Raw genomic sequence first — 115,343 nt, 5'->3', positions numbered from 1 at the left:
TTACTCGAAGGTAAAAAAAATATAGCAAAACTTTATATCACAGCAAGTGGTGGAGCTTTTTATAGGTATAAAATCAAAGATTTAAATCAAGTCAGTGTCAAAGATGCTTTAAAACATCCTAATTGGAACATGGGAGCAAAGATCACTATAGATAGTGCGACTATGGCAAATAAGCTTTTTGAGATTATAGAGGCTTATCATTTATATGATTTTAAAGAAATTGATGCTTTAATAGAACCAAGATCTTTAGTGCATGCAATGTGTGAATTTAAAAATGGAGCTAGTACGGCGTATTTTTCAAAAGCAGATATGAAACTAGCTATTTCAGATGCTATATTTGAAAAACAAGATACGCCTATTTTAGAGGCTGTTGATTTTAGCAAAATGCCTGCTTTAAAATTTCATCCAATCAGCACAAAAAAATATCCTATTTTTAAGCTTAAAAATACATTTTTAAAAGAGCCAAATTTAGGTGTTATCATCAATGCTGCTAATGAAGTTGGTGTTTATAATTTTTTAGAAAATAAAAGTGGATTTTTAGACATTGCTAAATGCATTTTTAAAGCCCTTGATCATTTTGGAGTACCTAAAATTTCAAGCATAGAAGAAGTTTTTGAGTATGATTTTAAAACAAGAGAGTATTTAAGGAGTTAAAATGAAATTTTTTTTAACAATTTTATTTTTTATAACAAGCATTTTTGCTTTAGAGCTAGACTTTAGCGTAGGAGAAAATGGAAAAAGTCTAGATGATAATAATACAGTTTTAATTTTTGGTGGAATTCAAGGCGATGAGCCTGGTGGATTTCATGCGGCAAGTTTGCTTTTGAGTGATTATAATATCACTAAGGGTAAGATTATAGTGGCTCCAAATTTAGCTTTTGATAGCATTATCAAGCGTTCTCGTGGGAATAATGGGGATTTAAACCGTAAATTTGCAAGCATTAGCCCAAAAGATCCTGATTATAAAACCGTTCAACGCATTAAAGAGCTTATTTTACTTCCTGAAGTTAGTATGGTGATCAATCTTCACGATGGTTGGGGTTTTTATAAACCCACTTATATCGATGCGATGCAAAATCCTAAGCGTTGGGGAAATTCAAGCGTGATTGATACAAGCGAAATCAATGCAAGCAAATACCCTGATCTTGAAAATATCGCCACTCAAACCGTAAATAGTGTCAATTCTTCGCTTGCTGATCCAAAGCATGCTTATCATCTTAAAAACACCAAAACCCAAGAGCTTGGCGATACGGAAATGCTTAAAGCTTTAACTTATTTTGTGATTTCAAATCACAAAGCCGCTTTTGCAAATGAAGCAAGTAAAAATCTGCCCGTAAATTTAAGAGCTTATTATCATCTTTTGGCAATTGAAAATTATTTAAAAACTGCAGGAATTGAATTTAGCAGAGATTTCGAACTCACTCCACAAGGGGTTGATAAAGCCATAAATAAAGAGCTTGAAGTGAAGCTTTTTAATGATAGAATTTTACTTTCTTTAAAAAATCCAAGAAAGGTTATCAACTATGTGCCTTTTCCGGCAAATAAAGAGTTAAATTATAACACAAGCAATGAACTTACCGCTGTTATCGCAGAAGGAAATTCTTTTTATATCCAGTATGGCAATCGTTTTCAAACAAGATTATATCCTGAGTATTTAGAATTTAGCGATGCTTTTAATGAAGTAACTTTTCAAGTTGATGGCAATGAAACCACCGTTCCTTTTGGAACCAAGGTGAAAGTAAAAGAGAATTTTCTTATTCCAAAGATAGCTAATGTGCGCGTAAATATCATAGGCTTTGATCACTCAAAAGATGAAAGTGGTATTTTAGTTCATAAAAAAAATATGCAAACACAATATTCTTTAGATATGGCAGGTAAAATTTATAGAGTGGAATTTTATGAGTTAAGAGGGGCGAATTTGCAACAACTTTTAGAAGCAAATACCAATAGCAAGTTGATCAAAAATGCTAAAAATTTGGATTTAAACACTCTTAAAATGGCAAGATCAAAAGATAAATTCTTAGGTTCTATTTTAGTGGAATTTGAATGAAAAATCTTATCCTAGCTATAGAAAGTTCTTGTGATGATAGTTCTATAGCTATCATTGATAAAAACACCTTAGAATGTAAATTTCATAAAAAAATTTCCCAAGAATTAGATCATAGTATCTATGGGGGAGTGGTACCTGAACTTGCTGCAAGACTTCATAGCGAGGCTTTACCAAAGATACTTAAGCAATGTAAAGAGTATTTTAAAAATCTTTGTGCCATAGCTGTGACAAATGAACCTGGACTTAGTGTTTCTTTGCTCAGTGGAATTTCTATGGCAAAAACCTTAGCAAGTGCGCTAAATTTACCCTTAATCCCTATAAATCATCTTAAAGGTCATATTTATAGTCTTTTTTTGGAAGAAAAAATTTCTTTAGATATGGGAATTTTGCTTGTTAGTGGTGGGCATACCATGGTGCTTTATCTTAAAGATGATGCAAGCTTAGAGCTTTTAGCAAGTACAAATGATGATAGCTTTGGAGAAAGTTTTGATAAAGTGGCTAAAATGATGAATTTAGGTTATCCTGGTGGGGTCATCATAGAAAATTTAGCAAAAAACGCCAAACTTAAAAATATCTCTTTTAATATACCTTTAAAGCATTCTAAAGAACTCGCTTATAGTTTTTCAGGGCTTAAAAATGCAGTGCGTTTGGAAATTTTAAAGCATGAAAATTTAAATGAAGACACAAAAGCAGAAATAGCTTATGCCTTTGAAAATACAGCTTGTGATCATATCATGAATAAATTAGAAAAAATTTTTAATCTTTATAAATTTAAAAATTTTGGCGTTGTAGGTGGAGCTAGTGCAAATCTTAACTTGCGTTCGCGTTTGCAAAATTTATGTCAAAAATATAATGCAAATTTAAAACTAGCTCCTTTAAAATTCTGCTCTGATAATGCTTTGATGATAGCAAGAGCTGCGGTTGATGCTTATGAAAAAAAGGAATTTGTAAGTGTAGAAGAAGATATTTTAAGCCCTAAAAATAAAAATTTTTCAAGGATATAGATGAAAAAAGCTTTTACCATATTAGAACTTGTTTTTGTGATTGTTATTTTGGGAATTTTAGCCGCTATTGCTTTACCAAAAATGAGTTCAAGCAAGCATGAAGCCGAGGTTAGTAAGTCTTTAAACAACCTTAAAACTTTGATCAACGATATAAGCATTTATACTTTGAAAAATGATCATTTAAGCTCTATAAAAACGATGAGTAATGTAAGCGGAGTTGAAAATGTTGATCTTAGTAATTTTAACGGTATAAAAGAAGTAAATTTTCGCGTAAGCGATGATAAAGAATGCTTAAAACTTGTTTTTATAAATAAGGCTGATTTTATACTCATGGGAATTTCAAGCAATGAAGCAAGTAAAAATGCCATCATCAACGCAGCCAATCAAAGCCATGAAGATTTAGAAAATATAGACTTTACAAGCTCTTCTAGTAACAAAGCTTGCGTGATCTTAAGTAAGAATGAAAATTTTAAAAACCTAGCGAGTAAAATTTATCTTTTATAGGGGGAATGTAATGATAGTGAGTAAAACTTATGAGATCGACTCTTGTGATGATGTAGAACTGGGTGTAAAAAGAGAATCAAAGCTTGAATTTAAGCTTTGTTTTGATGATGAAAAAGAAATAAAAGCTTTAGTGTTTATCATCCCTGGGCTTGGTGGAGATGCGGATGAAAATTACCGTGAACACTTAGCTGAATTTGTAGCAGGCGAATTTAATGTGGCTGTAGCAAGTGTGAACTATCATTGTATAGGTAATCGTCCTCAAACAGGCTCTACTTTTTATTTGGATGATATAGACAAGCTTATTTTAAAAGTAAGTTGTGAAGCTGCGGATATCAAGCTTCCTTATGATGTTGATAAAATTCAAGACTATAAACAAATGAGTGAAATTTTTCATTTTATAAATAATCAAATAACCAAAGGTAAGCAAAAAGGTGATTTTGCACCAAATTATTTTTTAAATTTGCATGTGAGTTTGCAACCTACAAAAAATGAGTATCAAAATTTTGGAATCATGCAAGCTCAAGATCTTTTAAATGTTGCACTTTATCTTAAAAAATATGCTCTTTTTGATACTATGGGGGGGGGTATACCAGTTATCATGATAGGTAGTTCTCATGGAGGGTATTTAGCGCATTTAGCCGCTAAAATTGCTCCTTGGCTTGTAGATGGAGTGATAGATAATTCAAGTTATGCTAAATTTCTTTGGAAGCTTGTTGGGTTTGGTAAAGAAGTTGATTTTATGAAATATTCAGAGTTTGGTACTTTTGATTTTTTTCAAAATATTAGAGTTTGTTGTTCTAGCAAAACTTTTTGGACAAGTAATTCAAGCTCAAATAATTTTTTTTCAGTGTCAAGAAGAATGATAAGATATATCTTAGAACCAATACATCTTGAAATTCAAGCTAATTACGCAAAACCATGTTATATTAGTTATCACTCTTTTTATGATAAAGAAATAGCTCCACCTGATGAAAAAATAGAACTTTATAAGCTTTTAAAACAGCTTGATTTTAATGCAGAACTTTATATGATAAAAAATCCAGATCAAATTGATGGTAAATTTATCAAAAATTTAGAACATGGTATGGGAATGTCTATAAAAACTTTGATTTCTAAAGAACTTTCTTTAATGCTAAAAAAAATAAAACGAAATCCAAAAAAAGATTGTAAAGAAAAATGCATTTCTTATCCTTGCGAGGATTTGTTGTATCAATTTAGCCAGAAGGATAATAAAATATCATTAAAAATAGATAAAATTTAAGGAAAGCTAATGACCATACTAGAAAAAAACATACAAGCTTTATTAAGTGGGGTAAATGAACCCTTAGGAAATAAACTTTTAAATTTCATACAAAATAAAATTTGCTCTCGTTTTAATATAGATGAAAATTTAAATATCTATGATAAAACTCATAATGTTTTCATGTATGAAAACTTAGAAGAAGAAATAAATTTTTTCTATCAAAGTATTTTAGAAAAAACTCCTAGATATCCTTTTGTATGTATTTATGGTATAGGCAATGCTTTACTGATTAAAAATTTAGCTAAACACTATAAACATCTTTTTGTATTTGAAAGTGAAATAGAACTTTTTATTCTAGCTTTAAGTACGATAGATTTGAGTGAAGAGCTTTGTAGTGGAAAAATTTATCTGGTGGATATTCAAGAGAAAAAAATAAATTTACAACTTAGAATACTTTTTGACCAAAATGATGTATTTTTATGGTTAAATCTTTATGAAATGTTTATTAATAATAATTTTTATAAAAAATATTATTATGAGGAAATTTTGAATGCAGATAAAATTATACATGAAAATATTAATCTTGTAATAAGAAATTTAGATCCTGACTCCAAAATTTCTTTGTCTTGTTATGAAAATTTTTACAAAAATATACCCTTAATGTTGAAAAATATACCTTTTAAAAGAATTATTGATGAAAGAAAAGGGCTTTTTGAAAGCTGTATAGTTGTATGTGCCGGTCCTAGCCTTCAAAAGCAAATTCCATTGTTAAAAAAATATCAAGAAAATTTTGTGATTTTTTGTGTTGATGGAGCTTATCCTTTGCTTGTAAAACACGATATAACTCCTGATTATGTGTTAAATCTTGATTTTGAAGAATATCCGCTTGAATTTTTCAAAGAAGTTAATCCAGAAAATAAAACCTTATTTATATTAGCGGCAAGTACTCACCCTAGCGTGGTTGATTATCTTTATAAAAAACAAATTCCTTTATCTGTAACATTAAGCGATAATCTTCCTTATCAAAATCTTCATATTAATGATTTTGGTTATCTTGAATTTGGAACCCATGTTGGGCATGCTTGTTATACTTTGGCGATTGCTTTAAAATTTAAAAATATAATTCTTATTGGCCAAGATTTATCTTTTGATAAACAAGGAAATTCTCATTTTGATAGTTTTGATTTGGGGAGTGATATAGATACGACCTTAAATATTCCTACATTAAAAACAGTTGCTTATGGAGGCTTAGGAGAAGTTTTAACACATTTAGCTTGGGATGATTATAGAAAAAAATTAGAGGATTTGTTTGCAAGAAATTCCCAAGTGAATTTTTTAAATGCTACAGAAGGTGGTGCTAGGATAGAATTTTCGAAAGAAATTAATTTTGAATTATGTTGTAAGAAATTTAAGAATTTAAATAGTAAATTAAATAAGTCTCTTCCAAAAACTTTAACAGCTAATCGTAGTATTAAAATTTTTAATAAAATTTTAGAAACTTTCAAAGAAGAAAAACAAAATGCCTTATTTTGTTTAGAAGATGCTATGAGATTAAATGATGCATTGAAAATGATTTTAACTAGTGATAGAAAATTACCTTTAGATTTTTTAAAAAATACATATGAAAGTGTTAGCAATTTTGAATCTTTTTTAGAAATAAATTCTTCATTAAATGATGGGGTTTTAAAAGGGGTGATTTTTCATAAAGGTAAATTATTGAGTGAAGTTGTTATTAGTAAAATTGAAGATGAAAAAGAATATTTATTGATGTATTTAAAATCTTATAAGCAATGGCTTGAAATTTTTATTTTTAGATTGCAATTAAAATATGATATTTATAATTTTTTAGTTTAAAGTATAAATTTTTTAAAAAAAGTAACGATATAGGGTATAACAAGTTCATGGATGAGCTTGAATTTATTTAAAAGGATTTAAAATGGGATTTCGTATTAACACAAATGTCGCAGCATTAAATGCAAAAGCAAATTCAGATCTAAACGCTAAGAGCTTAGACAGTTCATTAGCAAGACTTAGCTCTGGTCTTAGGATTAACTCTGCAGCAGATGATGCTTCAGGGATGGCTATAGCAGATTCTTTGCGTTCTCAAGCAAATACTCTAGGTCAAGCTATATCAAATGGTAATGATGCTTTGGGTATCTTGCAAACTGCAGATAAGGCTATGGATGAGCAACTTAAGATCTTAGACACTATTAAAACTAAAGCAACTCAAGCAGCTCAAGATGGTCAAAGTCTAAAAACAAGAACCATGCTTCAAGCAGATATAAATAAACTCATGGAAGAACTTGATAATATCGCAAATACTACTTCATTTAATGGTAAACAACTTTTAAGTGGTGGTTTTACCAATCAAGAATTTCAAATCGGTTCAAGCTCAAATCAAACTGTTAAAGCAAGCATAGGACCAACTCAGTCTTCAAAAATCGGTGTTACAAGATTTGAAACAGGTTCACAAAGCTTTACTTCAGGTGTAGTAGGACTTACTATCAAAAACTATAATGGTATAGAAGATTTTAAATTTGATAGTGTTGTGATTTCAACTTCTGTTGGAACAGGTCTTGGAGCTTTAGCTGAAGAGATTAATAAAAATGCTGATAAAACAGGAGTTAGAGCAACTTATGATGTAAAAACTACAGGAGCTTATGCGATAAAAGCAGGAACTACTTCTCAAGACTTTGCTATCAATGGGGTTATAATTGGTAAGGTTGACTATAAAGATGGAGATAATAACGGTTCTTTAATTTCAGCTATCAATGCGGTTAAAGATACCACAGGAGTTCAAGCTTCTAAAGATGAAAATGGTAAGCTTGTTCTTACTTCAGCTGATGGTAGGGGCATTAAAATCACTGGAGATATAGGAGTTGGTTCTGGAATCTTATCTACTCAAAAAGAAAATTATGGAAGATTATCTTTAGTTAAAAATGATGGTAGGGATATTAATGTAAGTGGAACTGGACTTAGTGCTATAGGTATGGGTGCTGCAGATATGATTTCTCAAGCTTCAGTATCTTTAAGAGAGTCAAAAGGTCAAATTTCAGCAGCTAATGCTGATGCTATGGGATTTAATTCTTATAATGGTGGTGGAGCTAAGCAGATTCTTCAAGCCTCTAGTATTGAAGCGTTTATGAGTTCAGCAGGTTCAGGTTTCTCAGCAGGTTCAGGTTTCTCAGTAGGCAGTGGAAAAGGTTATTCTACAATTTTAAGTGGATCGGTTCAAATTGTCTCTAGTACTGCCTCTATGAGTAGTACTTATGTAATTTCAGCAGGTTCAGGTTTCTCAGCAGGTTCGGGAAATTCTCAATTCGCAGCTTTAAAAACAAGTACTGTGAGTGCTCATGAAGCTACCGCAGGTGTAACTACTCTTAAAGGTGCTATGGCGGTAATGGATATAGCTGAAACTGCTATAACTAATCTTGATCAAATCAGAGCAGACATTGGTTCTATACAAAATCAAGTTACATCAACTATAAACAACATTACCGTAACCCAGGTTAATGTTAAATCAGCTGAATCTCAAATCAGAGATGTAGACTTTGCAAGTGAGAGTGCAAACTACTCTAAAGCCAACATCTTGGCTCAAAGTGGCTCATATGCTATGGCTCAGGCAAATTCTAGCCAACAAAATGTTTTAAGACTGCTTCAATAACTACATATTTTAAAGTACTGCGATATATACAAATCCAAGCCTAGTTTAAACGCTAGGCTTTTTTATTTTGGGTATTTTTTAAACTTGGAACACTTCTTGCTTTAATCTTTTCGATGCAATATTTTGAAAGGATTTAAAATGGGTTTTAGGATAAACACTAACATCGGTGCATTAAATGCACATGCAAATTCAGTTGTTAATGCTAACGAGCTCGATAAGTCTTTAAGTAGGCTTAGTTCTGGTCTTAGGATTAACTCCGCAGCAGATGATGCTTCAGGGATGGCGATAGCAGATTCTTTGCGTTCACAAGCAGCCACTTTAGGTCAAGCTATCAACAATGGTAATGATGCTATAGGTATTTTACAAACTGCTGATAAGGCTATGGATGAGCAACTTAAAATCTTAGACACTATTAAAACTAAAGCAACTCAAGCAGCTCAAGATGGTCAAAGTCTAAAAACAAGAACCATGCTTCAAGCAGATATAAACCGTTTAATGGAAGAGCTTGATAATATCGCTAATACTACAGCTTTTAATGGTAAACAACTTTTAAGTGGAAATTTTACCAATCAAGAATTTCAAATCGGTTCAAGCTCAAATCAAACTATAAAAGCAAGCATAGGACCAACTCAGTCTTCAAAAATCGGTGTTACAAGATTTGAAACAGGTTCACAAAGCTTTACTTCAGGTGTAGTAGGACTTACTATCAAAAACTATAATGGTATAGAAGATTTTAAATTTGATAGTGTTGTGATTTCAACTTCTGTTGGAACAGGTCTTGGAGCTTTAGCTGAAGAGATTAATAAAAATGCTGATAAAACAGGAGTTAGAGCAACTTATGATGTAAAAACTACAGGAGCTTATGCGATAAAAGCAGGAACTACTTCTCAAGACTTTGCTATCAATGGGGTTACAATCGGTCAGATTAATTATAAAGATGGAGATAATAATGGTCAGTTGATTTCGGCTATAAATTCTGTTAAAGATACCACAGGAGTTCAAGCTTCTAAAGATGAAAATGGTAAGCTTGTTCTTACTTCAGCTGATGGTAGGGGCATTAAAATCACTGGAGATATAGGAGTTGGTTCTGGAATCTTATCTACTCAAAAAGAAAATTATGGAAGATTATCTTTAGTTAAAAATGATGGTAGGGATATTAATGTAAGTGGAACTGGACTTAGTGCTATAGGTATGGGTGCTGCAGATATGATTTCTCAAGCTTCAGTATCTTTAAGAGAGTCAAAAGGTCAAATTTCAGCAGCTAATGCTGATGCTATGGGATTTAATTCTTATAATGGTGGTGGAGCTAAGCAGATTCTTCAAGCCTCTAGTATTGAAGCGTTTATGAGTTCAGCAGGTTCAGGTTTCTCAGCAGGTTCAGGTTTCTCAGTAGGCAGTGGAAAAGGTTATTCTACAATTTTAAGTGGATCGGTTCAAATTGTCTCTAGTACTGCCTCTATGAGTAGTACTTATGTAATTTCAGCAGGTTCAGGTTTCTCAGCAGGTTCGGGAAATTCTCAATTCGCAGCTTTAAAAACAAGTACTGTGAGTGCTCATGAAGCTACCGCAGGTGTAACTACTCTTAAAGGTGCTATGGCGGTAATGGATATAGCTGAAACTGCTATAACTAATCTTGATCAAATCAGAGCAGACATTGGTTCGGTGCAAAATCAACTCCAAGTTACTATAAACAACATTACCGTAACTCAAGTCAATGTTAAAGCAGCAGAATCAACCATAAGAGATGTAGACTTTGCAAGTGAGAGTGCGAATTTTTCAAAGTATAACATACTTGCACAGTCAGGATCATATGCTATGAGTCAGGCAAATGCTGTACAACAAAATGTTTTAAAACTTTTACAATAATCTTTCTAAAGAGCAAAAATTTGCTCTTTAGATCAAATTTCTTTTTTCTAATTCATCTTGCAAAGGAATGATAGCTTTTTTTAAGATGGTATTTTGAGTGTTGGTAAGATCATAAATACTTTCGATTAAAGATTCATGAGCGTAAAGCCAAGCAAAAAGTTTATTTTGTTTTTCGCTTTCATTTTGAATACTTTGCACATACAAAGGTGATAAAATACCTTCTTCATGATGAAGTGTTGGACCTAGAATTTCAAACAAAAAATTATAGCGATTAGAATCTAAACGAGTTTTAAATTTATCTAGATTTTGATTGATTTGATCTAGAGTAAGTTTAGATTTTTCTCTTTTTAAAGAGGCTAATTGGTTTTTGATTTTTTTACATTCTTTTAAAAAAGTATTAGCTAAAAGAATTTGTTTTTTGATTTTTGTATAGGCTTTTAGCATCAAGGTGTTTCTTTGAATTTTAGAAAGTTTAGGAATTTTAACAAAAGGTTTTTTAAGATCTTCTTTAAGCAAAGTTTCACACATTTCTTTAAATGGTTTTTCTATAGCTCCTTCTATCCTAGCTCCACCTTCAGTACAATTATAAGTTTTTATTTTGTCTTTATTTGATGCTATAAAGCTTTCAAAAATTTCTCTAAATATAGTCCAAACTTCAGAGCTTTGAACTGTTCCTTTCCCCCCATAAGCTACAGTCGTATATTTGTTAAAATCTCTTTGATGGTGTCCATCATGGAGTTTTTCGTGGATAAAGCCTTTTGAATGAGAGCTTCCATCTTTTGCGTAAGCTAGATCTTGTCCTATTAAAATAATGTTTTTGTAGTTTAGATTGATAGCTAGTTCATAGTTCATATGGGCTACACTTAACCCACCGCCTATGTATCCAAATTCTTTAAGATCTATTGATCTAGCAAAAGGTAAGAATCTTGTTGCCAAGATATAAGATCTTTTGTTTTTTTCAAGATAAGAAATTGTATTTTTGTGTACTAAAGAAGTTACAATAAAAGTGATTCCTTGATCAAAATCTTTAAAATCATTATTAAAACATTCTGCTGTGATGTCATCTCTTTCCATCATACAAACATAATCAGGCTTTATGTTATGTTTTGCTAGTATGGCATAAGCACTATCAGCGCAAAAAATAGTTGCTTTATTTGTATATTGTTTAAGTAAGGGAAGTTGTTTTTCAAGACTAGGTCCTGTAGAAACTATAATGGCTACATTTTCATTTTTGGAATTTCTTCTTTTTTTAAGCAAGGTTTGATAGCTTGGATGAGAGATCATTTTTGGGATATTTCTTACAAATTGTTCGATCCCTTGCATAGCATCTTTAGGATCATTGCCTTTTTTTAAACTAATGTTTTTAATAGCCTTTAAATTTAAAGTATTAATTTTTAAAGTATCGTCTTTGTAGTTTTTATAAAAATCAGAATGTAAATGTAAATTATAAGTTTTAAAAAAGCGATCAATAGGACTTAAAGAAAAAATAATATCTGCTTTTGCATAAGTCATTTCTGGAGTATGGATTAAAATAAATCTACCTTTTCTTATATCTTCGCTGAAGTCTAATAAATTTAAAACTATAAAAATAATTTCAATTTCTTTTTCAAATATAACTATTCTTTTATGATTTTCATTTTGAAATAAAGCTTTATATAAAATTCCATTTCCAAGACCGTAAAAAAATAAAGCCGGATATCTTTCATAATCTTTAAAAAATTCAATTTTTTCTTCTAACTCTTTTAAAGGATTTTTATAAAGTGTTTTTAAATTTCTTTTTTGAATGATATTAATATCTAAATTATCTTTTCCAAAAGTATAAGAAAATTCTCTAAGTTCTTTTATTTTGACTAATTTTTCTTTAAGTTCATTGTATTCCTTGCCATTCATGGCTTTTAAATTTTTGTTAAAAATTGTATTTTGCATTTATTTTCCTTTTGTATTTTTCTAAATTTCTTTGAGTTAATTCATTTTCTAAAGGAGTGATATTTTTTATCAAAGCTTTTTCTTGTGCTTTTATGTGAGTATAAATCATTTTAAAAAATTCTATATGTTCTTTAACCCACAGTAAAGATTTATTATAAGAATCTTCTGAAGTTTTTGGGTTTAAAACATAAATTCTTGCTAAATTAAGTTCAAATTGAGTTAGAATTGGATTTAAAATTTCATATAAGTCTAGCATTTTTTCATCTTCAAGTTTGAATTTTGTTTTGTCTATTTCTTGGATAAGATAGTTTAATATTTCTTTACCTTCATCTAAATTTGAAATTAAATTTAGATTTGAAAAACTTTCTTGTATGTGATTATAAGATTTTAAAAGTTCTTTTTTAAAAGTTTTGCAGTGATTTATACTTTTTATAATCTTGTAATAACATTTTAATAAAAGTTCATTTTGCTTATGACTGCTCAATGGAACTATTTTAGGAAAATTTTTATTTAAATTGTTTTTAAGTAAAGTTTCACACATTTCTTTAAAGGGTTTTTCTATGGTTCCTTCTATCCTAGCACCCCCTTCGGTGCAATTATAAGTATTACAAAACCCAGATTGGTTGGTTATATAAATTCTTTTTTCTAAAAAAAATCTAAATAAACTCCAATAAAAAGAGCTTTCCACAAAACCTACTCCCCCATAAGCTATGGTTCTAAAATGTCCAAAGTCTCTTTCATAATGACCTTCATGTTTGTTAAGATTTCTATAATCTTTTGTATGAGAAAATCCATCATCAGAATAAGCTAAATCTTGTCCTATGAAAATAATATTTTTGTGTCTTAAAAATACAGCTAGTCCATAAGCTACATTTGCTACACTATGTCCTTCAGATAGTTCTCCAAAATTTTTAATTTTTAAGTATTTTATAAATTCAGAACCCCTATAAGCTAACATAAAATTTCTATTATTTTTTTCTAAATTTTTTATAGTTTGAGGATGGGTTAAATGAGTTGTGATAAATAAAATATCTTTATCAAAATCACCAAAATTGTTATTGAAAAATTCTGAGGTTAATAAAATTCTTTCTAAAGATACAACATAATCAGGTTTGATATCATGCTTTGCTAAAATAGGATATGAAGAATCTGCTGATATGATTGTTGCTTTATTTGCGTATTTTTTCAAAATAGGAAGTTGTTTGGTAAGAGAAGGTCCTGTTGAAACGATAATAGCAGTATCACTAAGATTTTCTCTTTTTTTGAGCAAATCTTGATAAGCAGTATGAGTGATCATTTTAGGAAGATTGTAGATAAGTTGTTCTATGCCTTGTAAAACATCTTTAGAATCATTGCCACTTGACAATATAGCATTTTTAAATTTATCTATAAGATTATTATTTAAATTTAATATTTCTTCTTTATCTTTTTCATAATAATCGCTACTAAGTTCTAGAAAATAAGTTCTTGAAAAACCAAAAAAGGGATTACTTGAACATAAGTCATAATAATCTTGAAATTCTAAGGAGTTAACATCAAGTATTATAAGTTTATTTTCTTTTAATTCTTGTGAAAAATCCATAAGATGAAGCATGATTTTGATAATTTCTAATTCTTTTTCAAAAACAACTATATGCTGGTGATTTTTATTTTGAAGTAAGGCTTTAAATAAAATCCCATTTCCAAAACCATAAAAATACAATACAGGATAAAGTAGATATTTGTCATTATAAATATTAAGCATGGAGTTTAATTCATCTATAGCATTTTCATAAAGAAAGGTATTATCACTTGTATTTTTTAAATTTATATCAAGATTATCTTTACCTAAAATAAGTTTAAATTTACTTGATTTAATTTGCTTTAAGTTTTCCTTTAAAACAGTATTGTTTAAAGCATTGATATTTCTATTAAAAAGTTTAATTTGATTTTGATTAAATTTCATAATTTTTCCTTTTATTTATGAAATATCGTCATTTTCGTATTTTTTTAAAGCTTCTTTTATGATTTGGTTTTGAGTATTTAAATACTCAAAACTTTGCAACCACCATGTTTTTTGACCGGTTAAAAAGTCTTTAATTTTTTTATTTTGTTCTAAATCATTTAAAACTTCGTAATGCATAATTTCGCATTCGTTATGATAATATATGGCTTGAGTGAGCTCATTGAAAAGTTTTAATTTTTTAAACTCCTTAAAAAAAAATAGAAGATTTTGCTTAATTTTTATTAGAGTTTGTAAATTAAGTTGAGATTTGCTAAGTTCAAAGTCAAGTTTTTTTAGTTCATTTTGACATTTTTTTATAAATTTTTCACTTTGTTTGACATTTTTAATTAGCAGTTTTTGAGTTTGTAAAAATTTATTTTTTGTCTCTTTATTTTCTAAAATTTTAGACCTGTCAAAAGGTTTTTTAAGATCTTCTTTAAGCAAAGCTTCACATGTTTCTTTAAAGGGTTTTTCTATAGTTCCTTCTATCCTAGCACCCCCTTCGGTACAATTATAGGTGTTGATTTTTAATTTTTCTTTCGCCCAGAAAATATCTTTTTCAAAGGCTTGTCGGAACAAGTTCCAAGTGAGTTGAGTTCTTACTTGTTTTTCTCCTCCATAAGCAAGCGTATAAACTTCACCGCGTATTTTCTCTCCTTTATTTCCATAGATATGCTCTCTTGGATGAGAGCTTCCATCTTCTGCGTAGGCTAAGTCTTGTCCTATGAAAATGATATTTTCATGCCTTAGACTTGCAGCTAGTTCATAAGCCATATTAGCAACACTTGCTCCAACTCCAATATAACCAAATTCTTTAAGATTTAATGACACGGCAAAGTGTAAAGGACGATGTACTAGCATATATTCTCTATTATTTCTTTCAAGAAATTCAATAACTTCTTTATGAACTACTGAAGCTAGGATAAACAAAATTCCTTTATCAAATTCTTTAAAATCATTATCAAAACACTTAGAAACTATATCATCTCTTTCTAACATGCAAACATAATCAGGTTTTATATCATGCTTTGCTAAAATAGGATAAGCACTATCAGCGCAAAATATAGCGGCTTTATTTGCATACTTTTTTAGTAAAGGCAATTGTTTGGTTAAGCTAGGTCCTGTTGAAACAATAATGGCGTTTTTAACTTTTTGTTTTCTTTCTTTTAAAAAATTTTGAAAAATTCCATGGTTTAAAAGTTTGGGAAGATTATTAAGCATGTGTTTGATACCAATGATAGAATCATAAGGATCATTTCCTTTAGCTAAAACGATAAAGCGAATATTTTCAATAAGTTTTTTGTTAAGTTCTTGTATTTGATGAGTATAGAATTTAAGATAAAAATCACTATGTATAAAAAGATTAAAAATTTTCACACTTTTTTGTATGTATTCATACATAAAAAGTGTTGTAAGTTGTGCAGTGGTAATGCTTAAAGTATGAAAGAGTATTAATTTTTCATCTTTTAACTCTTTAGTGAAATCAAAAAGATGTAAAGCTAGGGTTAAAATTTCTAGCTCATCTTCAAAAACGATGATGTGTTTATGGTTTTTATTTTCACACAAGGCTTTGTAAAACATACCATTTCCAAAACCATAGAAAAATAATACAGGATATTTTTTATACTTATTTTGAAAAAGAGTTAAATTTTCTAAAAGCTCTTGATTAGGATTTTTATAAAGCGTAATATCATCTTTTATAAAATTGATTCCATTTTCATTTTGTAGTATTTTAAAATCGTTTTTTTTTAAAGCACGTAATTTATACGCTAAAATTTGATCAACTTCAAATAAAGCTTGAGTATTTTTTAAAAAAAGATCTTTATTCATCTAAAATCACTTTCTTTTAAAGCATCGCCAAATTTTATATCTTTAGTAGCTTTTTTTCCTAAAAGTTCTTGATAAAATTTAGGATGTAGTCCAAAAGAAGGACGTACGGATTTTACATTTTCTTCGCTGAAAATTTCACCTTTTTTGATATCCTTACTTGCATATAAGCTTCTTGCAAAAACACGATTTTTAAGAGCTTTTTCATCTAAGTCTAACTTATCATCGCCTAAAGCACTTTCAGCTTGTCTTACTGCATCTACCATAGCTTTAAATTCATCAAAATCAAGACTAAATTTACTGTCTTCACTTTCTATGCTTTTATCTAACATAAAATGCTTTTCTATCACTCTAGCTCCAAGTGCTACTGCCATAACGGGCGCTAAAAAACCAAAGCTATGATCACTTAGTCCCACTTCAACATTAAATTTTTCTTTTAAACTTACTATACCTTTTAAATTCATATCTTCTATGGCAGTAGGATAAGTTGAAGTACATTTTAAAAAGACTAAATCAGGATTTTTTTCTTCTTTAAAAATTTCACAGATTTTAAAAAGTTCTTCTTCTGTAGCAATGCCCGTTGAAACGATAGTAGGTTTTTTTTCTTTGGCGATTAAACGCACGAAATTTTCATCATTGGCTTCAAAAGAAGCGATTTTATAGGCTATAGGATCAAAGCGTTTAAGAAATTCTACATCTTCTTTAGCAAAGGGACTTGAAAAACAAAGTATGCCTTCATTTTGTGCGGTTTCAAAGATTTGAGAATGCCATTCATAAGGGGTTTTTGCACTTTCATAAAGCTCATAAAGTTTTCTTTTGTCCCAAAGTCCTCCTTTGATGATAAAATCTTCTTTATCGCTATTTAGTGTGAGGCTATCTGGAGTGTAAGTTTGGATTTTTATCGCATCAGCACCTGCTTTTTTGGCTGCTTTTATGCTTTTAAGTGCCATTTCAAGACTTCCTGCGTGATTTGCACTAAGTTCTGCTATGATAAAAACCTTTTTATCGGTGTTAAAATTTCCTATTTGCATACTTTTCTTTCTTTGGTAAATTTCCTGACTAAAATGATATATAATTATATTATATATTTCTTCAATTTATATATTTATATTATATAAATATTACAACTTTGTTATGATTTTGCTTGGTTTCATTCAAAAAATGCCATATGGATTTAAATTATAGAATTCATTCATTTTTTAATTTTTATATAATATAAATATATAAAATCATAAAATAAAATTTAATTATAACGATATATATTTAAGACTAATTAAAGGAAATTTATGAAATTTTGTAAAAAATGTGTGATGCCAGATACTAAGCCTGATTTACATTTTGATGAAGAAGGTGTTTGTGATGCTTGTCGTTCTCAAGAAGCTAAAAATCAAAATATTAATTGGCAAGAAAGAGAAAAAGAATTTTTTGAGCTTATAAAAAAATACAAAAAACATCCTGTTTATGATTGTGTTATCGGAGTAAGTGGCGGAAAAGATTCTACTTTTCAAGTGGTTAAAATGCTTGAACTTGGACTTAATCCTTTGTGTGTGTGTTTTGAGCCTAGCGTACCTACGAAAATAGGGCGCAAAAATTTAGACAATTTAAATCATCTTGGCGTGGATTTGATCCATATCAAGCGTGATCCAAAAGTTTATCAAAAACTTGCCCGTGAAGCTTTTATAAGAACAGGGGATAATGAGTGGCAAAACCATTTGGGAATTTTTACTTCTGTTCCACGCATAGCGGTAAATTTTGGAGTGCCTTTGATCATCTGGGGAGAAAGTCCGCAGATAGAGTATGGCGGTCCTGCGAGTAGTAAAAATAAAAATATTTTAGGCAGAGAGTGGCTTGAAGAATTTGGCGGGCTTTTAGGAAATCGTGCTTCTGATATGCTTGGGGTGAATGGCATCACTGAAAAAGATTTGTTTTTATATACTTATCCAAGTGATGAAGAACTTCAAAGAGTAGGGGTTACGGGACTATTTTTAGGGTATTATTTTAAATGGGACTATAAAAAAATTCTTGAAATTTCTAAAAAATATGGTTTTTTAACTCTAGATCATCCCGTTGAGACTACTTATGAAAATTTTGAAAATTTAGATTGTTATTCTAATCATGTGCATGATTATTTAAAATACTGCAAATATGGCTTTGGTAGAGCAACAGATAATGCTTGTTTGGATATTCGTTTAGGCTATATCAGCCGTGAAGAAGGGGTGCGTTTGGTGCAAAAATACGATGGCAAGCCCCCTAAAAAGGCTATTAAAAAATACCTTGAATTCAGTGGTTTTAGTGAAGAAGAATTTCAAAAAATCGTAGATTCTTTTACCAATAAAAAAATTTTTAAACGTGATGAAAATGGTAAATTTATAAGAGATTATGATGGTTCTTTGGTAAGAAAAGACGAGTGTGTTTTAAAATGATAGCGCTCATTGATTACAAGGCGGGAAATTTAAACTCTGTTGCTAAGGCTTTTGAAAAAATAGGAGCTATAAATTTCATAGCTAAAAATCCAAAAGATTTGCAAAAAGCAGATAAATTGCTTTTACCTGGAGTGGGATCTTTTAAAGAAGCGATGAAAAATTTAAAAGAACTTGGTTTTATAGAAGCTTTAAAAGAGCAAGTTTTAGTACAAAAAAAACCTATTTTAGGCATTTGTTTAGGAATGCAGCTTTTTTTAGAAAGGGGCTATGAAGGTGGAGTTTGCGAAGGACTTGGTTTTATAGAAGGTGAAGTAGTCAAATTTGAAGAGGATTTAAATTTAAAAATCCCACATATGGGTTGGAATGAGCTTGAAATTTTAAAACAAGTTCCTTTGTATCAAGGCATAGATAATAAGAGTGATTTTTATTTTGTGCATTCTTTTTATGTGAAATGCAAAGATGAATTTGTAAGCGCTAAAGCACAATACGGACATAAATTTGTCGCATCTTTACAAAAAGATCGTATCTTTGCGACGCAATTTCACCCTGAAAAAAGTCAAAATTTAGGCTTAAAACTTTTAGAAAATTTTGCAAGGCTTTAAATGTTAAAAACTAGAATTATCCCTTGTGTTTTGTTAAAAAACGGACAACTTGTTAAAAGTATAGAATTTAAAGATTTTCGCACTATAGGGCATTTAACTTCAACAATGAGAATTTATAATGCACGCAATGTTGATGAGCTTATTATCTTAGATATAGATGCTTCAAAAAGTGGAGAAATAGATTTTGAAAGTATAGAAGATCTTGCTAAAGAATGTTTTATGCCTTTAACTATAGGTGGCGGGATAAAAACCCTTGAAGATATACAAAAGATTTTAAATTTAGGTGCGGATAAAATTTCTATCAATTCTAAGGCCTTAGAAGATATGGATTTTATAAGTAAAGCGGCTAATCGTTTTGGTTCTCAATGTATAGTTTGTTCTATAGATGTTAAAAGAAAAGGAGGGCAATTTTGTGTTTATGACAGGGGAAATTTACTTGAAAAAAGTCCTTTAGAACTTGCTTTAGAATATGAAAAAAAAGGAGCTGGAGAGCTTCTTTTAACTTCTGTGGATTTTGAAGGAAGGGCAAAGGGTTATGATTTAGAACTTTTAAAGATCTTTCAAAATAAACTTAAAATTCCTCTTATTATCAATGGAGGACTTAGCAATCCAAGTGATGGAGTTGAGGCTTTAAATTTAGGTGCTGATGCTTTAGCGGGTGCTTATATTTTTCATTTTTCTAAGTATACCCCTAAAGATGTAAAAGAAGAATTAGCTAGGCAAGGCTTTGCAGTCAGATTGCTTTAGGCAAATATGGTAAAAATCTTTATCTTCATCATAAATAGTAAAATGATTTTGTTGATATAATTTTAAAGCTTTGCGATTGTCTTTGAAAACATAAGCTTTAAGAGTATTTACTTTTAAGTTTTCAAAAGCGTATTTTATAATTTCATTCATTAAAATTTGTCCTACGCCTTTTAAATTAGGTTTTGCGTAAAGCCCAAATTCGCAAGATTTAGTTGTGATATTGACAAAATCAATTACGCCGATAATCTGTTCATCTTGAAAAACTAAAAAATATTTTTTGCTAGAATCTTGATGTAATTTTTTTAAAAATCTTAAATGTTCTTCAAAATCAATATATTTTGTTTTCATAAATTGATTGATATCGGGGTGATTGCGCCATTTAAAAATCAGCTCTATTTCTTGAGAATTAAGTTTTGTGAAATTTTTAAGTTTTATCAATACTTATACTCCACTTCATACCCTTTTTTAGCAAGCCAAGTTGCTGTAGATTCTTGATTTTTAACATAACAAATAGCTTTGAAATTTGCCTTTAAAAGCAAGGCTTCATTGACTAAAGAACTTGCACTAATGATGAGTTTATTGCTTTCATTCATCAATTTTGCAATATTTTCATGATCGATAAATAATCTAATATTGTTATGTAATTTTGCAAATTTTTGCAATTTTTTAAGATTAGGATTAGAAGAGCTGGTTGCAATGCTGATGATTTTTGTTTTAGGTAATTCGCTAGCAATTTGTAAAGAAAGGTTTTTTATATCAGTTCCACCCATGCAAATGAAAAAATCATATTTTTTTTCTCTATTTTCTTTGGCCTCTTGATAAAATTCTTCCCTGATTAAAGCATAAGAAAAACCACATCTTACTTCGCATTTAAAAGGCACTAAACCTTCATAATCACTTGCTTTTGCATAGGCATTGACATTGAGTAAAATATCACAATGATGAGGCTTTATTTCATCATCAAAGCTTAGAATTTTCACCCCTGTTTCAAGCTTGATCAGTTTTTCATCATCTACGCTGATGCCATAGTGATCAATGATAAGAAGTTCAAATTTTTCTTCTTTGATGAGATTGATAAGCTCGTAGATACTTTCGCTACTAAGCTCATAAACAGGATAAGGAATTTCATCGATCAAGGAGCCTTCTAAAGGCAAGCAAGCAAAACTTACATCGCTATATTGTTTAGCTAAGACTAGATCGCGTTTAATGTGTCCAAAGCCTATTTGACTGGAGCTATCGCTTCTAAAAAGCACTTTCATGATTTACCTTATAAAGTATTTTTGCAAATTCCAAATCTTGTATGGTGTCTATATCGCAAACTAAATTTCTTGGCAATACAAACACGCTAGAATGAGGTTTAAATATAAAATCTTCCTCAAGCCAAGCTTTGCTTGTACCAAAATAAAAAGCTCCTGCATCATGATAAGCTTTTGTTAGATCTTGTGAACGACTTTTATAATGTTTTTCATCAAACATATAAACTTGATTGTTTTCATTTAGATAAAATGCCCTTTGTATAGGATACTCAAACTCAGTAGCAGCAAATAAAAACTTGCTTTGATTTTGTATAAATTTTTCATAGGCTTGTTTTAAAATGTCTTTATTTAACAAAGGAGCAGTAGCATAAAGGCAGCAGACATGATCATAAATTTGATTTTGGCTTTGTAAAATTTCTATGGCATTTTGCACTACAGCAGTGCTTGAAGCATAATCATCGCTTAAATTTTTATCACGCACAAAAGGAGCTTTTGCACCGTATTTTAAGGCTACTTCTATGATTTCTTCATCATCGCTTGAAAGCACCACTTCATCAAAAATACCTGAATTTAAAGCATTTTCTATGCTATAAGAGATTAAAGGTTTACCTAGAAAATCAATGATATTTTTTCTAGGAATTCTTTTTGATCCACCACGAGCAGGGATTATGCAAAGATTTTTCATAGTTAAGCCTTGTTTTTGTGTTTTATTTTACTAAAATTTAAGTATAATTGTCTTTAAAATACAATAAAAGGCTTAAAATTGCTTATAAACCAAACCTTTGAAATTGATTCTTGTGATGATGTAGAACTAGGTATTAAAAGAACCAGTAAGCTTGAATATCGCATAAGTTATGATGATGAAAAAGATATCAAAGCCATAGTTTTTATAGTGGGTGGTTTTGGAGCTAATGCAAATATTTCTTTTTTAGATTTTGATAGGGAATATATTGCTAAAAATTTTGATGTTGTAGTGGTACATGTTTTTTATCATTGTTTTTGTGCAAGACAAAGTATTGATCAAAAGTATAATCCAAAGCTTATTCCCAATCAAGATGATTTAGAGCGTGTAAATGGCATTTTAAAAAATATTAATTTAGGACATTTATCGGTTAATAAAGATAATTTTGAACAAATTATTCCTCTTATAGAGCAAAAAGTTAATAAAATGAAACAAGCAGGTTTGGTTGATGAAAGCCAAAAAATAGAACTTTCTTGTGATTTTATCCCACCCAATGGAGATTATCAAAACTATGGCATTATGGCAGCTATTGATCATATCAATGCTTTAAAAGATTTAGTTAAACGCTTTCCAAAATTTGCAGATTTACCAAAAATTTATGGGGGGGGGTCTTATGGAGGATACCTATCTTTACTCATAGCAAAAATAGCTCCTTGGTATGTGGATGGTGTGATTGATAATTCAGGTGTTTGCTTGCCATTTTTGGCGTGCATTTTAGGAAGAGAAATGAATCAAGGGGAATTTTATTTCGAAGGAAGTGGTTATAGACTTTATTGTTTTGTATATAAATACTGGAATAGAAATATGAATTCTTCTTATTATTTTGGTGATGAAAATTATTTAATCAGAGCAGTTTTAAATTCAAACCATCTTCAAATTCAATCAAATTTAAATAAAAATACCATTTTTGTAAGCTATCATAGTATACAAGATATGGGTGCGCCAGTGCAAAATAAAATAGAACTTTATAAGTGTTATCAGGAATTAGGATATGATGCAACTTTACATTTAATAAAGGATGAAAATGATATAGATGGTAGATTTGTAAAAAGTTTAGAGCATGGACTTAGAATGACTGATAAGGCTTTATTTAGAAAAGAACTTCCTTTAATGCTTGAAAAATTGCAAAAAAGAAAATCTTTTATGCAAGAAAATTCTATCTCTTATCCTTGTGGGAATAAAGTATTTGTGTTTAAGGATTTAGAAGATAAATTTGAGTTAGAGATGATAAATTAAAATAAAGATAAAGGATATAAAATGACAGCATATTTACATATAGGAACTACCAATACAGGAAATCAAGAAAAACAAGGTTTTTTGATGCAAAACGAAGAAAGGCTTTTAAAAAAAGGCTATATTTATCCAAAAAGCCTTAGAGTGGCAAATAGGCATTGGGCTTTGGTAGATATGGTTTTAGAACTAGTTCAAAAAGAAGATATTTTGCAAAAAGAGAGTATTTTAAGCTGTATTAAAAACGAAAGACTTCTTAGAGCTATAGAAAATTTTAAAAGCGAAAGTGCTTTACATAAAGATAAAAAATTTATTTTTTCAGCTGAGGGTATAGTTTGGGATTTTTCTACCAAAAAACATGTAGAAATTTTAGAAAAGATTATGAGAGAGTTAGGTTTTACTCAAATTTATATTATTGTGTATTTTAGAGATACTTTGGGTTATTTAAACTCACATTGTTCTCAAGATCATAAAAACAATATGGGGTATTATTCTGCTGATTTTGCTCCGCAAGATCATCCTAGAAAATATATTTTTGACTATGAATGGATTTGCAAAACTCATGCTGAGGTATTTGGAGAAGAAAATTTGATAGTAAGACTTCTAAGGGAGGATTATGTAGGAGGGACTTTACTTAAGGATTTTGTTTATCATTTAGGACTTGAATGGGATGAGAGTTTTGTTTTAAAACAAACCAAAAATGAAAGTTTTAATCTTTTAGGAATGGAGCTTATGTCAAGATTAAATCAAAAAGATTTAAAGCAGGATAATCTTAATTCTTTGCTTTTTATGACAAGAAGAAAATTTGAAGGCAGCAAAGAAAAAAGATTAAAATTTGCAGTGCAAAAAGATATTGCTAAAGCTTATGTGGATTATTTTGCTTCTTCACTTGAATGGGTAAAAAACAAATATTTCCCGCATAAAAATTCTCTTTTTGCTCCTGTAAATTGGGAAGAATACGAACAAAACTATACTTTAACCCATATGCTAAGTAAAGATTGGGATGATGTGGCGGATTTTATAGCACAAATTATTGTTTCTAAAAATGAAATCATCAGTTCTTTAAAAGAACAGCTTGAACTTGCAAGGAAAGATTAGTCTTTCATTGCAGTTTCAAGCATTTTTTTGATATTTTCAAAGCTTTCAAAATTTTCAGGTGTGATAAATTCTGCTTTTAAGGGTTTTTTATAAAATTTTTCTATTTCGGCAACCAAAGCCATGATATCGATACTATCGATAAAATCTTCACTTACTAGATTTTCCATACTCTCATTGATATCTGTTCTTTCTATATTGATAAAAAATTGTTTGATTTCTTGCATTTTTTCTCCTTTAGTTTTTTGAAATTATAAAATATTTATTTAAACAAGTTCTTTTAAAACCTTTCTATCAATTTTACCATTTTGATTAAGCTTAAATTTGTCGAGTTTAATAAAATTTTTTGGGATCATATAAGAAGGTAATTTATCTTTCAAAAAATCTTTAAAATTAATTTCTTCTTCACTTTCATAAAAACAAATAATATCTTCTTTAAAAATACAAGCACTGTTTTTAATATTCACATGAGAATTTATCACGCTTTCTATTTCTCCAAGTTCTATTCTATGTCCCATATATTTTATCTGATTATCTGCTCTTCCGTAGCATAAAAGCTCTCCAAATTCATTATAAGAAACGATATCTCCTGTTTTATAGAGTAAATCTAAATAATTATCATGTAAAGGATTTTGAATAAAAGCTTGTTTGGTTTTTTCTTTGTCATTATAATACCCTAAAGACAAAGAAGTTCCACGCACGAAAAGCTCCCCTTTAACACCTATTTGTTTAGGACTTATGAAATTCATATTTTCATCAAAAACTAAAAGTTCTGTGTTTTTGCACGCTTTTCCTATCGGTAAAAGTTCTTCATCTTTAAAAGTGCGATTGATGATATAAAAAGAACATACATCAGTGATTTCTGTTGGGCCATAAAGGTTGGCAAATAAGGCATTGGGTAAGTGTTTACGCCAAATATTGAGCTGTTTATTGGGCATGATTTCACCACAAAAAAGTATCTTTTTTAAGGCGTTTAAACTAAAATTATTCAAAGCTTCAGTATTTGCAAAATAAATCAGCACCGAAGGTACCCAAAATATAGTGCTTACTTTTTCTTTTTCAAGGCATTCTAAAATTTTATTTGGAAAGGCAAAAAGATGATTAGGTAAAAGGTGTAAAGTCGCTCCTGATTTTACACTTGAAAAAATATCTAAAATGCTATTGTCAAAATAAAATGGCGCTTGATTGGCTAAAATTTCATTCTCATCAAATTTAAAAGTCTCACACACCCAAAAAGTATAATCAATCACACTCTTATGAGCTATGCTTACTCCTTTAGGAATGCCTGTGCTCCCACTTGTAAAGAAAACATAGAGTAAATTAGTATCTATATGTTTTTCTTTGGCATGCTTTATTAAACTCTCATCTATATTAAAACTTTCAAAGTCTTGTGTATAAAGCGTAGGTAAATCTAAGTTAAAATTTAAGTCCTTTGAAGTGATAAAAAGTTTAGGCTTTAAAACTTCTATGACTTTTTCTACTCTTTCTTTAGGACTTTTTTCATCTAAAAGTGTATAAAAATTTCCACTGAGTGCCACTCCAAAAAATGAAATCAAACAATCAATCCCTTTAGGCAAGATGATTAAAACAGGAGCTTGAGTAGGATTATCATTTCCTAAAGTTTTTAAAATTTCACTGGCTAGTTTTTTAGAAAAGAGATCAAAGTCTTTGTAAGTGATTTCCTTTCTTTCTTTGACAAAGGGTTCTACAAAAGCAGTTTTTTCGCTAAATTTGATTAAACTTTTTTCTAAAAAATCATAGATATGAGTTGTCATGATTTACCTTTTTAATTTTTTGTAATATAATATCGATAAATTAATAAAAAAGGCCTTTATATGCTCATAAACCAAAGCTTTGAAATCGATTCTTGTGATGATGTAGAATTAAATATAAAAAGAACTAGCAAACTTGAATACCGTATAAGTTATGATGATGAAAAAGAGATTAAAGCTATAGTTTTTATAATAGGAGGTTATGGAGCCAATGCAAATATATATTTTTTAGACTCTTATAGAAATTATATTGCTAAAAATTTTGATGTTGTAGCAGTGCATGTTTTTTATCATTGTTTTTGTCAAAGGCGTTCGGATGTTGAAAAGTATTCAACATTAGCAGATTTTACAAAAGATGATTTAAAATTAATAGAAAAAGTGCTTCGTAAATACAATATTCCATGTGATCAATTAGTCAATAATACTGTAGTTAGTCATTGTGAATATTTGAGCGAGATTATGACAGAATTAAAAATGTTAAATCGATTGCCTTATGATTTTGAAGAAAGACTAAGTGCAACTTTTATTCCTTCGCGTGGAGAATATCAAAATTTTGGCATTATGGCAGCTATTGATCATATCAATGCTTTAAAAGATCTAGTTAAACGCTTTCCAAAATTTGCAGATTTACCAAAAATTTATGGGGGGGGGGTCTTATGGAGGATACTTAGCCTTGCTCATAGCAAAAATAGCTCCTTGGTATGTGGATGGTGTGATTGATAATTCGGGTTCGGCTTTGCCACCTTTAAATTATATTTTAGGAAGAGAAATGGAACATAGTTACGGTGATTATTATGAAGATTTTCCACATAATAGGATTATTTTTTTTCTAAAAACCCACTGGACGCGTAAAGAAAATTCACCTTATTTTTTTAATAATGAAAATTATTTTATTAGAACATTGTTAAATAAGGATCATTTGATTTTGCAAAGTCAAAAAAATAAAAATATTATTTATGTGAGTTATCATAGCGATAAAGATCCTCTAACGCCTGCCAATTTTAAACAACAAACCATGCAAATATTAAAAATTTTAGGTTACGATGTAAGCTTAAATTTGATAGATGAAAATAAAATTGATGGAAAATTTATTAAAAATTTAGATCATGGTTGTGGTATACCTGATAAAGCCTTATTTAGAAAAGAACTTCCTTTAATGCTTGAAAAACTACAAAAAAGAAAATCTTTCATGCAAGAAAATTCCATCTCTTATCCTTGTGGAAATAAAGTGTTTATATTTAAAGATGTGGGTGACAAATTTGAATTAGTGATAAAAGATTAAAACCTTAAAGGTTTTAATCAAGCTTTGCTAAATTGATTAAATCACTTACTTTTTGACAATTTTTCAAGTCCTCGGCTGTGATTTTTAAAGTAAAAAGATTTTTATAAAGCACCATCACAGATACAAAAGCCAAACTATCCCACTCATCTATATCATCAAGTAGCATATCCTCGTTTAAGTCTTCATCTCTATGCATAGCTTCTTTAAGCTCTTCTAAAAATTCAGTTTTTGTCATTATTTCTCCTTTGTGTAAATTAAAATATCTTTTGTGTATAAATCTTTGAAATTCAACACCGCACTTCCCCAGCTAAGCCCTGCACCAAAAGCACTTAAACTCGCTTTAAATTCTTTTGGAGTATCTAGTTCACAAAGTAGGGCAGGTAGTGAACAAGCGCTTAAATTAGCGTATTTTTCCATGATGAAATTAGGAACTTTATCATCATTAAGTTTTAATTCTTCTTTGATGCAATCAACCAAATACGCATTGGATTGATGAAAAAGATGAAAAGCAATGTCTTTTTCATCTACTTTAGAAAATTCTAAAATTTCTTTAAAGCTTTTAGGTTCGCATTCCAAAGCCATATTGAAAATATTTGCTCCGTCCATATAAAGATTTTCTAATTGTCTAAACTCCTCAGTTTGCATGAGTGAATCATCGTTGAAAATATCTGCTTTAGGTATTCTCATCGCACCTTTTGGAATGATGAGTTTATCAAAATATTTTCCATCGCTTCCAAGCTCAAAAAAAGCTTCGTTAAAATCCGTTTTTTCAATTAAAGTTGCACTTACTCCATCACCAAAAATAGGAGCTAAATTCATATTTTTAGGGTGGATGAATTTGCTTAAAGTATCTCCACAAATGAGTAAAATTTTACCTAAGCCACTTTGTATTAAAGAATGAGCGACAAATAAGCCGTATAAATACCCTGCACAAGCTTGCCCTAAATCAAAAGCTACAGTTTTGGAGCTTAAATTTAAAAGTTGGTGTAAATAACAAGCCGTAGAAGGCATGAAAAAATCAGGACTTTGAGTTACTACGATGAGTGCATCAAGGCTATTTTTATCTATATTTAAACCTTGTAAAAGTGTATTGGCTGCGTGTTTTCCAAGATCGCTTACGCAAGTGTTTTCATCGCAAATATAACGCGTGTTTAAACCTATGACTTTTTTCATTCTTTTAAGGGTTTTGATATCGTTTGAAAAAACGCTTTCTAACTCATCATCAATGCAAATTTTATGTTCAGGTACGCTTACGCAAATGCCTGAAATTTTAGCTTTATCAAATCTAGTTTTCATGGATTATAAGTCCTTTGAAGTTTAAATTTTGAAATGGAATAAGGGCTGAGTTTTTTTCAAATTCTTTGGAAATTTGTTCTAAAAAGCTCAAAAATGGCATATTTCTTTCGCCTTTTTGATAGTAAAGCCTTGCATTATTGTTTTTAAGATCAAAGAAATGTAAAGCTAGTTCAAAGGCTTTAAAAAACATTCTAGTTTCAAGTTTTCTACCTAAAGCCCTACAAGAAATGCAAAGATCATCGATAAATAAATTTCCTTCTTTACAAGAAAAAACAAAAATAGCGATAATCCCACTATCGCTTAATTTATCACTCATACTCACACTTACAATGAGTTCTTTTTGCATGTGTTGTGCGACTTTTTCTTGATTTAAGCGTGTGTAATTAGCGATAAATTGATTGGTTTTGCCTAAAAGTTCGCTAATGCGAGGGATATTTTGCAGATTATTTTTGCTAAAATTTAAGCTGATTTCAAGATTTTGAAAATATTCTTCATCGCTTAAGCTTTTAAGCTCTTCTCTTAAAGCATTGGCTGCTATATCTTTGGCACGAATTTGATCTTCTTTGGTATTTGAAAGTTTTAAAAGATTAGGAAAAAGTTTGATTTTATAAAGTATATTTTCATCGCATAAAAGTGTTTTAACGCCTGTAAATTTGGTATTTTCAAGCTCGGCGATATTATCATCTATAAAAAGCATAGCGTTAGTATTTATATTAAATTTTTTAGCAATTTTTAAGATATTTTCACCCTTTGGTTCCCAATTGATCATTCTAGCATCAAAATCATCCCATTGTAAGATAAAATCTTTCCTTGTTTCAAAAAGTTTTTTTGCGTCTTTTTCTTCATTTTTTGAAGCTAGGGCAAGTAAAAAGCCTTGTTTTTTAAAAGTTTTAATTTTTTCTTGTAAGGTTTTGTGCAAAGGACTTAAATTAAGATTATCTATACCCTCTTCACCTAAAATTCCTTGATACAAGGTATTATCAAGATCAAGTACAAGAGCTTTAAGAGCGGGTTTTACGAGTGCAGGGATGAGGCTAAGTCCTAAAATTTGTGCTAAAAAAATCAAGGCTTTATTATTAAGCTTAGAGCCTGTAAGTTCTTCTTTAGCTAGGTCTAAAATATCTTCTTCATCAAAATACTCTTTTATGAGTTTTTCTATGTTAAAAATTTCACAATTTAAAATTTTTTTATCTGTTTTAAATTCTCCTAAACTAAGAACTAAAATAGGGTTTTGTGAAATTTTTCTTAGTTCTAAAAGTCTTTCTTCTATAAAATTTTGCACATTATTTTTATAGCGGGTTAAATCTAGCCATAAAAGTTCTAAACTAGCTTCTTTAAAGTTATCAAAACTCAAGCTATCATCATAAGAGCTGAAATTAAACTCAGCTCTTAAATTAGCAAAATGTAAAAAAGGAGCAATGATACTTTGCACTCCTTCAAAAGCATGATTTCTATGGACATTAATAAGAAGATCTTGACTTTTGCTAAAGTCTAATTCTTTGGCGAATTTTATAAGCTCATTGCGTTTTAAATGGGGTGAAAAAAGATTCATTTTAGCTCCACAAGTTCGATTAAAAGCCTATTTGGCATCATGATAAAACAAAGTTTAGCAAAATAGCTTGCTTGCATAATAGGAACAATACAAATGCCTCCTTGTTGTTCCAAAAGAATTAAATCTTGGGCGATATTTTTACTTTCATAGGCTAAATGATACATTTTGGTATTATTTTTCAAATAGCTATCTAGTGGTCCTTTATCGTTTAAATTTTGCAAAAGTTCAAATCTGTACTGTGGAAATGCTTCATTACAAGGAATGATAAATTCGCCTCTTACCCCTTGTTTTTCATCTATAAATTCTGATTCTTTATAAAAACCTAGTTTAAAAAAACATTCCCTTTCTTTTTCTAAATTTTTACAAGCTACGCCTATATGATGAAGGGGTAAATTGAGTGTTTTATTAAGCATTTAAAACTACTGCCATAGTGATAGCATTTTTAAATTTCAATGCTTTTTCTAAACTATAATCATTTGCCATAAAACATTCATAAGCTTTAAATTTTAAGCCTGATTTTTCTATCAAATCTTTAACTTCATCAGGATGGGAAAATAAATAAATATGATCAATAGCAGGAGCATTGATAGGAATAGTTGCAAAAATTTCCCCTCCATCGCTAAGAAGCTCTTTAGATCTTTTAAGGAATTCAAGAGGTTTTTCTACGTGTTCTAGCACTTCTCCAATCACTATCAAATCAGCTTTTTTATCAAAATCATAAGTAAAAAAATCTTGACATAAAAAATCACATTTTGTAATCAATCCCCCTACTTGTTGTTTTACCATTTTTTGAGTAAGTTCGCAACTTGTTGGAGAGATATCAAGTCCATAAAAGGCGGAAAATTTACCACTTTTAACTGCTCTTGCAAAATATTCTCCATGGCCAGGGCCTATTTCAAAATAAGTTGTTTTTGGAGTAAAATTTTTTAAATATTGTGAAAAGTACTTTCTCACTTTAATATGAGCTATCCAAACAAAAGAAGAAAGAGCTAGGCCTATCATGTATTGTTTCATATAGCTTTCATTAAAATAAACTTTATCCTTAACTTCATCAAAGCTAGAATAACGATAAGCCCCATTTTCTATGAAAAATTTTGTTTCTTCTAAAGTATCGTTAAGGATCAATAAATAACAATCGCATTGTTCTTTTATACTGATACCATCTTGAATATAATAAGAAATTAATTTATCAAATTCTTCTTCGTCTTCTTGTGGAAATTCAATTTTTTTAAGATATTTAGAATGGATAGGATTTTTTTGAGCGATGGCTTGAAATAATTTTTCAATATTTTCTTTCATTTTTCTGCCTTTAGGGTTTGAATTTTTTCTAGTAAAGCGCTTTGAGATTTTAAGAGACTTAAATCTTCTTTGCTAAATTTGATTTCAAATTCTTCTTCTAAACTCATGATGATATCAATATGAGCTAAAGAAGTCCAGTTCTTGCAGTTTTCCATGCTTAAATTTGTATTTTCATCTACTTTGGTTTCAAGTATATTTTCTAAAATTTCATAAAATTGTTTCATTATCGATCTTTCTTATATATGGCTAATTTATCATTGGTTAAGGCTTGACATATTGCTTGAACATATTCTCTAGTATTATAAATTTCTATAAAATTTTTAGCAAAATTTATTTTTTTATAATTTTGCGTTTCTTGAATTATAGGATTAATTTTATTAATATCGCATAAATAAGACTGTTGCAAATCTCTAACGTAGTAGTCAATAGTTATTGTTTTTTCTTTCCTTTTTTCGTTTATTAAAATACCTTTAAAATTTTTAAAATATCTACAAAAAGTTGTATTTTTTTCTTCTGCGTAATGAACTAGAGCGTGCCCTTCATTTAAACCAAAAATTATATATTTTCCATTCTCTTTGGCTAAAACTTCATAAACACAATTTTCCCCAAAACAACTTGTTGTATCTTTTAAAAATAATTCTTCTTTTGCTCCTTTTATAGCAAAAGAAAATATAGGATCGTTTGTGCGTTTTACTCCTGTTTGTTTGCGAAAATATTCATTTAATGCTCCCATTTTTGTTTTGGAATTTATTTTGTCATAAGTTTCATTTTTGCAAAAACTATAAGTAAAGGTTGGCATGATCAAAGTGCCTTCCTGACCTATAACTTCAAAAAAACAATTGAGTATAGTCTGTAAAAATTCATTTCTAGAAAGCAAAGGTATGCCAAATTTAAAAAGTTCTGTATGTACACATAAAATATCGCCTCTTTTTATACCTAGTTGATAAAAAGCATCTATTAAATCCTTATCGGAGTATTTTTTGTCATTGTGTTCTAAAAAATATTTCATTTTACTAGTCCATAAAATTTTATTTTTTTCAAAAGTTCTTTAAATTCATAAGCTTGCATATTTAAGATATTGGCTATATCGATGATATCATTCTCTCCATCACAGTAAGCTAGAAAATTACAAGCTAAAGGAATGTCATTGGCAGTGCTAAGGGTATGATATAGTCCTCTTTTGCCAAGATTGGGCTCGCATACTATGGTGTTTTTATATACGGCGTTGATTTCTAGATTTAAAATCATTTCTTGCATGCTTTGAAGTCCACCCATTAAACCTTTTTCAGAGATAAAATTGAGATCATCTTTGCTGGTGTGGTATTGTTCGTATTCTAGGTATCTTGTGCGACATACTCCTACAATGCCAAGATTTACAAGCGGAGCATTGTATTGTCTTTCATCGCTTCCACGATCCAAAAAACTAAAAGCTTTGAAATTTTCTTTATTTTTAAGCGTATGCAAGGCAACTTTATCGCTTAGAGTGTTTTCTTTAGGTGTATGTATGAGTGAGTAAGCATGATCATCGCCTAAGCAAGAAAGCACAAAGCCTGCTTTAACATATTTTTTTAAATGCTCTAAATGTTTGCTAAGATAGACTATAGACCCTATGGTTTCAGGGATGATGACAAAGCGGTAATTATATTTTCTTTCTTTTAAACTCAAAAGCCATTTTGCTAGGAAAATAGCCACCACAGGGCCACTAAGCTCGTTATTTGCCATGGAAGGATGACAAAGATAGGTTGAAATTAAAATTTCATCTTTTGAATTTTGCGTACTAGGTAGGATAAAATCAGCATAGTCCAAAACCCCATTTTCATCATGTTTTGCATCGATATAAACTTTGTATTTGCCTTTTTTAAGTTTTTTTCTTTCATTATGCGTGAGACAAAATCCCCAACGCCTTTTGTAATAACTCGTTACATAAGGAATAGCATCGGGCATTTCTTCTATGGAGTAAAGATGATCTTGAAGTTCTTCAAGTTCGATTTCTTTATCGATAGCTTCGCTATAGTTTAGAAGGTGTAGATTATGCTTTTTAAAATCACAAATTTTTTCTCCTTCTGGAGTGATGATATAGGCTTCTTTGGCGTTCCATTCATCAGGGACTATCCAGTCAAAAACCTTTGTACCACTTTTTATAGAGTGAAATTTGAGTATCCCCCCCCCCCGCCCAGAGTTTTATTTAAAATTTCTAAGCTAGCTCTAAAACCTTGTCCTGTGATGCTTCTAGGGATAGGAAAAAGTTCGCAAGCTAGTTCATACATAGCCTTTCCAGTTTGGCTAAAATCTTGGCTTCTAAAGTCTAGCTTATTCACAATATCCCTTTTTAACTTTTTCAAGAATGCTAAATAAAGTATCTTTTACAAATTTTGCATCTTTTAGATTCATTTCTTGATGACAAGGTATGCTAAGCTCGGCTTTGTAAAAATTATCCGCATTTTGGAGTCTGATTTCTCCTAAGAGTTTTTTATAAAAACTAAACTCATAAGTTGGTTTATAATGTACCTGTACGCCAATTCCTGCATGAAGTAAGCTTTCAAAAAGTTCTTCTTTTTGACAATAAAATTCAGGAAAAAGCAAGATAGGGTATAAATGTCTTGAGCTTTTTTTATAATTTTTGATTTTTATCGTGGAAAAATAAGGATTTTTTTCAAATTCTTTATCGTAAAAACTTGCGATTTCTTCTCTTTTTTCAAGATTGTGATCGAGTTTTTTAAGCTGGTTTATCCCTAAAGCACAAGCAACATCGCTTAAGCGGTAATTATAGCCAAGTTCTACCATATCGCTATCCCAAAGCCTTTTTTTAATTATACCATGGCTTTTTAAAAGCTTGATTTTGGTGATAAGCTCTTCATTATCACTCACCACAGCCCCGCCTTCAAAAGTAGTGATGGGTTTAACAGGATGAAAAGAAAAGATAGAAAGATCGGCTTTTTTTCCTACTTTTTCACTTTTATATAAGGCACCTAAAGCATGGCTTGCATCATCGATTAAAGGGATATTGTATTTTTTAGCAAGGCTTGAAATTTCATCTATTTCAACGCTATTTCCCCCAAAATCCACCACGCTAATAGCTCCTATATTTTTACTATCTTTTAAAAGTCTTGCTTCTAGTTTTTTTTCATCAATATTGCCATCGTTTTTAATGTCGATAAACTCTACCTTAGCTCCAGCTATTAAGGCCGCATTAGCCGTAGCAGCGAAGGTTAAAGGAGTGGTTAAAACGATTTTTTCTTTGATGCCTAGTGCTGTATAGGCAAGATGAAGGGCTGAAGTGGCTGAGTTTAATACACAAGCGTGTTTTACGCCCACATATTCACAAAGGGCTTCTTCAAATTCATCTACCTTTTTACCCCCTGTTAAAATTTCATCTTTTAAAGCTTTTGTAAGCGCATCTATATCGCTTTGATCGATGTTTTGATGAGAATAAGTAAGCATTTTAAAAACCTTCGGTGTGATTGATGATTTCTAAAAGTTCTTTTTCGCTTGTCCATAAAGGATTATTATCCGAACTATAAGAAAAACCATCTTTTACCTTTTGTCCTTTTTCGCCTAGGGCATTGATACTAAAGTCATTATCTTTATCTACAAGTTTAATGCTAGGGCTTATGGCATAGTAGTTTTCAAATTCATAGGTTAAATGACTATCATCGCTTGAAATCATGATTTCATGTAGTTTTTCTCCTGCTCTTATGCCTATGATTTTATGGCTTAAATTAGGAGCTAGAGCATGGGCTAGATCGGTGATTTTCATCGAAGGAATTTTAGGGATAAAGATTTCTCCTCCATGCATTCTTTCAAAATTACTCAGTACAAATTTTACTCCATCTTCAAGGCTGATCCAAAAACGAGTCATTCTCGTATCGGTGATAGGAAGTTCTTTAGCTCCTTCGCTGATGAGTTTTTTAAAGAAAGGCACCACTGAACCTCTTGAACCTACAACATTGCCATATCTTGTAACACCAAAGCGTGTTTGCTTGTTACCTGCTATGTTGTTTGCAGCGACAAAAAGCTTATCGCTTGCAAGTTTGGTTGCACCGTATAAATTTACAGGATTGCAAGCCTTATCCGTACTAAGAGCGATACATTTTTTAACCCCATTTTCAAAACAAGCATCTATGACATTTTGCGCGCCGTGGATGTTTGTTTTTATACATTCCATAGGGTTATATTCAGCAATAGGCACATGCTTCATCGCAGCAGCATGTATAACAAAATCCACATCACGCATAGCAGTGCTTAAACGCTCTTTGTCTCTTACATCTCCTATGAAATAACGCATGCAAGAAGCGTTAAAAACGCTTGCCATTTCAAATTGTTTAAGCTCATCACGAGAATAAATGATGATTTTATTAGGTTTATAATTTTCTAGCAAAACCTTAGTATAGGTTTTTCCAAAAGAGCCTGTTCCGCCTGTGATTAAGATATTTTTTTTGTTAAACATTTTGCCTTCCTTTGCTTAAGTTTTTTAAAATTAAAGCAACAAGTGTTCCTATTTTAAAATTCTTGGCAAGGTTATGCCCGTTTGAGCTTGATACTTGCCTTTTTTATCTTTATAAGTGGTGTCACATTTTTCATCACCTTGTAAAAACAACACTTGTGCTATGCCTTCATTAGCATAAATTTTTGCAGGTAAAGGCGTAGTATTTGAAATTTCTATAGTAATATGTCCTTCAAAACCTGGTTCAAAAGGGGTAACATTGACGATGATACCACATCTTGCATAAGTGCTTTTGCCAAGACAAATAGCTAAGACATCATCAGGCATTTTAAAATACTCTATAGTTCTAGCTAGGGTAAAAGAATTTGCAGGAACTATACATACATCACCTTCAAAATCTACTACATTTTCTTCTACGAAATTTTTTGGATCCACTACAGTTGAATTAACATTGGTAAAAATTTTAAACTCACGTCCTACGCGTATATCATAACCATAGCTTGAAAGTCCATAGCTTACCACACCTTTTCCTATATTTGCTTCGCAAAATGGTTCGATCATCTTGTGTTCTAATGCCATTTTTCTTATCCAATTATCCGCTTTTAAGCCCATTTTTAACCTTTTAATATTTGTAATTGTTTGTAAGGATTATAACCTAAAAAATCTATATTTTTTATGATTTTTTTCTTTTTTAAAGTTAAATTTCAAGTTTTTTTATATAATACAAGGTTAAGTTCTTAAATTTTGTAGGAGAATTTTATGACAAAAGAAGAAATTAAAGAGTTAGTAAACCTTTTTGCTGAAGCAAATATTAGTAAAATTAAGATCAAAGAACAAGATGGTTTTGAAATAGAACTTGAAAGAGATATGTGCTGCGATGTTCCAGCTCCTGTTTGTCCTCCAGTTCCAGCTCCACAACCTATCAATGTAAGCGTTGTAAACGAAGCTCAACCTAGTCAAAGTGTAAAATCAAACAAACCAAGTATAAATAGCCCTATGGTAGGAACTTTCTATCAAGCTCCAAGTCCAGGTGCAGCACCTTTTGTAAAAGTAGGTAGTACGGTTAAAAAAGGCGATACTATAGCTATTATCGAAGCGATGAAAATCATGAATGAAATTGAAGCGGAATTTGATTGTAGGATCGCTGAAATTTTAGTTGCTGATGGTCAGCCTGTAGAATTTGGAATGCCTTTATTTGCGGTGGAGAAATTATAAAATGGAAATTAAAAGCATATTAATTGCTAATCGTGGAGAAATAGCACTGCGTGCTTTAAGAACGATTAAAGAAATGGGTAAAAAAGCAATTTGTGTGTACTCTGAAGCAGATAAAGATGCTTTGTATTTAAAATACGCTGATGCAAGCATTTGTATAGGCAAAGCAAGAAGTTCTGAAAGCTATTTAAATATCCCAGCTATTATTACAGCAGCTGAAATTGCTGAAGCAGATGCGATTTTTCCAGGATATGGATTTTTAAGCGAAAATCAAAATTTTGTTGAAATTTGTGCTAAACATAACATTAAATTCATAGGTCCTTCTGTAGAAGCTATGAATTTAATGAGTGATAAATCAAAAGCTAAACAAGTAATGCAAAGAGCAGGCGTACCTGTAATCCCAGGAAGTGATGGAGCTTTAGCCGGAGCTGAAGCAGCTAAAAAACTTGCCAAAGAAATAGGCTATCCTGTGATTTTAAAAGCAGCCGCAGGTGGTGGTGGTCGTGGTATGCGTGTGGTTGAAAATGAAAAAGATCTTGAAAAAGCGTATTGGTCGGCTGAAAGTGAGGCTATGACAGCATTTGGTGATGGAACTATGTATATGGAAAAATACATACAAAATCCACGTCATATAGAAGTGCAGGTTATAGGAGATAGTTTTGGTAATGTGATCCATGTGGGCGAAAGAGATTGTTCTATGCAAAGACGCCATCAAAAACTTATAGAAGAGTCCCCTGCAATTTTACTTGATGAAAAAACACGTACTAGGCTTCATGAAACTGCTGTTAAAGCGGCTAAAGCTATAGGCTATGAAGGTGCGGGAACTTTTGAGTTTTTGGTAGATAAAAATTTGGATTTTTATTTTATAGAAATGAATACGCGTTTGCAAGTTGAACACTGTGTAAGTGAAATGGTAAGTGGGATTGATATCATAGAACAAATGATTAAAGTAGCAGAAGGTTATGCTTTACCATCTCAAGAAAGTATTAAATTAAATGGGCATTCTATAGAATGTAGAATCACAGCCGAAGATTCCAAAACTTTCTTGCCAAGTCCAGGTAAGATTACTAAATACATTCCACCAGCAGGACGCAATGTCAGAATGGAAAGTCATTGTTATCAAGACTATAGCGTGCCTCCTTATTATGATTCTATGATAGGCAAACTTGTAGTTTGGGCAGAAGATCGCAATAAAGCTATTGCAAAAATGAAAGTAGCTTTAGATGAGTTGCTTATAAGTGGGATAAAAACAACCAAAGATTTTCATCTTTCTATGATGGAAAATCCTGATTTTATTAATAATAATTACGATACAAATTATCTTGCAAGACATTAAAATTTCCCTATTAAAGGGAAATTTTAATTGTAATTTTTATCTTAAATATTCTATATTGATTTTAGAGCGGAGTTTATCAAAATAATCCTGTATAAAATTTTGTCTTTGTTCACTTACATAAGCGTTTAAAACTTCATTTTTAACTTGTTCATATTCAGGAGTTTGTGCCCCATCTCTGCTTTTAACTTCATAGAGTTCATAGCCATTTTTTCCATTTAAAACAGGGGAAAAGCCTCCAACAGGAATTTGTGATAAAAGCCCTAAAAGTCTTGGATCGGCATTACTTGTGTTTAAAGATGCATTTTGTGGTTTAAGGATTGTTTTTTTTGTATTTTTGATATTTTCTAAAGTTTGAGGATTGTTTGATAGATAAATATTTGCATTAATTTGTGTATAAAAAGTGAATTTATCTTTATTTTGTTCGAAAAATTTTTTTGCTCCATCATCACTAAAATCAGTTTTTGCCATACTTGCGATTTTTTCATAAAGCTTTCTTTTTTCTAAGTCTTTTTTAAAATTTGCACGAAATTGTTCATAGCTTTGATTTTTGGATTTTAAATTTGCTTTGAAAGCATTTAAAGTCGTTTTGTTTTGAGCAAGCATTTTATTTATAGCATCATCAAGCTCTAGATCATTGACTACAATACCTAGTTGTTTCATTTGTGAAATTTCCATTTTTTCATTGATGAGTACGCCTAAAGCTTTATTTCTATCAATTTTAAGTGCTTTCATAGTTTGATCTATATCATAAGTTGTGATAGGCTCTTTGTCTACAACTACAGCTATAGCATTAATGGTATTTGCACTAGCTAAACTTGCAAAAAATGCAAAACTTAATAAAATTTTTTTCATTTCAAACCTTTATTTAAGTATAAATATCGCATTATATCAATAAAAATTTAAGAAAAGGCAAAAAATGCACGAAAAACTTACAACGCGTTTTGCTCCAAGCCCAACAGGGTATTTGCACATAGGTGGACTTAGAACAGCTCTTTATAATTATTTATACGCTAGAAAAAATGGTGGAAATTTTTTACTTCGTATCGAAGATACGGATTTAAAAAGAAATTCCAAAGAAGCTACTAAAGCAATTATCGAAGCTTTTAAATGGTGCGGTTTAGAACATGATGGAGAAGTAACTTACCAATCAGAGCGTTTTGATCTTTATAAAGAATATGTTAAAAAGCTTTTAGATGAAGGTAAAGCGTATTATTGTTATATGAGTAAAGAAGAATTAGAAGAATTGCGCGCCAAGCAAGAAGCTGCCAAAGAGCGCCCAAGATATGATGGAAGATATAGAGAATTTACAGGCACGCCACCTCAGGGTATAGAGCCTGTTGTGCGTATTAAAGCACCTCAAAGCGGTGAGATTGTTTTTGAAGATGGGGTTAAAGGCGAGGTGAGATTTAAAGCAGAGGATATAATGGATGATTTTATCATTGCAAGAAGTGATGGAACTCCAACTTATAATTTTACTGTTGTTATTGATGATGCTTTAATGGGGGTAAGTGATGTGATTCGCGGAGATGATCATCTTTCAAATACTCCTAAACAAATTGTGCTTTATGAGGCATTGGGTTTTAAAATTCCTAAATTTTTTCATGTGGCTATGATACATGGAGAAGATGGTAAAAAGCTTTCAAAAAGACATGGGGCAACTGATGTTATGGAATACAAAGAAATGGGAATTTTACCTCAAGCTTTGCTTAATTTTCTTGTGCGTTTAGGTTGGAGCCATGGTGATGATGAGGTTTTTTCATTAGAAGATTTGAAAAAACTTTTTGACCCTTATCATATTAATAAAAGCGCATCTTGTTATAATGCTAAAAAGCTTGAATGGCTTAACGCTCATTATATTAAAACTTTGCCTTTTGAAGAGATTAACCGTCAGCTTAAGGATCTTGGCTTTGATTTATCTGTTTGTGAAAAGGCAGGATTTTTACTTGATTTATTAAGAGAGCGTGCAAAAACCTTGCATGATATTATCAATGGTGCAAAAAGTATAGTTAATGCGCCGCAAAATTATGATGAAAATGCAGTACAAAAATTTATTAACAAAAATAATTTAGAATTGCTCCAAGCATTTGCTAATACACTTAAAGATCAAAAAACAGGTAAAGATTTTGAAGATTTTACAAATGATTTTTTAGAAAAAAAAGAAGCAAAGTTAAAAGATTTGGCTCAGCCTATACGCATAGCTTTAACAGGGAGTGCGGTAAGTCCTAGTATTTTTGAAGTATTAGAATTTTTAGAGGTTGATGAGTGCAAAAAAAGAATAGAAAATTTTTTAAAAGTTAGAGGAAAATAAAATGAATTTAAAAGAAGAAGCTTTAAAATACCATTTAGGTGGGAAAATTGATATTGTACCAAGTAAGCCAATGGCTACAAGCCATGATCTATCTTTGGCGTATAGCCCAGGAGTTGCAGAACCTTGCCTTGAAATCGCTAAAGATAATGAGCTTGCTTATACTTATACAAATAAGGCTAATTTAGTAGCTATAGTTAGTGATGGTTCTGCTGTTTTAGGACTTGGAAACATAGGAGCGCAGGCTTCAAAACCTGTTATGGAAGGTAAGGCTTGTTTGTTTAAAAAATTTGCAAATGTCAATGCTTATGATATAGAAATTGATGTTCATAGTGTGGAAGAGATTGTAAATTTTTGCAAAGCTTTGGCTCCAACTGTGGGCGGGATAAATTTAGAAGATATAGCTGCTCCAAAATGTTTTGAAATCGAAGCGGCTTTACAAGATTTAGGAATTCCTGTAATGCACGATGATCAGCACGGAACAGCTATTATTTCAACTGCAGGGCTTATGAATGCAATGGAGATAAGCGGTAAAAAATTTAAAGACATTAAGGTGGTTGTAAGTGGCGCAGGTGCCGCAGGTATAGCAAGTGCTAAGATGTATAGAAATTTAGGGGTTGAAAATATTATTTTAGTAGATAGCAAAGGAGTGATTTCTAAAGATAGAAATGATTTAACTCCTCAAAAGCTTGAATTTGCTGTTGATTCTAAGGAAAAGACTTTAAAAGAAGTTTTAAAAGGAGCTGATGTTTTCCTAGGACTTAGTGCGCCAAAAATTCTTGATGATGAAATGGTTTTAAGCATGGCAAAAGATCCTGTGATTTTTGCTTTGGCAAATCCTATTCCTGAAGTGATGCCTGAAGATGTAGCTAGACTTAGAAAAGATACGATTGTAGGAACAGGAAGAAGTGATTATCCAAATCAAATCAATAATGTTTTAGGTTTTCCTTTTATTTTCCGTGGGGCTTTAGATGTGCGTGCAAGTAAAATCACTGAAAATATGAAAGTAGCGGCTGCTAAAGCATTAGCAGATCTTGCAAAACTTCCTGTAAGTGATGCAGTTAAAAAGGCTTATAATTTAAGTACCTTAGAATTTGGAAGAGATTATGTCATACCAAAACCTTTTGATGAAAGAGTAAAAGCTGCAGTAAGTACAGCTGTAGCAGCAGCTGCGGTAAAAGATGGTGTGGCTAAGGTAAAAAATTTTAACGAGAAAGCTTATTTTGAAAGCTTAAAATGAAAAATATTCATTGTATCAATCATCCATTGATCGAACATAAGTTAGGAATTTTAAGGGCTAAAGAGACAAAGCCCTTTCAATTTCGTATGTTAATCGATGAAATTTCATCTTTTTTGCTTTTTGAAGTGAGTAAAGATTTTTCTTTAAAAGAAATTGAAATTTCAACACCTATACAAAAAACTATAGTAAAAAAACTTGATGAAAAGATTATGATTTGTCCTATTTTAAGAGCTGCATTAGGAATGCTTGAAAGTGTTTTTAAGATGATTCCTGATGCAAGTGTTGGGTTTTTGGGGTTTGTGAGAAATGAAGAAACTTTAAAGGCGGATTTTTATTTTCAAAAACTTCCCAAAGATGCAAAAAAACGCACTGCTATTGTTATAGATCCTATGTTTGCTACAGGTGGGACTGCTATAGATGCTTGTAATTTTTTAAAAAGCCAAGGAGTTAAAAAAATAAAATTTATATCCATACTTGCTGCTCCACAAGGTTTGAAAAAATTTAGCCAAATGCATGATGATGTAGAAGTTTTTGTGGCTTGTATTGATGAAGGTTTAAATGAAAAAGGTTATATTATCCCAGGGCTTGGAGATGCAGGAGATAGAGTGTTTAACACTCTATAAAAGAGATGATTTTTGGAAAAATTGATTATATTAATCTTTTACCTTTACATATATATCTTAAGAAATATCCCCTACCTAATGGTTATAAAGCAAGTATGGAGTATAAAAAAGGAGTTCCAAGTAAGCTAAATAAAGATTTATTTTATAGAAGAATTGATGCAGCTATCATTTCAAGCATAGAAAGTGCTAGAAAAAAATATAAAAATTTAGATTTGGGTATTTGTGCCAATAAAAGAGTTTTAAGTGTATTAGTAGAAAAAAATACATCAAATGCCAAAGATCCAAGTTCAGCAACTTCAAACGCTCTGGCTAAAGTATTAAAACAAGATGGAAAAGTAATTATAGGTGATAAGGCTTTAAAGCTTTATCTAAAAGATCCTTCTAAATATATCGATTTATGTGCAAAATGGCACGAAAAAACAGGATTGCCTTTTGTTTTTGCTAGATTTTCTTGTGTGCAAAAAAAAGCTTTATATAAACAAATTTTGAAAAAATTTCCAAAAACAAAGATTAAAATTCCTTATTATATACTGCAAAATTATGCCAAAACAAGGGATTTAGATATAAAAGATGTTAGATATTATTTAGATGAAGTTATATATCATAAAATTTCTACCAAAGAAAAAACAGCCTTAAAGCGTTTTGTAAAGGCTTGTAAGGCTTTAAATCTTGCTTAGTGTTCAAATTCTCTAAGTTCTTTAACTGTTCCAAGGAGTATTACAACATCTCCACTATAAACTGTCGTGGTTTCTAAATCAGGTAGTATTTCCCAGTCACTATTTAATTTTTTATAAGAAATCACTTTCATATTTTGTGCTACATGTTTTAAAGAATTTCCTGCTAATTTTTCATCTATATTGATCTTAATAGCTCGTATAGTATTTGCTGAAAGATCAAAAACTTCATAATCAGCATCTTTAGTTAAAAATTCTTTTACTAGTCTTTTAGCACTTTCTTTTTCAGGATAAATAACCTTTGTTGCACCTAACTTAGAAAGAATTTGACCATGGATATTAGAGGTTGCTTTAGCAATGATATTTTTAACACCTATATCTTTAAGCGCCATAAGAGTAAGGATTGATTTTTCAACATTTTCTCCTATGCTAACAATAACAACTTCAACATCATGAAAGCCTGCTTCTTTTAGGGCTGAAATATTTGTAGAATCTAAAATATAAGCATAGCTTGGAGGATTTTGTATACTTTTTAAAGCTTCCTCATCTTTATCCGCAACGATAACAGTATGACCTCCAGCAATGAGTTCATCTGCTACAACTGATCCAAATTTTCCAAGTCCTATGATTCCATAATTAAGATTTTTCACGATTTTACCTTTATAAATTAACCTTTCCTTCAGGGAATTTTAAATGAATAGCTTTGTCTTGTTTGAATACCGAGAGTAAAAAAGCAAAAACACCTATCCTACCACTTAGCATCATAATGATGATAATCACCTTGCTAGGATCACTAAACAAAGCGCATAAAGATAAAGTTCCACCATTTCCTACTGAAATTCCTACGGTTGCAAAAGCCGAAGAAGTTTCAAAAAGCAAGGCTATAAAATCAAATTTTGACTCTAGCAAGGAAAGCAAAATAACAGCTATTACTATATAAACAGCTGAACCTACAGCTATAATAAAAGCTTTAGATATAGTTTCTCTTGGAATTTCATGTCCAAAAATTCTAACTCTTCCATCGCGGATACTCCAATAAGCATAGAGCAATAAAACCATTACAGTTGTTACTTTCATACCCCCAGCTGTTCCACCTGGTGCACCACCAATAACCATAAACAATGATCCAAAAAATAAGCTTGCATCATGCAAATGTCCCATATCTAAGGTATTAAATCCTGCTGTGCGGTAATTAATAGCGATAAAATATGAGCTTAAAATTTTATCAAAAAATGAAAAATGTCCTATAGTTTGAGGATTTGAGTATTCAAAAGCAAAAATAATAAGCGTTGAAGAGAAAATAAGAAAAATACTTGCAACAACAACCATTTTTGTATGTAGGCTTAAATTTTGCAATTTTTTTCTTTGAAAAAAGTATAATTCAACCAAAACAAAATATCCAAGCCCTCCAATAATAATCAAAGAAGTGATAATAAGATTAATTGCTATATCATGTTTATAAGCTATAAATCCATGTTCAAATATAGTAAATCCAGAATTATTAAAAGCGCTAATAGAATGAAAAATTCCAAACCATAAAGCTTTCTTAAAATTCATTTCAAGGGCAAAACGCATGGTGAGAAGTATAGCACCTATCAATTCTATAGTAAAAATGAACAGCAAAACCTTTTTAAAAAATTTAAATAAACCATCCATTGATGGATAAAATAAAGACTCTTTTAGTAAATTTCTTGCACTAAAACCAACTTTTTTGCGTATGAGTATATAAACAAATAAACCTATACCCATATATCCCAAGCCTCCAATTTGCACCAAAGCTAAGATAATAATTTGTCCTGCTAAGGTAAAATCAACCGCAGTGTTCTTAACTACTAATCCTGTCATACTAACAGCAGATGTGCTTGTAAAAAAGGCATCTAAAAAATCAATAGGAGTTGTATGTGCCCAGCTTGAATGTAGCAATAAAGCCCCAAACAATGCAATAATAATATAACCAGCTAGTAAAATTTTAAAAGTTCGTCTATCTAGTCCAAATTGTTTCAAAAAATTTCCATTTGATAATGATCTAAAGCGGGTATTCTATCTTATTAAAACTTTAAGGGAAATAAAATTTTATTTTTGTATTTAAACTTAAATTAAAGAAAAAAAGATACAATTACATTTTTACTTTATCAAACATTGTGGTTGGATAGCTCAGTCGGTAGAGCAGCAGACTGAAAATCTGCGTGTCGGCAGTTCGATTCTGCCTCTAACCACCACTTTATCTTTCAAAAAATCACATCACATACTTTTTTTATATAAGATTGAAATATTTAAAGAACTAAAAGTTATTTTTTAAAGAAAGAGTCTATAGCTTATATGTAGAATGGTGGATTTAGCAGGACTCGAACCTGCGACCAACCGGTTATGAGCCGGTTGCTCTAACCAACTGAGCTATAAATCCGCCTAAGTTGAATTAAAAGATAAAATTATATCTTATTAATGCTTAAAAATATTTTATTTAGCCTTTATATCCGTCCAAAAATATCTAAAAGTGATTAAATGCTGTAAAATTCCAAAAAAAATCATAAAAATAGTAAAAGAACTTCCACCATAACTAAAAAAAGGCAAAGGGATCCCAACTACTGGTGCAAAACCTATAGTCATTGAAATATTTACTGCCGCATAAATAAAAATAAATAATGCAACACAATTAATAGCAACTCTAGCAAAATAATCATCTTTAAGTTTATAATTTAAACTAAGTAGATGAAAAATAAGTAAAATATAAAATATAATTAATGTCAATCCCCCAATAAATCCAAATCTTTCTATCATGTAAGCGAAAATAAAATCACTAGTTGAAATAGGTAAAAATTTAAAATGAGTTTGCGTAGCTTCATCTTGAGATTTTCCGGTTAAACCACCATTTCCAATAGCTATCATTGATTGGGCTACTTGATAACTTGGTTTTTCTGAAATAAAATCATGAATTCTTTGCTTTTGGTAGGGTTTTAAAAGATGTGTATAAATAATAGGAGAGCTAACACTTATAGCTATAACAATACTTAACCAAATTTTATAATGAACTCCCATGATAAAAAGCACTCCAAAACCAACAAGTAGTAAAACCATAGCACTTCCTAAATCAGGTTCTTTTGCAATTAGCAAAAAAGGCAAGATGATGTAAAAGCTAAGTTTGATGAATTGTTTAAGTTTGTATCCATTTTTTGGAGGAGGATTTTGATAAATAAGATAGGCAAGCATTAAAATAAAACTAGGTTTAAAAATTTCAGAAGGTTGTATAGTAAAGTGAGTAAAAGGAATTTCAAGCCATCTTTTAGCACCTAATTTTTCAACCCCAAAAATATCTACGCTTAGCAATAAAAAAATATTAATCCAATAAGCAACAGGAATAATCCAAATAAATTTCCTTATGGGAAAGAAGAAAAAAACCATAAAAGCAAACAATCCCACACAGGCATAAACAAACTGTTTTTCTGCTAAAAAAGGATTAGCTTCAAAGATTAAGAAAAATGAAATAAGAATTATGGGTAAAAATAAAATGGGTTGCATATAGTCAAAATGAGTTAAAATTCTTCTATCTAATCTAAACAAAATTTGCCTTCAGTTGGTAATATAAAGCTATAATTATAAACTAAAATTTTAAATTTATCAAAACCTCTAAGGAAAAAATGCAAACTTTTTTAGTAGATGAAAATTCAAGGCTTGATGTATTTTTGGCTAAAAAATTAAACCAAAGTCGCAATCAAGTTGCTTTACTTATAGAAAAAGATTGTGTACAGGTTAATGATAAAATTCAAGATAAAAATTCATTTAAGCTTAAAAATGGTGATATTATTTCTATTGCAAGTTTAAAGCTTTGCAATGAGATAAAACCTCAGTTTGAAGTGGATTTTGATATTGATGTGTTATACGAAGATGAAGACTTGCTTGTTTTAAATAAACCTTCAAATTTAGTCGTTCATGGAGCAAGTAGCGTTAAAAATGCCACTTTGGTGGATTGGTTAATAGAAAAAAAATATACTTTATCAAATTTAGGAGGAGAGATAAGAGCTGGTCTTGTCCATAGATTAGATAAAGATACAAGCGGAGCTATACTAATAGCGAAAAATAATTTCACCCATCAAAAATTAAGTGAACAGCTTGCAGATAAAAGCATGGGAAGAATTTACCTTGCGTTAATTGATTTGCCACTAAAAGAAGATAAAATTATAGTAGAAAAATTTTTAATGCGTTCGCCTTCTAATGCTATTAAAAAAATAGCCATAGATAAGGAAAATAAATTCAGTAAAAACGCAAAATCAGCTTTTATAAATGTAGTAAAAACTGAAAATTTAACTTTGATGGCTGCTAAGCTTTTTACAGGAAGAACTCATCAAATTAGAGCGCATTTGGCTAGTTTAAATCGCTATATTTTAGGTGATAGTTTGTATGGTTATAAGGGTAAGTATGATTGTAGGATAATGTTACATGCTTATTTTTTGTATTTTATCCATCCAAAAACCAAAGAACAAATTTTTGTTAAAGCACCTTTGATGGAAGATTTTAAAAATATTATGTTTGAACAAATTAATTTAGGAGAGAATGATGAAAAGATTTCGCTTGAGTTTTTACTTGAGTTTTTTAACTCTTTTGCTTAGCGCTTGTAGTGTTTCGCAAATGAATTCGCTAGCTTCAAGTAAAGAGCCTGCTGTAAATGAAAGCTTGCCAAAGGTTGAAAGTTTAAAAAGTCTTAGTGATATGAGTAATATTGCTTTTGAATGGGAGCCTTTATATAATGAAAATATTAAAGGATTTTATTTGTATCGTTCTAGTGATGAAAATCCTGATTTTAAACTTGTAGGCACTATTAAAGATAAGTTTCAAACTCATTATGTAGATACTAAATTAGAGCCTGGTACTAAGTATCGTTATATGATGAAAAGCTTTAATGAGCAAGGACAAATTTCAGAAGATGGCAAGGTTATAGAAGTGAGCACAGCTCCAAGACTTGAAGCTGTTCCTTTTGTTCAAGCTGTGACTAATTTGCCTAATCGTATTAAACTTATTTGGCGTCCGCATCCTGATTTTAGGGTTGATTCTTATATTATTGAAAGAACTAAAGGTGATGATAAAGAATTTAAAAAAATTGCAGAAGTAAAAAATCGTTTAAACGCTGAATACATCGATAGTGATTTAAAGCCTAATGAAAATTCAAGTTATAGAATTATTGCTGTGAGTTTTAATGGGATAAAGAGTGGGTCAAGTCAAGTTGTAAGTTCTACAAGCAAGGCTTTACCTCCTCAAGTTGAGCATTTAAGTGCTAGCACAGATGGTTCTAGTAAAATCATTTTAACTTGGGATGCTCCTACGTATGAAGATTTTTCTTATTATAAAGTTTATTCTACGAGCTCAAGCTTCCTTCCTTTTAGTGTTTTGGCAAAGACTGATAAAAATTCTTATGAGGATATAGTAGAAGGAGCAGGTAAAAGCAAGTATTATAAAGTAACAATGGTGGATAAAGATGGTCTTGAAAGTCCTATGCCAAAAGATGGTGTAGAAGGTAAAACTTTAGGCAACCCTTTGGCTCCTAGTATTATTTTGGCTCAAAGTACAAGCGAAGGGATAAATTTAGAATGGAGTGATAATGATACTAGAGCTGTTGAGTATGAAGTAAGACGCTATGGCGGGGAGCAAAATGCAGTTTTTAAAGGCATTAAAGAAAAGCGATTAAAAGATGTAAAAGCTTTGCCAGGGGTGGAATATAGTTATGAAGTTATTGCTATTGATTCAGCCGGGCTTCGTTCAGAACCTTCAAGCAAAGTTAAGGCGGCTCAGTAGTGCCAAATTTTAAAAGTAAAAAGATCAAAGAAATAAATCTGCCTTATAGTAAGGATGATGTTGAATTTCTTTGGCTTGCTAAGAATGATAATGTTAGTCTTATTTATACAAAGGTTCAAGAAGAGAGTTTTTTTCTGCAGATTAAAAAAGCACAAAATGGTTTTGTGATTAAAGGCGATAAACATACAAAACCTTCTAAAATAGGTTATTTGCAAAAGGCTTTAAAAATCTTTAAAGAAGGTTTTTGTGAGGATATTATCAATGAAGCTTTTGGACTTAAAAATAATGCTTTAATTGAAAAAACACCATTTATCGTTGATAATTTTGATGAGCTTTTATCTAGACTTCAAGGTAAAATTTATATAGAAATAGGCTTTGGATCAGGAAGACATTTGCTTTATCAAGCAAAAGAAAATCCAAATGTTTTAATTTTAGGGGTGGAAATTTACAACCCAGCTTTAACTCAAGTGGCTAAACTTGCTAAAGCACAAAATGTAAATAATATTTTGCTAATCCAAAGTGATGCGAGATTGTTATTGAGTGTATTAAAATCAAAATCAGTTGAAAAGATTTTTTTACATTTCCCTGTTCCTTGGGATAAAAAGCCTCATAGGCGAGTTATTGGGAAAGATTTTTGCAAAGAATGTGCTAGGGTTTTAGTTCAAAATGGTCGTTTTGAGCTTAGAACAGATAGTTTTGAGTATTTTAATTTTACTTTAGAGCAATTTTTGACTTTTCCTGCTCCAAAATTTAGCCTTAGAAAAAATGAAAATTTAGAAATTTCAAGCAAATATGAAGATAGATGGAAAAAGCAAGAAAAAAATATATATGATCTTTGGGTGTGGAATTTTAACCAAGAGTGTAAAAACTATGAGTTAAATGAATTTAATCTCTCATCGGTTGAATTTTCTAAAGAGGATTTGAAAAAAATAGAGCAGAACTTTAAAAATATTACTATAAAAAAAGATGATTTTTTCTTGCATTTTGAAAGCATCTATAAACAAGATGAGAATTTGCTTTTAAAGGTTGCTTTTGGAGCTTTTAATAAGCCTGAACATTGTTATTTGCATCTTGATAAAACGATTGATTTTGCTTTTAAAGAGCCATTTAAAATTCAAGAAAATATTAAAGCGATAAATGAATTAAAAGAAATTTTAAAAGTTCAGTTTAAAATATAATTTTTCTTGAAAATTAAGCAAAAATAAAGCATAATTTAAAAATTTAAAAAGGGAAATTAAGGAAAAAGGATGCCTAATTTAATCCAAGCAAATAAACTTACTTTAGGTTATGATGAACTAGTTATTAAAGAAGCGAGTTTTGCTTTTAAGGATGATGATTTTGTTTTTATTACGGGTAAAAGTGGGAGTGGTAAGAGTACGCTTTTAAAGTCTTTTTATGGAGATTTAGAACCTATTTCTGGTAAACTTGAAGTATGTGGATCTTTGATGAATAAAATTGGAAATTTAGAACTTTTAAAATTACGTCAAAGAATAGGGATTATTTTTCAAGATTATAAACTTGTACAAGAATATAGTGTTGAAAAAAATGTTATGTTGCCTTTAATGATTAAAGGTTATAGCAAAAAAGTATGCCATGATCAAGCTACTAAGCTTTTAAAGCATGTAAATTTAACTTTTAAAGCAGATAAATTGCCTAATCAACTTAGCGGTGGTGAGCAACAACGCGTCGCTATGGCTAGGGCTTTAGCTCATAATCCAAAGCTTTTGCTTTGCGATGAGCCAACGGGAAATTTGGACGAGTATTCTTCTGATATTATATGGACTCTTTTAAAGTCTGCTAGAGAGCTTTTAGGAACTTGTGTTATAGTGGTAACACATAGAATTCCTAGTAATTTAAGAGTGGATTATCGTCGTTTTAATATAGAAAATGGAAAAATGAATGAAATTTTTTAAAACACATTTATCTTTAATTTTACCTTTACTTTTTATGATGTTTGCTTTTGAATTTATTTTGATTACAAATGCAACTTTGAAGCATTATGAAGAACTTGTTAATAAAGATTATAATATTATAGTTGTCAGCAAAACTGAACTTGATCAGAATGTAGTAAAAACAAAAGTACCATTTTTTGCTGGACTTGAATCTTTAGATCCTAAGGATTTAATTGATCGTTTGAAAAATGATGTTTCTGAAAAGAATTTGAAAGTTTTAAAAGATTCTCTGCCAAAATTTTATACTTTAAAATTAAATTCTTTACCCGATCAAAATGAACTAAATTCGATTAAAAATCAACTTTTAAATATTGTAGGTGTTAGTAAGGTTGAAACTTTTTCCAAAACCCATGATAAGATATACTCTTTGCTTATTTTGATGAAATTTGTTTTTTGGTTATTTTTGTTTATCATTATTTTACTTGCCTTTGTTTTGTTTTTAAAACAGATGAGAATTTGGCTTTATGAACATACCGATCGTATTGAAATTATGTGTTTATTTGGAGCTCCGTTTTGGTTTAGATCTTTTATGCTTTATAAGGTGGTTGTGGTTGATTGTTTTATTGCTTTTGTTATTTTACTTGCCTTTTTTACCCAAATTTTTGATCTTTCTATTATCCAAGAAAGTTTAAAGGCTGTAGATATTATTTTTCCACCTATTAATTTTATTTTACATTTGACTTTAATTTTTTTAGCTACTTTGTTTATTTGCTTGTTGTGTGTAAATACGGTTATGTTTAAGGTTAAAAGATGAGAAAAAATATTCTTATCTTTTTTTGTTTTTTTTTGTTTGTTGATATAAGTTTAGCAAACGCTATAAATGAAAAAACAAAAAGTTTAGAAGAAAATAAACGCATACAAGAACAGTTAAATAAAAAACTTGAAGATTTGGCTAGCGATATTTTAAATGGTGAAAAAAGTTTGAAAGATCTAAGTTTGCAAATTGAAAGCTTAAATTCACAAACTTCTAAGCTTGAAGCAAGTGCTAAGGCTCAAAATCAAGAGTTAAACACCCTTACAAGCCAAAATGAAGATTTGCTTAAAAGTAAATCAAATATGGAAGGTAAGCTTATATCTTTAATGGCTAAAGATTTTGCTTATGATTTACCTATCCCTCAAGGCTATATTGAAAGTGAAGAAAGTTTTATGGCTTTTGAAATTTTAGGAAGTTTAAACAAAGTTTTAAATGAAGAAATTTTTAAAATTTCTAAAGATTATGAGGGAGTAAGCAGGCTTATTGATGATAAACAAGCTCAGATTAAGAAAATCAATGAAAGTCTTAAGGATTACAACGCTCAATTAGCCAAGCTTCAAAGTTTAAAACAAAAACAAATTAGTGAAATTAATAAACAAAAAACAGATCGAGCTATATATGCAAAAAAACTCGATGATTTACAAGCTCAGCAAGAAGAGCTTAGAAAAACATTAAATCAATTAAAAATTATTAATGATAAAGAAGATGCAAATTCAAACAAAAATGATACTAAAATAGTAAAAAATAATCAAAAAATAAGACAATTAGGTTCAAGCTATCAAGGAAGTTCAGTCAAGCGTTACACAGGAAAAAAAACCATAGCTCCATTGGATTCTTTTACTGTGAAGCAAAAATTTGGAAATTATGTTGATCCTGTTTACAATCTTAAAATTTTTAACGAGAATGTAGTTTTAAGAAGCAATAAAAGCGATGCAGTTGTTAAAAATGTGCTAGATGGAAAAATAGTTTTTGCTAAAGATACTAGTATGCTAGCTCGAGTTGTTATTGTTGAACATGATAATGGCATACATACAATATACGCACATTTAGATAAGATTGCTCCTAATATTAAAGTTGGTAAGAATATTAAAAAAGGTGCCGTAGTGGGTAGAATAAAAAATGATCTTACTTTTGAAGTAACTCAAAAAAATTTTCATATCAATCCTTTGGAACTCATTAGCTTAAATTAGCTAAATTTAATGGAATTTAAAATATAATTTCAAGTTAAATAAGGAGAAATAATGCAAGAGAGAAAAAGAGTTTTAGTAAAATTTTCAGGAGAGGCTTTAGCAGGTGAAAATGGCTTTGGTATAGAAAATTCTATTTTAAAATTCATAGCTTCAGAGATTAAAGAACTTATAAAAAATCAAATAGAAGTAGGCATAGTTATAGGCGGTGGTAATATTATTCGCGGAGTAAGTGCTGCTAAGGGCGGATTGATTAAAAGGACAAGTGGAGATCATATGGGGATGCTTGCTACGGTTATCAATGCTATTGCTATACAAGAAGCTTTGGAAAGCTCTGGACTTGAAGTTAGGGTTCAAAGCGCCATTCAGATGGAAGCATTTTGTGAAACTTATATTATGAGAAGAGCGCAAAGACACTTAGAAAAGGGTCGTGTTGTGGTTTTTGCTGCAGGTACTGGAAACCCTTATTTTACTACGGATACAACAGCTATTTTAAGAGCTGTGGAAATTGATGCAGATATGGTAATAAAAGCTACAAAAGTTAATGGAGTTTATGATAAAGATCCAAAACAATTTGATGATGCAGTATTTTTAAATACTTTGAGTTATGATGAGGCTATGCAAGATAATATTAAAGTGATGGATGATACAGCTATAGCTTTAGCTAAAGATAACAAACTTCCTATTGTGGTTTGTAATATGTTTGAAGAGGGTAATTTACTTAAAATCATACAAGGTGATACTAGCCTTTGTTCAACCGTTAAAAATAATTAAGGAGAAAATTATGGATAAAAGAATAGAAGAAGTAGCGGCAAAAGCTTTGGAAAAAATGGGTAATGATAGATATCGCCTTTCTTTAGTGGTAGCAAAAAGAGCGGAACAATTGGCAAATGGAGCAACCCCTTTGGTAGACTTTGATAAAAATAAAAATAAACTTGCAGATATAGCTTTATATGAAATTGCAGAAAATAAAATCACTTTAGAGGGTTTAGTTGAAACCAATCGATGAAGAATTATTGCTTGAACAATTAATCGATAATGTAAAAAATTGTAAAGATTTAGAAGCTGCTAAGGCTTTGCTTTTCGAAATTTGTGGCCATGATGCCATTCTTGAAAAAGCGGTAGATTACTGTATATTTTGCCATGAAGGGCAGTTTAGAAAAAGTGGAGAGCCTTATGCGGTACATCCTATTTTAGTAGCAACACTGGTTGGATTTTTAAGTGAAAATAAAAGCAATATTTTAGCTGCTTTATTGCATGATGTGATTGAAGATACAAACTGCACTGAAGAAGAACTTAGAGAGCAGTTTGGTTCTGAGGTTTTAAAACTTGTTTTAGGACTTACTAAAATTATAGAAATTAGAGAAGATAATCTCATTTCATCAAAATCTAAAAAAAGTTTAACTAAATCAGCCTTGACTTTCAGAAATATGCTTTTAGCAAGTATTGAAGATGTTGGGGTTTTGATTGTGAAGTTATGCGATAGGCTGCATAATATGCTTACTCTTGATATTCTAAGAGAAGATAAGCAAAAAAGAATCAGCGAAGAAACTTTAGTTGTATATGCCCCAATAGCCCATAGACTTGGTATTTCAAGCATAAAAAATTATTTGGAAGATCTTAGTTTTAAATATCTTATGCCAGATGAGTATAAGCTTATTGACAATTATATCAATTCCAATAATCAAGAAATGCAATTAGGTTTAAATGAATTTATTTCCAAAATCGAACTTTTATTTTTGAGTAATGGCTTTAGACAAGGTAGTTTTGAAATTCAAAAACGCATTAAACATAGCTATTCTATTTATCTTAAAATGCAAAGAAAAGGCATTGGTATTGAAGAAGTTCTTGATTTGCTTGGGGTAAGAATTTTGGTTGAAAAAGTAAGTGATTGTTACTTAGCTTTGGGAATTTTACATACACATTTTAATCCCTTGGTTTCGCGTTTTAAGGATTATATAGCCTTGCCTAAACAAAATGGTTATCAAACTATACATACCACACTTTTTGATGCTAAAAGTATTATAGAGGCACAAATTCGAACTTTTGATATGCATAAAATTGCGGAATTTGGTATAGCAGCGCATTGGAAATATAAAGAAGATGGCAGCGTGGTTGCGCCTCGTCTTGATTGGCTTACAGATATTTCAATGCAAAGTATAAACAATCTTGAAAATGCAGAAGATTATAATGCTATTGAGCTTTATGAATATGCTAAAGATAGTCTTTATGTTGAAGATGTCGCAGTTTATTCTCCTAAGGGAGAAATTTTCACTTTGCCTCGTGGTGCAACGGTTCTTGATTTTGCTTATGAAGTGCATACCAAAGTAGGGCTTCATGCAAAAAGTGCTTATGTAAATCGTATTAAAGTGCCTTTGTTAACCGAGCTTAAAAATGGCGATATTGTGCGAGTGGTTACTAGCAATGATAAATTTTATCGCTGTTCTTGGATAGATAGTGTTAAAACAGGAAAAGCAAAAGCAAGTATAAGGGAATTTTGCAAGCAAAAAATCAGAGAGATTAATCTAGCAAGTTCTATTAATATGTTAAGTTTTATTTTTGGAGTTGATAAAAACAGAATTGAAACTTGGATAGAAAAAGAAAATTTAGTCAGACGTATTAGACAAGTAGCAACAGATAGTGCTTATTTGAAAGATATAGTTAATGGTCTTAAAAAATACGCCAAGAAGTCATATTGGTTTGATAAATATGAGATTAAAGAGCAAAAAATAGGAAATTTTACTCTATATTGTAACCATAAAATCGCTAATGTGGATTTTGATTTTTGCTGCCATCCAAAAAGAGGTGATGCTGTTTTAGCTTTTGTTAAAGGTGGTAACGCTATTGTCCATCATAAGCTTTGCGATAGAGCTGATAAAATGATAGATAATAATCAAGATATGGTATTTATAAAATGGGATTCTAACATCCCTAAATCTTATAAATTGATTTTTTCTTTGGAAAATAAAAAAGGTGTTTTAGCGGAATTTTTGGCATTTTTAGCTAAAATGCAGATAAATTTATTAACAATTAATTTATCAAGTGATTTAAATTCGGCGGTAGATTATTTTGAGATTACAATGGAAATTCCTGATAATATCAATCCAGATAGTGTCAAGGATAGGTTAAAATCTCGTTGCAAGATTTTAGATTTTACATCTTTAAATGATGCTTATAAAGAAGGTTAAAAAGGTTTATTATGGATATAAAAAAAATATTAGCAGAAGTTAAGCGTGGTTGTGCAGAGCTTATTGATGAAGAAAGAATAGAAAATTTAATTAAAAATTATTATGAAAAGGGTGAAAATTTCTTTATAAAGGCGGGGTTTGATCCTACAGCGCCTGATTTACATTTAGGTCATAGCGTGGTTTTAACAAAAATGGCTTTTTTGCAAAAACATGGAGCTATTGTGCAGTTTTTGATTGGAGATTTTACAGGACAAATTGGCGATCCAAGTGGAAAAAGTGCAACGCGTAAAAAGCTGGATAAAGAGCAAGTTTTAATCAATGCTAAAACTTATGAAACGCAGGTTTTTAAGGTTTTGGATAAAGAAAAAACACAGATTAAGTTTAATTCTACTTGGCTTAATGAACTTGGAGCCGCGGGTATAGTAGAGCTTACTTCAACTTTTAGTGTAGCTAGAATGCTTGAGCGTGACGATTTTACCAAGAGATTTAAAGAGCAAAGTCCTATTTCGATTTGTGAGTTTTTATATCCCTTACTTCAAGGATATGATAGTGTGGCTTTAAAAAGCGATATTGAAATGGGTGGAACGGATCAAAAATTTAATCTTTTGATGGGAAGACAGCTTCAAAGAGTTTATAACATAGGAAAAGAACAAGCTGTGATTATGATGCCCTTACTCGAAGGTTTAGACGGTGTAAACAAAATGAGTAAGAGTTTAAATAATTACATTGGTGTTACAGAAAAAGCTAATGATATGTATGCTAAAATTTTAAGTATTAGTGATGAATTGATGTTTAGATATTATGAACTTTTAAGTCAAAAAAGTCTAGAAGAAATTGCGCAAATAAAAAAAGATATAGAACAAGGCAATTTACATCCTAAAAAAGCTAAAGAAAATTTAGCTTTAGAGATTACAGAGCGTTTTCACTCCAAAGAAGAGGCTAATAATGCTAAGTCTGAATTTGATAGAATTCATTCTCAAAATGCTTTGCCAAGTGATATGGCTGAGTTTGAAATACAAGGAAAAATTTGGCTTGCTAAGGCTTTGGTTGAATGTGGTTTGGAAAGTTCTACTTCTGCGGCAAGAAGAAGCATCAGTGCTAATGCAGTAAGTGTAAATTCTCAAAAAGTTAGCGACGAGCAAATGTATTTAGAACAAGGAGAATACATCTTACAAATAGGTAAAAGAAAATTTGCAAAATTAAAGGTAAAAGAATGAATTTACAACCCTTACAAATAGGAAAACATACTATAAAATATCCCATTTTTCAAGGAGGAATGGGACTAGGCATAAGCTGGGATAGATTAGCTTCTGCAGTTTCTTTAAATGGTGGACTTGGGATTATTTCTTCTGTGGGAACAGGATATTATGAAGAAAGAAAGTATGCAAGTAAAGAATTAAACGCTAAGCCTTATGGAAGTGAAAATTTTTACTCACGCAAGGGTTTGCAAGCTTTGATTAATAATGCAAGAAAAGTTTGTGGCGATGCACCTTTGGGGTGTAATATCTTATGTGCAAGTAATGATTATGCAAGAATAGCACGCGATGCTTGTGAGGTTGGTTTTAATGTGATTGTTTCAGGCGCTGGACTTCCTACAAATTTACCTGAATTTACTGCAGATTTTCCTGATGTGGCTTTAGTGCCTATCATTTCATCTGCAAAGGCTTTAAAAATTATTTGCAAAAGATGGCAAAGCCGTTACAATCGCTTACCTGATGCAGTGGTTTTAGAAGGGCCAAAAAGTGGAGGTCATCAAGGTTTTACTTATGAGCAGTGCTTAGATCCGAATTATCAGCTAGAAAAATTAATCGCTCCTGTGGTAGAAGAGGCTAAAAATTGGGGGTCTTTTCCCGTGATTGCTGCAGGTGGAATTTGGGATAAAAAAGATATAGAAAATGCTATTTCTTTAGGGGCTAGTGGTGTTCAAATGGGAACGCGTTTCATAGGAACTTTTGAATGTGATGCGAGTGAAGAGTTTAAAAGCGTTTTGCTAGCTTCTAAAGAAGAAGATATAGAGCTTATTAAATCTCCTGTGGGCTATCCTGCTCGTGGAGTTAGAACCAATCTTTTAAATTTAGTAGATAAAAGAATGGGTCCAAAGATTAATTGTATAAGCAATTGTGTAGCGCCTTGTGTACGTGGAAAAGAGGCGACTAAAGTAGGGTATTGTATAGCAGATAGGCTTTTTGATGCGTGGTCAGGCAAAAAAGAAACAGGACTTTTCTTTACAGGTGCAAATGGATATCGTTTAGATAAGCTTATCAGTGTTAAAGAACTTATGGAAAAATTGGTTAATGGTGAATAATGGCTAAAATTTTTGTATTTTTAGTATTTGCTTTCACAACTCTTTTTGGAGCTTATGAAAATGAACTTGCAAATTTTGATAAAAATTTTATCGGTTCTAAAAGTGAAGTGCAAGTAAAATTTCACCATCAGCTCAAAAGCCTTTATATACAAAGTGTTATTCATGAAGATGAAAAAACTAAAATTGAAATTTTAAAAAGATTGATCATCAGTTCAAATACTTTAAATTTAGATGACAAGTCATATGCTAATGAGTTAAAAGAAAGTGGTATAAGTGAAGCAAGTATTAATGCTTTAAGAAAGGCTGTTATTAAAGATATTAAGGTTCAAAATATTTCTCAAGACACTGAAAAAACAACTTTTGAACCTATAAAAACAGTTCAAAAAAATGAAAAAAAATCATCTAACGAACAAATAAAAAATACAGAAAAAACAAATTCTAAAACTTCGCAAGCACCAAAGAGCAGTATCGTTTCTAAAGCAAAAAGTGATGATAAAATTTATGTTTTAAAGTCAAGTAAAACAAACCAAGGTGTAGAGTTTGAACTAAATGCAGATTTGGATAAGGATCAATTAAAAAGTTTTGCTTTAGACGAAAAAGGAAACTATCGTTTTATTAGTGATTTTGATGGGGTTTTAGAAGGGGGTAAAAAAGAGTTTAAATTTGATGACTATCGTTTAGTGATTTCACAATTTAATCCCAAAACCATACGCATAGTGGTTTATGCTAAAGAAAAAATTCCTATTGATATATCTTTTAAAGAAGAAAAAATAATTTTTTCAAAAGAAACTACTAGCCAAAAAAAGACTGAGCAAGTTAGTAAAATTTCAGAGAAAAAGCAAGATCAAAAAACAGAAATTAAAACCAAAGTTTTAGAAACAAAAAAACAAGATAAAAAAACCAATAATGAAAAAGAAAATCAAGAACCTTTATATGTTTTAGATGTGGATAAAATTTCTAATGCTGTGGTGTTAAATTTAAGCGATGATTTAGATGAAAAAGAAATAGCAGTATTTGATACCAAAGATCAAAAATTCCGATATGTTGTAAGTTTTAAAGGTGTGTTAGAAGGTAATAGAAAAAGCTTTACCTTTGGACAAAATACAATTGTCGTTACGCAATATAATCCAAAAATTGTTCGTGTGGTTTTGAGTGCTCCTAAAGAATTTAAACTTTTAAAAAAGTTGGATAATAAAAATCTCACTTTAGGTTTTCATGCGCAAACTTCAAGTCAAAATGTAGATAAAAAAGCAACTCAAAGTTTTAATAAAACCTTAAGTACGAGATACAAATCAGGAAAACTTATAGTTATCGATGCGGGGCATGGTGGAAAAGATAGCGGTGCTTTAAGTGATAAAAAAGGAAGTTTAAAAGAAAAAGATATAGTTTTAAGTACGGCTTTAAAACTTGGAAATGAACTTAAAAAACGCGGTTATAAAGTGCTTTATACTAGAAGTTCGGATAAATTTATTAATCTTCGTGATAGAACCAAATATGCCAATGATAAAAGAGCGGATTTGTTTATTTCTATACATGCTAACGCAGCACCAAATGCCACAAAAGCCAAAAGTAGCGAAGGCGTGGAAACTTTCTTTTTAAGTCCTGCAAGAAGTGAAAGAAGTAAAAAGGCAGCAGAAAAAGAAAATCAAGGGGATTTTGAAGAGATTAATTATTTCTCAAAACAAAGTATTTTAAATTTCTTAAATCGTGAAAAAATCGTTGCTTCAAATAAACTAGCCATTGATGTACAAAAAAATATACTCACTCAAACACGCAAAAAGTATAAAATTGTAGATGGCGGTGTAAGAGAAGCACCTTTTTGGGTTTTAGTAGGTGCGCAAATGCCTGCAATTTTGATTGAAATTGGCTATATTACACATCCAAATGAAGGCAAAAGAATCGCCAATAAAGCTTTTCAAGATTTATTGGTTAAGGGTATTGCTGATGGAGTTGAGAGTTATTTTTATAACAACCGATGAAAAAAGCTAAGCTAATTTTTAAGGATAATACTCCTTTTTCTTTGGATTTTGATGATTTTTATTTTAATTTCAAAGATGGCTTAAATGAAAGCAAATTTGTTTACACTCATTCTTTTGAATGGAAAAATCAAGAAAATTTTATTATCGCAGAGAGTGGTTTTGGCATAGGTTTAAATTTTTTTCTTACTTTGAAACGCTTTTTAGAAACTACCCCTTCTAAGCGTCCTAAAAAACTTTTTTATATTAGCGTAGAAGCTTTTTATATCGAAAAAGAACAATTAAGAGAAATTTATCAAAAACTAGAATTTTATGAAGAGTTTAAAGAGCTTTTAGAACAATTTTTAAAATTTTATCCTAAGGCTAAAGAAGGAATTTATCGTTTTTATTTTGAAGATTGTTTTTTAGATCTTGTTTTTGAAGATATAGCTGTTTTAAAAGAATTGGATTTTAAAGCTGATGTTTGGTATTTAGATGGATTTTCTCCAAATAAAAACTCGCAAATGTTTGATGAAAATTTAATCTTTGAAGTGGCAAGGCTTTCTAAAAAAAATACACAAATTTGCACCTTTTCTTCGGCAAGTTTTTTGCAAAAAAATTTAAAAAAATATGGCTTTAGAGTAGAAAAAACCAAAGGTTTTAGAAAAAGAGAAATGATTAAAGCTTATTTGGAAAATGAGCTTGAGTTTAAAGACAAAGAAGCGTATTTTTCAAGAACATTTTCATCTTTAAAAAATAAAAAAGTAGCTATTATTGGTGCAGGTATATCAAGTGCTGTTTTAGCTTATGAGCTTAGTTTAAGAGGTTTTGAAATAGATATTTTTGAAAAACATTTAGAATTAGGCAAGGGTGCAAGTGGAAATGAAAGTGGAATTTTAAGCTCTTTAATCTTAAAGCCTAAGGTAAATTTAGGGGAGTTTTCAGAGCTTTCTTTTATAGAGGCAAGTCGTTTTTATAGACAAATTTTAGATTTAGAATTTAAGGGTGTGGTGGAGTTTGCACATAATGATTTAATGCAAGAAAGATTTGACACGCAAAGAGAAAATGTTTTGTTTAAAATTTCAAAAAATCAAGCTTTTTTAGAAGAGGGTGGAGTGATTTTTCCAAAAAAATTGGTTAAAAATCTTTTTGAAAAAAGCAAAGCTTGTATATATTTTAATCATGAATTTCAAGCTTATAAATTTGAAAATGGGTGTTTTAGTTTAAAATTTAAAAATGATGTTGTTAAAAGTGATTATGCGGTTTTGATTTATGCTATGGGTGCAGATGCAAAAGACTTTGTTTTTTATGATGAGATGAAATTAAGCAAAGTAAGAGGTCAAGTTACACATCTAAAACCTTTTTTAGATACCCCATTTCCTTTATCTTCTAAGGCTTATATTTGCCCTGTAAAAGATGATTTGCAAGTAATTGGTGCAAGTTATGATAGGCTTAATGCAAGTTTAGAATCAAAAGAAGAAGATGATAAACAAAATATAGAAAATATAGCCGATTTTATGGATAAAAATACAAAATTAGAAATCATAGGTTCTAAAGTAGGTTTTAGATCTTATTCGAGTGATCGCTTTATGATAGTTGGAAATGCTTATGATGAAGCGTTTTATAAAGAAGAATATAAAGCTTTATTATGGACAAAAAATAAGGAGCAAAAACCAGCTAAAATGTCTTGTAATTTGTATTTTAATTTTGCTCATGGGTCAAGGGGTTTTAGTACAAGTGTTTTAGCGGCAAGGTATTTGTGTGCATTGATAAATAATGAACCCTTGTGTTTAGAAAAAAAATACATCCACGCTATTCATCCTGCAAGATTTTTGATTCGCAAACTTAAAAAAGGCTTATGATTAAGCTTTAATTAAGAGTGATGCTAATATTTGCTTATGAGAGTAAGTTTTTAACTTTATTTTAACTTTCTTTATTTTATTATTTATAGAGAATAAATTTCATGTTATAAAGGAAATATAATGATTGATTATCATCAAATAGAGTCGCGTTTATCGGCTCTTGAAAAGCTTCCTTCTTTGAAAGACAATGATAGTATTACAAAAGCATTAGAAAAGTCAGGTTTTTCTAGAAGGGATTTTATGAAATGGGCAGGTGCTATGACTGCATTTTTGGCTTTGCCAGCGAGTTTTACTCCTATGGTGGCAAAAGCTGCTGAGCTTGCTGATAGGCTTCCTGTTGTGTGGCTTCATATGGCTGAGTGTACAGGCTGTAGCGAGAGTTTGTTAAGAAGTGATACTCCAACGATTGATAGTTTGATTTTTGATTATATTTCTTTAGAATATCACGAAACAGTGATGGCTGCAGCAGGTTGGCAAGCTGAAGAAAATTTAGAAAGTGCCATTCAAAAGCATAAAAATAAATACATTTTAATGGTTGAAGGTGGTATCCCTATGGGTGATACAGAGCATTTTTTAACCATAGGTGCACATGGAAAAACAGGCTATGAGCTTTCAAAAATGGCAAGTGAAAATGCTTTGGCGATTTTTGCTATAGGAACCTGTTCTAGCTTTGGAGGAATTCAAGCCGCAAGACCAAATCCTAGCAACGCGCAGCCTTTAAGCAAAGTAACAAGCAAAACTGTGATCAATGTTCCAGGCTGTCCTCCAAGTGAAAAAAATATAGTGGGTAATGTACTTCATTATTTATTATTTGGTGAGTTACCAGCACTTGATGTGTATAATAGACCAAAATGGGCTTATGGTTTAAGAATTCATGATCTTTGTGAAAGACGCGGACATTTTGATGCGGGTGAATTTGTACATGCTTTTGGGGATGAAGGAGCAAAACAAGGTTTTTGTCTTTATAAAGTAGGTTGTAAAGGACCTTATACTTTTAATAACTGCTCAAGAGAGAGATTTAACCAGCACACTTCTTGGCCTATTCAAGCAGGGCATGGTTGTATAGGTTGTTCTGAGCCTAATTTTTGGGATACTATGGGACCTTTTGAAGAGCCTATGGCTAGTCGTAAATTTGATACCGTTTTTGGTTTGGGTGCGGATAGTGTTTCAGATAAAATCGGTATAGGTGTGCTTACACTCACAGGCGTTGCTATAGCAGCACACGCAGTTATATCTTCCATGCAAAAAGATAAGGAATAAAAATGAGTCAAAAAATAATCGTAGATCCTATTACAAGAATTGAAGGGCATTTAAGAGTTGAAGTTGTTGTTGATGATAACAATGTGGTAAAAGAAGCTTATGCGGGCTCTACTTTGTGGCGTGGTATTGAAACCATAGTAAAAGGGCGTGATCCAAGAGATGCGGGTTTTATGACGCAAAGAATTTGCGGAGTTTGTACTTTTTCACATTATAAAGCAGGTATAGTTGCTGTTGAAAATGCTTTAGGTATTACTCCGCCTTTAAATGCGCTTTTAACAAGAACTTTAATGAATGCGGCTTTATTTTTACACGATCATATTGTGCATTTTTATCAACTTCATGGGCTTGATTGGGCTGATGTGGTAAGTGCTTTAAGTGCTGATGTTAAAAAAGCAAGCGATGAAGCTTTTAAATACACTTCAAATCCTTATGCAACAGGTGCGGATAAACTTCTTGAAGTGCAACAAAGACTTAAAACTTTTGTAGATAAAGGAAATTTAGGACCTTTTGCTAATGCGTATTATGGTCATCCAACTTATCGTTTAAGTCCTGAGCAAAATTTAATCGTTCTTTCTCACTATCTAGAATGTTTAAGAATTCAAAGAATCATTGCTCAATGTATGGCGATTTTTGGAGCTAAAAATCCACATCCACAAAGCTTAACCGTTGGTGGTGTAACTTGCGTTATGGATTTACTCGATCCTGCAAGAATGGGTGAATATATGGTTAAATTCCAAGAAGTGCAAGACTTTGTTAATCGTGCGTATTATCCTGATCTTGTGATGGCAGGAAAAGCTTATGCACATGAAGCAAGTGTTTTAAATGATATAGGGGTAAATAATCTTTATACCTTTAAAGAATTCCAAATCGGAAGAGATGAATGGCTTTTTGAAAGTGGTATTATCAAAAATGGAGATTTAAGCAAGGTTTATGAAGTAGAAGAAGATAAGATTACTGAAGAGGCAACTCATTCTTGGTATGCAGACAATGAACCTTTACATCCTTATGATGGCAAAACAAATCCAAATTATACAGGACTTGTAGATGGAGAAAGCGTAGATCATCATGGAAATAATGTCCATTCTAAAGTGTTTGATACTAAGGGTAAATATAGCTGGATTAAAGCTCCACGCTATGAAGGAAATCCTATGCAAGTAGGACCTTTAGCAAATGTCGTTGTAAATTATGCTAAAGGTAATCAAAATGTTGTTCCTGTGGTAGATGAGTTCTTAAAAGAAACAGGACTTCCTTTAAATGCTGTATTTAGCACACTTGGAAGAACAGCTGCTCGTTGTATTGAAGCAAAAATCGTTGCAAATAATGCTTTAAAAGCGTTTAATAATTTAGTTGAAAATTTAAAAGTAGACCAGAGTACTTGTGCTCCTTATGTGATCGATAATTCTAAAGAATACAAAGGACGCTATATGGGGCATGTGCCACGCGGAACATTAAGCCATTGGTGTAGAATTAAAAATGGTGTTATTGAAAATTGGCAAGCTGTGGTGCCTTCTACTTGGAATGCAAGTCCAAAAGACGCAAATGGCGTAGGTGGAAGTTATGAGCAATGTTTGATAGGACTTAAAATCGCTGATGTAAAACAACCACTTGAAATCATTAGAAAAATTCACTCTTATGATCCTTGTATTGCTTGTGCGGTGCATGTAATGGATACTAAGGGCAATAATCTAAGTGAATATAAAGTGAATGTCAATTTATAAGGAGGCTTTCATGCAAAACAAAGAAGAAAAATTGCAAAGAAAAGCTGAATATGAATTTAGCATAGGTTTGCGTTTAACGCACTGGGTAAGAGCTATTGCTATAGTGATTCTTATTGGCACAGGGTATTATCTTTCCTATGTGTTCCAAAGCCCTATTAGTAACGGTGAACCCGTAAATTTTATGCAAGCAAAATACCGCTTAGTACATCAAGCGGTGGGTTTTGTTTTAATCGCTTGTATTATTTTTAAAGTATATTTGTTTTTCTGCGATAAGGTAAGCGCAAAAGAACGCAGAAGTGTATGGGATATTTTTAATATCAAATTATGGATAGAACAAGTAAAATTTTACATTTTCTTAGGAAAACATCCGCATTTAAAAGGGGTTTATAATCCTTTGCAATTTGTAACTTATTTTTTCTTTTATCTTGTGATATTAGGTATCATTCTTACAGGGCTTATTCTTTATACTCATACTTACCATGAGGGCTTAGGTGGGCTTTTATATCATATTTTAAGACCGCTTGAAGCTGCAATGGGCGGTTTGGCCGATGTAAGAACTTATCATAGAATTTTGATGTGGGTAATTATGATTTTTGTGCCAGTACATATTTACATGGCGATTTTTAACGCAGTAAAAGGTAAAGATGGTGCTATGGATGCTATTATTAGCGGATATAAATTTGTAAAAGAAGAACAGCATTGAAATTCTTAGTCCTTGGAATAGGTAATATCATGTTTGCGGATGAAGGCTTAGGCGTTCATCTTTGCAAACAACTTGAAAAAAACTACAAATTCACTCATTCTGAATTTACTTTAGATTTTGTTGATGGTGGAACTTTGGCTTTGCAGCTTAGCTATATCATCGCTCGATACGATAGACTTATCGTTTTAGACTGTATAGAAGCGCAAGGTGCGAGTATAGGAGATGTATTTTTCTTTCCTTATGATGCTATGCCTAATAAAATTAGCTGGAGTGGAAGTGCCCATGAAATAGAAATGCTTCAAACCTTACAATACATGGAACTTGCAGGAGATTTGCCTAAAACACACATCTTAGCTTGTGTGCCAAAGCGTATTGAAGCGATGAGTTTTAAGCTTTCAGATGAGCTTATACAAGGAGCTAAAATCATGGAAAAAACTTTACTTGATTTTTTAAGCAAGGAAGGTTTTGCTTATGAAAAGATTGCGGATTTTTCTTTGCAAGAATTAGCCGATATTTCTTATAAAAATTACTAAATTTTTGTTCTAAAATTCATAGCTTTATTTAAAGAGATTAAATCCACATTTTCTAAATTTACACCACTTGGAATTCCTTGAGCGATTTTACTAAAAGTTAGGTTTAAGCCTTTAAATTTATCCTCTATAAAAAAGATGGTTGCATCAGAATTAATGCTATGTGTCAATGCAAAAATGAGCTCAGAGATATTTAGCTTAAGTATGATTTGCTTTAGTTTTTCAAGTTTTTCTTCATTTAACTCATCTAAAACAAAATATAGCCCATTGTAACTTTGACTCTCTTCGAGTGTTAGTATATCTTTTGGGCTTTCAACTATACATAAAATGTTTTTATTTCTTTCTTTATCGCTACAAATTTCGCAAAGCTCATTTTCGCTTAAAGCACCGCATTGCTCACAAGGTTTTATAAAGCGGATAGCATTTTCTATATTGTGTGCGAGTTTCATACCATCGATTTGATTATTTATGCAAAGGTGATAAGCAAGCCTTATGGCGGTTTTTTTTCCTATGGTAGGTAAATTTGCAAAACTTTCAACAAGTTCATTGAATTTTTCCAGGCCTTTTACCATTATTTTTCTTTATCTCCAAAGAAAATTTTAAAGCAATGCTTTCCATCATCATAAAAATAAATCAAATCAAAATTATGCAGTTTACATACCTCTGAAACTATATAAAGTCCTAGTCCCATACCTTTGACTTGATTGTGTTTTTCTCTTGTAAAAGCTTCAAGATAATGCTCTATAGGCTCTGCTAAAGGTTTGCCTGGATTTTTAATGGTAAAACATTCTTTACAACAAAAAAGCTCACAAGTGCCATTGTTTGAGTATTTTAAGGCATTATCGATAAGATTTTTTAAAATTACAGAGAAAATTTCCATATCAACATTGATTAAAGCGTCATATCTTATATCGACTTTTACAACTTTATTAAAATCATCTATCATAAGGTGTTCTTTAGCTTCTTCAAGTATAGTGCTAAAACGACTAGGTTTAAAGTGTAAGTTGTAGTTTTTTGAAAATAAATTTTCGATTTTGGCAAATTCATTGATCAAAGAATCCATGCGTAAAAATATAGCGATAAGTCTTTCTTTTTGTCTGTCTTCTTTGATCATTTCAGAAATGATTCTCCCTTTTCCTATAGGGGTTTTTAACTCATGCATGATTGTTCTTAGGAAAAGTTGTCTTGATTGGATTAATTCTTGGTTTTTCTTGAAAGCTTTTTGAAATTCAAAGGCGATCTTGCCTACTTCATCTTCTTGATAGTCTAGAAAATCAGGTTGTTCCCCATTTGCAACTTCGGCAACTTGTCTTCTTAATTTTTTTAAAGGTTCTAAGGATTTTAATACAGAAAAATACATAAAAACAACCAACAAAGAAAAAGAGAAAAATCCTATCAATAAAAGATTATAAACCCTATCACTAGTATTTTCTTCATACAAGCCATCAAAATCTTTACATTGAACATCAAAATAAAGATTGCTATGATATTTTAAAGAAGAAAGAGTACAAAGCTCTCCGCCTGCTTTAAAAAGTGATTGTCCATTATTTCTTATAGCTTTTACAAGATTGGGATTTTGTATAGCGTTAAAACCGCTGTTTCCAAGATAAGCTCCTATTTCAACACCTGAAGTGTTTTCATAGGAGATGAGTAAATTTTTTATAAGATTTTCTTGTTTTAAACTTTCTTCTTCATTATAGGTATTCCCTTCTATTTTTAAAAGAACGATAAAAAGCACACAAACCAAGAAAAAAGTAACAACAAATAAAATAATCAGTTTGGTATGAATAGAATAATTTTTTGTCATCCTATCAGTTTATATCCTATACCTCTAACAGAAAAAATATGTTTTGGAGATTTTGAACTATCTCCTATTTTTACCCTTAAGCGACCGATGATAACATCAAGGCTTTTAGAATCTTTATCTTTTAGATTTTTACAGCGACTTACAAGCTGTTCTCTTGAAACACTATATCCGTGTTGTTGGATAAGGTATTCTAAAATTTCAAATTCAGCAGGAGTAAGTGTTAAAACCTTATCTTCATAGGTGATCTCATGTCTTCTTTCATCAATTTTGAAAGCAGAGTTAATATTTTCATTATTAGTGTGTTCAACTCTTTTTGTGCGACGAATAAGACTCATAATCCTTGCATACATTTCTTTTGGATCGTAAGGCTTTGGTAGATAATCATCAGCACCGATTTGAAGCCCCACAACTTTATCGCTTAAGTCACCTCTAGCCGATGAGATGATAATAGGAATATTGCTTTTTTGTCGGATTTCTCTACAAACTTCAAGACCATCAATTCCAGGTAAAGTTAAATCTAAAATCAGACAATCATAGCCTTGAATACCCACATTTAAAGCACTTTTAGGATTTTCAAAATTTGTGATTTTAATATTAAATTGCGCTAAATATTCAGATAATAATTGTGCAAAGTCAGGATCATCTTCTATCATCAACACATTAATCATTCTAGTGTCCTTGTAAATTTTTATGTAGTCTTTAAAATCTTTACATAATTTTATTTAAAATTTGATAAATTATTGATTTTATTTTTGCTAAAATTATATTTTTGAATTTTTAAAATTAAAATTCTAGTAAAATTTTAAATTTTTTAAAGGAATAATGTGGAAATAAGTTATTATGAAATTCTTGAAATCACGCAAAATGCTGATAAAGAAACCATAAAAAAAGCCTATAGAAAAATGGCTTTAAAATATCATCCTGATAGAAACCAAGGTGATAAAGAAGCAGAAGATAAATTCAAGCTTGTTAATGAAGCCTATGAAGTTTTAAGCAATGATGAAAAGCGAGCTATTTATGATAGATACGGAAAAGATGCTTTAAAAGGCGGTGGATTTGGTTCTAGTAGCTCAGGTTTTGGTGGTTTTGAGGATTTAGGAGATATATTTTCTAGTTTTTTTGGAGAAGGCTTTGGCTCATCGCGTCGTAGAAAAAGTTCAAATGATGAGAAAATCCCTTCAGATTTTATCGTTAATTTAAAATTAAGTTTTAAAGAAGCGGTTTTTGGTTGTAAGAAAAATATAGACTTTACTTATAAATGCTCTTGTAAAACTTGTAATGGAACAGGGGCTAAAGATGGAAAGCTTCAAACTTGTCCAAAGTGTCAAGGTAGAGGACAGGTTGGGGTTTCTCAAGGTTTTATCACTTTTGCACAAACTTGCCCTGATTGTCAAGGAATTGGAGAAAAAGCTAGTGAAAAATGTAGTGATTGTAAAGGTTTGGGTTATAATGAAAGCAAAGATAGTGTCGAGCTTAATATCCCAGAAGGTGTAGATACAGGTATGAAGCTTCGTGTCAATGCTAAAGGTAATATCTTAAAAAATGGTACTAGAGGGGATATGTATGTTAAGATCATCGCCGCTGAAGATGATACTTTTATCAGAGATGATGATGATATATATATAGAATTTCCAGTGTTTTTTACCCAGGCTATCTTAGGAGAGAGTATAAAAGTACCCACCATACGCGGTGAAGCGACCTTAAATTTACCAAAGGGTGCTAAAGATGGACAAAGATTTGTTCTTGAAAAAGAAGGGGTAAAAGATGTTCATAGTTCTCGCATGGGAAATCAAATCGTTCAAATTTCTATCAAATTCCCAACTTCTTTAAACGATGAACAAAAAGAACTTTTAGAAAAACTAAGTGAAAGTTTTGGCATCAAAGATGGTATGCATCAAGAGCAAAAAGGGCTTTTTGAAAAAATCACTAATTGGTTTAAGTCTTAATTTTCCTAAAGCGTTTTAGCTTGGGAAAATTTTTTATATAAATTTAAGTTTTAAAAATCAGGCATAAAAAAAGGCGGAGCAAAACTCCGCCTTGAAGTTAGACTTGAAAGCTTCTTAGAATTTGTAAAGAGCTTGAAGTCTTACAGTGCTATGATCAGCACTTTCATTAGTGTTTACACCTTGATCTAGGTTCACATAAGAATAGAATGCTGAGAAGTTAAGTTTTGGAGAGTATTTGTAATCTACTCTTGCAACAGCTTCAAGTTTTTTACCACCACCTAAATGATTAGCAGCTTCTGTTTTTGTTCCACCATATACGAAGTCAGCACCAACGCGAACTGTTTCGTTGAAAGTATATCCACCAGTTACATAACCGAAGATATTTCTACCAGTATCACCATTTAGTCTTGAACCAGTAGTATAGAAAATTTCCTCACCTGCAAGTAAAGAACCAAGATTACCTTGATCTTCGATTACAACTGTAGAAGCTTTTTCTTTATCACCGTAGTATAAACCACCAAGGCTAGCATCCCAACCATTTACTTCAATGCTACCTTTTAAAGCAAATAAATTGCCATTAGCGTGTGTTTTATCATCAAGTTCGCTATCAAGGCTATTTCCTAAGTAAGCACCTTCAAGTGTCCAGTTGATTCCATCAAAGATAGTTGTACTATAAGCTGCATCTACAGCATAGAAGAATGCTACTTGATCCCAGTAAGCTAACCATAATTGTGGATTAAATTGTCCGCCAGCAAGATCATAAGAACCTACAGCAGCAGCACCATAAAGATTTCCTACTGAATCCACTTTAAAAGGAGCTGTTGCCTGTGCTGTAGATGTAGTACTATGCCCTAATAAATCTGCACCTTGCTCTGCAGCCATGAAGCTATCTGCAGCAAAAGCAGCTAGAGTTAAACCATCGATGCTGTTATTTACTACTTTAACACCTGTGCCAACTAAACCATCAATAGCGTTATCCGTCCAGATAAGGTTTAATTGTTGTTTACCAGCGATTACACTTGTAGCAACATCTTCATTTGTATAAGTTAAGTATAATTGACGAACAAAAAGTCCTTTTTCGGCATTTGTTACGTTATCAACACCAGTGCCACCATCAACAGCGTTGTAGTCAAACTGAATGAAAGCTTTGAAGTTATCAGCTATAGCAGCACTGAAGTTAACTTGTGCTCTATATTTGTGATCTTGTTTGTTGTTGTTTAAATTTGAGTTGTTAACGAAATTTTTATCAAAATTACCTGTATCGTATCTGTATCTTAATACACCTGATACATCAACATCTTTGATCGCTTCTTCAAGTGGAGTAGCGTTAGCTGCTGAAAAAGCACCTGCAGCAAGAGCTGCAACTAAACTAAGTTTAACTAGTTTCATGAGAATTCTCCTTGTTAAAAATTAATAAAACATTGTAATTGTAGCACATAAATTTGGAGTTTTTTCTTAAGAAGCACTTAAAATAGTAAAAATTTTAAATCCGAAGGATAAAAACATCTAAAGAAAAGCCTAGCTAAAGGGATTTAAGCTAGGCGTGTAATTTTAAGGAGTTTTTCTTATGAATGTTTTTCGGTTCGTTTAGAAGTATAAGCCTAAAAAGTAAACGAGAAGTAATATATAGTTGTTTTAAATTATTTTGATAAAAAAACAAGTAAATTTTTACAAGCTAGGGATAAAATTTTATAAGTTTCATCAAAATTCCCGCTATACCAAGGATCAGGGACTTCATCGTAGTTTAGACTAGGACTAAAATCAGTGATTTTTAAAACTTTGTTTTGGGTGTTGGTGAAGTTTTTTAAAACATTTTTGAAGTTAGAATTGTCCATGGTGATTAAAAAATCGCTTTCATCGCAAAGCTTTTGAGTGAGTTTTTTGCTTGTGAAGTTTTTGTGTTCTATGTTAAGTTGAGCAAGTTTGTTTTTGGTGCCATAGTGCATACCTTCTCCATCGTGTTCTCCTGAAGTTCCAGCACTGCTTATAAAAAATTCTTTTTCTAAATTTGCTTTTTTGACAAGATCTTTCATGATAAATTCTGCCATAGGCGAACGGCATATATTGCCTAAGCATATAAAGAGTATTTTTTTCATTTTTATCCTTGAGTTTTAATTAAAAATTATAAAAAATATCATACAATAAATCCATGGAAAATTTCAATAGAACTTTGCTTGTGTGTTGGTTTGGTGTTTTTACCACAAGTATGGGGCTTAGTCAAATCGCTCCGATTTTGCCTTTTTATATCAAAGAACTAGGACATGTTGATACGAGTGAAATAGCGTTTTACTCAGGGCTTGCTTTTGGGATCACTCCACTTTTTATGGCTGTTTTTTCACCTTTGTGGGCTTTTTTGGGTGCAAAGTATGGTTATAAAAATATGCTTCTTCGTGCAAGTTTTGGGATGTCGGTTTTAACCTTATGGCTTAGCTTTGCTCATAGTGCTTTAGAAGTAGTTTTTGTGCGGGGTTTAACAGGGATAATTTCAGGTTTTACTTCTGCTGCTGTTGTGTTTATCGCTGTGATAGCACCTAAAGAAAAAGTGGCTTATGCTTTAGGAACTCTTTCTACGGCTTCTATAAGTGGAAGTTTGCTTGGTCCTTTGTTTGGTGGCTTTGTGGCTGAATTTTTTAGTATTAGTACGGTTTTTGATATGGTGGCTTTTTTGATCGCTTGTTCTTTTGTGACGATTTATTTTTTCATCCATGAGAGAAAAATTCAAAAAGAGGCGAAGAAAAATACTCAAAAAGTGAAAGAAAACAAAACCCTTATTATCGTTCTTTTTATCACTACTTTTGTGATACAATTTGGTACTTTTGGAGTGATGCCGATTTTAAGTATCTATGTTGAGCAAATTCATCAAGGTGGAAATTTGGCTCTTTGGGCGGGTATAGTAGTGGCTGCAAGTGGGATTAGCAATCTTTTTTTCGCACCAAAACTTGGAAAAATCGCCGATAAGATAGGGCCTAGTAAGATTATTTTTGGAGCTTTGATATTTTGTGGAATTTGCTTTTATTTGCAGGCTGTAGTAAGTAATGTTTATACGCTTATTTTCGTGCGTTTACTTATAGGTGTAGGACTTGGAGGGCTTTTGCCTTGTGTGAATGCCTTGCTTAAAAAAAGTGTGAGTGCTAAAAATTTAAGTGTGATTTTTGGTTTTAATCAAACTTGTCAATTTTTGGGAAATTTTTGTGGAGCTTTTGGCGGAGGGATTATGGCTTCACATTTTAGCGTGGAATTTGTTTTTACTTTTGTGTGTTTGATTTTTATCATTAATGCTTTTATTTTCTTAGCGTTTGAGAAAAAATATATCTTTTCAAATCAAGGTTTATAAATTTAGAAAGGTTTAAAATGGAAATGATTTTATTTGTTTTAGTGATGATTTTACTTGTACTTTTGTTTGTAGTGCTTTTTAGGCAGTATAAAAGCCCTAAAATAGAAGAAAAAAGCACGCAAAGTTTTAGCGATATCATGCAGCTTAAATCCATAGGAGAATTAAGTGTTTTTCAAGTTTTTAGTAAAGAGATTGTCACTAAAAAAGATAGCGCTTTTAATGGAATTTGGAAAAATCTTTTAGGATGGTCTTTGAGTGAAAGACAGATTGCTTTGATTTTTGAATTTGAGATCACTTTCTTGTATGATTTAAGGGATAAAAACTTTGATATTTTGCCTTTAGGGGACGATGCTTATAAGATCATCATGCCAGAGTGTAGATACAAACACAGCATCATAGATATGAAATTTTATGATGAAAAAAATGCTAAATTTTTACCTTTTTTACTGCCTGATTCTATCAATAGTACGGGGATTAGTTTTAGCGAAAGTGATAAAAACAAACTCATAAAAGAAGCCAAAGATGAGGTTAAAGACTTGTCTTTAAATCTTATCCAAAATTTAGAAAGCAAAATTCATAAAAGTGCTAAGGATACTTTAGAAGCTATTGCTAAAGGTTTTGGAGCTAAGAGAGTGGAATTTGAATTCAAGGATAACACGCAAAAGCTAGATATTAACTAGCTTTTTTCTTGTTTTACTTGGGGGGGGGGGTAATGCTTAGTTTGTTATTTTGTAAATTTTTTGATTATTTCATAGTTTTGTAAAAGCTGTTCAAAAGAAAAATTTAAATTTGCAGGAGAAGTTGAGGGTAGGGCTATGGCTTTTAAGCGAGGGTGGAATTTAATAAAAAATTTATAAGCACTTTGTCCAGTAGTAAAAATGGCTTGGATTTTGGTTTGAGAAAGGATCGGGCTTAAATCATTGGCTTTTGCATAACTTATAGTTTTATCATCTGAATTTTTTATCTTGCAACTTTGAAGTACATCCCAAAGAGCGATATGTTTTTTTCTTAAAAAGGCTTGTTGTTCTGTGATATTTTCTAATCTTACATCAAAAAGTGTTTCTAGTATAGGCCAAAAACGATTTCTTGGGTGTTGATAATAAAAGCCATCTTGTCTTGATTTTACCGAAGGAAAAGATCCTAAAATTAAGATTTTAGAATCTTTGTCAAAAAAAGGCTCAAAAGGATGAGTTAGAAATTCGCTCACTCACACAAATCCACAGAAATTTTTCCGTTTTTAATTTCGCTGATTTTAACTTTTAAGCTTTGGTTTTCGCTTAAATTAAGATGCTTGCTTTTTGAACTATGCAATAAACCATCAACACCATTTTTAAGTTCCACAAAGGCTCCAAAAGGAGCGATTTTTTTAACAATACCTTGAAATTCTTGCCCAAGTTCAAAGCCTGATATATCTTTGTCTTTAGGGCCTTTTTTAGTTCCTTTTTGAGAGCTTGTGATGTTTATGATGTAGTCTTTTGCGGCTTTGATTTGTTCGTTTTGACTACCTGCTATTTTTACTTCACCTTTTTCGCGATCTAAGTCTATAGAAACGCCAAATTTTTCTACGATTTCTTTGATGGTTTTTCCGGCTTGTCCTATGATATCAACGATTTTTGAAGGATCAACGCTAAAAAGTTCAAGTTTAGGTAAAACTTCTTCATTGACTATGATTTCTTTGGCGGCTTCTTCCATGATATTTAGAATGTGAATTCTTCCTTCTTTGGCTTGGTATAAAGCTTGTTTTAGTATTTCTTGATCGATTCCACCTAGTTTTATATCCATTTGAAGAGCAGTAACGCCGTCTTTGCTTCCTGCTACTTTGAAGTCCATATCCCCATCATGATCTTCAAGTCCCATGATATCTGTTAAAACAGCATACTTGTTATCTTTAAAGATAAGCCCCATGGCTACTCCTGCAACAAGTTTTAAGCTTGGCACTCCTGCTGCTTTTAAGGCTAAAGATCCGCCACAAACCGTTGCCATAGAACTTGAGCCATTGCTTTCTAAAATTTCACTGACTAAGCGGATTACATAAGGATAGTTTTCATCCACACTTGGATAAAGTGCTCTTTTGGCTAAATTTCCATGTCCTAGTTCTCTTCTTCCTGGAGCTTTGATAGGACTTGCTTCGCCTACTGAAAAACCTGGAAAATTATAATTTACCATAAAGCGTTCGCTTATAGGATTTTTTTCTGTAAGCAAGTCTATCATTTGAGCATCGTTTTCTCCGCCTAAGGTTGCAACCACTAGGGCTTGAGTTTGTCCACGAGTGAAAAGACAAGAACCATGAGCGTTTGGTAAGATGTTGGTTTCTATACTAATAGGACGCACTTCGTTTAAACTTCTACCATCAGCTCTTTTGCCTTCATTTAAAATTTGCTCACGAATAAGTTTGCGTTTGACTTTAGCTAAGGTATTTAAGACACTTTCTTCGCTCCAGTCTTTAGCGATTTCAAGATTTGAAATTTCTTTAGCGATTTTATTTAGTTTGCTTGCTCTTTCGCTTTTTGCCATTTGGTTGATGGCTTCTTTGATTTGTTTTTGGAAATTATTTTCTATAAAAGCTAAAATTTCAGGATATTCAATCTCATTTTTTAGTTCGATTTGAGAATTTTTTTTGTGTTTGCTAAAGGCTTCTTCATAAGCATTTGAACCATTTAATATAGCTTTTTGAGCTAAATTTAGAGCTTCTAAAATTTCATCTTCGCTAAGTTCATTCATATTTTGTGAAGTGGTTTGAGTTAAAACATCAGCATAAGGAGATTCGATAAAGATTTCATTTTCTTTTTGATCAGGTAAGGCTCTCATTTCTATCATCAAAAGCTCATCTTTTACACCTGCTACATAGAGATCTAGGGTGCTATTTTGAAGCTCTTCATTGTTTGGATTGAGTATGAAATTTCCATCTATCTTTCCTATACGCACACCACATACTGGAGCTTTCATAGGTATATCACTAAGATAAAGTGCCACGCTTGCGGCATTTAAGCTCATTACTTGCAAATCTACTTTAGGATCAGCTGAGAGAACCATCACAACGATTTGAGTCGGATAAGCATAGCCTTTTGGAAAAAGAGGGCGTAAGCTTCTATCAATAATGCGTGCTGTTAAGGTTTCTGCATCGCTTGGCTTGGTTTCTCTTTTGACATAACCACCAGGGATTTTTCCTGCGGCATAAGCTTTTTCGATGTATTGGACGGTTAGAGGTAAAAAATCTTCTTCAACTTGTTTTTCTTCTCTTGCAACTGTAGCTAGAACAACGCTTTTGCCTTGTCTCATTAAAACAGCACCGGCAGCTTGTTTGGCGACTTTGTCTATATCAAATATTTCTGTATTTTTGTTAATTTCTATGCTGTATTGCATTATTTTTCCTTTTTTACCAGATAATAAATTCGTAAAATTTTTTAAAATATTTAGCAAATTTCATCCTTTTTAAATTTTGTTTTCACTTTCTGCTAAAGAGAAATCGTATTTTACTCCTCCTAAAGGATAGAAGTTGAAAATAAAATAAACTCCGCTTTGATTTTTAGCTGTGATACCACCACTTGTGAGTTGTGGATCGATTCTTTCTCTATACATTAAAGAATAGTTCCAACATTTTCTTTGGTAGGTATAGCCAAGTTCCCACATGTTTGCATGAGCTCTTTGAGTATCAAACCAAATTCCACCAAATAAATTGTAATTAGGCGTGGCAATATAATTTGCTCTTGTACCAATAAAGCTATATTTTCCATACTCATCGTTTTGATAAGCATGAGAAAACATCCAATTAAATTTTGAATTTGTATTGACTTCTATTTGGCTGATGACATTGGTAAAGCGACTTTGTTCATAAGAGTAAAGCACTTCGCTGTTGAGATTGATGTTTTCATTAAAATAATAAGTTAAAAGATTTTCAAGTTCATAGAATTCATTTTGTTTATTGAGATAGTCAAGCGAAATTCTGTGTTTGAGTTTTTTTTGTCCTTCGTTGTTATAGAAATATTGCACAGCATAAAGACTTGTATGCTCGTTTTCTTTGTCGTATTCTTCAAGATAATCTTGCGTGATTTTACCTGATTTTGCTCCTGGCAAAACGTAATTCACCCCTAAATTTAAAGTATGAAAGAAATTTTCATAAGCTTTTGAAAGATCGGTGTAGAGATTAAAATCATGAGTGTTTCTGAAATAATGCTCATGGTTTCTTTCGGGATTGTTGCTATAATTTACAAAAGAAGCATAAAATCTTTCTGTAAAAGTAAAGTGTAAAAAGTCTCCAAAAAAAGCGTTGTGATACGAGATAGGCAAGTCTAAATTTAGCTCATTTGCATAAGAACCAGCAGGTCGGTAAAAATTATGAAATGAAGCATCAAATGAATAACGCAAGCGTTCATCAAAAAGGTTATTTAAAAATCTATGATATTGAAAGCTTGGATATTCTTGTAAGGTTGTATTGTTGCTAAGTTTAGATGTGTCGATATAATATCTTGCATAAGCTCCGTAAAAATTGTTTTCATCAGCTAAAAAATAATTGATTTTGGAGGTTACAAGCGAGTTAAGATCTCGATAATCCCTACTTCCTAAATTTAAATAATCCACATCGTTGAGATAGGTTGCATCTATCCATAGACCTTCTTGAAAATTATCACTGAGTAAAGATTTGATTAAATCATCTCTTGAGTATTTTAGTTCTATTCCATAGTGGGTTTGATTTTTCAAATTTTCATCGTGAAAATAGGAGCTATTTTCCCTAAAAGCACCAAAATTTAATTCTCCTGTTGAATATGGAGAATCAAGAAATCTTAAAGTAGAATAAAGTCCAAAACCACGGTTTGTTCGAATTTGTGGATCAAGTTCTAAATCCCAATTTTCTTGAGTGGCTATATAAATAGGTTGTTCATAGTATAAGCCTTCGCTACTTTTTAAAACGATTTTTGGGATTAAAAGCCCGCTTTGTCTATGAGTATCAGCGCTAAATCCAAAATAAGGTAGATAAAAAACTGGGGTATTTTTAACATATAATCTTGCATTGTAAAGATGAACAAAATTGGTTTCCCGGTTAAGCCAGCCTTTTGAAAAACGAATTTCCCAATCAGGATCTTCAACATTGCAGCTTGAAACTGCTGAAACTTTGCTTTCAAAGACTTTATCATTTAGATGGCTTGTTTTGCTTTGAAACCATACTTCAAGATTGTTATTGGAAAAGAAAAAATTACTAAAATCGGCTTGATTGGAATTTAGGTTGATTTTAGCATAATCAGAATGTGATCTTTCGTTTTGTCCCCTTAGGATGTTAACATCGCCAAAAAGCTCAACATCTCCGGTTTTTTCATTGTAAATTGCTTTATTGGCAGTGATGAAATAAAAATCAGAAAAAATAATAACATCATTGTTCGCAGTAAGAATATCACCTTCTTTTTTTGCATCAAGAGCGTAAATATCAACTTGTGCTGCATTTAAAGCTATGCTAGTTCCTAGCAATAGGGAAAATTTACGCCACATCGACTACTATTGTCCTTGCTAGATAATCCTCCCAAGCTTTGCGTAAATCATTGCTTAAAGCCCAAGCAAATCCAAGCATAAACGCCATAGCACTAACTTGTCTTACGGCAGACCTGATGCAACTTTGAATGAGATTGGGTTTATCAAGAAGATTTTCATCCAAGATGATAATTTTGCATAATATTTTTCCCAAACTTGCCCCATAAAGATAAGTAAAAATTGCTTGATAACTAAAATGAAGCAAGATGAAGCCAAGGTAAAAATTTCCTACAATTTGAGTTGTTTCAAATAAATCTTTTGCTTGGATTAGACGATCATAAAAAATGATAAACGCAATCAAAGAAATAACCATATCATCGATTAAAAAAGCTAGAACTCTTTTTCCAAAACTTGCTATTTTTAGATTTTCACGCTCCAAGCGGTCTTGTAAATTTTCTTTCATTTCAGAACCTGATGAGCGATGTCTTTTCTGTATTGTTTTCCTTTGAAATTTACATTATCACAAAGTTTATAAGCATTTTTTTGCGCTTCTTCTATACTTTTTCCTGTGCCAATGCAAACTAAAACTCTTCCGCCATCAGCCATTAATTTGCCATCTTCTAGGCTTACTCCAGCATAAGAAATATGAGAGTTTTCAGGAATGTTATTTACGGTAATTTCACTTTTTGGTGAACTTTTGTAAGGATAATTTTCACTTGCGCATACAACCCCTACTGCAAATTCTTTTTTGATTTTGATTTTTGAGTGTCTTAAGCGTCTTTGAGTAGCAGCTAAAATAAGCTCTAAAGGATCTTCGATTAAAGGCATTAAAACTTCACATTCAGGATCGCCAAAGCGAACGTTAAATTCTAATACGTAAGGTTTATTTCCAACGATCATAGCACCTATAAATAAAACACCACAAAATTCCGCTCCTTCTTTTTTCATACCTGCTAAAGTTGGTAAAATAATATCTTTTTGAACTTTTCTAAGCAAGCTTTCATTCGCCAAAGAGCTAGGAGCGTAAGCACCCATTCCACCAGTATTTGGCCCTTGATCATTATCGAGTAATTTTTTGTGATCTTGTGCTGCAGGAAGTAAAACAAAATCATTGCCATCACATACTGCAAAAATGCTTAATTCATAACCATCTAAAAATTCTTCAATTACAACGAGTTTTCCAGCATCTCCAAAGCTTTCTCCGCTCAGCATTTTAGCTGTTTCTTCTATGGCTTCTTCATGAGTTTTAGCTATGATAACACCTTTTCCTGCGCAAAGTCCATCGGCTTTTACTACTATAGGAGGGGTTAAACTATATATAAAATTTTTTGCTTTTTCAATGTCATTTGTGTTTAAAAATTTGGCTGTTTTGATACGGTATTTTTTAAGAAAGCTTTTCATAAAAGATTTTGAGGTTTCAAGCATTGCAGCAGCTTTACTTGGCCCAAAAATAGCAAGTCCTTGTTGTTTAAAAATATCTACAACCCCTTCAGCTAAAAAACTTTCACTTCCTACTATACAAAGATCAAAACCTTTTTCTTTTGCATAGGTTGCTAAAACTACTGGATCTTTTAGGTTTAAATTTGTTCCAAGACTTTCGGTAGCGCCATTTCCAGGAGCAAAATAAAACTCTAAATTTTTGTCTACTCTTCTTAAGGCTAAAGCAATAGAATATTCTCTTGCACCACTACCCAAAATCATTATTTTCATTTATATCTCCTTTTAAACCCAAACAGCCGTTTAACAAAGATTGACCCCAAAAAGTCAAAGAAAACCGCTAGGTAATTTTTAAAGGCTGCAACTTCTCACTTTTTTCAAAGCTCAAACGATGCCACAGAACACGGTAAATCACACAATCGCAGTTAATAAAAATGTGTTGGATCACTTTAAATACTACAAACTGTTTAGGCAAGGAAATTATAACTTAATTTAGCTTAAATTTCTATGTCTTAAATCAGTTTAAATTTGGTTTTTCCTGATTTGTCAAAATGCTTTCCTTGTAAAATAATATCGGCAACATTTTCCCAAACATGTTTTTCATCAATATAGACTATATCAAAGGTGTTATCACGCATTAAAGATTGATAATTTACTTTTTTAGGTGCGTATTTTACTAAATAATACGGATTTTGTGAAAAGTTTTCAATTTTTAATTTGCATAATAAATCTAAATCCGATGTGACAACTAAAAATTTTTTTCTTTGTTCTTTTGTGATTTTTTGAATATACACTAAAAGTTTTTGATCAAAAGGATTTAGAGCGGATTTATTTAAGCGACTTAAGTAATGTTCTGCAAAAGAAAGAGAACAGAAAGAATTTTCTATATTACTCATAGTAAAATAAGAATTTTTAACCCCTGATGATTTTAAAGACAAGTGCCAAATTTTAACATCCATTATGGTTGCGCATAGATTTAAACCTGTGACAATTTTTTTAAAGAGCTTTTCTCGTGAAAGTTTAAAAGCATTTTCGAAAATATTGTAATTTTTCTTATAAAAATCTTCCCTTATAGCATCAAGTCTTTTTAGTGTTGTTCTGTAGTATTCTGCTTCTTTTTGTAGTTTAGCCAATCTTTCTTGTCGTGCTTTAAGTTTTTCAGGGTCTGCATCGGTCGCATTGCTTTTAAGATTTATTTCAGATTGTAAAGTTTTCATTTGTGCTTCAAGTGAGGCTAGACGATTTTTTCTTGTATCTATGGTGGCTACTAAAGCTTGGTAATGACACTGCAAAGATAAAAAAGTTTCGTTAAAAATTTTAGTGATATTTGGTTTTTGATCAGCCATCATTTGCTTATACGAATTCTCTAAATGCATCATGATGCTTTTTAATGCGCTAAATTGGGTTTGGTCTATGCTATTATCCATAAAAATTAAAGTATCATAAGCTTTAAATAAAAATCTTTTAAGTATAAGATAATCAAGTATACAAGGAATTTCCTTTTCATCTTGTAGATTGGCTTGAAGCGTTTCTACGGATAAAATTTCATGGGCAAAATATTTTTGTATAGCTTGAGGTATAGTAAAAGAAAGAGGAATTTTTTCTATAGTGTCAAAGTCTGTTGTTCTATAGAGTTCTGTTATATAAGCACTTCTTCTTGAGTTTTGCAAGTCTTCTAATTCATCATCATTATCAGTTTTCCAAAAATCATGCTCAGTGATAAAATCCCCTTCTTTGAATTCTTGAAATTTTGAAGGTTTTATACCTGTTATGGTTTTGCTTGTTTGAACGAGTTTGCCGTCTTCTGCTTTTTTTTCGCTAGAAAGAGTTCTAAATTCCACAAGCATACCAACACTTGGCATACTTTTTTTATCATTCCAAATTTGGCGATTAAAGTCAAAAAAGGTATTTGCTGAGTTTGTAACGGTTCCACGTCCTGTAGAATCCATATAAATAGCTATTTTTCCATGCATATTTCTTCCTTGAAATTTCTTAAATAAATTCTAGCCTTATTTTTATAAAAATTTTATATTAAAAATAAGAGCTAGAAAAAAATGGATTATTCCCATTCTATAGTTGCAGGTGGTTTGCTTGAGATATCATAAACAACGCGATTTATACCTTCTACTTCATTGATGATACGGCGACTTATGTTTTCTAAAATTTCGTAAGGTAAATGCGAGAAGGTAGCTGTCATACCATCACTTGCATCTACAACGCGTATACAAACTGCATTATCATAAGTGCGGTTATCCCCCATAACTCCAACGCTTTTAACATTTAAAAGTACGCAAAATGCTTGCCAAGTTTTATCATACCAACCTGTACTTTTAAGTTCCTCAAGTAAAATTACATCAGCCTTGCGTAATAGTTCTAAGCTAGCGCGATTTACTTCTCCCATAATGCGTATAGCAAGACCTGGCCCAGGGAAAGGATGACGATAAACTACTTCTTTGCTAAGTCCAAGCTCAAGTCCTAAGGCACGCACTTCATCTTTAAAAATTTCTTTTAAAGGCTCTATGAGTTTAAGATTCATTTTTTCAGGTAAGCCCCCTACATTATGATGGCTTTTAATGGTTTTGCTTGCACCTACAACAGAACTTTCTATGATATCAGTATAAAGTGTGCCTTGGGCAAGATATTTTACATCTTTATGTTTTTTTGCTTCTTCTTCAAAAACTTCTATAAAGGTATTTCCTATGATTTTTCTTTTTTGTTCAGGATCTGTGACATTAGCTAAGCGACTTAAGAAAATTTCACTTGCATCAATGCTGATGAGATCGATGCCTAAAGTGTTTTTAAACATAAATTCAACTTGTTCTTTTTCTTCACTTCTTAAAAGTCCATTATCTACAAAAACTACTATAACTTGCTCTTTTATAGCGCTAGCTAAAAGTGCAGCAACTACGCTACTATCTACTCCGCCACTTACAGCACAAAGCACTTTATCATTGCCTACTTCTTCGCGGATTTTTTCTGCTTGAGTTTTTGCAAAAGAACCCATATTCCAAACGCTTTCACAATTACAAGCGTATTTAGCAAAATTTTTTAAGATATTTTTGCCAAATTCGCTGTGTTGTACTTCTGGGTGAAATTGTAGAGCAAAGAATTTTTTATCCTCATTTCCAAAAACACAAAAAGGGCTATTTTCACTTGTGGCCAAAACTTCAAAACCTTGAGGTAAATTTTCTACTTTATCAGAATGACTCATCCAAACGGTTTGTTTTTTTGGAAGATTTTTAAATAAAGCGCTATCTTTTTTAACTTCTATGTTTGCTTTGCCGTATTCTTTATGTCCTGCAGGTGCTACTGTAGCTTTGTAATGATGTGCCATGAGTTGCATACCATAACAAATTCCAAGAATAGGTAGATTTAAGTCAAATATGCCTTTATCGCAAAAATACGCATCAGTTGCATATACGCTTGCTGGACCTCCGCTTAAAATAATACCTTTTGGTTCTTTCGCCTTAATATCAGCCAAGCTTACATTAAAAGGTAAAATTTCTGCATAAACTCCTTGTTCCCTTAAGCGTCTTGCTATAAGCTGAGTGTATTGAGAGCCAAAGTCTAAAACTAAAATATCTGCTTTTTTCATTATTTACCACCTATGTAATTGTTCGTATTTTTTAATGGTTTTTACCGAACCATTTTGTTCATAGCTTGTGTATTGAGGGTTGCCTTTATATCCGCAAGCACAGAAGAAAATTAAGAAAAGAAATGCTAAAATCATCTTATGGGAAAAAGAAATAATATTAAGATGACTAAAAACGCTAGTGCTGTTATTAATGAATTGATGGATAAACCTCATTATAAGCCTTTAAAAACCTTATTTTTTTGCAAAGATTTTTTAAGTTCTTTTCCGCTTGCTAAGCAACGTTTGATTGCCAAAATTTATGTAAAAAATCATATTTTAAATATAATAACCTTACATCCAGCAGCTTATCAAGAATTAAATCATGATGATAGCAAAATTTATATTAAATTTCTCATAAAAGCATATGGACAAAAATATCCTTTAAGTGGATTTGTTGATATAAAAGATATAAAAATCTTTTCTCAAAAATACACTTATACGGTAAATAAAAACAAAAATGATGAAAAACTCTCTAAAAATTCTTATTTGGAGCTTTCTAAGGGTGAATTTAAAAATTGCTTTGAAGATAAAAAATTATTTAAGAAATTTGAAGATTTAAGAGAGCTTATAAAAAAAGGTTCTAATCTTGATTAAAGAGAATTTAGAAAATGAGTTAAAAACTCTTCCCAATAGTGCTGGAGTGTATCAATACTTCAATCAAGAAGGAAAGCTTTTATATGTAGGCAAGGCTAAAAATCTTAAAAATCGTGTCAAATCTTATTTTGCCTTTACTCCAAATTTACATGCAAATCCAAGAAATTCTTTAAGAATTCAAAAAATGATTGAAGAAACAGTGCATTTGGAATTTATTGCTACTAATTCAGAGGCTGATGCTTTGATTTTAGAAAATTCTTTTATCAAACAACTGCATCCAAAATATAATATTTTGCTAAGAGATGATAAAACTTATCCTTATATTTATGTGGATTTTGAAGAAGAATTTCCACGCTTTGAGATCACTAGAAAATTAGTAAAAAAAAGCAAAATTAAATATTTTGGCCCTTTTTTTAAAGGCGCTAGAGAGCTTTTAGATGCGCTTTATTTATACTATCCTTTAAAGCAAAAAGCAAGTTGTAAATCCCCTTGTATTTTTTATCAAATTTCTCGTTGTCTTGCACCTTGTGATAAACTCATCAGCAGGGAAAAATACCTTGAAATTTTAGATGAGGCTATACACGCACTTTTAAATCCTAGTGTTTTGCTTAAAAACTTAGAAAAACAAATGCTTGTTTTAGCACAAAATGAAAATTACGAAGAAGCAGCTAAAGTAAGAGATCAGATTGCAATGATTAAAGATTTGGAAGTTAAGGTTGAAATAGATATTGCGAAATTAGAAGATTTTGAAGTATTTGCTTTAGCTTTTAAAAATTCCGTGCTTTCAACCTTGCGTTTTGTGGTGCAAAATGGAAAAATTATCAGTGCAAATTCTAAGATTACTCCTATAAGAAATGATATACAATGGGATCAAAATGAAATTTATAAGCAACTGATTTTAGAAAATTTTAGCATGGATATTCCTTTGCTTGCAAATGTTATTTATGTTTATGAAGAATTTGAAGATAGAGTGCTTTTAGAAGAAATTTTAAGCCAAAGGTTTGATAAAAAAATCAGTATTAAAATCCCTAAAATAGGAGAAAAAAGAAGAATTTGTGATTTGGCTTTTCAAAATGCCCTTTTAAATATAGAAAAAGAGCAAAAAAATCATGATTTTACTATACAAAAAGAATTAAAGTTTTATTTTGAGCTTGAAAATTTACCAAATGATATAGAAATTTTTGACAATTCTCATTTGCAAGGCGTGGCAAATGTTGGAGCTATGGTAACTTATAGAATAAATTCTTGGGATAAGTCAAAATATAGAAAATTTCATTTAAAACATAAAAATGACTATGATCAAATGCGTGAAGTTTTAACGCGTAGAGCTTTGGACTTTGATAAAATACCTCCTCCTGATTTATGGCTTATAGATGGGGGAAAGGCTTTGCTTGATTTGGCTAAAGAAATCATTGTAAGTAGTGGGGCAAATGTCGATATTTTAGCTATTTCAAAAGAAAAAATCGATGCAAAAGCACATAGAGCTAAAGGGGGTGCTAAGGATAAAATTCATTCCTTAAAAGGAGAATTTAGTCTAAGCATTAACGATAAAAAACTACAATTCTTACAGAAATTAAGAGATGAAGCACACCGTTTTGCTATCAGCTTTCATCAAAATACTAAGAAAAAACAGGACTTGAATAGTTCTAAGCTTGTAAATTTAGGACTTAGTTCAGGGGTTATACAAAAACTTTTAGCGTATTATGGAAATTTTGAATCTATATATAAGGCTGATTTTAAAGATCTTACAATGCTTGTAGGCAGGAAAGCGGCGCAAAAGATAAAGGAAAATTGATTTGATATTAGCAGGGATAATTTTTATTTTTAATCTAATTTTAGCGTATTTAAGTATTGATATCTCAAAGCTTGATAGTGTTACTGAACAACTGAAAATAGGTATGTTTTCTAGCATTTTTGTTTTATCTTTAACACTTTTTATTTTTGCTTTTAGGCAAAATAGAAATATAAACAAAATATATCAAAAAATTTTTTGCATGCAAAATGATTTTTTAAATTTTCAAAAAAAGATTGATGTTGATAGTGCGCTTGATTTGTTAAAGGAAAAATTTGAAACTACGAGCCAAAATTTAACTAAAATATCCCATGAAAAAGATAGATATTTGCATTTATTGGAGGAAAATTTATATCAGCTTGTAAATATATCTAATGCAATGCGTTGCTTAAATGAAGGGTATAATAAAGAAATTAATTCTTTGATTTTAAATGCCTTAAATTCTCAAAAAGATCAAATTAGATTAGAATTAAATGAGGCTTTAGAGCATCATAAAAGCATTATAGGAACATCTCATGGAAAGGTTTTGCAATTTGAAGCAAGTGTGGCCATAGTTAATAATGATGAGCTTGAGAATTTTTTACTTGCAAATTTACTTTCGTATTTTGGCATAGAAAGCACTTGTTTTAAAAATTTAAGTTTTGATGTTAATGACTTTCATTTGATTTTTATCAAGGATAAAATTTTCAATAAAAATGTAAAGAAAAATTATGATTTTATAGTGATGGGTCGGCATAAAAATACACATTATGAGTATTTTTTAACTTTACCTTTTGAAAAAAAAGATCTTGAAAATATTTTGCAAAACAAGCTTGATAAGGTTTGCACTTTAAAATTTAAAACCCCTTATCAAAATAATGTATTGCTTTTTAAACAAAATGATTTTGATGCAACCTTGTTTTTTAATATAATAGAAAAACAATGTGATAAAAATATATGTATAAATTCTTTTAGTCAATTAAAACAAGAATTAAGCAAGGAGACTTATCGTTTGATTTTACTTGATTATGAATTAATTAAATTTGATCTTGAGCAAATGAGAAATTTGCTAAGTGCTTATAAAAAACAGCATCCACAAAGCCATATCATCTTTTTTTCAAAGGAAAAAGTTAGGGATTTTGATTGTGTGAGCGAAGTTTTAAGTGATGTAAGTAGAAATGATCTTATAACTTTACTTAGAAAGTATTTGCCAAAGGCCTAAACTTTATAAAATTTAACTCCAGCTAAATCGAGAATTTTTACCTTTTTTTCTTTGATAAGTTGATTTAAGAGAGTTTTGGATTGTTCATCAAATTTCACTTCAATGTCTATTTCGCTTTGTGAGCGCAAATGAAGCATTTTTAATAATTCTTCTTCATTGAAGCTTAGTTTTTCACCTTCATAATGTCTTTTGGCTAAGAGTACGGGAGTAGAATCTATAAGTTTAGAAAGTTCTAAAAGTTTTTCTTCGCTTACTTTTTTAACAGCATAAGCAGGAGGTCTATCTATGGTGCTTAGATCAACTCTTAAAGGCATGATTTTTTTTAAAGCTTGATTAAGTGCTTCAAATTCTTCTTCGTTGTCATTAAGATCTTTAACAACTAGAATTTCCATAATCAAATCTCCATTAAACCTAGCTCTAAAATCTGCCATTTTTTCTATCATTTTTTCTAAGTCAATGTTTTTTAAAGCTCTATCAATACGATAAAAAGTTTTAGCAACTGCACTATCCAGGCTAAATTTGACCACATCTAGTTTTAGCAAAGCATTAAATTTGTCTTCATCTAATACAGCTGTACCATTGCTTAAAATAAGCAATTTTTTATCTTTAGCAATGCTGCGTAAAGATAAAATAAGCTCATTTAAATAAGGATAAAGACTAGGCTCTCCGTTGGCAGTAAGGGTAAGAAAATCAAATTCAACATTTTTTTCAAGCATAACTTTAACTTCGGAGATAATTTTATCTATGCTGATAATTTCATCCTGTTTTTCTTGGGCTTTTTTTGGATCAAGCTCGCAATAAACACAATCAAAATTGCATTGTTTTTTACTAGGGCTTAAATCTATACCCAAAGATCTTCCAAAACGCCTTGAGCTAACAGGACCAAAGAGTATTTTCATTTAGCTGAACTTTCTTGTACAAGCTTGATAAAATATTTTGCATTTTCAACAGGAATATCAGGCAAGATCCCATGTCCTAAGTTGAAAATATGAGCTTTATTTTGCATGGTTTTTAGTATTTTTCCGACTCCTTCTTTGATGGCATTTTTATCATAAAGTCTACAAGGTTCCATGTTGCCTTGAAGAGTGTATTTGTGCGATAGTTTATCACGTGCTAAATCAAGCGGAGTGCTCCAATCAACTCCAAAAACATCAAAATTACCATCGATTCTATCCAAATAACCGCTAATGCCTTTAGGGAATAAAATTACAGGTATATTTGGGTATTTGCTTTTAATAAAATTTGAAATTTCAAGCATATAATTAAAAGAGAATTCAAAAAACTTATCATATTCTAAAGCACTTGCCCAGCTATCAAAAATTTGTATAGCATTAGCACCTGCTTTAATTTGCTCTTCTAAATAAAGTTTTAAAACTTGAGTTAGTTTGTTTAGAATTTTATGTAAAAGTTCTGGGTTTTGATAAAGCATTTTTTTACACTTTGCATAATTTTTACTTCCACTTCCTTCTATCATATAGGTAGCTATAGTCCAAGGGCTTCCGCAAAATCCTATTAAAGCCTTGTTTTGAGATAATTTTTCTCTTGTAAGCTTTAAGGCATCATAGACATAATTTAATTTTTTATGTGCATTTTGATCGTCAAGTTTTTCTAAATCTTCTAGGGTTGAAATAGGATTATCAAAAACAGGCCCTTCTCCTTTTTCAAAACGTAAATTCATACCCATTTCAAGAGGAACAACTAAGATATCTGAAAAAATGATTGCTGCATCTACATCTAAAATATCAATAGGCTGTAAAGAAACTTCAGAAGCTTTTTTATAGTCTTTGCATAAAGAGAGAAAATCACCCGCTTGTTTTCTTACTTCCATATATTCTGGCAAATACCTTCCTGCTTGACGCATCATCCAAATAGGGGTGTAGGGTGTAGGTTTTTTAAAGCAAGCATCGATAAAAATCATTATTTTCCTTTGTTTTTAGCAAAATTATAACAGAATTTGATAAATTAAATTGGTCAATTTTTCTATATTTTCTTCATATAGAGGAAATAATAAATTTTTTCATTTTATCCAGAGTTATTAGAAATTTTACGAGAATTATTGGAATTCTCGTTTATGTAGTTTGAGTTTTGATTGATTTGTATATTAAGCCTTTGTATTGTTTGTGGCATTTCCTGCGTCAATTGTAGTAAAAAGCTTATTTAGCAAAGTTTCCTCATTTTTTTTGTATTGATCTTCTCTCATTTTTTGCCAAGCATAAGATCTAAAATCTTCTCTAACAGCACCAAGATCAATGTCTTCGTTAGTAAATTTGCTTGAGTTTGTTTTTTTATCTTCCTTTTCTTCTTTGTTTTTTACTTCATTTAATGTGGCTTGAAATTCATCTGCCGAAGTATTTTTTTCTTTAACTTTAGTTGTGGTGCTAAAGATAGCATTTGATGTTTTTTGAGTATTATCTACTACCATTTTCTCCTCCTTTATTTAACTTTACATTAAATAAGCAAGCAATTTCTATTCCAATTTATACCTTTGTAAAACTTTTTCTTTGAAATTTTTTATAATTTAATTTATCTTTGGCAAAAAGCAAGGCAAAAATCAAAGCAGGGCTTACAAAAAGTGCTGAAAATAAAGCATTAAATTCTATACCCAATCTTGCTAAAACAATCCCACCTAAAAAACTTGCTAAAGCTATGCCTACATTAAAAGCTGCTTCATTCACACTTACTGTACTGTCTATGACTTTATAAGTATGGCGTTTAGCTTTAGTAATGCTAAGCATTTTTAGTGCAGGTATGGTTGAAAAGGCAAAAAATCCTATCAAAGCTACGCTAAAAATGATTAAAATTTTAGAATGCATGGTGAGAAATACACTTAAAAATACTAGAACTTGTATGCTTAAAATAAGACGCAAAGAAAAAATAGCACCTTTTTTATCTACTATTTTTCCGCCCCATAAATTCCCACAAATTGCACAAATTCCATATAAAAGCAAGATATAAGCTGTATCTTGGACTTTAAAACCGCTTATTTCTACAAGTATTTTTTGCAAATAAGTATAAAGAACAAATTGAGCCCCACAACTACAAATGGTTATAGTATAAGTTTTTAACAAATTTTGATGAGAAAAAGCAGGGATTAGATTTTTAAGACTGGTTGGGCTAGGATGTAAATTTTTGGGCATCATATGCCATACTCCAAAAAATGCTAGGCTTGTAATGATAAAAATGAGTAAAAAGATAAATTTAAAGCCAAAATAATGCCCTATAAAAGTTCCAAGCGGCACTCCAGTAACTAAGGCTACAGTAAGCCCTGTGACCATTATAGCTAGAGCACTTGATTTTTTATCATCTGGAGTTATAGCACTTACAGCTAAGGTGGCAATGACAAAAAATACCCCATGTTGTGTTCCTGCTATAAAGCGTGCAAAAGCAGTAAGATAGAAATTTTGGCTAAAAAAGATGATGAAATTTGCTAAAGCAAAAATTCCAAGATTGATTAAAAGTTGTGTATGTCTATGAAAACGACTTAAAGGTATGGTGATAAGAGGAGCACCTATAACAACACCTATAGCATATAAGGTTGTAAGATAGCCCGCGGTTTTTGCATCTACGCTAAAATACGCTTCAACATCAACCAAAACTCCTGCCATAACAAATTCAGTTACGCCCATACAAAAAGCACTAAGAGCTAGTGCAAAAAGAGCTTTTTTGTAATTTTGCATTTTAAGTTCCTTATAAAAAATAAAAACGCATTATAATAAAATAAAGGCTTAATTTCCTTAAAAAATTCAAAATATTTTTGTTAAAATAAAATAAAAATTTTAAAGGTAAATAATGAAAAAAATTATTTTATTGCTTGGTTTAAGTTTGGCGAGTTTAGGGGCTTTGAGTTTTGATGAGCTTATTTATAAAGATGAAGTAAAACCTAGTTTTGATTGCTCTAAAATCAAATATGATGGCAAAAGTGATGATGAACTTATGATATGCAATAAAATTGGTGTGCGTAATGAATTTGATAATAAAAAACTTGCTTTAGTAGATAACATCTATAGTAGTTTATATCAAAATATTTCAAAAAAAGCAGATAAAAAGATGAAAAAAGATTTTAAAGCCATTTCAAAAAAGATGCTTAAAGAAAGAAAAATTTGTATAAAAAATATGCAAAATACAAAAGCAGGGGAAAATCCTATTTTATCTTTACTCAATGCAAGTGATTGCATGCAAGAAGCTTATATTAAGGTTTTATTAGAACTTATGCAAAGAGCAAAAAAAGATACAAAGACTAAAGAAGTTTTAGAGCAAATTTTTAAAAATAAAGTTGATAAATATGAAAATTTACTCACTCAAAGTTTAAATACCAATAAAGATTTGCAAGATTTTATAGACAGCTTAGCTAAAGAAGATTTGATTGATTCTAGGGCTAAATTTAAGCTTTAGAATGTAAATTGATTGCAAATTTAGCCGCTTCAAAATAACTTTTAGTGTTGATTTTAGCATTTTTATAGGCCTTATCAAAGGCCGTGCCATGATCAACGCTAACGCGTATGATAGGTAAATTTAAACTTACATTGATGCTTTTATCAAAATACAAGGCCTTTAAAGGAGCAAGGGCAAGATCGTGATACATAGCCACTAAACGATTGCAGTTTTTTAAACCAGTCTTAGTAAAAGCTGTATCAGCCACTAAAGGATAGGGTAGATAAACGCCCTTGCCTTTAAAATTTAAAAGCAATTCTTTTTGTAAATTTTCATCTTTTAAGGCTTTTTTGAAAAATTTTTCATCTTTTTTAGAGTGTAAAAAGGCATTAACAAAGGCTATAGCTTTTTCCATGATCTTTTCTTCTTCTCCACCTATAACTCCATAATCTCCAGCGTGAGGATTAAAACCTAAAAGCCCCATTTTTTTAAAATGTGTTTCTTTGTAAAAATCTTTTAAAAAGATACTTAAATTTTTAAAAGTGATTTTTTTACTCACCTTAGCTAAAGGTATATGTTCGCTAAAAAGCCCTACAAAAAGTTCTTTGCAACCTAACATCATAATGGCATTTTTTTTAAAAAAATCCCTTAAAGCATCGGTGTGTCCTTTGTATTTAAGTCCTGCATCTTCCCAAGCTTTTTTGTGTATAGGTAGAGTAAGCAAGGCATGGGCGTGTTTTTCATAGACAAAATAACTTGCCGCCTTAAAACTTAAAAAACCATAAAGTCCACTTTTTGTATCTATTTCTCCGGCTTTGATTTCAAAATTTTCATCCACTTTAAAGCCTAAAGGAAGGTAGAAAGAGTAAATTTCAAGAGAATTTTCTTTTTTTACAAAATTAAACTCATAGTCTTTTCCATCTTTAAAAGCTACGATTTTTGCATTAAAAAGTTTTAAATTTAAAAGTTTTGAAGCTTTATCAAGCAAGCTTTCGTGGATAAAATAAAAAGGTGTGCAGATTTTGCTTAGTTCTTCATGAGAACGCACTAAAATTTCAAGTCCTATGCCGTTTATATCGCCTATACTAATGGCTAGTTTTTTCATCTTTTAATAAGTTCTTTCATTTCCAAAATAGCGTTTTGAAGTCCTGTAAATACAGATCTTGCTACAATGCTTTGTCCTATATTTAGCTCGCAAATTTCTTTAATTTTTACTACGGGTTTTACATTTTTGTAATTTAAACCATGTCCCGCGGCTACTTTTAAGCCAAGTTCTAGGCCTTTTTTGGCACAGAGTTCTAAATTTTGTAATTCTTTTTCAAATTGAGCTTGCAAGGTTTTTTTATCTTGATTGAGTTCTTTTAAGGCAAAAGCAGTATGAGAGATATTACTAAAAAGTGCGTTGTGCAAATTCGCATAATGTCCTGTATGAAGCTCTATGAATTGGGCTTTTAAAATTTTTGATTTTTCTATATCTTCTAAACTAGGATTGATAAAAAGTGAAACTTCAATGTTTGCATTTTGAAGTTTTTCTATGCTTTGTCTTAATTTAGCATGATTTAAACAAAGCCCCCCTTCTGTAGTAAGCTCTTCTCTTTTTTCAGGCACTAAAGTAACGCGGTGAGGTTTGAGTTTAAGAGCTAAATTTAAAATTTCATCATTTAAAGCACATTCTAAATTGATAGGGCTTTTGCAAAATTTTATAATATTTTCCAAGTCAAAATCCTGAGCATGACGGCGATCTTCTCTTACATGCAAAGTGATTTGATCTCCGTGTCTAGCTACTATAAAAGCAGCTTCTAAAAGATCAGGATCATTTACCATTCTAGCTTGTCTTAACACTGCAATATGATCGATATTTACACCTAAAAGCATATTTTTCCTTTAGAACTTTTTTGCTATTATACTATAAAATCAAATAAGGAAAGTCATGTTAGGTATAGATCTTGGTTCAAATACTTTAAGAGCAGTACAAATGGATGAAAAATTAAATAAATTAAAAGAATATGAATTTGTTATTGGGGCAGCGAAAAATCTAAATCAAAGTGGAGAAATTTCTAAAGAAGCCATACAAAGATTAAAAAATACTTTGAGTATTTTAGCTAAAGAGCAAGATTTAAGCAAAGCGAGAGCTGTAGCGACTGCAGCTTTTAGAAAGGCAAGTAATACAAATGAAATTTTTGCCCATTTAAAAAAAGAATTTGGGATTGATTTTAAGCTTATAGATGCCAAAAGTGAAGCTAAGATCAGTGTTTTAGGTATGCAATCAGGTTTAAGAAGGCTTAAAATTTGGGGAGAGTTTGCGTATTGTGATTTAGGAGGGGCTTCTTGTGAGCTTTCTTTTGGAAAAAGTTTTAAAAGTTTTGATTTTGGTATTATTAGTTTTTATGAAAAAAATTACCATTCTTATTATAAATCTTGTATTTCTTATAAAAAATTAATAAAAAAATATCCTAAATTTATCATAAATATTAAAGATAAAAAACTTAAAATTCATTTTTTAATTGCAAATCCCTATTTAAAGCATCTAGCTTTTAGGGCTTTTGATGAGGTGGCTATGATTAAAAAGGAACTTCGTTCTTTAGGGGCTAAAACGGTGGTTTTAAATTCCGGAGTTCCTACCACACTTAGCGCATTAAAACAAAATATAAGCTATGAAAAGTATGAAGCAAGTAGAGTAAATGGTAAAAAACTTTGCCATAAGGATTTTTTAAATTATGCTATTAAACTTTTTCATATGGAAGAAAAAAAAGCTATAAAAGAAGTAGGCACGATGAGAAAAAATTATTTGAGTGCAGGTTGTTTGCTGTTTTATGCTTTGTTTGATAAACATAAACTTCTAGTCATTGATGAGGGTTTAAGAGAGGGGGTTTGTTTAGCAAGTATGAAAAATATAAAATTTTAGTTTTTTTGAAATTCGAAAAAATGAAATTTTTCATCAAAATTAAAAAATAAAATTTTAGCTTGAGATAAAAAACTTTCGTAAGTTTTAATGTTTTTATTTTTTGCGTATTCTAATAAATCTTCAAAACCAAAATCCATGAAAGCAAGACTTTGTTTTTTAAAAGCTAAAGGTTTAAAATCATATTCTTTGATGAGTTTTTGAAGATGAGTAAAATTGACATTATAAGTTAGATCGCTTTTGCCGAAAAAATCTTTTAAAGATACTTCAAAAGGGCTAAAAACTTCGTGCTTTTGATAGATTCTTAAGCTAAAACTTTGTGGATTTAAAGTTCCATAGTCAAATCCCGCAAATATAAATCTCTCACAAGTTTGGTTTAAATCTTTAAAAAAATTTTCAAGCTCTAAACTGAGTTCACCTTTTTTAAGATTTAAAGCTTTGCATTTTGTGATTAAATTTTCATCCATATTTTTAAAAATAAGTTTAAAATTTTCTACAAATGCCATTTTATCATGATCTATAAGTTCGCAAGCAAAACTATCAAAAAGTTCATTGCAAAAGAAAAAAGCGTTCTTAAAATGGCATTCTTTAAGACTATTTTTGTGAGTAAATTCCACTCCTTCTAAAGTCTTTTTTTGTAAAGTTCTTAATTTTTCATGCGGTTCTATGACGAAAAAAGAAATTTGAGAAAAAATTTCAGGTCTTAATTCAAGCAAAGCGGATAAAAAATCACGACTTAAATATCCTTCATTAGCGCCTATTTCTACAAGTTCTAAAGGGAGTTGTAAAATTTTTTTATCTATTAAATTTAAAAAATGCTTGGCTAAAAGTGTGCCAAAAAGATTTCCTACGCTTACAGCAGTAAAAAAATCTCCGTTTTTTCCTATACTTACAGCATTTTTATAATAGCTTTCATGGAGCCAAGCATGGAAAAAGTCACTAAATTTCATTGAAAAATAGCATTAAATTTGGATACAAAATCCAAAGGATCAACTTGTTTGCCTCCAGCTAAAATTCCAAAATGCAAATGCGGCCCACTTACCCTACCACTAGCTCCGCTAAGTCCTATAAGTTCGCCTTTTTTTATCTTTTGTCCCACTTTAACATCGATTTTAGAAAGATGATAATATTGTGAATAAATTCCAAAACCATGATCAATGACTACTGAATTTCCTGCGAAATAACGATCTTTTGCAATTTTTACTATGCCTGAGTTGGCTGCATAAATAGGTGTTCCTGTGGCAGCTCTAAAGTCCGTTCCGCTATGATAACTTGCTACTTTTTCATTAAAAGTTCTTGCTTTGCCAAAATCACTTGTGATAAAAGAATTTAAAGGTATATTAAAAGCACCGTTAAATAAAGCTTTTGGAGTATAAGAACTATAAATCGCATTGGCTTCTTTTAATTCTTTAGTGATGCGTTCTTGTATGGTTTTTGGTGGAAAAATCTTTTTGTTTTCAACTTGCAATTTTTCACTTTTATAATTACCTTCTAAAGTTTTTATGAAAATTTCTTCTTTTTTATCTTTATAAAATGCGATAAGTTTTGTATTTTGCGGGGGATTTTTGTAAGGTAAGGAAAAAATAGCTAGAACTTTTTCTTGATTTTTAGGATGTGTAAAAGTGGGAATATTTTTACCATTATTTTTTAAAGATAAAAAATCTTTCTTATCTAGCTCCAAAAATAAAGCTTGACCTTTGATGAGTTCTAAATTTTGAGCTCCAAAAAGCCAAAGAGTAAGGCTTAAAAAAAGCCATAAGGCTTTCATAGGCTTAACTCTTTAAGATCGGCGATTTTTAAAAACTCCGCATAAATTTCATAAACCAAAGCTTGGCGATTATTTTTAAGTTTTTCATCTTCAGCATTAATCATCACTTGATTAAAAAACTCATCAATAAAAGGCTTAAGTGCAAAAAGATTTTCAAGTTTTTCTTGTAAAGAGTTGGCTTTAGTTTTTTCTTGAAAAGCTTTGTAAAGTTTACTTTCTGCTTCTTGAACAAAAAGACTTTCATCAACTTTATGAGGATTTTTAGTGGCGATATTGGCTAGTCTTTTAAAGGTTGCAAAATTTTCATTAAAATTATCTTTTTTGCTAAGTTTTATAAGAGCATTTACGCTTTGATTGATATGGATAAGATCTGTATTTTGTGAGCTTAAAACCGCTTTTACAAAAGAAGCATTGACTGTATAAAAAGTATAAAGTCTTTCAAAAATAAAATCTTTTAAAATTTGCATATCAAAGCTTTTATAATGATTTGAAAGTTTTTCTAATAAAATTTGGATATCAAATTCTTTATTTAAATTTAAAGCAATTTTAATGATCCCATTGGCAGCTCTTCTTAAGGCATAAGGATCCTTTGTTCCGCTTGGAATTTTTCCTATGCTAAAAAGTCCTATAAGGGTATCAAGCTTGTTTGCAAGGGCTACTATGCTTGAAAATTCTGTACTTGGAAGTGGAGCTTGTTCGGAATTAGGAAGATATTGTTCTTTGATGGCTAAGCAAATTTGATAATCTAAGCCCATTTTTTGCGCATAATAACTTCCCATAATGCCTTGCAAATCAGTAAATTCATAAACCATTTGTGTGGCTAAGTCTGCTTTGGCGTATTTTAGTGCTGTGCTGATATTTTCGATTTTATCATTATGGAGCATTTGACATAAAATTTCAGCAATTTTAATCTCTCTTAAACTTTTATCTTGCATTGTGCCTAAACCTTCAAGATAGGTCATTTTGGCAAGTTTTTCAGGTTTTAAGCCATTTTGTAAATCATTTTGATAAAAAAACATTGCATCGCTAAGTCTTGCACGCAAAACTCTTTCATTTCCATGTATGATTTTTGAATAATCCTTGCATACTGCATTACTTACTACTATAAAATGATTACTTAAGCCTTTATCGTTAAAAACTGCAAAATAACGTTGATTTTCTCTCATTGAAGTGATGATTACTTCGCTAGGAATTTCTAAAAATTCTTCTTCAAAACTTCCTAAAAGTGCATTAGGATATTCTGTGATAGCAACTACTTCAGCTAAAAGCTCTTCATCTTCTCCAATTTGTATATTTTTTTGACTTTCTATGAGTTTAAATTGCTCAAGTATTTTTTCCTTTCTTTTGATTGGATCAAGGATGATATAGTTTTTTTCTAGTAGTTCAAAATATTCTTTTGCATTGTTAAAATCTTGCAAATCATAACTTACGCTTCTGTGAATGAAAGTTTTTTTAGTACTTTTTACTCCATAGCTTTGAAAATTAACAAGTTCATCATTTAAAATGCAAGCTATAGAACGGATCGCACGGATGAATTCAAAAGAATTTGCACCCCAGCGCATACTTTTGCCAAAACTAAGACTTTTTAGAAATTTTTCTACCATTTCTCCTAAAATTTCTTGACTTTGCAAACCTTTAATAGCTTTTTGATGGTACAAAACTTCCTTGCCTTTGATTTCTTTAAAAGAGAGTTCATTTTCACTGATCCTTGCTCTTTGCAGGAAGCTTTGTCCCGCAGGAGTTAAAACTCCATCTTTATAAGCAACATTTTTAGGTGCTCCTATAAATTCAGCAAAGCTATCTTCTTGTTTGTCTGCAAAATTTTCATGAAAAAAAACTAAACGACGCGGAGTATAATAAAATTTAAAATCACTTACCAAGCGGTATTCTTCTAAAACATTGTTCCATTTTTTTTCTATATTAGCTAATTCTTTTAGCAAAGGAATAGCAGGTAATTCTTCTGTACCAATTTCTATTAATAATTCACTCATAATTTACTCTTTTTAAAATTTATTTCTAATTTTAACTAAAATTTCATTAAAAAACTTATAAATACTTTTGCAAAAAGCCTTTAAGTTCACTAGAGTTGCTAAATTCATTTTCTTTTAAATTTTTTTGATACCATTTGGCATGAAAATAAGGCAAATTAGCATTTTTAGCACATTCTTTATCTTTTTGACTATCTCCTATAAAAACGCTTGTTTTATATGGAGCCTCGCTTTTTAAAAGCTCTAGCATCATAGGATGAGGTTTGGGTTCTATGCCTAAACTTACGCCTAAAATTTTATCAAAATAAGGAATGATATCGTGTTTTTTAAGTATGTTTGAAAGTGAGCTTTGTGGGGCGTTAGTAGCAATAGCTAAAAAACAATTTTTGCTTTTTAAAAATTCTAAAAGTTCTTTTACTCCTTCAAAAAGCACCACGCTTTGTTCATAGTGCTTGACAAAATATTTTTCATAGCCTTCTTTAAAATTAGAATGATGGAAATTTTCTATATTATAAAGTTCTTTTGCCCAGTCAATATTGGGAGTATTGATGGTTTGCATAATGATTTCTCTTGAAAGTGGGGCTAGATTTAAATCCTGTCTTATTTCATTGACTGCACAAGAAATGGCATTTGCACTATCGATTAAAGTTCCATCCATATCAAAAAATACATTAATCATTCATAATCCTTTAAATAATTTTTATGTTTTTCTTTTTTCCCACCTTGTTTTTTTTGCTTATCTAAAGCATTGGCAAGATTTAAAAGCTCGTTTTTTTCTTTGGAAAAATCTAAACAAGCATTGACAAAAAATTCAAGATTTTTTGCATAGGTTGAGTTAAGATTTACCGCGGGATTTTTTTCAAAAAATTTAGCATTTTTTAACATTCTTTCTTCAAATTTAGTTTTATCAAAATCTTCTTTTTTAAGTGCAGATATAGCGCCATTGAAAAATTTTTCAAGATTTCTTAGGTATTTTACGCGTAAGGCTTTTTCTTCATTTTTTGTCAAAATTCTTCCTTAGGTATTTTTGTGAATGCGGCATTCTAGCGCTTCTTGAACTAAATTTCTAGCGATTACTTTTTCAGAGCGAATGATGCGTATATTTTCATCTATGCTAGAAAAAAGCATCTTTTTTAAAGTTCCATTTACATGAATGATGGTGTCTATAGGTTTTGGATAATTAGCTAGCACTTGACATAAAATTTCAAGTTTAGCTTCATTTGTAACTGTGATAATAGCTACGGCACATTCTTCTATATTGGCAATTTTTAAGGTTTCTTCTTGAGCAGCATTGGCAAAAACGACATTTTCACCTCGACTAACTCCAAGTTCTACTAAATTTAAATCACTTTCTAAAACAAGATAAGGTACGCCTGTGTTTTTGATTTTTTGTACGACTTCTTGTCCTAAGCGTCCGTAGCCAAAAACAACAAGATGATTTTTAAGCTTGATATTGCTGTCAATATTTTGCACAGTGTTGGTATTAAGTGCTATATCTTCTACAACATTGGTAATTTTTCTTATATTGTTTAAAATAAAAGGTGTGATAATCATGGTTAAAATAGAAACAACAATTAAAATTTGTGAAGTTTTGATATCAAGCATATTTTTTGCTTGTAAAAGAGAAAAAATTGCTAGGGCGAATTCGCCAATTTGAGCTATGGCAAAAGCTGTTTTAAGCGCTACTCTTTTTTTGGTGTAAAGAAATAAAAAGCCAAAAACTATGCCAAATTTTAAAGCCATTACAAGAAGGGTTAAAACTATGATTAAAAACCAATTTTGTGCCACTACATCAAGTTGAATTTGCATGCCTACAGTTATGAAAAAAAGCCCTAAAAGCAAATCTCTAAATGGGATCAAGTCCGCTTCTATTTTGTGTTTATATTTTGTTTCTGCTATCAAAGCACCTGCTATAAAAGCACCCAAAGAATAAGAAAATCCAAAATAATTTGCTAAAAAACTTGCTCCAATAACCATAAATAAAACAGTACTAATAAAAATTTCCTGAGAAGAAGTGTGGATAATGAGTCTAAAAATTCTATCCACTAGATATTTACCTATGAAAAATAATAAAGTGATTAAAATAAGTGCTGAAATTAAAGTGGTAAAAAGGAGTTTTTCTATGTTTTGATTGTTGGATGAAAAAATATCTACAAGCAAAAGCAAAGGAATAACGGCTATATCTTGAAAAAGCAAAATTCCCAATGCTTTTCTACCATATTGCTCATTGATATCGCCATTATCATTTAAAATTTTAAGCACCACTGCGGTTGAAGAAAGTGCTAGTGCAAAGCCTACTATAGTAGCGCTTTTATCTCCAAGTCCTAAAATTCCTATAGCAAGTAACATAAAAACAAAGCCACAAGTAAGCATCTGCAAAGAGCCGTTTAAAAAAACTTCTTGTTTCATTGCCATTAAATGCTTAAAAGAAAATTCAAGCCCTATGGTAAACATTAAAAACACTATACCAAATTCGGCTATATGGGTGATTTCGCCTTTGCCACTTAAATGATAAATTTCAGAAATGATTTCTCCAGCAGCTATATATCCAATGATAGTTGGAATTTCAAATTTTTTAAATATGACATTTAAAACTATAGCTATAGCAACGGTGATTAAAAAAATTTCTAAAAAATTATCCATTATTTTTTATTTTTTCTCATAAAAAATCAAATCAAAGCTATTTTTATGCTTAACAACGGCTTTACTAGCCGCTTCTTTATCTTGTTGTTTGCTTAATTCTAAGCGTAGTTCATCAATTAAATTTTCAAATTCGTGAAGTTGGTTTTTCAATTTTAAGATAACATCTACTCCAGCAAGATTGATTCCCATGTCTCTTGTTAAACGCAATATAAGTTTAATACGGTCAATATCTCTTTGAGAATAAAGTCTTATTTTGCCATCGGTTCTACTTGGCTCTATCAATCCTTCTCTTTCGTATTGCCTTAAGGTTTGTGGATGTATGCTTAAAACTTTAGCCACAACACTGATTAAATATACAGGTTCATCATAATGCTGTTCCATATTTTATTCCTTTCTTTAAGGTAATTTTTCTTTTAAGAGTTCTATAAATTTTTCATCAAGGGTATCTAAATTTGGCAAAACAACATTTAAAATCAAATACATATCCCCATAAATATCACTTTTTCTATTTTGCACACCATAACCTTTTAAACGAATTTTTTGGTTATTTTTTGAATTAGGCGTTATGTTAATTGTTGCTTCTTCCTTGCCTTCTTTGAGTGTTTTTATATTTATTTTTCCACCAAAAAGTGCAGTTTTTAAAGAAATATCAACCTTTTGATATAAATCATCATCTTCTCTTGTGTAAATAGGACTTTCTTCTATTTTTACAATAATGATTAAATCTCCTCTAGCTCCATTTCTGCTTTGTTTTCCTTTAGAGCGAATTCTTAGTTTCTCGCCTTCTTTTATACCATGTGGAATTTTAAATTTAATGGTTTCGCCTTGAAAATTAAAACTATGTTCCCCGCCTTTAACAGCTTTTTCGAAAGGAATGTGAAGCTCTAGATTGCTGTCTAAAATTTCTTCTTCAAAACCTCCAAATCCTCCAAAACCACTGCTAAAGCCTTTTGAAGAAAAGCCGTTAAAACCCCCTCTTGAGCGTCCACCAAAGCCTCCTCCAAAGAGATCTTTTAAAATATCGTCCAAATTTACCCCACCAGTATTTCTTGAAAAATCATGAAAACTTTGTCCACCAAACATAGAATCGCCGTATTGGTCATACTGAGCTCGTTTTTTTTCGTCACTTAAAATTTCATAAGCAGCATTAATTTCTTTAAATTTTTCTTCAGCACCTTTTTCTTTGTTGATATCAGGATGATATTTTCTAGCTAGGCGACGGTAAGCTTTTTTTATTTCATCTGCACTAGCGTTTTTGCTAACTCCAAGAGTTTCGTATAAACTATTCATGTTATATTTCCTTAAAAATTTTTACTTGATTATATAGAGGATTAAATTATAACATAAACTTTAGCCTAAGTCAATCAAGTTTTATAAATTTTTATCACTCAAGGTTTTATTTACAATTTTGTAAATTTTCGGTTTTATACTATGAAGACAGTAAAATATTTTACGAGATAATTTATCTTTAAGAACAAAAGGAAATGAAATGAAAAAGATTTTTTTATCATTAAGTTTAGCAAGTGCTTTATTTGCTGCAAGTATTAATTTTAACGAATCGACTGCAACGGCTAATCGTGTGAATCCTGCCGCTGGAAATGCAGTGCTTTCTTATCATGATTCTATTAAAGATGCAAAAAAATCAGTGGTTAATATTTCCACCTCAAAAACTATTACAAGAGCAAATCGTCCAAGCCCTTTGGATGATTTTTTTAATGATCCTTATTTTAAACAATTTTTTGATTTTGATTTTCCTCAAAGAAAAGGAAAAAATGATAAAGAGGTGGTGAGTTCTTTGGGATCAGGGGTGATTATTTCAAAAGATGGTTATATAGTAACAAATAATCACGTTGTAGATGATGCTGATACGATTACAGTGAATTTACCAGGAAGCGACATAGAATATAAAGCAAAACTTATAGGTAAAGATCCAAAAACAGATTTGGCTGTTATAAAAATAGAGGCTAATAATCTTTCAGCTATTACTTTTACAAATTCTGATGATTTAATGGAAGGAGATGTTGTTTTTGCACTTGGAAATCCTTTTGGAGTTGGTTTTAGTGTTACAAGTGGGATAATATCTGCTTTAAATAAAGACAATATAGGTTTAAATCAATATGAAAATTTTATACAAACAGATGCTTCTATCAATCCAGGAAATTCAGGTGGAGCTTTGGTGGATAGTCGCGGATATTTAGTAGGTATTAATTCAGCTATTCTTTCTCGTGGTGGTGGAAATAACGGCATAGGTTTTGCCATACCTTCAAATATGGTTAAAGATATAGCTAAAAAACTTATTGAAAAAGGCAAGATTGATAGAGGATTTTTAGGTGTGACTATTTTAGCTTTGCAAGGTGATACTAAAAAAGCTTACAAAAATCAAGAAGGAGCTTTAATCACTGATGTTCAAAAAGGTTCAAGTGCTGATGAAGCAGGGCTTAAGCGTGGAGATTTAGTTACTAAAGTTAATGATAAGGTTATAAAAAGTCCTATTGATCTTAAAAATTATATAGGAACTTTAGAGATTGGTCAAAAAATTTCATTAAGTTACGAAAGAGATGGAGAAAATAAGCAAGCAAGTTTTATTCTTAAAGGTGAAAAAGAAAATCCTAAAGGCGTACAAAGCGATTTGATTGATGGTTTGAGTTTGAGAAATTTAGATCCAAGACTTAAGGATCGTTTGCAAATTCCAAAAGATGTTAATGGTGTTTTGGTTGATAGTGTTAAAGAAAAGAGCAAAGGAAAAAATTCTGGTTTCCAAGAGGGTGATATTATCATAGGTGTTGGACAAAGTGAAATTAAAAATTTAAAAGATTTAGAACAAGCTTTAAAACAAGTTAATAAAAAAGAATTTACCAAAGTTTGGGTATATCGCAATGGTTTTGCGACTTTGCTTCTGCTTAAATAAAAATAACGGAAGGATTTTCCTTTCGTTATAAATTTTAGTTTAAAATTAAAATTAAGTTTAAAATAAAGGAAAACTATGACAAATATTCTTATGATAGAAGATGATTTAGAATTAGCAGAAATTACAGCTGAATATTTGGAAAAATTTGATATGAAAGTTGATATAGCTCATGAACCTTATATAGGTCTTTCTAAGCTTGCATTAAAAGAATATCAGCTTATCATTTTAGACCTTTCTTTGCCAGGGCTTGATGGGCTTGAAGTGTGTGAAGAGATTCGTAAAAAGTATGATACGCCTATTATTGTTTCAAGCGCAAGACATGATATTACAGATAAGGTTAATGCTTTAGAGCTTGGAGCAGATGATTACCTACCAAAACCTTATAATCCAAAAGAATTACAAGCACGTATTAAAAGTCATTTAAGACGTATTTCAAATACAAAAAGCGCCATAGCAAAAAGTGTAAAAGATCTTGTTTATGATCAATATAAGCATATTATTACCATGAAAGGACAAGAGCTTACTTTAACTAATGCTGAATTTGATATTTTAAGCTATTTGATTAAAAAAGAGGGTGGAGTGGTAAGTCGTGAAGAGCTTGTTTATAATTGTTCTTCTATTAGTGAGGATTCTAGTAATAAAAGTATAGATGTTATTATCAGTAGAATTCGTCAAAAGATGGGAGATGATCCAAAAACTCCAAAATATATTCACTCTATACGTGGAATAGGTTATAAGCTTACTCAATGAATAAATCTTCGATTTTTTATACTATAACTTTTATTTTTATTTTTGCTGGGGTTAGTGTTGTACTTGGCTTTTTGTGGCTTATAGAATATGATCAGCAAAATTATACTAGAGAATTAAATACAAAATATTCTTTGATAGCTAATGCAAGGCTCTTAAATTTTGCAGGAGTTATCAGTGAAAAAGAATTTGAAGAGCAGACAAAAAATTATAATAAAATGGATGAGATAACAGAAGCAAAGCAGATCCGTAAAATTCTTTTTAGAGGTGATGTTTTAGCTAGGGTTGAGGTTAACAATGGCTTAATCGAGATTATTTCTTATAATAGACAGGTGTATTTAAATATTATTTATGATGGAAAGGTTTATCTTTATAAGGATCAAGATTATCAAACCTATAGGTATTTTATTATCAAAGCTATAGCTGTAGCTGTGATTTGTATTCTTGTATTGCTTTATATTTATATATTTAAAAAATTAAAACCACTTAAAAGACTTAAAAAACAAATTGATAAATTTGCCCAAGGAAAGCTTGGTGATATAGAAGATGTAAGCACTGGGGTGGATGAAATTTCACAAGTAAGTGAAGCTTTTTATCAAGCTATTGTTCAAATTCGAAAGTTAAACCAATCTCGTCAGTTTTTTTTAAGAAATATTATGCATGAACTCAAAACTCCTATTACTAAAGGGCTCTTAACTTTAGAAATGATAGAAGATAATAAATATAAAGAGCGCTTAAATGGGGTTTTTACTAGACTTGAAATTTTAATTAATGAATTTGCTGCTATTGAGCAAATTACTTCAGGGGCTGCTTTTATAAATAGAAAAAAATACAATATTTTAGATGTTTTAGATGAAGCCAAAGAAATTGCAATGCGAGATGATAGCAATATACGTATTTTTATGGAAGAAAGTTTTTTTGTAAATGTGGATTTTAAACTTTTTACTACGGCGATTAAAAATATGATAGATAATGGTATTAAACATTCTGAAGATGGGTTTGTGCAAATTGATATTATAGATGATTATATTTGTTTTAAAAATCGTGGTCCTGAGCTTAACAATACTTTAGAATACTATACTCAAGCTTTTACTCAAGGATCAAAACAAAAATCAAGTTTTGGATTAGGGCTTTATATTGTAAATACTATTTTAGAAACACATGGAATGAAGCTTGATTATTTATATGAAGATGGGGTAAATTTGTTTTATTTTAGAAATTTAAAAAGTGTTATTGTTAAGGAGTAAATTAATTTTTTTACATAAAAAATGCATTTTTGTGAAAAAACCCTTGACAAAGTTTTTTAATTTCACTATAATCACATTTTACTTTTAAATATTCCGGATTAGCTCAGCGGTAGAGTAGTCGGCTGTTAACCGATTGGTCGTAGGTTCGAATCCTACATCCGGAGCCACTTTTTTAACTCCATTTTTAATATTCATAAATGTATTTTAATATAAAAAATTAATAAGTCTTTATCATAAAAAAATTGTGATAAAGTTTTTATTTTGTTTGTTTAAGATTTTTGACAATTTTATCTATTTTTTTACTTGCCTTTTGATAATCCCCATCTTTAAGTTCTTCTAGGGCATTAACAGCAAAAGAAAAATCTTCAACTTCATTAAGATAAGCCTCTATGGCTTCTTTTACTATGGTTGATTTTGGTTTAGAAAGATTTTTACTTAAATTATCCAAACGCTCCTTAAGCTCTAAAGGCATTCTAAAAGAATAAGTTTTTACATTGCGTTTCATTTTATCCTCCTTAAGAATATTTTTTGTAAAATTTTATAGCTTGTTTACAAGTTTTACAAGTAAATTTATGACCTTGTAATTCTATTTTTTGATGAATGCTATAAGGAACATCGTGAATTTTACCAGGACAATTACAGGTATAAAGATAAAATTGTGGATGCTCATTATCTTCATCTTCTGCTGCTTCAAAGCTAACATCGCCACCATCATCTGTAGACAAAGAAGAACTTCTCCATTTTTCAACTTTCATGTCTTCATATAGTATGTGTTCTAAAAGCCACTTTTTAGCCACTATATAAAGTTTTTCTTTAAGATCATTGGTTGATTTGATATCTTTGATTAAATTAATCATGGTTTGGATGATTTCTTTATGTATTTTTCGATGTTCTTCTAAATTTGGATAGCCTATTAGCTGCATGTATTTTTCTTCATCATTAAAGTGATCTTTCATATAATTAAAAAATTCAGCCAAAAGTTCTTTGACTTCATTTTTACTTACAGATCTATCTGATACAACTTCAACTTTTGCAGCAAGTTTAAAAAGCTTTTTATGCTGCTCATCAATTTTAGCATTGTGCACACTATAGCTGTTATCCCATTTTGGAAGCATTTTAACTCCTTAAGGAAAAATTTATTTGTATGAAAGGATTATAGATAAAAATAAATTAAATAAAAATGAAATTTTATTAAATAATTGATAAGAATTTTGATACAATGATATATATTTAAGAGATTTGAAGTTAGAAAGATTTAAATTATGGCTGCTAAAATTTTACTTTTAGAAGATGATTTGAGCTTGAGTGAGATCATTGAAGAGTTTTTAAACGATGAGGGATATGAAGTATTTTTATGCGATAATGCGCAAGAAGCTTTAGATATGGCTTATGAAAGATATTTTGATCTTTGGATTTTAGATGTAAAAGTTCCTTTAGGAGATGGATTTTCATTACTTAAAGAATTAAGAAAAAGCGGAAAGCAAACTCCAGCAATTTTCATGACTTCTTTAAACACAACAAACGATTTAAAACAAGGCTTTGACGCAGGTTGTGATGATTATATAAAAAAACCTTTTGAACTTGCCGAGTTATCTATCAGGGTTAAAGCTTTGCTTAAAAGAGCTTTTTCACATAAAAATGAAGATTTTGAAGATTTAGGAGATGGATTTAGATTTGAATTTACTACACAAATTCTTTACCATAATAATAAAGCCTTGACTTTACCGAGTAAAGAAATTAAGCTTTTGTCTTTATTACTTAAAAATAAAAACAACTTTTTAAGTACAGAGAGAATTTTTGAAGAACTCTGGGATTATGATGAGGAGCCTAGTGAGCTAAGTTTAAGGGCTTATGTGAAAAATTTACGTAAAATTTTAGGAAAAGAAAAAATTATAAATCAAAGAGGCAGGGGATATTGCTATGGCTAAAAAAGTCATTAGGCAAATTTTATTAATCTACCTAACAACTACAGGTATTTTTTTAACTATTTTTTTTGCATTATGGTATCAAAAATTATATGAAGAATTAGTTGTTTTAAAGGGTGCCACTTTGAGAGAAAATCATAGAAACATTGTTATAAGCATCTTAAATTCTCGTTTTACCCCTATAGATATAAGTGCAAAAAATATTGCTCAAAGCACAGCACTAAAATTTGCTATATTTGATGTTAAAAAGATTGTTTTTAGTAATATAGATTTTGATTTAAGAAAGGCAAAGATAGAGCTTAAAGGTAGAGGTATTTGTGATAATAAGGTTTTTTTCCTTGCTCCTATGAGTGCAGATCATTATTTTTTAAGACATGCTAGCAATGAAGAAGTAAATACTAACGATGGTTTGCAAATTTTAATACAGGGTGAAGATGTTGGCAAAGATCTTTTTTGGATTAGAACGAAAGTTTTTGGTTTTGCTATTATGGCTTTTTGCATATTGGGTTTAATATCTTATATTTTAGTAAAAATTGCTCTAAAGCCTTTGGAGGATAAAATCAGCACACTAAATCGTTTTATTAAAGATTCAACTCATGAACTCAATACCCCATTAAGTGTTATTTTGATGAGTATAGAACAACTTGAGCATCAAAATTTAGGAGATAATGCTAAATTTACAAGGATTAAGCTTGCTGCAAAAAGTTTGTCTCAAGTGTATTCTGATCTTGTTTTTTATAATTTCCCTAATACCTTAGAAACAGAAAAACAAAAATTTGATTTAAGAATACTACTTGAAGAAAGATTGGAATATTTTAAAGTATTTTTTGAGCAAAAAAAAATTACACTAAAGCTTGATTTAAATCAAGCAAATATTTTTGCTCCTAAAAGTCAAATTTCTAAATTGATTGATAATCTTATAAGCAATGCTATTAAATACAATAAAAAAGGTGGAGTAATTTCTATAATTTTGAAAGCCAATTTTTTAAGTATTGCGGATACAGGTTGTGGAATTTCAAAGTCAAATTTAAATCATATTTTTGATAGATATACAAGATTTAATACCGATCAAGGAGGATTTGGTATAGGGCTTTCTTTGGTAAAAAAAGTTTGTGATGATAATGATATTAAGATTATTTGCGAATCTGTAGAAAATCAAGGGAGTGTTTTTAAATTAAATTGGTAATCAGCAAGGAAAATCCTTGCTGATAAGAGGTTAGAGCAGATATTACATCATTCCGCCCATGCCACCCATTCCTCCCATACCGCTCATATCTGGCATAGTAGGTTTATCTTCTTTAATTTCACTAATTGTTGCTTCTGTGGTTAAAAGCATACTAGCTACAGAAACTGCATTGAGTAAAGCTACTCTTTCTACTTTAACAGGATCGATAATTCCACTTTCAAGCATATTAACATATTCACCTTTTGCAGCATCAAATCCTGTGTTTTCATCTTTAGCATTTTCTACGCTATTTACAACCACACCTGCATCAAATCCTGCATTTTCAGCAATTTGTCTTAAAGGTGCTCTTAAAGCTCTTTCAACGATAGCTGCGCCAATTGCTTCATCACCCTGTAGATCAAGTTTGATTTTAGCTTTTGCTTTGATAAGCGCTGCACCACCACCGATTACTATACCTTCTTCAACTGCTGCTTTAGTAGCGCTTAAAGCATCGTCAACGCGATCTTTTTTCTCTTTCATTTCAGTTTCAGTTGCTGCACCTACTTTAATAACTGCAACACCACCACTTAATTTTGCAAGTCTTTCTTGTAATTTTTCTCTGTCATAATCTGAAGTTGTTTCAGCAATTTGTGCTTTGATTTGATTGACTCTCGCATCAATATTTGCTTTTTCGCCTGCACCATTTACTATGGTTGTATTGTCTTTATCGATGATTACACTAGAAGCTTGTCCAAGATCTTGTATAGTCGCACTTTCAAGAGTTCTTCCAAGTTCTTCAGAAATCACTTCTCCACCTGTTAAAATCGCTATATCTTCAAGCATAGCTTTTCTTCTATCGCCAAAACCTGGAGCTTTCACTGCTGAAATATTAAGAACACCGCGAAGTTTATTTACAACCAAAGTTGCAAGCGCTTCACCTTCAATATCTTCAGCGATAATTAAAAGTGGTTTGCCTGTTTTTTGAATTTGTTCTAAAACCGGTAATAAATCTTTTAAATTTGTAATTTTTTTATCAAAAAGCAGGATATAAGGGCTTGAAAGCTCTACTGTCATTTTTTCTGCATTAGTGATAAAATAAGGGCTTAAATAACCTCTGTCAAATTGCATACCTTCAACTACATTTAATTCATCATTGATTGATTTTGCCTCTTCAACAGTGATAACACCATCTTTGCCCACTTTTTCCATAGCATCAGCGATTAAATTTCCGATTTTTTCATCAGAGTTGGCTGAGATTGTAGCAACTTGTGCAATTTCTTTTTTATCTTTTACTTCGCGAGAAAGTTTTTTAAGTTCTGCTACTATAGCTTCGCAAGCTTTATCCATACCGCGTTTTACCTCGATAGGATTTGCACCTGCTGTGATATTTCTTAAACCTTCTTTGAAAATTGCATGAGCTAAAACCGTTGCAGTAGTTGTTCCATCGCCTGCTTGATCAGCTGTTTTACTCGCTACTTCTCTTACGAGTGAAGCACCCATATTTTCAAGACTATCTTTAAGCTCTACTTCTTTAGCAACACTTACGCCATCTTTAGTAATGCTTGGAGCACCAAAGCTTTTTTGGATTAAAACATTGCGTCCTCTTGGCCCCATAGTTACTTTTACCGCGTCATTAAGTTTTTTAACGCCCTCATAAAGTTTATTTCTTGCTTCATCTGAAAAAATAATTTCTTTTGCCATTTTTTATCCTTATTTTATAAATTATTTTAAAATTCCTAAGATATCATCTAAATTTAAAACTAAATATTCATTATTATCAAGTTTAATTTCTGTTCCACCGTATTTAGCAAACACGATTTTATCACCATTTGCAATATCAGTGATTTCTTTACTTACTGCTACTACTTCACCCATTAAAGGCTTTTCTTTAGCATTATCTGGTATAATTATGCCTGAGGCTGTTGTTTTAGTTTCTTCTACGCGTTTGACTAGAACACGCTTTCCTAAAGGTTGAAAATTCATTTTTGTCCATCCTTAAAAATATTGATTTTAGCACTCTTTTATTTAGAGTGATAATATCATACTATAAAAAATGAATTTTGTCAATACTTTAAATTAAAATATTTATAAAAGTTTAGTTTTATAGACTAAAGTTATTTTATAAAATAAACTAAAGGATAAAAATGAAAAAGATTTTTTATGGAGTTATAGCTTTTGTTGTTGTGCTTTTGATTGCTATTTATACCATACTTTTCACAAGTTTTGGTAATAATATAGTGGCAAATATAGCGCAAAAAAAGATCAAAGAAAGTGCGGGATTAGATGTAAATATCACGCATTTTAATTTACGTTTTTCAAGCCTTGAATTGCAAGCAAATATCGCAAATATGGCAGATTTTAATCTTAAGGGAGCTTTGAGTCCTTTTAAGCTTGGATTTGATCTTGACTATCTTATTTCTTTAAATCAAAATTATGCTAAAAATTTAGGTTTAAATTTAAATCAAAACCTTTCTTTTGGCGGTAAGATTCAAGGTAAAGCAAGTGATTTTACTTTAGATGGAAAGGGTTATTTACTAGGTTCAAATGTACTTTTAAATGCAAGAATGTATAATTACAGCCCTATTGCTTTAAATTTAGATGCGCAAAATCTTAAGATAGAAGAAATACTTCATCTTTTATCTTACCCTAGTTACGCTAAAGGTTTTTTAAATGCTCAAGCAAAAATTTCAGCACAGAATTTAAAACCTGATGGAAATATCATCATAAAACTTGATACAAGTTATATAAACTATGAGGCGATAAAAAAAGATTTTTCTTTAGACTTGCCTTTAAATTCTAATCCTAAAGCAGAAATTTTGGCCAATGTTAAAGAAGATAAGATTTATGCTGTAAGTAAAATTTACAATGATTATCTTAACTTACAAACCCAAAAAACTCTTTATGATATTAGCAAGAATGCTTTAAGTACTGATTTTAATTTAAGTATTCCTTCTCTTGTAAAGCTTGAAAAACTTACAAAAACTAGACTAAATGGTAGTTTGGATGTGATAGGTCAAACAAGTGTTGTAAATAATGCCTTATCAAGTTTAAATGCTCAAGTTATCGGACTTGGTGGAGAGGTAAAGGCAAGTTTGAAAAATAATAAAATTTTTGCAGATATTAATGAAGCAAGTTTGGAAAAATTATTAGCTCTTGCAGGATACGGAGCTTTGGTTTCTGGAAATTTAAATGCTAAACTTCTAAATGCAGATTTGGATTTTTCTAATTTTGATCTTGAAGCAAAAATAAACAATGCAAAGATTAACACCAATGAGCTTAAAAAAATAGCTAAAATAGAACTTCCAAATGCAATTTTTAGTTTTGATGCTAAAGCAAATGCAAAAAATAGTAATATTTCTTACAATGCTTTACTTGCTTCAAATTTGCTTAATATCAAAAAACTTCAAGGAACTTATAATTTAAAAAATAGTGAGTTAAATACAGATTTAAATGCTTTTATTGATGACTTGTCTCAGTTTAGTGCTATAGCAGGACAAAAATTACAAGGTAAGGCAGATCTTACTGCAAAAGCTCATATTATAGGCACTCAAGTACAAAATTTAAATGCAAATGCAAATTTGGCAGATGGTGTAATCAAGGCTGATTCAAATGGTAAAAAACTTGATTTAAACATTGATAAACTTGATTTATCTAAACTTTTTGTTATAACAGGTATGCCAAATTATGCCAGTGGGATTGTTAATGCAAAAGTTAATTTAGATAATATCGATTTTAACAATCTTAATGGTAAAGCAAATTTAGAAGCTAAGGGTATTTTAAATGCTGCAACTTTAAGTAAAATTTTAAATAAAAATTTTCCAAACAATACAAGTTATGATTTAAATACCAAAATTAATTTTAAAAACAATATCGCTCAATTTGATTCTGTTTTAAATTCATCTTTAGCTGATCTTACAAAACTACAAGGAAGTTTTGATATAAGTAAGATGCTTTTAAATTCGGATTTTAATTTAAAGATAAATGATTTTTCAAAACTAGGCTTTTTGTTAGATAGAAAACTTAAAGGTAAGGCAGAATTTAATGGAAAGGTAGGTTTTGATAAGAGTTTAAATTTTGTTGTAAATAGTCCAAATTTATTTGAAGGAAAACTTCAAAGCACATTTAAAGATAACCTTTTACTTGCTGATTTAAACGGAGTGGATTTAAGTAGTCTAGCTCAGGGTTTGGATTTTATGGATATTTATCAAGGTAAGGCGGACATGAAGGCAAATTACAATCTTTTAAGCGAAGAAGGCGAGGTTAATTTGGATATGAAAGAGGGTAAATTAAAACCAAATCTTATTACCAATGCTTTAAAAATTTTAACACTAAAAGATATTACCAATGATGTTTATCGCACTGCTAATGCTAAAGCTTTGATTAAAAAAGAAAATATCAAGCTTAATCTTAATATGCAAGCAGATCGTTCTTATATTTTAGTACAATCAGGAGCTTTAAATTCTAAAAGCGGGGCTTTAAATTTGCCTTTTGATATTAAACTCGATAGAGCTAATTTTAAAGGAAGTATTACAGGAACTACGGAAAATCCTAAAGTAAATTTAAATGCAGGAAGCGTGTTAAATTCTATTAAAAATGTAGTGGGTGGCGGTGTGAGTGACGGTGCTAAAAGTACTGGCGATAAAGTTGATAAAGCGGTGAATAAATTATTAAATAAGATTTTTTAAGGTAAAAAATGTTTAATGGACTCATAAGAGAAATTGCTAAAGTTCAATCTTATCAAAATAATACTTTAAGCTTAAAAGCAAAATATCGCCCAAATCTTGGCGATAGCATAGCCGTAAATGGAGCTTGTTTAAGTGTAACAAAACTTTATGAAGCGGGTTTTGAAGTGGAGCTTTCTCGTGAAAGTCGCACTCATATGGCTATAGAGAATTTAAAAGATAAAGTTCATATAGAACCTGCTTTAAGATATGGCGATAGAATCGATGGACATCTTATGCAAGGACATATTGATTTTATCGGCACACTTGAAAAGATTCAAAAAGATGAAAATGGAGTAGATTTTCATATATCTTTACCCAAAGAAGCTATGAAATTTATGGCAGAAAAAGGAAGTATAGCTGTTGATGGAGTAAGTCTTACTATCAATGAAATTTTAAAAAATGGTATTAGGCTTACTATTATTCCTATTACCTTTAAAGAAACGCTTTTTAAAGACTATCAAGTAGGTAGAAAAATCAATATAGAAAGTGATTTGCTTGCTCGTTATATTTATGCACAATTACAAGGTAAAAACAAAGGATTATCATGGGAAGAAGTCGAAAGAATTTCTTATCTTTATTAGAAAATGATAAAGTCGGTATTTTTTGTGCTTTTGATAAGGATTATAATGTTTTTAGAGCTAAAATTCATAATGAGAATTTATTTTCTCATTTAGGTTTTAAAGATATTGAAAAATGTGTTTTTATGGATCAAATTCATTCTCATAAAGTTATCATTTATGATGAAAATTTAAAAAATCTCAGTTGTGATGGACTTATAAGCAAGGAAAAAAATATCGCTCTTTGTGTTTTAAGTGCGGATTGTCTGCCTTTGATTTTATATCATGAAAGTGGTATTATAGCAGCTTTGCATTCAGGTAGAAAAGGAAGCTTTGAAAATATCCTAAAAGAATGCGTTGATCAAATTACTATGCAAAATTCACATTTAGATAAGAATAAATTTCATCTTTTTATCCTGCCTGGAATTTGTGCTAAAAATTATGAAATAGATGGAGAAATTTTAGAATTTGCTAAAAAAGAATTTAAAGAATTTGTTCAAGATGATAAACTTGATTTAAAAGCTTTAGTAAAATTTCAAGCGCAAAATTTAGGCATTGAAAATATTAAAGATTGTGGAATTTGTAGCTTTGATGATGAGAGTTTTTTTTCTTATCGTCGTGATAAAACGACTAAGCGTTTTGTGAGTGTGGTTTATTTAAAGGATTAAAATGTATGAAAGAAAAGATTTAAGGGTGTTAAAAATCATTCAAAAAGCTAGAGAATTTGGCGATGGAGATTTGTTAAATGAAGCTTTGGTGAAACAATTGATTGATGCAGATTTTTGTGAAATTAATGA

Annotated in this window: 106 protein-coding genes, 3 tRNA genes and 2 pseudogenes (2 of these 111 cut by a window edge); 56 read left to right on the top strand and 55 right to left on the bottom strand. The window is 30.7% G+C overall.

Annotated features, from left to right (window positions below; genetic code table 11):
• The 8 genes from dxr to FBF11_RS06465 form a co-directional block, all read left to right on the top strand.
• Positions 1-654, top strand: partial view of a 1-deoxy-D-xylulose-5-phosphate reductoisomerase gene (dxr, locus tag FBF11_RS06500; RefSeq protein ID WP_002873627.1) — the 3' portion only. 417 nt of this gene lie to the left of the window's left edge; 654 of the gene's 1,071 nt are visible here — the last part of the coding sequence; its start codon lies beyond the left edge, outside the window; its stop codon occupies positions 652-654.
• 1 nt (position 655) lies between these two features.
• On the top strand, positions 656-2,050 hold the full coding sequence (locus tag FBF11_RS06495) for a M99 family carboxypeptidase catalytic domain-containing protein (RefSeq protein WP_057042277.1): 1,395 nt from the start codon (positions 656-658) through the stop codon (positions 2,048-2,050).
• Positions 2,047-3,054, top strand: coding sequence for a tRNA (adenosine(37)-N6)-threonylcarbamoyltransferase complex transferase subunit TsaD (gene tsaD, locus FBF11_RS06490; RefSeq protein ID WP_002865639.1), 1,008 nt, complete (start codon positions 2,047-2,049; stop codon positions 3,052-3,054). Before FBF11_RS06495 ends, tsaD begins: the two co-directional genes overlap by 4 nt.
• A complete protein-coding gene (locus FBF11_RS06485) occupies positions 3,055-3,558 on the top strand; it encodes a prepilin-type N-terminal cleavage/methylation domain-containing protein (protein ID WP_052798162.1) in 504 nt (167 codons plus the stop codon).
• Positions 3,559-3,568: 10 nt separating this feature from the next.
• A complete protein-coding gene (locus FBF11_RS06480) occupies positions 3,569-4,819 on the top strand; it encodes a DUF2920 family protein (RefSeq protein WP_057042276.1) in 1,251 nt (416 codons plus the stop codon).
• 9 nt (positions 4,820-4,828) lie between these two features.
• The gene (locus FBF11_RS06475) at positions 4,829-6,655 is read left to right on the top strand and encodes a motility associated factor glycosyltransferase family protein (RefSeq protein ID WP_057042275.1); all 1,827 of its coding nucleotides are present in this window, start codon (positions 4,829-4,831) and stop codon (positions 6,653-6,655) included.
• Between the two features lie 82 nt (positions 6,656-6,737).
• Entirely contained in the window at positions 6,738-8,465 is a 1,728-nt protein-coding gene (locus FBF11_RS06470; RefSeq protein ID WP_168977470.1) for a flagellin A, read from the top strand.
• Between the two features lie 138 nt (positions 8,466-8,603).
• Positions 8,604-10,331, top strand: a complete 1,728-nt coding sequence (locus tag FBF11_RS06465) for a flagellin A (RefSeq protein ID WP_168977469.1) — start codon at positions 8,604-8,606, stop codon at positions 10,329-10,331.
• A gap of 27 nt (positions 10,332-10,358) precedes the next feature.
• Here FBF11_RS06465 and FBF11_RS06460 read toward each other — a convergent pair whose 3' ends face one another.
• The 4 genes from FBF11_RS06460 to pseI are packed head-to-tail and all read right to left on the bottom strand — an operon-like array spanning position 10,359 to position 17,099.
• Positions 10,359-12,257 carry a motility associated factor glycosyltransferase family protein gene (locus FBF11_RS06460; protein WP_057042408.1) on the bottom strand — a complete coding sequence of 633 codons (1,899 nt, stop codon included), beginning with the start codon at positions 12,255-12,257 and terminating at the stop codon, positions 10,359-10,361.
• A complete protein-coding gene (locus FBF11_RS06455; RefSeq protein ID WP_002856029.1) occupies positions 12,238-14,202 on the bottom strand; it encodes a motility associated factor glycosyltransferase family protein in 1,965 nt (654 codons plus the stop codon). The genes FBF11_RS06460 and FBF11_RS06455 overlap by 20 nt, the downstream gene beginning before the upstream one ends.
• A gap of 15 nt (positions 14,203-14,217) precedes the next feature.
• Entirely contained in the window at positions 14,218-16,071 is a 1,854-nt protein-coding gene (locus FBF11_RS06450; protein WP_057096871.1) for a motility associated factor glycosyltransferase family protein, read from the bottom strand.
• Positions 16,068-17,099, bottom strand: coding sequence for a pseudaminic acid synthase (pseI, locus tag FBF11_RS06445; RefSeq protein ID WP_057042410.1), 1,032 nt, complete (start codon positions 17,097-17,099; stop codon positions 16,068-16,070). Before pseI ends, FBF11_RS06450 begins: the two co-directional genes overlap by 4 nt.
• Before the next feature lie 255 nt (positions 17,100-17,354).
• On the opposite strand from pseI, the gene pseA reads away from it, so the two are divergent.
• Genes pseA through wbuZ form a run of 3 tightly spaced genes read left to right on the top strand, consistent with a single transcriptional unit; the run spans position 17,355 to position 19,840 of the window.
• The gene (pseA, locus tag FBF11_RS06440; RefSeq protein WP_002784894.1) at positions 17,355-18,491 is read left to right on the top strand and encodes a pseudaminic acid biosynthesis protein PseA; all 1,137 of its coding nucleotides are present in this window, start codon (positions 17,355-17,357) and stop codon (positions 18,489-18,491) included.
• Entirely contained in the window at positions 18,488-19,093 is a 606-nt protein-coding gene (gene hisH, locus FBF11_RS06435) for an imidazole glycerol phosphate synthase subunit HisH (RefSeq protein WP_014516830.1), read from the top strand. The genes pseA and hisH overlap by 4 nt, the downstream gene beginning before the upstream one ends.
• Positions 19,094-19,840 (top strand): glycosyl amidation-associated protein WbuZ, encoded by a 747-nt coding sequence (gene wbuZ, locus FBF11_RS06430; RefSeq protein WP_002786691.1) that lies wholly within the window; start codon positions 19,094-19,096, stop codon positions 19,838-19,840.
• On the opposite strand, the gene pseH is transcribed toward wbuZ, so the two are convergent.
• From pseH to pseF, 3 genes are read right to left on the bottom strand one after another with little or no spacing between them, the layout of a single operon-like run.
• Positions 19,805-20,278: a UDP-4-amino-4,6-dideoxy-N-acetyl-beta-L-altrosamine N-acetyltransferase gene (pseH, locus tag FBF11_RS06425; RefSeq protein ID WP_002856326.1), complete on the bottom strand. Its 474-nt coding sequence runs from the start codon at positions 20,276-20,278 to the stop codon at positions 19,805-19,807. The genes wbuZ and pseH overlap by 36 nt on opposite strands.
• Positions 20,275-21,099 carry a UDP-2,4-diacetamido-2,4,6-trideoxy-beta-L-altropyranose hydrolase gene (pseG, locus tag FBF11_RS06420; RefSeq protein WP_002830499.1) on the bottom strand — a complete coding sequence of 275 codons (825 nt, stop codon included), beginning with the start codon at positions 21,097-21,099 and terminating at the stop codon, positions 20,275-20,277. Before pseG ends, pseH begins: the two co-directional genes overlap by 4 nt.
• Entirely contained in the window at positions 21,083-21,781 is a 699-nt protein-coding gene (gene pseF, locus FBF11_RS06415; protein ID WP_002777693.1) for a pseudaminic acid cytidylyltransferase, read from the bottom strand. Before pseF ends, pseG begins: the two co-directional genes overlap by 17 nt.
• A gap of 78 nt (positions 21,782-21,859) precedes the next feature.
• Here pseF and FBF11_RS06410 point away from each other — a divergent pair, with 78 nt between their 5' ends.
• Positions 21,860-23,074, top strand: coding sequence for a DUF2920 family protein (locus tag FBF11_RS06410; RefSeq protein WP_057096873.1), 1,215 nt, complete (start codon positions 21,860-21,862; stop codon positions 23,072-23,074).
• A gap of 21 nt (positions 23,075-23,095) precedes the next feature.
• Entirely contained in the window at positions 23,096-24,166 is a 1,071-nt protein-coding gene (locus FBF11_RS06405; protein ID WP_057096874.1) for a hypothetical protein, read from the top strand.
• Here FBF11_RS06405 and FBF11_RS06400 read toward each other — a convergent pair.
• Together FBF11_RS06400 and FBF11_RS06395 are read right to left on the bottom strand one after the other, a co-directional pair.
• On the bottom strand, positions 24,163-24,390 hold the full coding sequence (locus FBF11_RS06400) for an acyl carrier protein (protein ID WP_002777686.1): 228 nt from the start codon (positions 24,388-24,390) through the stop codon (positions 24,163-24,165). The genes FBF11_RS06405 and FBF11_RS06400 overlap by 4 nt on opposite strands.
• Positions 24,391-24,429: 39 nt before the next feature.
• Positions 24,430-25,938 carry an AMP-binding protein gene (locus tag FBF11_RS06395; RefSeq protein WP_002790438.1) on the bottom strand — a complete coding sequence of 503 codons (1,509 nt, stop codon included), beginning with the start codon at positions 25,936-25,938 and terminating at the stop codon, positions 24,430-24,432.
• A 60-nt stretch (positions 25,939-25,998) separates the two neighbouring features.
• On the opposite strand from FBF11_RS06395, the pseudogene FBF11_RS08545 reads away from it, so the two are divergent.
• Positions 25,999-27,217, top strand: a pseudogene (locus FBF11_RS08545) (DUF2920 family protein).
• Positions 27,218-27,230: 13 nt separating this feature from the next.
• On the opposite strand, the gene FBF11_RS06380 reads toward FBF11_RS08545, so the two are convergent.
• From FBF11_RS06380 to dcd, 11 genes and pseudogenes are all read right to left on the bottom strand, one after another.
• Positions 27,231-27,452: an acyl carrier protein gene (locus tag FBF11_RS06380; protein WP_002789840.1), complete on the bottom strand. Its 222-nt coding sequence runs from the start codon at positions 27,450-27,452 to the stop codon at positions 27,231-27,233.
• Entirely contained in the window at positions 27,452-28,513 is a 1,062-nt protein-coding gene (locus tag FBF11_RS06375) for a beta-ketoacyl-ACP synthase III (protein WP_002810160.1), read from the bottom strand. The genes FBF11_RS06380 and FBF11_RS06375 overlap by 1 nt, the downstream gene beginning before the upstream one ends.
• Positions 28,503-30,065 (bottom strand): HAD family hydrolase, encoded by a 1,563-nt coding sequence (locus tag FBF11_RS06370; protein WP_057096876.1) that lies wholly within the window; start codon positions 30,063-30,065, stop codon positions 28,503-28,505. Before FBF11_RS06370 ends, FBF11_RS06375 begins: the two co-directional genes overlap by 11 nt.
• Complete coding sequence (locus FBF11_RS06365; RefSeq protein ID WP_002854069.1) at positions 30,062-30,478, bottom strand: VOC family protein; 417 nt, start codon at positions 30,476-30,478, stop codon at positions 30,062-30,064. The genes FBF11_RS06370 and FBF11_RS06365 overlap by 4 nt, the downstream gene beginning before the upstream one ends.
• Entirely contained in the window at positions 30,471-31,364 is an 894-nt protein-coding gene (locus FBF11_RS06360; RefSeq protein ID WP_002826596.1) for a class I SAM-dependent methyltransferase, read from the bottom strand. Before FBF11_RS06360 ends, FBF11_RS06365 begins: the two co-directional genes overlap by 8 nt.
• On the bottom strand, positions 31,361-31,591 hold the full coding sequence (locus FBF11_RS06355) for an acyl carrier protein (RefSeq protein WP_032585015.1): 231 nt from the start codon (positions 31,589-31,591) through the stop codon (positions 31,361-31,363). Before FBF11_RS06355 ends, FBF11_RS06360 begins: the two co-directional genes overlap by 4 nt.
• Positions 31,588-32,373: an AAC(3) family N-acetyltransferase gene (locus tag FBF11_RS06350; protein ID WP_002860486.1), complete on the bottom strand. Its 786-nt coding sequence runs from the start codon at positions 32,371-32,373 to the stop codon at positions 31,588-31,590. The genes FBF11_RS06355 and FBF11_RS06350 overlap by 4 nt, the downstream gene beginning before the upstream one ends.
• Positions 32,370-33,682: pseudogene (locus tag FBF11_RS06345) on the bottom strand (DUF4910 domain-containing protein). The gene FBF11_RS06350 and the pseudogene FBF11_RS06345 overlap by 4 nt, the downstream one beginning before the upstream one ends.
• Positions 33,675-34,805: a UDP-4-amino-4,6-dideoxy-N-acetyl-beta-L-altrosamine transaminase gene (gene pseC / locus FBF11_RS06340; protein WP_002873130.1), complete on the bottom strand. Its 1,131-nt coding sequence runs from the start codon at positions 34,803-34,805 to the stop codon at positions 33,675-33,677. The pseudogene FBF11_RS06345 and the gene pseC overlap by 8 nt, the downstream one beginning before the upstream one ends.
• A gap of 1 nt (position 34,806) precedes the next feature.
• Complete coding sequence (gene pseB / locus FBF11_RS06335; RefSeq protein ID WP_002859335.1) at positions 34,807-35,811, bottom strand: UDP-N-acetylglucosamine 4,6-dehydratase (inverting); 1,005 nt, start codon at positions 35,809-35,811, stop codon at positions 34,807-34,809.
• A gap of 48 nt (positions 35,812-35,859) precedes the next feature.
• Entirely contained in the window at positions 35,860-36,420 is a 561-nt protein-coding gene (dcd, locus tag FBF11_RS06330; RefSeq protein ID WP_002859334.1) for a dCTP deaminase, read from the bottom strand.
• A 147-nt stretch (positions 36,421-36,567) separates the two neighbouring features.
• Here dcd and accB point away from each other — a divergent pair, with 147 nt between their 5' ends.
• On the top strand, positions 36,568-37,023 hold the full coding sequence (accB, locus tag FBF11_RS06325; protein ID WP_002853623.1) for an acetyl-CoA carboxylase biotin carboxyl carrier protein: 456 nt from the start codon (positions 36,568-36,570) through the stop codon (positions 37,021-37,023).
• Position 37,024: 1 nt separating this feature from the next.
• Entirely contained in the window at positions 37,025-38,356 is a 1,332-nt protein-coding gene (locus tag FBF11_RS06320) for an acetyl-CoA carboxylase biotin carboxylase subunit (RefSeq protein ID WP_002860484.1), read from the top strand.
• A 36-nt stretch (positions 38,357-38,392) separates the two neighbouring features.
• On the opposite strand, the gene salC is transcribed toward FBF11_RS06320, so the two are convergent.
• Complete coding sequence (gene salC, locus FBF11_RS06315) at positions 38,393-39,208, bottom strand: peptidylprolyl isomerase SalC (RefSeq protein WP_002859332.1); 816 nt, start codon at positions 39,206-39,208, stop codon at positions 38,393-38,395.
• A 64-nt stretch (positions 39,209-39,272) separates the two neighbouring features.
• Here salC and gltX point away from each other — a divergent pair, with 64 nt between their 5' ends.
• From gltX to FBF11_RS06295, 4 genes are read left to right on the top strand one after another with little or no spacing between them, the layout of a single operon-like run.
• Complete coding sequence (gene gltX, locus FBF11_RS06310) at positions 39,273-40,664, top strand: glutamate--tRNA ligase (protein WP_002869091.1); 1,392 nt, start codon at positions 39,273-39,275, stop codon at positions 40,662-40,664.
• Position 40,665: 1 nt separating this feature from the next.
• Entirely contained in the window at positions 40,666-41,901 is a 1,236-nt protein-coding gene (locus FBF11_RS06305; RefSeq protein ID WP_002868535.1) for a malic enzyme-like NAD(P)-binding protein, read from the top strand.
• Positions 41,898-42,524, top strand: coding sequence for a uracil phosphoribosyltransferase (gene upp / locus FBF11_RS06300; protein WP_002874417.1), 627 nt, complete (start codon positions 41,898-41,900; stop codon positions 42,522-42,524). The genes FBF11_RS06305 and upp overlap by 4 nt, the downstream gene beginning before the upstream one ends.
• A gap of 5 nt (positions 42,525-42,529) precedes the next feature.
• A complete protein-coding gene (locus tag FBF11_RS06295) occupies positions 42,530-43,201 on the top strand; it encodes a menaquinone biosynthetic enzyme MqnA/MqnD family protein (protein ID WP_002857885.1) in 672 nt (223 codons plus the stop codon).
• Here FBF11_RS06295 and FBF11_RS06290 read toward each other — a convergent pair.
• Both FBF11_RS06290 and FBF11_RS06285 read right to left on the bottom strand, forming a co-directional pair.
• Positions 43,198-43,848, bottom strand: a complete 651-nt coding sequence (locus FBF11_RS06290) for a TrkA family potassium uptake protein (protein ID WP_002853664.1) — start codon at positions 43,846-43,848, stop codon at positions 43,198-43,200. The two genes, FBF11_RS06295 and FBF11_RS06290, sit on opposite strands and share 4 nt — an antisense overlap.
• Before the next feature lie 10 nt (positions 43,849-43,858).
• The gene (locus tag FBF11_RS06285) at positions 43,859-45,202 is read right to left on the bottom strand and encodes a TrkH family potassium uptake protein (protein WP_002864101.1); all 1,344 of its coding nucleotides are present in this window, start codon (positions 45,200-45,202) and stop codon (positions 43,859-43,861) included.
• 139 nt (positions 45,203-45,341) lie between these two features.
• Between FBF11_RS06285 and FBF11_RS06280 the strand changes: the two genes are divergently transcribed.
• Positions 45,342-45,417: transfer RNA gene (locus tag FBF11_RS06280), tRNA-Phe, on the top strand.
• Positions 45,418-45,525: 108 nt separating this feature from the next.
• Here the strand turns inward: FBF11_RS06280 and FBF11_RS06275 are convergent.
• Positions 45,526-45,602, bottom strand: a tRNA-Ile gene (locus FBF11_RS06275).
• Between the two features lie 53 nt (positions 45,603-45,655).
• A complete protein-coding gene (locus FBF11_RS06270; protein WP_002853654.1) occupies positions 45,656-46,756 on the bottom strand; it encodes an FtsW/RodA/SpoVE family cell cycle protein in 1,101 nt (366 codons plus the stop codon).
• Positions 46,757-46,833: 77 nt separating this feature from the next.
• On the opposite strand from FBF11_RS06270, the gene FBF11_RS06265 reads away from it, so the two are divergent.
• The 17 genes from FBF11_RS06265 to FBF11_RS06185 all read left to right on the top strand — a co-directional run bounded on the left by FBF11_RS06265 (position 46,834) and on the right by FBF11_RS06185 (position 66,399).
• The gene (locus FBF11_RS06265) at positions 46,834-47,802 is read left to right on the top strand and encodes an RluA family pseudouridine synthase (protein WP_002858282.1); all 969 of its coding nucleotides are present in this window, start codon (positions 46,834-46,836) and stop codon (positions 47,800-47,802) included.
• Entirely contained in the window at positions 47,747-48,982 is a 1,236-nt protein-coding gene (locus tag FBF11_RS06260) for a fibronectin type III domain-containing protein (RefSeq protein WP_010891920.1), read from the top strand. Before FBF11_RS06265 ends, FBF11_RS06260 begins: the two co-directional genes overlap by 56 nt.
• Positions 48,982-50,160 carry a tRNA (guanosine(46)-N7)-methyltransferase TrmB gene (gene trmB / locus FBF11_RS06255; RefSeq protein WP_002858203.1) on the top strand — a complete coding sequence of 393 codons (1,179 nt, stop codon included), beginning with the start codon at positions 48,982-48,984 and terminating at the stop codon, positions 50,158-50,160. The genes FBF11_RS06260 and trmB overlap by 1 nt, the downstream gene beginning before the upstream one ends.
• A gap of 69 nt (positions 50,161-50,229) precedes the next feature.
• Positions 50,230-50,895: an ABC transporter ATP-binding protein gene (locus FBF11_RS06250; protein ID WP_002853534.1), complete on the top strand. Its 666-nt coding sequence runs from the start codon at positions 50,230-50,232 to the stop codon at positions 50,893-50,895.
• Positions 50,882-51,688: an FtsX-like permease family protein gene (locus tag FBF11_RS06245; RefSeq protein WP_002853622.1), complete on the top strand. Its 807-nt coding sequence runs from the start codon at positions 50,882-50,884 to the stop codon at positions 51,686-51,688. Before FBF11_RS06250 ends, FBF11_RS06245 begins: the two co-directional genes overlap by 14 nt.
• Positions 51,685-52,878 (top strand): M23 family metallopeptidase, encoded by a 1,194-nt coding sequence (locus FBF11_RS06240; RefSeq protein WP_002853860.1) that lies wholly within the window; start codon positions 51,685-51,687, stop codon positions 52,876-52,878. Before FBF11_RS06245 ends, FBF11_RS06240 begins: the two co-directional genes overlap by 4 nt.
• A 51-nt stretch (positions 52,879-52,929) precedes the next feature.
• Entirely contained in the window at positions 52,930-53,649 is a 720-nt protein-coding gene (pyrH, locus tag FBF11_RS06235; protein WP_002858454.1) for a UMP kinase, read from the top strand.
• A gap of 10 nt (positions 53,650-53,659) precedes the next feature.
• The gene (locus FBF11_RS06230) at positions 53,660-53,884 is read left to right on the top strand and encodes a DNA-directed RNA polymerase subunit omega (protein ID WP_002853464.1); all 225 of its coding nucleotides are present in this window, start codon (positions 53,660-53,662) and stop codon (positions 53,882-53,884) included.
• The gene (locus FBF11_RS06225) at positions 53,868-56,063 is read left to right on the top strand and encodes a bifunctional (p)ppGpp synthetase/guanosine-3',5'-bis(diphosphate) 3'-pyrophosphohydrolase (RefSeq protein WP_002868541.1); all 2,196 of its coding nucleotides are present in this window, start codon (positions 53,868-53,870) and stop codon (positions 56,061-56,063) included. The genes FBF11_RS06230 and FBF11_RS06225 overlap by 17 nt, the downstream gene beginning before the upstream one ends.
• Before the next feature lie 11 nt (positions 56,064-56,074).
• Positions 56,075-57,280: a tyrosine--tRNA ligase gene (gene tyrS / locus FBF11_RS06220; protein ID WP_002853870.1), complete on the top strand. Its 1,206-nt coding sequence runs from the start codon at positions 56,075-56,077 to the stop codon at positions 57,278-57,280.
• On the top strand, positions 57,277-58,368 hold the full coding sequence (locus FBF11_RS06215) for a nitronate monooxygenase family protein (RefSeq protein ID WP_057096877.1): 1,092 nt from the start codon (positions 57,277-57,279) through the stop codon (positions 58,366-58,368). The genes tyrS and FBF11_RS06215 overlap by 4 nt, the downstream gene beginning before the upstream one ends.
• Positions 58,368-60,347 (top strand): N-acetylmuramoyl-L-alanine amidase, encoded by a 1,980-nt coding sequence (locus FBF11_RS06210; protein WP_002853675.1) that lies wholly within the window; start codon positions 58,368-58,370, stop codon positions 60,345-60,347. The genes FBF11_RS06215 and FBF11_RS06210 overlap by 1 nt, the downstream gene beginning before the upstream one ends.
• Complete coding sequence (gene mnmC, locus FBF11_RS06205) at positions 60,344-62,185, top strand: bifunctional tRNA (5-methylaminomethyl-2-thiouridine)(34)-methyltransferase MnmD/FAD-dependent 5-carboxymethylaminomethyl-2-thiouridine(34) oxidoreductase MnmC (RefSeq protein WP_002853221.1); 1,842 nt, start codon at positions 60,344-60,346, stop codon at positions 62,183-62,185. The genes FBF11_RS06210 and mnmC overlap by 4 nt, the downstream gene beginning before the upstream one ends.
• Before the next feature lie 120 nt (positions 62,186-62,305).
• Positions 62,306-63,445 (top strand): hydrogenase small subunit, encoded by a 1,140-nt coding sequence (locus FBF11_RS06200; RefSeq protein ID WP_002853195.1) that lies wholly within the window; start codon positions 62,306-62,308, stop codon positions 63,443-63,445.
• 2 nt (positions 63,446-63,447) lie between these two features.
• Positions 63,448-65,163, top strand: a complete 1,716-nt coding sequence (locus FBF11_RS06195; RefSeq protein WP_002853190.1) for a nickel-dependent hydrogenase large subunit — start codon at positions 63,448-63,450, stop codon at positions 65,161-65,163.
• A gap of 10 nt (positions 65,164-65,173) precedes the next feature.
• Positions 65,174-65,866 (top strand): Ni/Fe-hydrogenase, b-type cytochrome subunit, encoded by a 693-nt coding sequence (cybH, locus tag FBF11_RS06190; RefSeq protein ID WP_002853164.1) that lies wholly within the window; start codon positions 65,174-65,176, stop codon positions 65,864-65,866.
• Positions 65,863-66,399: a HyaD/HybD family hydrogenase maturation endopeptidase gene (locus FBF11_RS06185; RefSeq protein ID WP_002859319.1), complete on the top strand. Its 537-nt coding sequence runs from the start codon at positions 65,863-65,865 to the stop codon at positions 66,397-66,399. The genes cybH and FBF11_RS06185 overlap by 4 nt, the downstream gene beginning before the upstream one ends.
• Here the strand turns inward: FBF11_RS06185 and recR are convergent.
• From recR to FBF11_RS06170, 3 genes are read right to left on the bottom strand one after another with little or no spacing between them, the layout of a single operon-like run.
• A complete protein-coding gene (gene recR / locus FBF11_RS06180; RefSeq protein WP_002853214.1) occupies positions 66,396-66,968 on the bottom strand; it encodes a recombination mediator RecR in 573 nt (190 codons plus the stop codon). The two genes, FBF11_RS06185 and recR, sit on opposite strands and share 4 nt — an antisense overlap.
• Positions 66,968-68,203, bottom strand: coding sequence for an ArsS family sensor histidine kinase (locus FBF11_RS06175; RefSeq protein WP_002857920.1), 1,236 nt, complete (start codon positions 68,201-68,203; stop codon positions 66,968-66,970). The genes recR and FBF11_RS06175 overlap by 1 nt, the downstream gene beginning before the upstream one ends.
• Entirely contained in the window at positions 68,200-68,871 is a 672-nt protein-coding gene (locus FBF11_RS06170; RefSeq protein ID WP_002853168.1) for a response regulator transcription factor, read from the bottom strand. Before FBF11_RS06170 ends, FBF11_RS06175 begins: the two co-directional genes overlap by 4 nt.
• A gap of 156 nt (positions 68,872-69,027) precedes the next feature.
• Between FBF11_RS06170 and dnaJ the strand changes: the two genes are divergently transcribed.
• Positions 69,028-70,149: a molecular chaperone DnaJ gene (dnaJ, locus tag FBF11_RS06165; RefSeq protein WP_002853203.1), complete on the top strand. Its 1,122-nt coding sequence runs from the start codon at positions 69,028-69,030 to the stop codon at positions 70,147-70,149.
• 114 nt (positions 70,150-70,263) lie between these two features.
• On the opposite strand, the gene FBF11_RS06160 is transcribed toward dnaJ, so the two are convergent.
• Complete coding sequence (locus FBF11_RS06160) at positions 70,264-71,538, bottom strand: major outer membrane protein (protein ID WP_100625347.1); 1,275 nt, start codon at positions 71,536-71,538, stop codon at positions 70,264-70,266.
• Between the two features lie 251 nt (positions 71,539-71,789).
• Entirely contained in the window at positions 71,790-72,245 is a 456-nt protein-coding gene (locus FBF11_RS06155) for a low molecular weight protein-tyrosine-phosphatase (protein ID WP_002853170.1), read from the bottom strand.
• A 53-nt stretch (positions 72,246-72,298) separates the two neighbouring features.
• Here FBF11_RS06155 and FBF11_RS06150 point away from each other — a divergent pair, with 53 nt between their 5' ends.
• Together FBF11_RS06150 and FBF11_RS06145 are read left to right on the top strand one after the other, a co-directional pair.
• Entirely contained in the window at positions 72,299-73,483 is a 1,185-nt protein-coding gene (locus FBF11_RS06150; RefSeq protein ID WP_002878587.1) for an MFS transporter, read from the top strand.
• A gap of 17 nt (positions 73,484-73,500) precedes the next feature.
• On the top strand, positions 73,501-74,163 hold the full coding sequence (locus FBF11_RS06145) for a DUF4230 domain-containing protein (RefSeq protein ID WP_002859315.1): 663 nt from the start codon (positions 73,501-73,503) through the stop codon (positions 74,161-74,163).
• A 44-nt stretch (positions 74,164-74,207) separates the two neighbouring features.
• On the opposite strand, the gene FBF11_RS06140 is transcribed toward FBF11_RS06145, so the two are convergent.
• From FBF11_RS06140 to guaA, 7 genes are all read right to left on the bottom strand, one after another.
• Positions 74,208-74,690 carry a DNA-deoxyinosine glycosylase gene (locus FBF11_RS06140; protein WP_002859314.1) on the bottom strand — a complete coding sequence of 161 codons (483 nt, stop codon included), beginning with the start codon at positions 74,688-74,690 and terminating at the stop codon, positions 74,208-74,210.
• The gene (locus FBF11_RS06135; RefSeq protein WP_002873149.1) at positions 74,687-76,846 is read right to left on the bottom strand and encodes a polyribonucleotide nucleotidyltransferase; all 2,160 of its coding nucleotides are present in this window, start codon (positions 76,844-76,846) and stop codon (positions 74,687-74,689) included. The genes FBF11_RS06140 and FBF11_RS06135 overlap by 4 nt, the downstream gene beginning before the upstream one ends.
• A 69-nt stretch (positions 76,847-76,915) precedes the next feature.
• Positions 76,916-78,964, bottom strand: a complete 2,049-nt coding sequence (locus tag FBF11_RS06130) for an LPS-assembly protein LptD (protein ID WP_002869655.1) — start codon at positions 78,962-78,964, stop codon at positions 76,916-76,918.
• Complete coding sequence (locus FBF11_RS06125; protein ID WP_002868548.1) at positions 78,954-79,406, bottom strand: RDD family protein; 453 nt, start codon at positions 79,404-79,406, stop codon at positions 78,954-78,956. The genes FBF11_RS06130 and FBF11_RS06125 overlap by 11 nt, the downstream gene beginning before the upstream one ends.
• Complete coding sequence (gene purD / locus FBF11_RS06120; RefSeq protein WP_002868549.1) at positions 79,403-80,653, bottom strand: phosphoribosylamine--glycine ligase; 1,251 nt, start codon at positions 80,651-80,653, stop codon at positions 79,403-79,405. Before purD ends, FBF11_RS06125 begins: the two co-directional genes overlap by 4 nt.
• Before the next feature lie 239 nt (positions 80,654-80,892).
• Entirely contained in the window at positions 80,893-82,353 is a 1,461-nt protein-coding gene (locus FBF11_RS06115) for a hypothetical protein (protein ID WP_002853236.1), read from the bottom strand.
• 86 nt (positions 82,354-82,439) lie between these two features.
• A complete protein-coding gene (gene guaA, locus FBF11_RS06110; protein WP_002873151.1) occupies positions 82,440-83,975 on the bottom strand; it encodes a glutamine-hydrolyzing GMP synthase in 1,536 nt (511 codons plus the stop codon).
• Between the two features lie 138 nt (positions 83,976-84,113).
• On the opposite strand from guaA, the gene FBF11_RS06105 reads away from it, so the two are divergent.
• From FBF11_RS06105 to FBF11_RS06095, 3 genes are read left to right on the top strand one after another with little or no spacing between them, the layout of a single operon-like run.
• Positions 84,114-84,608, top strand: a complete 495-nt coding sequence (locus FBF11_RS06105; RefSeq protein ID WP_002867358.1) for a hypothetical protein — start codon at positions 84,114-84,116, stop codon at positions 84,606-84,608.
• A complete protein-coding gene (gene uvrC / locus FBF11_RS06100; protein WP_002875857.1) occupies positions 84,601-86,403 on the top strand; it encodes an excinuclease ABC subunit UvrC in 1,803 nt (600 codons plus the stop codon). The genes FBF11_RS06105 and uvrC overlap by 8 nt, the downstream gene beginning before the upstream one ends.
• 1 nt (position 86,404) lies before the next feature.
• A complete protein-coding gene (locus FBF11_RS06095; protein WP_002854153.1) occupies positions 86,405-87,601 on the top strand; it encodes a hypothetical protein in 1,197 nt (398 codons plus the stop codon).
• On the opposite strand, the gene FBF11_RS06090 is transcribed toward FBF11_RS06095, so the two are convergent.
• The 4 genes from FBF11_RS06090 to FBF11_RS06075 form a co-directional block, all read right to left on the bottom strand.
• Positions 87,598-88,500, bottom strand: coding sequence for a radical SAM protein (locus FBF11_RS06090; RefSeq protein ID WP_002853556.1), 903 nt, complete (start codon positions 88,498-88,500; stop codon positions 87,598-87,600). The two genes, FBF11_RS06095 and FBF11_RS06090, sit on opposite strands and share 4 nt — an antisense overlap.
• Positions 88,497-89,519 carry a uroporphyrinogen decarboxylase gene (hemE, locus tag FBF11_RS06085; RefSeq protein WP_002859305.1) on the bottom strand — a complete coding sequence of 341 codons (1,023 nt, stop codon included), beginning with the start codon at positions 89,517-89,519 and terminating at the stop codon, positions 88,497-88,499. The genes FBF11_RS06090 and hemE overlap by 4 nt, the downstream gene beginning before the upstream one ends.
• Before the next feature lie 183 nt (positions 89,520-89,702).
• A complete protein-coding gene (ciaC, locus tag FBF11_RS06080) occupies positions 89,703-90,023 on the bottom strand; it encodes an invasion antigen CiaC (protein ID WP_002853224.1) in 321 nt (106 codons plus the stop codon).
• A gap of 55 nt (positions 90,024-90,078) precedes the next feature.
• Complete coding sequence (locus FBF11_RS06075; protein WP_002853994.1) at positions 90,079-91,278, bottom strand: MFS transporter; 1,200 nt, start codon at positions 91,276-91,278, stop codon at positions 90,079-90,081.
• Between the two features lie 112 nt (positions 91,279-91,390).
• Between FBF11_RS06075 and FBF11_RS06070 the strand changes: the two genes are divergently transcribed.
• Positions 91,391-91,993, top strand: coding sequence for a hypothetical protein (locus FBF11_RS06070; protein ID WP_002853942.1), 603 nt, complete (start codon positions 91,391-91,393; stop codon positions 91,991-91,993).
• Here FBF11_RS06070 and pdxA read toward each other — a convergent pair.
• On the bottom strand, positions 91,983-93,077 hold the full coding sequence (pdxA, locus tag FBF11_RS06065) for a 4-hydroxythreonine-4-phosphate dehydrogenase (protein ID WP_002867362.1): 1,095 nt from the start codon (positions 93,075-93,077) through the stop codon (positions 91,983-91,985). The two genes, FBF11_RS06070 and pdxA, sit on opposite strands and share 11 nt — an antisense overlap.
• Positions 93,074-93,847, bottom strand: coding sequence for a pyridoxine 5'-phosphate synthase (locus FBF11_RS06060; protein ID WP_002868556.1), 774 nt, complete (start codon positions 93,845-93,847; stop codon positions 93,074-93,076). Before FBF11_RS06060 ends, pdxA begins: the two co-directional genes overlap by 4 nt.
• Positions 93,848-93,902: 55 nt before the next feature.
• Here FBF11_RS06060 and FBF11_RS06055 point away from each other — a divergent pair, with 55 nt between their 5' ends.
• A complete protein-coding gene (locus FBF11_RS06055) occupies positions 93,903-94,877 on the top strand; it encodes an exopolyphosphatase (RefSeq protein WP_052798678.1) in 975 nt (324 codons plus the stop codon).
• Here the strand turns inward: FBF11_RS06055 and FBF11_RS06050 are convergent.
• From FBF11_RS06050 to FBF11_RS06015, 8 genes are read right to left on the bottom strand one after another with little or no spacing between them, the layout of a single operon-like run.
• On the bottom strand, positions 94,874-95,824 hold the full coding sequence (locus tag FBF11_RS06050; RefSeq protein ID WP_002868557.1) for an SAM-dependent methyltransferase: 951 nt from the start codon (positions 95,822-95,824) through the stop codon (positions 94,874-94,876). The two genes, FBF11_RS06055 and FBF11_RS06050, sit on opposite strands and share 4 nt — an antisense overlap.
• Positions 95,821-96,642, bottom strand: coding sequence for a M23 family metallopeptidase (locus tag FBF11_RS06045; protein WP_002868558.1), 822 nt, complete (start codon positions 96,640-96,642; stop codon positions 95,821-95,823). The genes FBF11_RS06050 and FBF11_RS06045 overlap by 4 nt, the downstream gene beginning before the upstream one ends.
• Positions 96,639-98,633, bottom strand: a complete 1,995-nt coding sequence (gene glyS, locus FBF11_RS06040) for a glycine--tRNA ligase subunit beta (RefSeq protein ID WP_002871669.1) — start codon at positions 98,631-98,633, stop codon at positions 96,639-96,641. The genes FBF11_RS06045 and glyS overlap by 4 nt, the downstream gene beginning before the upstream one ends.
• Positions 98,634-98,688: 55 nt before the next feature.
• Positions 98,689-99,309: an HAD family hydrolase gene (locus FBF11_RS06035; protein WP_002871670.1), complete on the bottom strand. Its 621-nt coding sequence runs from the start codon at positions 99,307-99,309 to the stop codon at positions 98,689-98,691.
• Complete coding sequence (locus FBF11_RS06030; protein ID WP_002859298.1) at positions 99,306-99,638, bottom strand: hypothetical protein; 333 nt, start codon at positions 99,636-99,638, stop codon at positions 99,306-99,308. Before FBF11_RS06030 ends, FBF11_RS06035 begins: the two co-directional genes overlap by 4 nt.
• Before the next feature lie 9 nt (positions 99,639-99,647).
• Positions 99,648-101,273, bottom strand: a complete 1,626-nt coding sequence (locus FBF11_RS06025; protein ID WP_052813940.1) for a cation:proton antiporter — start codon at positions 101,271-101,273, stop codon at positions 99,648-99,650.
• 6 nt (positions 101,274-101,279) lie between these two features.
• Positions 101,280-101,654, bottom strand: coding sequence for a heat shock transcriptional regulator HspR (hspR, locus tag FBF11_RS06020; protein ID WP_002853230.1), 375 nt, complete (start codon positions 101,652-101,654; stop codon positions 101,280-101,282).
• Positions 101,655-101,669: 15 nt separating this feature from the next.
• Positions 101,670-102,563: a DnaJ family protein gene (locus FBF11_RS06015; protein WP_002860449.1), complete on the bottom strand. Its 894-nt coding sequence runs from the start codon at positions 102,561-102,563 to the stop codon at positions 101,670-101,672.
• Between the two features lie 199 nt (positions 102,564-102,762).
• On the opposite strand from FBF11_RS06015, the gene htrA reads away from it, so the two are divergent.
• From htrA to FBF11_RS05995, 4 genes are all read left to right on the top strand, one after another.
• On the top strand, positions 102,763-104,181 hold the full coding sequence (gene htrA / locus FBF11_RS06010; protein ID WP_052789982.1) for a serine protease HtrA: 1,419 nt from the start codon (positions 102,763-102,765) through the stop codon (positions 104,179-104,181).
• A 75-nt stretch (positions 104,182-104,256) separates the two neighbouring features.
• The gene (locus FBF11_RS06005) at positions 104,257-104,931 is read left to right on the top strand and encodes a response regulator transcription factor (RefSeq protein WP_002853196.1); all 675 of its coding nucleotides are present in this window, start codon (positions 104,257-104,259) and stop codon (positions 104,929-104,931) included.
• Positions 104,928-106,175 carry an ArsS family sensor histidine kinase gene (locus FBF11_RS06000; protein ID WP_002868562.1) on the top strand — a complete coding sequence of 416 codons (1,248 nt, stop codon included), beginning with the start codon at positions 104,928-104,930 and terminating at the stop codon, positions 106,173-106,175. Before FBF11_RS06005 ends, FBF11_RS06000 begins: the two co-directional genes overlap by 4 nt.
• Positions 106,176-106,267: 92 nt before the next feature.
• Positions 106,268-106,342: transfer RNA gene (locus FBF11_RS05995), tRNA-Asn, on the top strand.
• Between the two features lie 89 nt (positions 106,343-106,431).
• On the opposite strand, the gene FBF11_RS05990 is transcribed toward FBF11_RS05995, so the two are convergent.
• Both FBF11_RS05990 and FBF11_RS05985 read right to left on the bottom strand, forming a co-directional pair.
• Complete coding sequence (locus FBF11_RS05990; protein WP_002853192.1) at positions 106,432-106,680, bottom strand: ribbon-helix-helix domain-containing protein; 249 nt, start codon at positions 106,678-106,680, stop codon at positions 106,432-106,434.
• Between the two features lie 10 nt (positions 106,681-106,690).
• Positions 106,691-107,290 carry a bacteriohemerythrin gene (locus FBF11_RS05985; RefSeq protein WP_002859294.1) on the bottom strand — a complete coding sequence of 200 codons (600 nt, stop codon included), beginning with the start codon at positions 107,288-107,290 and terminating at the stop codon, positions 106,691-106,693.
• Between the two features lie 147 nt (positions 107,291-107,437).
• Here FBF11_RS05985 and dccR point away from each other — a divergent pair, with 147 nt between their 5' ends.
• Together dccR and dccS are read left to right on the top strand one after the other, a co-directional pair.
• Positions 107,438-108,103 (top strand): two-component system response regulator DccR, encoded by a 666-nt coding sequence (gene dccR / locus FBF11_RS05980; RefSeq protein ID WP_002853205.1) that lies wholly within the window; start codon positions 107,438-107,440, stop codon positions 108,101-108,103.
• Positions 108,096-109,286 (top strand): two-component system sensor histidine kinase DccS, encoded by a 1,191-nt coding sequence (dccS, locus tag FBF11_RS05975; RefSeq protein ID WP_002868563.1) that lies wholly within the window; start codon positions 108,096-108,098, stop codon positions 109,284-109,286. The genes dccR and dccS overlap by 8 nt, the downstream gene beginning before the upstream one ends.
• Positions 109,287-109,328: 42 nt before the next feature.
• Here dccS and groL read toward each other — a convergent pair whose 3' ends face one another.
• Both groL and groES read right to left on the bottom strand, forming a co-directional pair.
• Complete coding sequence (gene groL, locus FBF11_RS05970) at positions 109,329-110,966, bottom strand: chaperonin GroEL (RefSeq protein ID WP_002858047.1); 1,638 nt, start codon at positions 110,964-110,966, stop codon at positions 109,329-109,331.
• A gap of 21 nt (positions 110,967-110,987) precedes the next feature.
• Positions 110,988-111,248 (bottom strand): co-chaperone GroES, encoded by a 261-nt coding sequence (gene groES / locus FBF11_RS05965; protein WP_002825273.1) that lies wholly within the window; start codon positions 111,246-111,248, stop codon positions 110,988-110,990.
• Between the two features lie 161 nt (positions 111,249-111,409).
• On the opposite strand from groES, the gene FBF11_RS05960 reads away from it, so the two are divergent.
• The 4 genes in view from FBF11_RS05960 to FBF11_RS05945 are tightly spaced (at most 8 nt apart) and all read left to right on the top strand, a layout consistent with a single transcriptional unit that may run on beyond the window.
• Positions 111,410-113,950: a hypothetical protein gene (locus FBF11_RS05960; protein ID WP_002874587.1), complete on the top strand. Its 2,541-nt coding sequence runs from the start codon at positions 111,410-111,412 to the stop codon at positions 113,948-113,950.
• An 8-nt stretch (positions 113,951-113,958) separates the two neighbouring features.
• Complete coding sequence (locus FBF11_RS05955; protein WP_002868565.1) at positions 113,959-114,570, top strand: riboflavin synthase; 612 nt, start codon at positions 113,959-113,961, stop codon at positions 114,568-114,570.
• Positions 114,534-115,214 (top strand): polyphenol oxidase family protein, encoded by a 681-nt coding sequence (locus FBF11_RS05950; protein WP_002852800.1) that lies wholly within the window; start codon positions 114,534-114,536, stop codon positions 115,212-115,214. Before FBF11_RS05955 ends, FBF11_RS05950 begins: the two co-directional genes overlap by 37 nt.
• A gap of 1 nt (position 115,215) precedes the next feature.
• Positions 115,216-115,343, top strand: partial view of a hypothetical protein gene (locus tag FBF11_RS05945; protein ID WP_002852756.1) — the 5' portion only. Its footprint extends 76 nt past the window's final position; only the first 128 of its 204 coding nucleotides appear in the window; its start codon is at positions 115,216-115,218; the stop codon falls past the right edge of the window.

Origin of the sequence: Campylobacter sp. CFSAN093224 (assembly GCF_012897395.1) — a bacterium.
In the GTDB taxonomy this organism is placed as follows: domain Bacteria; phylum Campylobacterota; class Campylobacteria; order Campylobacterales; family Campylobacteraceae; genus Campylobacter_D; species Campylobacter_D jejuni.
Note: the sequence above shows the minus strand (reverse complement) of the source record. Positions and strands in the feature narration are given on the sequence as shown.

Bases quoted from the DNA above. Each gene is read 5' to 3' on its own strand.
- pseI (WP_057042410.1), bottom strand. From the start codon at position 17,099: ATGCAAATAGGAAATTTTAACACCGATAAAAAGGTTTTTATCATAGCA.
- FBF11_RS06015 (WP_002860449.1), bottom strand. From the start codon at position 102,563: ATGAATAGTTTATACGAAACTCTTGGAGTTAGCAAAAACGCTAGTGCA.
- FBF11_RS05990 (WP_002853192.1), bottom strand. From the start codon at position 106,680: ATGAAACGCAATGTAAAAACTTATTCTTTTAGAATGCCTTTAGAGCTT.
- FBF11_RS05985 (WP_002859294.1), bottom strand. From the start codon at position 107,290: ATGCTTCCAAAATGGGATAACAGCTATAGTGTGCACAATGCTAAAATT.
- FBF11_RS06455 (WP_002856029.1), bottom strand. From the start codon at position 14,202: ATGAAATTTAATCAAAATCAAATTAAACTTTTTAATAGAAATATCAAT.
- FBF11_RS06375 (WP_002810160.1), bottom strand. From the start codon at position 28,513: ATGAAAACTAGATTTGATAAAGCTAAAATTTCAGGCATTTGCGTAAGC.
- groES (WP_002825273.1), bottom strand. From the start codon at position 111,248: ATGAATTTTCAACCTTTAGGAAAGCGTGTTCTAGTCAAACGCGTAGAA.
- FBF11_RS05960 (WP_002874587.1), top strand. From the start codon at position 111,410: ATGAAAAAGATTTTTTATGGAGTTATAGCTTTTGTTGTTGTGCTTTTG.
- FBF11_RS06365 (WP_002854069.1), bottom strand. From the start codon at position 30,478: ATGCTTAATAAAACACTCAATTTACCCCTTCATCATATAGGCGTAGCT.
- FBF11_RS06400 (WP_002777686.1), bottom strand. From the start codon at position 24,390: ATGCAAGAAATCAAACAATTTTTTATCAATATAGAAAGAACAGATATC.
- glyS (WP_002871669.1), bottom strand. From the start codon at position 98,633: ATGAGTGAATTATTAATAGAAATTGGTACAGAAGAATTACCTGCTATT.
- FBF11_RS06130 (WP_002869655.1), bottom strand. From the start codon at position 78,964: ATGTGGCGTAAATTTTCCCTATTGCTAGGAACTAGCATAGCTTTAAAT.
- htrA (WP_052789982.1), top strand. From the start codon at position 102,763: ATGAAAAAGATTTTTTTATCATTAAGTTTAGCAAGTGCTTTATTTGCT.
- FBF11_RS06170 (WP_002853168.1), bottom strand. From the start codon at position 68,871: ATGATTAATGTGTTGATGATAGAAGATGATCCTGACTTTGCACAATTA.
- pseC (WP_002873130.1), bottom strand. From the start codon at position 34,805: ATGCTTACTTATTCTCATCAAAACATCGATCAAAGCGATATAGATGCG.
- hemE (WP_002859305.1), bottom strand. From the start codon at position 89,519: ATGATTTTTATCGATGCTTGCTTTAAAAAACCTACACCCTACACCCCT.
- tyrS (WP_002853870.1), top strand. From the start codon at position 56,075: ATGGATATAAAAAAAATATTAGCAGAAGTTAAGCGTGGTTGTGCAGAG.
- FBF11_RS06230 (WP_002853464.1), top strand. From the start codon at position 53,660: ATGGATAAAAGAATAGAAGAAGTAGCGGCAAAAGCTTTGGAAAAAATG.
- FBF11_RS06035 (WP_002871670.1), bottom strand. From the start codon at position 99,309: ATGATTAATGTATTTTTTGATATGGATGGAACTTTAATCGATAGTGCA.
- FBF11_RS06075 (WP_002853994.1), bottom strand. From the start codon at position 91,278: ATGCAAAATTACAAAAAAGCTCTTTTTGCACTAGCTCTTAGTGCTTTT.
- FBF11_RS06000 (WP_002868562.1), top strand. From the start codon at position 104,928: ATGAATAAATCTTCGATTTTTTATACTATAACTTTTATTTTTATTTTT.
- gltX (WP_002869091.1), top strand. From the start codon at position 39,273: ATGCACGAAAAACTTACAACGCGTTTTGCTCCAAGCCCAACAGGGTAT.
- FBF11_RS06475 (WP_057042275.1), top strand. From the start codon at position 4,829: ATGACCATACTAGAAAAAAACATACAAGCTTTATTAAGTGGGGTAAAT.
- FBF11_RS06215 (WP_057096877.1), top strand. From the start codon at position 57,277: ATGAATTTACAACCCTTACAAATAGGAAAACATACTATAAAATATCCC.
- FBF11_RS06160 (WP_100625347.1), bottom strand. From the start codon at position 71,538: ATGAAACTAGTTAAACTTAGTTTAGTTGCAGCTCTTGCTGCAGGTGCT.
- FBF11_RS06060 (WP_002868556.1), bottom strand. From the start codon at position 93,847: ATGCTTTTAGGTGTAAATATCGATCATATTGCAGTGTTAAGACAAGCT.
- groL (WP_002858047.1), bottom strand. From the start codon at position 110,966: ATGGCAAAAGAAATTATTTTTTCAGATGAAGCAAGAAATAAACTTTAT.
- FBF11_RS06250 (WP_002853534.1), top strand. From the start codon at position 50,230: ATGCCTAATTTAATCCAAGCAAATAAACTTACTTTAGGTTATGATGAA.
- FBF11_RS06265 (WP_002858282.1), top strand. From the start codon at position 46,834: ATGCAAACTTTTTTAGTAGATGAAAATTCAAGGCTTGATGTATTTTTG.
- FBF11_RS06470 (WP_168977470.1), top strand. From the start codon at position 6,738: ATGGGATTTCGTATTAACACAAATGTCGCAGCATTAAATGCAAAAGCA.
- pyrH (WP_002858454.1), top strand. From the start codon at position 52,930: ATGCAAGAGAGAAAAAGAGTTTTAGTAAAATTTTCAGGAGAGGCTTTA.
- mnmC (WP_002853221.1), top strand. From the start codon at position 60,344: ATGAAAAAAGCTAAGCTAATTTTTAAGGATAATACTCCTTTTTCTTTG.
- FBF11_RS06245 (WP_002853622.1), top strand. From the start codon at position 50,882: ATGAAATTTTTTAAAACACATTTATCTTTAATTTTACCTTTACTTTTT.
- FBF11_RS06135 (WP_002873149.1), bottom strand. From the start codon at position 76,846: ATGCAATACAGCATAGAAATTAACAAAAATACAGAAATATTTGATATA.
- FBF11_RS06090 (WP_002853556.1), bottom strand. From the start codon at position 88,500: ATGAAAATACTCTTTGGTCCTGTTAGCTCAAGGCGTTTTGGAAGATCT.
- pdxA (WP_002867362.1), bottom strand. From the start codon at position 93,077: ATGAAAAAACTAGCCATTAGTATAGGCGATATAAACGGCATAGGACTT.
- pseA (WP_002784894.1), top strand. From the start codon at position 17,355: ATGAAATTTTGTAAAAAATGTGTGATGCCAGATACTAAGCCTGATTTA.
- guaA (WP_002873151.1), bottom strand. From the start codon at position 83,975: ATGAAAAAAGCAGATATTTTAGTTTTAGACTTTGGCTCTCAATACACT.
- FBF11_RS05950 (WP_002852800.1), top strand. From the start codon at position 114,534: ATGGGAAGAAGTCGAAAGAATTTCTTATCTTTATTAGAAAATGATAAA.
- FBF11_RS06460 (WP_057042408.1), bottom strand. From the start codon at position 12,257: ATGCAAAATACAATTTTTAACAAAAATTTAAAAGCCATGAATGGCAAG.
- FBF11_RS06055 (WP_052798678.1), top strand. From the start codon at position 93,903: ATGTTAGGTATAGATCTTGGTTCAAATACTTTAAGAGCAGTACAAATG.
- FBF11_RS06045 (WP_002868558.1), bottom strand. From the start codon at position 96,642: ATGAAAGCCTTATGGCTTTTTTTAAGCCTTACTCTTTGGCTTTTTGGA.
- FBF11_RS06380 (WP_002789840.1), bottom strand. From the start codon at position 27,452: ATGACAAAAACTGAATTTTTAGAAGAGCTTAAAGAAGCTATGCATAGA.
- FBF11_RS06145 (WP_002859315.1), top strand. From the start codon at position 73,501: ATGGAAATGATTTTATTTGTTTTAGTGATGATTTTACTTGTACTTTTG.
- FBF11_RS06360 (WP_002826596.1), bottom strand. From the start codon at position 31,364: ATGAAAGAAAATATTGAAAAATTATTTCAAGCCATCGCTCAAAAAAAT.
- FBF11_RS06210 (WP_002853675.1), top strand. From the start codon at position 58,368: ATGGCTAAAATTTTTGTATTTTTAGTATTTGCTTTCACAACTCTTTTT.
- FBF11_RS06150 (WP_002878587.1), top strand. From the start codon at position 72,299: ATGGAAAATTTCAATAGAACTTTGCTTGTGTGTTGGTTTGGTGTTTTT.
- FBF11_RS06050 (WP_002868557.1), bottom strand. From the start codon at position 95,824: ATGAAATTTAGTGACTTTTTCCATGCTTGGCTCCATGAAAGCTATTAT.
- recR (WP_002853214.1), bottom strand. From the start codon at position 66,968: ATGGTAAAAGGCCTGGAAAAATTCAATGAACTTGTTGAAAGTTTTGCA.
- pseG (WP_002830499.1), bottom strand. From the start codon at position 21,099: ATGAAAGTGCTTTTTAGAAGCGATAGCTCCAGTCAAATAGGCTTTGGA.
- FBF11_RS06240 (WP_002853860.1), top strand. From the start codon at position 51,685: ATGAGAAAAAATATTCTTATCTTTTTTTGTTTTTTTTTGTTTGTTGAT.
- FBF11_RS06070 (WP_002853942.1), top strand. From the start codon at position 91,391: ATGAAAAAAATTATTTTATTGCTTGGTTTAAGTTTGGCGAGTTTAGGG.
- FBF11_RS06305 (WP_002868535.1), top strand. From the start codon at position 40,666: ATGAATTTAAAAGAAGAAGCTTTAAAATACCATTTAGGTGGGAAAATT.
- FBF11_RS06260 (WP_010891920.1), top strand. From the start codon at position 47,747: ATGATGAAAAGATTTCGCTTGAGTTTTTACTTGAGTTTTTTAACTCTT.
- FBF11_RS06480 (WP_057042276.1), top strand. From the start codon at position 3,569: ATGATAGTGAGTAAAACTTATGAGATCGACTCTTGTGATGATGTAGAA.
- FBF11_RS06155 (WP_002853170.1), bottom strand. From the start codon at position 72,245: ATGAAAAAAATACTCTTTATATGCTTAGGCAATATATGCCGTTCGCCT.
- FBF11_RS06005 (WP_002853196.1), top strand. From the start codon at position 104,257: ATGACAAATATTCTTATGATAGAAGATGATTTAGAATTAGCAGAAATT.
- accB (WP_002853623.1), top strand. From the start codon at position 36,568: ATGACAAAAGAAGAAATTAAAGAGTTAGTAAACCTTTTTGCTGAAGCA.
- FBF11_RS06465 (WP_168977469.1), top strand. From the start codon at position 8,604: ATGGGTTTTAGGATAAACACTAACATCGGTGCATTAAATGCACATGCA.
- FBF11_RS06025 (WP_052813940.1), bottom strand. From the start codon at position 101,273: ATGGATAATTTTTTAGAAATTTTTTTAATCACCGTTGCTATAGCTATA.
- dccS (WP_002868563.1), top strand. From the start codon at position 108,096: ATGGCTAAAAAAGTCATTAGGCAAATTTTATTAATCTACCTAACAACT.
- FBF11_RS06350 (WP_002860486.1), bottom strand. From the start codon at position 32,373: ATGAAATATTTTTTAGAACACAATGACAAAAAATACTCCGATAAGGAT.
- cybH (WP_002853164.1), top strand. From the start codon at position 65,174: ATGCAAAACAAAGAAGAAAAATTGCAAAGAAAAGCTGAATATGAATTT.
- ciaC (WP_002853224.1), bottom strand. From the start codon at position 90,023: ATGGTAGTAGATAATACTCAAAAAACATCAAATGCTATCTTTAGCACC.
- FBF11_RS05955 (WP_002868565.1), top strand. From the start codon at position 113,959: ATGTTTAATGGACTCATAAGAGAAATTGCTAAAGTTCAATCTTATCAA.
- FBF11_RS06495 (WP_057042277.1), top strand. From the start codon at position 656: ATGAAATTTTTTTTAACAATTTTATTTTTTATAACAAGCATTTTTGCT.
- FBF11_RS06405 (WP_057096874.1), top strand. From the start codon at position 23,096: ATGACAGCATATTTACATATAGGAACTACCAATACAGGAAATCAAGAA.
- upp (WP_002874417.1), top strand. From the start codon at position 41,898: ATGAAAAATATTCATTGTATCAATCATCCATTGATCGAACATAAGTTA.
- FBF11_RS06195 (WP_002853190.1), top strand. From the start codon at position 63,448: ATGAGTCAAAAAATAATCGTAGATCCTATTACAAGAATTGAAGGGCAT.
- FBF11_RS06450 (WP_057096871.1), bottom strand. From the start codon at position 16,071: ATGAATAAAGATCTTTTTTTAAAAAATACTCAAGCTTTATTTGAAGTT.
- dcd (WP_002859334.1), bottom strand. From the start codon at position 36,420: ATGGGCTTAAAAGCGGATAATTGGATAAGAAAAATGGCATTAGAACAC.
- dccR (WP_002853205.1), top strand. From the start codon at position 107,438: ATGGCTGCTAAAATTTTACTTTTAGAAGATGATTTGAGCTTGAGTGAG.
- FBF11_RS06105 (WP_002867358.1), top strand. From the start codon at position 84,114: ATGGGAAAAAGAAATAATATTAAGATGACTAAAAACGCTAGTGCTGTT.
- FBF11_RS06395 (WP_002790438.1), bottom strand. From the start codon at position 25,938: ATGACAACTCATATCTATGATTTTTTAGAAAAAAGTTTAATCAAATTT.
- pseB (WP_002859335.1), bottom strand. From the start codon at position 35,811: ATGTTTAACAAAAAAAATATCTTAATCACAGGCGGAACAGGCTCTTTT.
- wbuZ (WP_002786691.1), top strand. From the start codon at position 19,094: ATGTTAAAAACTAGAATTATCCCTTGTGTTTTGTTAAAAAACGGACAA.
- pseF (WP_002777693.1), bottom strand. From the start codon at position 21,781: ATGAAAAATCTTTGCATAATCCCTGCTCGTGGTGGATCAAAAAGAATT.
- hisH (WP_014516830.1), top strand. From the start codon at position 18,488: ATGATAGCGCTCATTGATTACAAGGCGGGAAATTTAAACTCTGTTGCT.
- FBF11_RS06295 (WP_002857885.1), top strand. From the start codon at position 42,530: ATGATTTTTGGAAAAATTGATTATATTAATCTTTTACCTTTACATATA.
- tsaD (WP_002865639.1), top strand. From the start codon at position 2,047: ATGAAAAATCTTATCCTAGCTATAGAAAGTTCTTGTGATGATAGTTCT.
- FBF11_RS06320 (WP_002860484.1), top strand. From the start codon at position 37,025: ATGGAAATTAAAAGCATATTAATTGCTAATCGTGGAGAAATAGCACTG.
- salC (WP_002859332.1), bottom strand. From the start codon at position 39,208: ATGAAAAAAATTTTATTAAGTTTTGCATTTTTTGCAAGTTTAGCTAGT.
- FBF11_RS06200 (WP_002853195.1), top strand. From the start codon at position 62,306: ATGATTGATTATCATCAAATAGAGTCGCGTTTATCGGCTCTTGAAAAG.
- hspR (WP_002853230.1), bottom strand. From the start codon at position 101,654: ATGGAACAGCATTATGATGAACCTGTATATTTAATCAGTGTTGTGGCT.
- FBF11_RS06115 (WP_002853236.1), bottom strand. From the start codon at position 82,353: ATGCATGGAAAAATAGCTATTTATATGGATTCTACAGGACGTGGAACC.
- FBF11_RS06125 (WP_002868548.1), bottom strand. From the start codon at position 79,406: ATGAAAGAAAATTTACAAGACCGCTTGGAGCGTGAAAATCTAAAAATA.
- purD (WP_002868549.1), bottom strand. From the start codon at position 80,653: ATGAAAATAATGATTTTGGGTAGTGGTGCAAGAGAATATTCTATTGCT.
- FBF11_RS06175 (WP_002857920.1), bottom strand. From the start codon at position 68,203: ATGACAAAAAATTATTCTATTCATACCAAACTGATTATTTTATTTGTT.
- FBF11_RS06485 (WP_052798162.1), top strand. From the start codon at position 3,055: ATGAAAAAAGCTTTTACCATATTAGAACTTGTTTTTGTGATTGTTATT.
- FBF11_RS06370 (WP_057096876.1), bottom strand. From the start codon at position 30,065: ATGAATCTTTTTTCACCCCATTTAAAACGCAATGAGCTTATAAAATTC.